This is a genomic window from Rhodococcus sp. NPDC127593 (genome assembly GCF_042671975.1).
Lineage (GTDB): Bacteria > Actinomycetota > Actinomycetes > Mycobacteriales > Mycobacteriaceae > Rhodococcus_F.
This window is the reverse complement of the sequence record NZ_JBHXWI010000002.1, coordinates 57,008-172,118: the sequence shown is the minus strand read 5'-3', so window position 1 is coordinate 172,118 and position 115,111 is coordinate 57,008. Positions and strand designations below refer to the sequence as shown.

The 115,111-nt window shown below is 66.7% G+C and carries 97 protein-coding genes and 4 pseudogenes (2 of these 101 cut by a window edge); 44 read left to right on the top strand and 57 right to left on the bottom strand.

Translation table 11 applies throughout. The features are described from left to right. The 6 genes from ACFVJ3_RS02520 to ACFVJ3_RS02495 all read right to left on the bottom strand — a co-directional run. A protein-coding gene (locus tag ACFVJ3_RS02520; protein ID WP_378450550.1) for an ABC transporter permease crosses the window boundary here: on the bottom strand, nt 1-1,428 show its 5' portion. 210 nt of this gene lie to the left of the window's left edge; only the first 1,428 of its 1,638 coding nucleotides appear in the window; it begins with the start codon at nt 1,426-1,428; its stop codon lies beyond the left edge, outside the window. Beyond that, nucleotides 1,425-2,354: an ATP-binding cassette domain-containing protein gene (locus tag ACFVJ3_RS02515; protein WP_378450549.1), complete on the bottom strand. Its 930-nt coding sequence runs from the start codon at nt 2,352-2,354 to the stop codon at nt 1,425-1,427. Before ACFVJ3_RS02515 ends, ACFVJ3_RS02520 begins: the two co-directional genes overlap by 4 nt. A gap of 8 nt (nt 2,355-2,362) precedes the next feature. Continuing rightward, nucleotides 2,363-3,067 carry a TetR family transcriptional regulator gene (locus tag ACFVJ3_RS02510; protein ID WP_378450548.1) on the bottom strand — a complete coding sequence of 235 codons (705 nt, stop codon included), beginning with the start codon at nt 3,065-3,067 and terminating at the stop codon, nt 2,363-2,365. Nucleotides 3,068-3,115: 48 nt separating this feature from the next. Then, the gene (locus tag ACFVJ3_RS02505; protein ID WP_378450547.1) at nt 3,116-3,493 is read right to left on the bottom strand and encodes a decarboxylase; all 378 of its coding nucleotides are present in this window, start codon (nt 3,491-3,493) and stop codon (nt 3,116-3,118) included. A gap of 127 nt (nt 3,494-3,620) precedes the next feature. Next, nucleotides 3,621-4,241, bottom strand: a complete 621-nt coding sequence (locus ACFVJ3_RS02500) for a hypothetical protein (RefSeq protein WP_378450546.1) — start codon at nt 4,239-4,241, stop codon at nt 3,621-3,623. Nucleotides 4,242-4,399: 158 nt separating this feature from the next. Continuing rightward, entirely contained in the window at nt 4,400-4,738 is a 339-nt protein-coding gene (locus tag ACFVJ3_RS02495; RefSeq protein WP_378450545.1) for a hypothetical protein, read from the bottom strand. A gap of 1,110 nt (nt 4,739-5,848) precedes the next feature. On the opposite strand from ACFVJ3_RS02495, the gene ACFVJ3_RS02490 reads away from it, so the two are divergent. Beyond that, entirely contained in the window at nt 5,849-6,391 is a 543-nt protein-coding gene (locus ACFVJ3_RS02490) for a hypothetical protein (RefSeq protein ID WP_378450544.1), read from the top strand. Between the two features lie 21 nt (nt 6,392-6,412). On the opposite strand, the gene ACFVJ3_RS02485 is transcribed toward ACFVJ3_RS02490, so the two are convergent. Further along, a complete protein-coding gene (locus tag ACFVJ3_RS02485; RefSeq protein ID WP_378450543.1) occupies nt 6,413-6,889 on the bottom strand; it encodes an SRPBCC family protein in 477 nt (158 codons plus the stop codon). Between the two features lie 41 nt (nt 6,890-6,930). Here ACFVJ3_RS02485 and ACFVJ3_RS02480 point away from each other — a divergent pair, with 41 nt between their 5' ends. The 13 genes from ACFVJ3_RS02480 (at nt 6,931) to ACFVJ3_RS02420 (ending at nt 20,496) form a co-directional block, all read left to right on the top strand. Beyond that, complete coding sequence (locus ACFVJ3_RS02480) at nt 6,931-7,392, top strand: hypothetical protein (protein ID WP_378450542.1); 462 nt, start codon at nt 6,931-6,933, stop codon at nt 7,390-7,392. An 85-nt stretch (nt 7,393-7,477) separates the two neighbouring features. Beyond that, nucleotides 7,478-8,152, top strand: a complete 675-nt coding sequence (locus ACFVJ3_RS02475; protein WP_378450541.1) for a hypothetical protein — start codon at nt 7,478-7,480, stop codon at nt 8,150-8,152. Continuing rightward, nucleotides 8,149-9,354 (top strand): PrsW family intramembrane metalloprotease, encoded by a 1,206-nt coding sequence (locus tag ACFVJ3_RS02470; protein ID WP_378450540.1) that lies wholly within the window; start codon nt 8,149-8,151, stop codon nt 9,352-9,354. Before ACFVJ3_RS02475 ends, ACFVJ3_RS02470 begins: the two co-directional genes overlap by 4 nt. Before the next feature lie 154 nt (nt 9,355-9,508). Next, the gene (locus tag ACFVJ3_RS02465; RefSeq protein ID WP_378450539.1) at nt 9,509-9,880 is read left to right on the top strand and encodes a hypothetical protein; all 372 of its coding nucleotides are present in this window, start codon (nt 9,509-9,511) and stop codon (nt 9,878-9,880) included. Nucleotides 9,881-10,002: 122 nt separating this feature from the next. Then, nucleotides 10,003-10,644 carry a helix-turn-helix domain-containing protein gene (locus ACFVJ3_RS02460; protein ID WP_378450538.1) on the top strand — a complete coding sequence of 214 codons (642 nt, stop codon included), beginning with the start codon at nt 10,003-10,005 and terminating at the stop codon, nt 10,642-10,644. Nucleotides 10,645-10,918: 274 nt separating this feature from the next. Further along, complete coding sequence (locus tag ACFVJ3_RS02455; RefSeq protein WP_378450537.1) at nt 10,919-12,214, top strand: MFS transporter; 1,296 nt, start codon at nt 10,919-10,921, stop codon at nt 12,212-12,214. Nucleotides 12,215-12,222: 8 nt separating this feature from the next. Continuing rightward, on the top strand, nt 12,223-13,587 hold the full coding sequence (locus ACFVJ3_RS02450) for an FAD-dependent oxidoreductase (protein ID WP_378450536.1): 1,365 nt from the start codon (nt 12,223-12,225) through the stop codon (nt 13,585-13,587). Further along, complete coding sequence (locus ACFVJ3_RS02445) at nt 13,584-14,852, top strand: CaiB/BaiF CoA transferase family protein (protein WP_378450535.1); 1,269 nt, start codon at nt 13,584-13,586, stop codon at nt 14,850-14,852. Before ACFVJ3_RS02450 ends, ACFVJ3_RS02445 begins: the two co-directional genes overlap by 4 nt. Then, complete coding sequence (locus ACFVJ3_RS02440; RefSeq protein ID WP_378450534.1) at nt 14,849-15,643, top strand: enoyl-CoA hydratase-related protein; 795 nt, start codon at nt 14,849-14,851, stop codon at nt 15,641-15,643. Before ACFVJ3_RS02445 ends, ACFVJ3_RS02440 begins: the two co-directional genes overlap by 4 nt. A 20-nt stretch (nt 15,644-15,663) precedes the next feature. After that, entirely contained in the window at nt 15,664-16,578 is a 915-nt protein-coding gene (locus ACFVJ3_RS02435) for a dihydrodipicolinate synthase family protein (RefSeq protein WP_378450533.1), read from the top strand. Then, the gene (locus tag ACFVJ3_RS02430) at nt 16,578-17,351 is read left to right on the top strand and encodes an SDR family oxidoreductase (RefSeq protein ID WP_378450532.1); all 774 of its coding nucleotides are present in this window, start codon (nt 16,578-16,580) and stop codon (nt 17,349-17,351) included. Before ACFVJ3_RS02435 ends, ACFVJ3_RS02430 begins: the two co-directional genes overlap by 1 nt. Nucleotides 17,352-17,382: 31 nt before the next feature. Further along, entirely contained in the window at nt 17,383-18,858 is a 1,476-nt protein-coding gene (locus ACFVJ3_RS02425; protein WP_378450531.1) for an aldehyde dehydrogenase family protein, read from the top strand. Nucleotides 18,859-19,092: 234 nt separating this feature from the next. Beyond that, nucleotides 19,093-20,496, top strand: coding sequence for a wax ester/triacylglycerol synthase family O-acyltransferase (locus ACFVJ3_RS02420; RefSeq protein ID WP_378450530.1), 1,404 nt, complete (start codon nt 19,093-19,095; stop codon nt 20,494-20,496). 22 nt (nt 20,497-20,518) lie between these two features. Here ACFVJ3_RS02420 and ACFVJ3_RS02415 read toward each other — a convergent pair whose 3' ends face one another. The 15 genes from ACFVJ3_RS02415 to ACFVJ3_RS02345 all read right to left on the bottom strand — a co-directional run bounded on the left by ACFVJ3_RS02415 (nt 20,519) and on the right by ACFVJ3_RS02345 (nt 37,661). After that, entirely contained in the window at nt 20,519-21,775 is a 1,257-nt protein-coding gene (locus ACFVJ3_RS02415) for an ATP-grasp domain-containing protein (protein WP_378450529.1), read from the bottom strand. Beyond that, on the bottom strand, nt 21,772-23,091 hold the full coding sequence (locus ACFVJ3_RS02410) for an MFS transporter (protein ID WP_378450528.1): 1,320 nt from the start codon (nt 23,089-23,091) through the stop codon (nt 21,772-21,774). The genes ACFVJ3_RS02415 and ACFVJ3_RS02410 overlap by 4 nt, the downstream gene beginning before the upstream one ends. Continuing rightward, complete coding sequence (locus tag ACFVJ3_RS02405; protein ID WP_378450527.1) at nt 23,088-23,834, bottom strand: hypothetical protein; 747 nt, start codon at nt 23,832-23,834, stop codon at nt 23,088-23,090. Before ACFVJ3_RS02405 ends, ACFVJ3_RS02410 begins: the two co-directional genes overlap by 4 nt. Next, nucleotides 23,831-24,751 carry a branched-chain amino acid transaminase gene (locus ACFVJ3_RS02400; protein WP_378450526.1) on the bottom strand — a complete coding sequence of 307 codons (921 nt, stop codon included), beginning with the start codon at nt 24,749-24,751 and terminating at the stop codon, nt 23,831-23,833. The genes ACFVJ3_RS02405 and ACFVJ3_RS02400 overlap by 4 nt, the downstream gene beginning before the upstream one ends. Beyond that, on the bottom strand, nt 24,742-26,007 hold the full coding sequence (locus ACFVJ3_RS02395) for a GNAT family N-acetyltransferase (protein ID WP_378450525.1): 1,266 nt from the start codon (nt 26,005-26,007) through the stop codon (nt 24,742-24,744). The genes ACFVJ3_RS02400 and ACFVJ3_RS02395 overlap by 10 nt, the downstream gene beginning before the upstream one ends. Beyond that, nucleotides 26,004-27,230, bottom strand: a complete 1,227-nt coding sequence (locus tag ACFVJ3_RS02390) for an acetyl-CoA carboxylase biotin carboxylase subunit family protein (protein ID WP_378450524.1) — start codon at nt 27,228-27,230, stop codon at nt 26,004-26,006. The genes ACFVJ3_RS02395 and ACFVJ3_RS02390 overlap by 4 nt, the downstream gene beginning before the upstream one ends. Next, nucleotides 27,227-28,303 (bottom strand): Ldh family oxidoreductase, encoded by a 1,077-nt coding sequence (locus ACFVJ3_RS02385; protein WP_378450523.1) that lies wholly within the window; start codon nt 28,301-28,303, stop codon nt 27,227-27,229. Before ACFVJ3_RS02385 ends, ACFVJ3_RS02390 begins: the two co-directional genes overlap by 4 nt. Next, nucleotides 28,300-29,790 carry a GNAT family N-acetyltransferase gene (locus ACFVJ3_RS02380; RefSeq protein ID WP_378450522.1) on the bottom strand — a complete coding sequence of 497 codons (1,491 nt, stop codon included), beginning with the start codon at nt 29,788-29,790 and terminating at the stop codon, nt 28,300-28,302. The genes ACFVJ3_RS02385 and ACFVJ3_RS02380 overlap by 4 nt, the downstream gene beginning before the upstream one ends. Further along, nucleotides 29,787-31,109 carry a KamA family radical SAM protein gene (locus ACFVJ3_RS02375; protein WP_378450521.1) on the bottom strand — a complete coding sequence of 441 codons (1,323 nt, stop codon included), beginning with the start codon at nt 31,107-31,109 and terminating at the stop codon, nt 29,787-29,789. The genes ACFVJ3_RS02380 and ACFVJ3_RS02375 overlap by 4 nt, the downstream gene beginning before the upstream one ends. Further along, nucleotides 31,106-32,116 (bottom strand): diiron oxygenase, encoded by a 1,011-nt coding sequence (locus ACFVJ3_RS02370; protein WP_378450520.1) that lies wholly within the window; start codon nt 32,114-32,116, stop codon nt 31,106-31,108. The genes ACFVJ3_RS02375 and ACFVJ3_RS02370 overlap by 4 nt, the downstream gene beginning before the upstream one ends. Further along, on the bottom strand, nt 32,113-32,871 hold the full coding sequence (locus ACFVJ3_RS02365) for a TauD/TfdA family dioxygenase (RefSeq protein ID WP_378450519.1): 759 nt from the start codon (nt 32,869-32,871) through the stop codon (nt 32,113-32,115). Before ACFVJ3_RS02365 ends, ACFVJ3_RS02370 begins: the two co-directional genes overlap by 4 nt. A 136-nt stretch (nt 32,872-33,007) precedes the next feature. Further along, nucleotides 33,008-33,787: an acyl-CoA thioesterase domain-containing protein gene (locus ACFVJ3_RS02360; protein WP_378450634.1), complete on the bottom strand. Its 780-nt coding sequence runs from the start codon at nt 33,785-33,787 to the stop codon at nt 33,008-33,010. Between the two features lie 133 nt (nt 33,788-33,920). Next, nucleotides 33,921-35,015: a CaiB/BaiF CoA transferase family protein gene (locus ACFVJ3_RS02355; RefSeq protein ID WP_378450518.1), complete on the bottom strand. Its 1,095-nt coding sequence runs from the start codon at nt 35,013-35,015 to the stop codon at nt 33,921-33,923. 110 nt (nt 35,016-35,125) lie between these two features. Beyond that, complete coding sequence (locus tag ACFVJ3_RS02350) at nt 35,126-36,283, bottom strand: acyl-CoA dehydrogenase family protein (RefSeq protein WP_378450517.1); 1,158 nt, start codon at nt 36,281-36,283, stop codon at nt 35,126-35,128. A 58-nt stretch (nt 36,284-36,341) separates the two neighbouring features. Further along, on the bottom strand, nt 36,342-37,661 hold the full coding sequence (locus ACFVJ3_RS02345; protein ID WP_378450516.1) for an MFS transporter: 1,320 nt from the start codon (nt 37,659-37,661) through the stop codon (nt 36,342-36,344). Nucleotides 37,662-37,930: 269 nt separating this feature from the next. Here ACFVJ3_RS02345 and ACFVJ3_RS02340 point away from each other — a divergent pair, with 269 nt between their 5' ends. Genes ACFVJ3_RS02340 through ACFVJ3_RS02315 form a run of 6 tightly spaced genes read left to right on the top strand, consistent with a single transcriptional unit; the run spans nt 37,931 to nt 43,570 of the window. Continuing rightward, the gene (locus ACFVJ3_RS02340; RefSeq protein ID WP_378450515.1) at nt 37,931-39,118 is read left to right on the top strand and encodes a lipid-transfer protein; all 1,188 of its coding nucleotides are present in this window, start codon (nt 37,931-37,933) and stop codon (nt 39,116-39,118) included. 1 nt (nt 39,119) lies between these two features. Beyond that, the gene (locus ACFVJ3_RS02335; protein WP_378450514.1) at nt 39,120-39,575 is read left to right on the top strand and encodes a MaoC family dehydratase N-terminal domain-containing protein; all 456 of its coding nucleotides are present in this window, start codon (nt 39,120-39,122) and stop codon (nt 39,573-39,575) included. Continuing rightward, a complete protein-coding gene (locus ACFVJ3_RS02330; protein WP_378450513.1) occupies nt 39,572-39,952 on the top strand; it encodes a MaoC/PaaZ C-terminal domain-containing protein in 381 nt (126 codons plus the stop codon). Before ACFVJ3_RS02335 ends, ACFVJ3_RS02330 begins: the two co-directional genes overlap by 4 nt. Nucleotides 39,953-39,983: 31 nt before the next feature. Continuing rightward, on the top strand, nt 39,984-40,787 hold the full coding sequence (locus ACFVJ3_RS02325; protein WP_378450512.1) for an SDR family NAD(P)-dependent oxidoreductase: 804 nt from the start codon (nt 39,984-39,986) through the stop codon (nt 40,785-40,787). A gap of 23 nt (nt 40,788-40,810) precedes the next feature. Continuing rightward, nucleotides 40,811-42,358, top strand: coding sequence for a long-chain fatty acid--CoA ligase (locus ACFVJ3_RS02320; protein WP_378450511.1), 1,548 nt, complete (start codon nt 40,811-40,813; stop codon nt 42,356-42,358). 15 nt (nt 42,359-42,373) lie between these two features. Beyond that, nucleotides 42,374-43,570 carry a TetR/AcrR family transcriptional regulator gene (locus ACFVJ3_RS02315; protein WP_378450510.1) on the top strand — a complete coding sequence of 399 codons (1,197 nt, stop codon included), beginning with the start codon at nt 42,374-42,376 and terminating at the stop codon, nt 43,568-43,570. Here the strand turns inward: ACFVJ3_RS02315 and ACFVJ3_RS02310 are convergent, their stop codons facing one another. From ACFVJ3_RS02310 to ACFVJ3_RS02300, 3 genes are all read right to left on the bottom strand, one after another. Further along, nucleotides 43,571-45,178: an SLC13 family permease gene (locus ACFVJ3_RS02310; protein ID WP_378450509.1), complete on the bottom strand. Its 1,608-nt coding sequence runs from the start codon at nt 45,176-45,178 to the stop codon at nt 43,571-43,573. An 87-nt stretch (nt 45,179-45,265) separates the two neighbouring features. Continuing rightward, a complete protein-coding gene (locus ACFVJ3_RS02305; RefSeq protein WP_378450508.1) occupies nt 45,266-46,156 on the bottom strand; it encodes a universal stress protein in 891 nt (296 codons plus the stop codon). Further along, entirely contained in the window at nt 46,153-47,976 is a 1,824-nt protein-coding gene (locus tag ACFVJ3_RS02300; RefSeq protein WP_378450507.1) for an amino acid permease, read from the bottom strand. The genes ACFVJ3_RS02305 and ACFVJ3_RS02300 overlap by 4 nt, the downstream gene beginning before the upstream one ends. 317 nt (nt 47,977-48,293) lie before the next feature. Between ACFVJ3_RS02300 and ACFVJ3_RS02295 the strand changes: the two genes are divergently transcribed. Beyond that, nucleotides 48,294-48,551: a hypothetical protein gene (locus ACFVJ3_RS02295; RefSeq protein ID WP_378450506.1), complete on the top strand. Its 258-nt coding sequence runs from the start codon at nt 48,294-48,296 to the stop codon at nt 48,549-48,551. 21 nt (nt 48,552-48,572) lie between these two features. On the opposite strand, the gene ACFVJ3_RS02290 is transcribed toward ACFVJ3_RS02295, so the two are convergent. Next, complete coding sequence (locus tag ACFVJ3_RS02290) at nt 48,573-51,839, bottom strand: protein kinase (RefSeq protein ID WP_378450505.1); 3,267 nt, start codon at nt 51,837-51,839, stop codon at nt 48,573-48,575. Nucleotides 51,840-52,048: 209 nt separating this feature from the next. Here ACFVJ3_RS02290 and ACFVJ3_RS02285 point away from each other — a divergent pair, with 209 nt between their 5' ends. Together ACFVJ3_RS02285 and ACFVJ3_RS02280 are read left to right on the top strand one after the other, a co-directional pair. Further along, entirely contained in the window at nt 52,049-52,477 is a 429-nt protein-coding gene (locus ACFVJ3_RS02285) for a MarR family winged helix-turn-helix transcriptional regulator (RefSeq protein WP_378450504.1), read from the top strand. Beyond that, nucleotides 52,461-53,897: an MFS transporter gene (locus ACFVJ3_RS02280; protein WP_378450503.1), complete on the top strand. Its 1,437-nt coding sequence runs from the start codon at nt 52,461-52,463 to the stop codon at nt 53,895-53,897. Before ACFVJ3_RS02285 ends, ACFVJ3_RS02280 begins: the two co-directional genes overlap by 17 nt. On the opposite strand, the gene ACFVJ3_RS02275 is transcribed toward ACFVJ3_RS02280, so the two are convergent. The 4 genes from ACFVJ3_RS02275 to ACFVJ3_RS02260 are packed head-to-tail and all read right to left on the bottom strand — an operon-like array spanning nt 53,894 to nt 58,005. Next, nucleotides 53,894-55,090, bottom strand: a complete 1,197-nt coding sequence (locus tag ACFVJ3_RS02275) for an acetyl-CoA C-acetyltransferase (RefSeq protein WP_378450502.1) — start codon at nt 55,088-55,090, stop codon at nt 53,894-53,896. The two genes, ACFVJ3_RS02280 and ACFVJ3_RS02275, sit on opposite strands and share 4 nt — an antisense overlap. A gap of 18 nt (nt 55,091-55,108) precedes the next feature. Further along, the gene (locus tag ACFVJ3_RS02270) at nt 55,109-55,561 is read right to left on the bottom strand and encodes a MaoC family dehydratase (RefSeq protein WP_378450501.1); all 453 of its coding nucleotides are present in this window, start codon (nt 55,559-55,561) and stop codon (nt 55,109-55,111) included. Nucleotides 55,562-55,607: 46 nt separating this feature from the next. After that, on the bottom strand, nt 55,608-56,831 hold the full coding sequence (locus tag ACFVJ3_RS02265; RefSeq protein ID WP_378450500.1) for an acetyl-CoA C-acetyltransferase: 1,224 nt from the start codon (nt 56,829-56,831) through the stop codon (nt 55,608-55,610). A 4-nt stretch (nt 56,832-56,835) separates the two neighbouring features. Next, nucleotides 56,836-58,005: an acyl-CoA dehydrogenase family protein gene (locus ACFVJ3_RS02260; protein WP_378450499.1), complete on the bottom strand. Its 1,170-nt coding sequence runs from the start codon at nt 58,003-58,005 to the stop codon at nt 56,836-56,838. 231 nt (nt 58,006-58,236) lie between these two features. On the opposite strand from ACFVJ3_RS02260, the gene ACFVJ3_RS02255 reads away from it, so the two are divergent. The 4 genes from ACFVJ3_RS02255 to ACFVJ3_RS02240 are packed head-to-tail and all read left to right on the top strand — an operon-like array spanning nt 58,237 to nt 61,469. Then, entirely contained in the window at nt 58,237-58,587 is a 351-nt protein-coding gene (locus ACFVJ3_RS02255; protein ID WP_378450498.1) for a 4-coumarate--CoA ligase, read from the top strand. A 22-nt stretch (nt 58,588-58,609) separates the two neighbouring features. Beyond that, on the top strand, nt 58,610-59,800 hold the full coding sequence (locus tag ACFVJ3_RS02250; protein ID WP_378450497.1) for an acyl-CoA dehydrogenase family protein: 1,191 nt from the start codon (nt 58,610-58,612) through the stop codon (nt 59,798-59,800). A 14-nt stretch (nt 59,801-59,814) separates the two neighbouring features. Further along, a complete protein-coding gene (gene fabG / locus ACFVJ3_RS02245; protein ID WP_378450496.1) occupies nt 59,815-60,558 on the top strand; it encodes a 3-oxoacyl-ACP reductase FabG in 744 nt (247 codons plus the stop codon). 41 nt (nt 60,559-60,599) lie between these two features. Beyond that, nucleotides 60,600-61,469 carry a LysR family transcriptional regulator gene (locus ACFVJ3_RS02240; protein ID WP_378450495.1) on the top strand — a complete coding sequence of 290 codons (870 nt, stop codon included), beginning with the start codon at nt 60,600-60,602 and terminating at the stop codon, nt 61,467-61,469. On the opposite strand, the gene ACFVJ3_RS02235 is transcribed toward ACFVJ3_RS02240, so the two are convergent. The 6 genes from ACFVJ3_RS02235 to ACFVJ3_RS02210 all read right to left on the bottom strand — a co-directional run bounded on the left by ACFVJ3_RS02235 (nt 61,409) and on the right by ACFVJ3_RS02210 (nt 67,980). Next, nucleotides 61,409-62,302 (bottom strand): LysR family transcriptional regulator, encoded by an 894-nt coding sequence (locus ACFVJ3_RS02235; protein ID WP_378450494.1) that lies wholly within the window; start codon nt 62,300-62,302, stop codon nt 61,409-61,411. The genes ACFVJ3_RS02240 and ACFVJ3_RS02235 overlap by 61 nt on opposite strands. A gap of 242 nt (nt 62,303-62,544) precedes the next feature. After that, nucleotides 62,545-63,411: a hydroxymethylglutaryl-CoA lyase gene (locus tag ACFVJ3_RS02230; RefSeq protein ID WP_378450493.1), complete on the bottom strand. Its 867-nt coding sequence runs from the start codon at nt 63,409-63,411 to the stop codon at nt 62,545-62,547. Between the two features lie 26 nt (nt 63,412-63,437). Further along, the gene (locus ACFVJ3_RS02225) at nt 63,438-64,781 is read right to left on the bottom strand and encodes an SLC13 family permease (protein ID WP_378450492.1); all 1,344 of its coding nucleotides are present in this window, start codon (nt 64,779-64,781) and stop codon (nt 63,438-63,440) included. A gap of 88 nt (nt 64,782-64,869) precedes the next feature. Then, nucleotides 64,870-66,090, bottom strand: coding sequence for a CaiB/BaiF CoA transferase family protein (locus ACFVJ3_RS02220; RefSeq protein ID WP_378450633.1), 1,221 nt, complete (start codon nt 66,088-66,090; stop codon nt 64,870-64,872). Between the two features lie 184 nt (nt 66,091-66,274). Beyond that, entirely contained in the window at nt 66,275-66,922 is a 648-nt protein-coding gene (locus tag ACFVJ3_RS02215) for an IclR family transcriptional regulator (RefSeq protein ID WP_378450491.1), read from the bottom strand. A gap of 347 nt (nt 66,923-67,269) precedes the next feature. Further along, the gene (locus ACFVJ3_RS02210) at nt 67,270-67,980 is read right to left on the bottom strand and encodes a TetR/AcrR family transcriptional regulator (protein ID WP_378450490.1); all 711 of its coding nucleotides are present in this window, start codon (nt 67,978-67,980) and stop codon (nt 67,270-67,272) included. A gap of 146 nt (nt 67,981-68,126) precedes the next feature. Between ACFVJ3_RS02210 and ACFVJ3_RS02205 the strand changes: the two genes are divergently transcribed. Both ACFVJ3_RS02205 and ACFVJ3_RS02200 read left to right on the top strand, forming a co-directional pair. Then, on the top strand, nt 68,127-69,518 hold the full coding sequence (locus ACFVJ3_RS02205; RefSeq protein ID WP_378450489.1) for an APC family permease: 1,392 nt from the start codon (nt 68,127-68,129) through the stop codon (nt 69,516-69,518). Further along, complete coding sequence (locus tag ACFVJ3_RS02200) at nt 69,515-70,663, top strand: serine hydrolase domain-containing protein (protein WP_378450488.1); 1,149 nt, start codon at nt 69,515-69,517, stop codon at nt 70,661-70,663. Before ACFVJ3_RS02205 ends, ACFVJ3_RS02200 begins: the two co-directional genes overlap by 4 nt. A gap of 23 nt (nt 70,664-70,686) precedes the next feature. Here the strand turns inward: ACFVJ3_RS02200 and ACFVJ3_RS02195 are convergent, their stop codons facing one another. Beyond that, nucleotides 70,687-70,932, bottom strand: coding sequence for a sigma factor-like helix-turn-helix DNA-binding protein (locus ACFVJ3_RS02195; RefSeq protein ID WP_378450487.1), 246 nt, complete (start codon nt 70,930-70,932; stop codon nt 70,687-70,689). A gap of 132 nt (nt 70,933-71,064) precedes the next feature. Between ACFVJ3_RS02195 and ACFVJ3_RS02190 the strand changes: the two genes are divergently transcribed. Beyond that, nucleotides 71,065-71,832, top strand: a complete 768-nt coding sequence (locus tag ACFVJ3_RS02190; RefSeq protein ID WP_378450486.1) for a hypothetical protein — start codon at nt 71,065-71,067, stop codon at nt 71,830-71,832. 117 nt (nt 71,833-71,949) lie between these two features. Here the strand turns inward: ACFVJ3_RS02190 and ACFVJ3_RS02185 are convergent, their stop codons facing one another. From ACFVJ3_RS02185 to hppD, 3 genes are all read right to left on the bottom strand, one after another. Further along, nucleotides 71,950-74,325, bottom strand: a complete 2,376-nt coding sequence (locus tag ACFVJ3_RS02185) for an FdhF/YdeP family oxidoreductase (protein ID WP_378450485.1) — start codon at nt 74,323-74,325, stop codon at nt 71,950-71,952. Nucleotides 74,326-74,339: 14 nt separating this feature from the next. Then, nucleotides 74,340-75,890, bottom strand: a complete 1,551-nt coding sequence (locus ACFVJ3_RS02180; RefSeq protein ID WP_378450484.1) for an FAD-dependent oxidoreductase — start codon at nt 75,888-75,890, stop codon at nt 74,340-74,342. 101 nt (nt 75,891-75,991) lie between these two features. Continuing rightward, complete coding sequence (gene hppD / locus ACFVJ3_RS02175) at nt 75,992-77,197, bottom strand: 4-hydroxyphenylpyruvate dioxygenase (protein ID WP_378450483.1); 1,206 nt, start codon at nt 77,195-77,197, stop codon at nt 75,992-75,994. 181 nt (nt 77,198-77,378) lie between these two features. Here hppD and ACFVJ3_RS02170 point away from each other — a divergent pair, with 181 nt between their 5' ends. The 4 genes and pseudogenes from ACFVJ3_RS02170 to ACFVJ3_RS02155 all read left to right on the top strand — a co-directional run bounded on the left by ACFVJ3_RS02170 (nt 77,379) and on the right by ACFVJ3_RS02155 (nt 82,097). Further along, nucleotides 77,379-77,906, top strand: a complete 528-nt coding sequence (locus tag ACFVJ3_RS02170; RefSeq protein ID WP_378450482.1) for an Lrp/AsnC family transcriptional regulator — start codon at nt 77,379-77,381, stop codon at nt 77,904-77,906. 207 nt (nt 77,907-78,113) lie between these two features. Continuing rightward, nucleotides 78,114-79,340, top strand: a complete 1,227-nt coding sequence (locus ACFVJ3_RS02165; RefSeq protein ID WP_378450481.1) for a Glu/Leu/Phe/Val dehydrogenase dimerization domain-containing protein — start codon at nt 78,114-78,116, stop codon at nt 79,338-79,340. A 16-nt stretch (nt 79,341-79,356) separates the two neighbouring features. Further along, on the top strand, nt 79,357-80,796 hold the full coding sequence (locus ACFVJ3_RS02160) for an amino acid permease (RefSeq protein WP_378450480.1): 1,440 nt from the start codon (nt 79,357-79,359) through the stop codon (nt 80,794-80,796). A gap of 132 nt (nt 80,797-80,928) precedes the next feature. Continuing rightward, nucleotides 80,929-82,097: pseudogene (locus ACFVJ3_RS02155) on the top strand (NADH:flavin oxidoreductase). A 21-nt stretch (nt 82,098-82,118) separates the two neighbouring features. Here ACFVJ3_RS02155 and ACFVJ3_RS02150 read toward each other — a convergent pair. Together ACFVJ3_RS02150 and ACFVJ3_RS02145 are read right to left on the bottom strand one after the other, a co-directional pair. Next, complete coding sequence (locus ACFVJ3_RS02150) at nt 82,119-83,660, bottom strand: SLC13 family permease (protein ID WP_378450479.1); 1,542 nt, start codon at nt 83,658-83,660, stop codon at nt 82,119-82,121. A 1-nt stretch (nt 83,661) separates the two neighbouring features. Further along, nucleotides 83,662-85,062 carry an adenylosuccinate lyase family protein gene (locus tag ACFVJ3_RS02145; protein WP_378450478.1) on the bottom strand — a complete coding sequence of 467 codons (1,401 nt, stop codon included), beginning with the start codon at nt 85,060-85,062 and terminating at the stop codon, nt 83,662-83,664. A 181-nt stretch (nt 85,063-85,243) separates the two neighbouring features. On the opposite strand from ACFVJ3_RS02145, the gene ACFVJ3_RS02140 reads away from it, so the two are divergent. Continuing rightward, a complete protein-coding gene (locus ACFVJ3_RS02140; protein WP_378450477.1) occupies nt 85,244-86,266 on the top strand; it encodes a LacI family DNA-binding transcriptional regulator in 1,023 nt (340 codons plus the stop codon). A gap of 31 nt (nt 86,267-86,297) precedes the next feature. Here the strand turns inward: ACFVJ3_RS02140 and ACFVJ3_RS02135 are convergent, their stop codons facing one another. Next, a complete protein-coding gene (locus tag ACFVJ3_RS02135) occupies nt 86,298-86,786 on the bottom strand; it encodes an SRPBCC family protein (protein ID WP_378450476.1) in 489 nt (162 codons plus the stop codon). After that, on the bottom strand, nt 86,783-87,115 hold the full coding sequence (locus tag ACFVJ3_RS02130) for an ArsR/SmtB family transcription factor (RefSeq protein WP_378450475.1): 333 nt from the start codon (nt 87,113-87,115) through the stop codon (nt 86,783-86,785). The genes ACFVJ3_RS02135 and ACFVJ3_RS02130 overlap by 4 nt, the downstream gene beginning before the upstream one ends. Nucleotides 87,116-87,374: 259 nt before the next feature. On the opposite strand from ACFVJ3_RS02130, the gene ACFVJ3_RS02125 reads away from it, so the two are divergent. Next, nucleotides 87,375-89,687: a serine/threonine-protein kinase gene (locus ACFVJ3_RS02125; RefSeq protein WP_378450474.1), complete on the top strand. Its 2,313-nt coding sequence runs from the start codon at nt 87,375-87,377 to the stop codon at nt 89,685-89,687. A 99-nt stretch (nt 89,688-89,786) separates the two neighbouring features. Here ACFVJ3_RS02125 and ACFVJ3_RS02120 read toward each other — a convergent pair whose 3' ends face one another. Further along, nucleotides 89,787-90,413, bottom strand: a complete 627-nt coding sequence (locus tag ACFVJ3_RS02120; RefSeq protein ID WP_378450473.1) for a TetR/AcrR family transcriptional regulator — start codon at nt 90,411-90,413, stop codon at nt 89,787-89,789. 141 nt (nt 90,414-90,554) lie between these two features. Here ACFVJ3_RS02120 and ACFVJ3_RS02115 point away from each other — a divergent pair, with 141 nt between their 5' ends. After that, nucleotides 90,555-91,787: an oxygenase MpaB family protein gene (locus ACFVJ3_RS02115; protein ID WP_378450472.1), complete on the top strand. Its 1,233-nt coding sequence runs from the start codon at nt 90,555-90,557 to the stop codon at nt 91,785-91,787. Here the strand turns inward: ACFVJ3_RS02115 and ACFVJ3_RS02110 are convergent. Both ACFVJ3_RS02110 and ACFVJ3_RS02105 read right to left on the bottom strand, forming a co-directional pair. After that, nucleotides 91,772-92,278, bottom strand: a complete 507-nt coding sequence (locus ACFVJ3_RS02110) for a DUF664 domain-containing protein (protein WP_378450471.1) — start codon at nt 92,276-92,278, stop codon at nt 91,772-91,774. The two genes, ACFVJ3_RS02115 and ACFVJ3_RS02110, sit on opposite strands and share 16 nt — an antisense overlap. 127 nt (nt 92,279-92,405) lie before the next feature. Then, nucleotides 92,406-93,911 carry a PucR family transcriptional regulator gene (locus tag ACFVJ3_RS02105; RefSeq protein WP_378450470.1) on the bottom strand — a complete coding sequence of 502 codons (1,506 nt, stop codon included), beginning with the start codon at nt 93,909-93,911 and terminating at the stop codon, nt 92,406-92,408. A 174-nt stretch (nt 93,912-94,085) separates the two neighbouring features. On the opposite strand from ACFVJ3_RS02105, the gene gabT reads away from it, so the two are divergent. The 5 genes from gabT (at nt 94,086) to ACFVJ3_RS02080 (ending at nt 101,516) form a co-directional block, all read left to right on the top strand. Beyond that, nucleotides 94,086-95,432, top strand: a complete 1,347-nt coding sequence (gene gabT, locus ACFVJ3_RS02100; protein WP_378450469.1) for a 4-aminobutyrate--2-oxoglutarate transaminase — start codon at nt 94,086-94,088, stop codon at nt 95,430-95,432. 45 nt (nt 95,433-95,477) lie between these two features. Next, nucleotides 95,478-96,932 carry an NAD-dependent succinate-semialdehyde dehydrogenase gene (locus ACFVJ3_RS02095; protein ID WP_378450468.1) on the top strand — a complete coding sequence of 485 codons (1,455 nt, stop codon included), beginning with the start codon at nt 95,478-95,480 and terminating at the stop codon, nt 96,930-96,932. 54 nt (nt 96,933-96,986) lie between these two features. Next, nucleotides 96,987-100,052: an NAD-glutamate dehydrogenase domain-containing protein gene (locus ACFVJ3_RS02090; protein WP_378450467.1), complete on the top strand. Its 3,066-nt coding sequence runs from the start codon at nt 96,987-96,989 to the stop codon at nt 100,050-100,052. Nucleotides 100,053-100,126: 74 nt separating this feature from the next. Beyond that, nucleotides 100,127-100,642: a hypothetical protein gene (locus tag ACFVJ3_RS02085; RefSeq protein ID WP_378450466.1), complete on the top strand. Its 516-nt coding sequence runs from the start codon at nt 100,127-100,129 to the stop codon at nt 100,640-100,642. 64 nt (nt 100,643-100,706) lie between these two features. Next, nucleotides 100,707-101,516, top strand: coding sequence for an HpcH/HpaI aldolase/citrate lyase family protein (locus ACFVJ3_RS02080; RefSeq protein WP_378450465.1), 810 nt, complete (start codon nt 100,707-100,709; stop codon nt 101,514-101,516). A gap of 137 nt (nt 101,517-101,653) precedes the next feature. Here the strand turns inward: ACFVJ3_RS02080 and ACFVJ3_RS02075 are convergent, their stop codons facing one another. Further along, nucleotides 101,654-102,361 (bottom strand): PucR family transcriptional regulator, encoded by a 708-nt coding sequence (locus tag ACFVJ3_RS02075; RefSeq protein WP_378450464.1) that lies wholly within the window; start codon nt 102,359-102,361, stop codon nt 101,654-101,656. A 43-nt stretch (nt 102,362-102,404) separates the two neighbouring features. After that, nucleotides 102,405-103,667: a M20 family metallo-hydrolase gene (locus ACFVJ3_RS02070; protein WP_378450463.1), complete on the bottom strand. Its 1,263-nt coding sequence runs from the start codon at nt 103,665-103,667 to the stop codon at nt 102,405-102,407. A gap of 503 nt (nt 103,668-104,170) precedes the next feature. On the opposite strand from ACFVJ3_RS02070, the pseudogene ACFVJ3_RS02065 reads away from it, so the two are divergent. Continuing rightward, a pseudogene (locus tag ACFVJ3_RS02065) lies at nt 104,171-107,667 on the top strand (protein kinase). A gap of 38 nt (nt 107,668-107,705) precedes the next feature. Here the strand turns inward: ACFVJ3_RS02065 and ACFVJ3_RS02060 are convergent. From ACFVJ3_RS02060 to ACFVJ3_RS02025, 8 genes and pseudogenes are all read right to left on the bottom strand, one after another. Continuing rightward, on the bottom strand, nt 107,706-108,260 hold the full coding sequence (locus ACFVJ3_RS02060) for an RraA family protein (RefSeq protein ID WP_378450462.1): 555 nt from the start codon (nt 108,258-108,260) through the stop codon (nt 107,706-107,708). Nucleotides 108,261-108,373: 113 nt separating this feature from the next. Further along, nucleotides 108,374-108,754 (bottom strand): RidA family protein, encoded by a 381-nt coding sequence (locus tag ACFVJ3_RS02055; protein ID WP_378450461.1) that lies wholly within the window; start codon nt 108,752-108,754, stop codon nt 108,374-108,376. A gap of 17 nt (nt 108,755-108,771) precedes the next feature. After that, nucleotides 108,772-110,142, bottom strand: coding sequence for an MFS transporter (locus tag ACFVJ3_RS02050; protein ID WP_378450460.1), 1,371 nt, complete (start codon nt 110,140-110,142; stop codon nt 108,772-108,774). Between the two features lie 170 nt (nt 110,143-110,312). Continuing rightward, nucleotides 110,313-110,474, bottom strand: coding sequence for a hypothetical protein (locus ACFVJ3_RS02045; protein ID WP_378450459.1), 162 nt, complete (start codon nt 110,472-110,474; stop codon nt 110,313-110,315). Nucleotides 110,475-110,525: 51 nt separating this feature from the next. Continuing rightward, the gene (locus ACFVJ3_RS02040) at nt 110,526-111,950 is read right to left on the bottom strand and encodes an amino acid permease (RefSeq protein WP_378450632.1); all 1,425 of its coding nucleotides are present in this window, start codon (nt 111,948-111,950) and stop codon (nt 110,526-110,528) included. Between the two features lie 48 nt (nt 111,951-111,998). After that, nucleotides 111,999-113,645: a flavin monoamine oxidase family protein gene (locus ACFVJ3_RS02035; protein WP_378450631.1), complete on the bottom strand. Its 1,647-nt coding sequence runs from the start codon at nt 113,643-113,645 to the stop codon at nt 111,999-112,001. Nucleotides 113,646-113,709: 64 nt separating this feature from the next. Beyond that, nucleotides 113,710-114,222 (bottom strand): annotated as a pseudogene (locus tag ACFVJ3_RS02030) (nitrilase-related carbon-nitrogen hydrolase); the annotation flags it as partial. Between the two features lie 95 nt (nt 114,223-114,317). Beyond that, nucleotides 114,318-114,449, bottom strand: a pseudogene (locus tag ACFVJ3_RS02025) (hypothetical protein); the annotation flags it as partial. A gap of 355 nt (nt 114,450-114,804) precedes the next feature. On the opposite strand from ACFVJ3_RS02025, the gene ACFVJ3_RS02020 reads away from it, so the two are divergent. Further along, nucleotides 114,805-115,111, top strand: the start of a protein-coding gene (locus ACFVJ3_RS02020; RefSeq protein WP_378450458.1) for a PucR family transcriptional regulator. 854 nt of this gene lie beyond the right edge of the window; 307 of the gene's 1,161 nt are visible here — the first part of the coding sequence; its start codon is at nt 114,805-114,807; its stop codon lies beyond the right edge, outside the window.

The following is a 115,111-nucleotide window of genomic DNA, read 5'->3' as shown; positions in this document are numbered from 1 at the left end:
CGCCACCGGCGTGAACCGCGGGACCACACCGAACAGGAGGACCGTCACTCCGGCGAGCATCCAGATCGCGGGAAGCTGCACAAGCGCCGCCCCGATCACGTCGGGCAGGGCTCCCCCCACGTCGTCGATGGATGCTCCGTACGTGAGCCCGGCGGCAACTCCGGCCACGATCATCGCGACCGCGGGTCCGAGCAACGCGAACAGGATGTGGCTCGACGCCCACCGGACGCGGCCGACGGACCCGGCCGTCACGGGTTCGAGGCGCTGCGCGTTCTCCTCGGAGTACAGCCGCAACGACGCGGAGATCGCATAGGCCGCGGCGGCGATCGCGAGCATGGTGAACGCGTAGCCGATGAACGACTTCTCCAACGACTGCGAGCCGCCCATCCGCGTGATGATGTCCCGGATCGTCTGACTGTCGCCGATCTGACCGCCGACCCCCTTGGCGGCGCTGCCGATGAGCAGGCCGTACAGTCCGAGCCCGGCGGTCCAGGCCGCGAGCGTTCCGCGGTGCATCCGCCACGCCAGTCCCAGAGTTCCGGCGAGCGCCGGCGACGCGTCCGTGGGGCCGGGACGCTCGGCGATCAGACCGGCGCCCACATCGCGTCGGCGCAGGAGAGCGTATGCCGCCCAGGTGAGTACGACTGCCGTGACGAGGCTGGGAATGACTACCCACCAGCGTTCGTCGGCATACGGACGGATCTGCAGGTCCCAGCCGAGCGGTGAGACCCACGACAGGGTGCCGGACCCGGCATCACCGACCGCGCGCAGCGCGAACGCGACCCCGAGCACCGTCAACGCGACGCCGCGCGCGACGCGGGCGCCGGTACTCACCTGCGCCGCAACGGCTGCGACCGCCGTGAACACCAGACCGGAGCAGGCCAGCGACGTCCCGAAGGCGACCGAACCGCCCACCGGAAGGTCTCGGGCGAGCAACGCTGCTGCACAGAGGATCCCGGTGACGACGGACGCGCCCCCGGCGAGGAGCAGCGCCGCTGTCAGGCCCGAGTACCGTCCGACGGAGGTGGAGTCCAGAAGCTCCGCACGGCCGGTCTCCTCCTCGGCGCGGGTGTGCCGGATGACCGTCAGGATCACCACCAGCCCGATCAGCGTGTAGTAGATGCCGGCCTTCCAGACGCCCACCGAGCCGAGACTGGAGTTGAAGATCGGCCCGTACATGGCGATCTGCGCGGGGCTGGCCGCCGTGGTGGCCGCGAACTCCGCCAGTTGGGCGTCGGAGGTGTAGATGTCGGCGATGCTCGCCACGTACAGCGCGGGCGCGAACGCGAAGATCAGAATCCACAGCGGCAGCGCGATCCGATCCCGGCGCAGGAACAACCGCAGAAAGTGCAGCGTCCCCTTGAAATCCGAGGAAGTCACCGGCGCCGGCTCGACGGGCCGGTACCGGGACACCGTTGCGGTACTCATGCCCGCACCTTCTCCACAGTGTCGGACGACGCCGTCGTGCCGTCGTCGATCTCGTAGTGCCGCAGGAAGAGTTCTTCGAGGGTCGGCGGCTGACTGACGAGGCTGCGAACCCCGGTGTCGCCGAGTACCCGGATGAGCTCGCCGAGATGTTCGCTGTCGACCTGGCAGTGCAGCGTCGACCCGTCGAACTGGATGTCCGCCACGCCGTCGATGCGACTCAGATCGCCGGGATCGCCGAGAAGTTCGGCGGTGATCGACGTACGGCTGAGATGCCGCATCGACGCAAGTGTCCCGGATTCGACCGTCCGCCCCGACCGGATGATGGTGACCCGCTCGCACAGCGCCTCCACCTCGGACAGGATGTGACTGGACAGCAACACCGTCACACCGCGGTCGCGGGCCTCGGCGACACACTCACGGAAAACCTGTTCCATCAACGGATCCAGGCCCGACGTCGGTTCGTCGAGCAGCAGCAGGCGAGCGTCGGACGAGAACGCCGATACCAATGCCACCTTCTGACGATTGCCCTTCGAATACGCCCGCCCCTTCTTTCGCGGGTCGAGGTCGAAGCGCTCGATCAGATCCTGCTTGCGGGTCTCGTCCAGTCCGCCGCGCATCCGCGCAAGGAGGTCGATGGTCTCGCCGCCGGACAACGACGGCCACAGTGTCACGTCGCCGGGGACGTACGCCATGTCGAGGTGCAGGGCGACGGCGTCGCGCCAGGGATCGCGGCCGAACACGGTGGCCTCGCCGCTGTCGGAGTGCAGGCTGCCGAGGAGGACGCGGATGGTGGTGGATTTGCCGGCGCCGTTCGGCCCGAGGAACCCGTGCACCTCCCCTTCGCCGACCTCGAGGTCGAGTCCGTCCAACGCCCGGGTTCGCCCGAACGTCTTCACCAGGTTGCGCACTTCGATGATCGCACTCATAGCTGCTCCTAGTTCGGGGAGTCGGTATGTTCTGCGGGAGCCGCGCCCGCCTGCGCGGCGCCGTCTGCGGTGGCCAGATATGCCTCGAGCGTCGACGAATCCGGCAGCAGGCCCTCGGTGTACATCTCGAGGGCGGGCAGTGTGACGTCGGTGGCGAGGTCGCGGATGGCCGTGGCGTAATCGAGCGGAGCTTCCTTGTCGGCGCGCATCTGCAGGTAGAGCAGCATGGCGCCGACGTTGTAGAGGGTGAGGTATCGCGCCCGCGCCTTCGGGTTGCGGCTGGGCCGGACGCTTCCGGCCGCCACTCCCAGCGCGAGATACTGCTCGGTGTCTTCCACCATGTGCTCGAAGAGGGATTCGCCGAGGCCGCCGCCCGCCTGAAAACTCCGCACGATGTACGCGACGAGCGGGGCGTACTGCTCGATGTCGGCGAGAGCTTGCATGGTGCCCGCCGGCCCGGGCGTGGATATCGCCTCTGCCTTCTGCTCCCGGATGATCCGCAGGACGTGCTCGTCGCATTCGGCGCGCAGGCCGTCCTTCGACCCGAAATGGTGGATCACCAGGCCAGGTGACACTCCGGCGGCGGTGGCGATCGCCCGCACTCCGGTACTGAAGCCGTGATTGCCGAACACCGTGATGGCCGCGTCGCGCACTCGCGCGCGGGTGGTCATATCGGGGTGCGGGACCTCGGAACCGGCATTGGTTGAACGCATGTTTAGTACGCTAAACGCGTGTTTAACCGGGCGCAAGGGGTGACGGCGTCAAGATTTCGTCAAGGTGGAAATTCGGGCGTTCGTGAACGCGACGCTCGGACGGGGATACCGGTTGCGGGCGCAGGCCTCGTCCAAGGCCTCGTCGACGGTCCCCTGTACGTCGGCCCGATCCTCGTCCTGCACGACGAGTTCCGTCAGGATCGCGCCGTACTCGCGTCGGACCTGTTCCATCAGCCCGATCGCCCCGTCGATCGCTACGAAATCCGCAGCGCAGCGGAAACCGACCAGCCGCAGTTGTGGCTGCTCCATCACCGCGCGCAATGCCTCCTCGATGCCCGGGCCGTCCGTGCCGAGCACCGAGAGGTCGAGCACCGTGTTCTGCCGTGGCTGCTCGTGCACGAACCGGTGGGGAAGATGAAGCGTCATCGGAACCTCCTCGGGGATTCAGTTCCAGATCTACCCCCGCCACGCGAGGTCGCGGCCGTTCTTGACGGCAATATGACTCCGGTGGCCGCAATCCTGACGCGGTGTTGGCACGGGGTCCTGCGTTTCCCTAGCCTGTTGTGGCCTTCTCGACCGCGTCGCGCGTGAGACCGGTCAGCTTTTCGACATTCTCGGTGGTCGCCGGATAGCCGGCCGACGTCACCCCGATGACGTACTCGCCGGCAAGCGCGCCGTACCCGATGTGCGTGTCCGCTCCCTGAGTTACGGAACCCGCGAATGCCTTGTCGCCGACATCGGCCGGCGCCGGTAGCGCGACGAACCCCTGGACGACTTCACTTTTGTCGATCGCCTGCTCGAACGCGGTCGAGGCTGCGTCGGCGCTGGGATATCGATCGACAGAGACGGTTACCCTTCTGCCGTCGCCCCCTTCGTAGATCACCATTCTCGTCGCGTCGGGGGCACCGGACGCAGTGGAGTTCTCACTCGTCGCCGCCTGTTGGCCTATCTCCGGGAAGTAGTTCTGTACGACGTCCAGCCCCACCAGAACCTCCGGCGGCAACAGATTCGTCCCGGATGTCGTCGCATCCTGCTGCGATTCGGCATCGGCCTGTGTGTCCTGCTGCCCACACCCACCCGCGAACAGGACTCCGGCCAGGATGATCGAGAAAATCGCGAGAGGGGCGTTCCTGCCGATCCTTCGCACGCGGTATAGCTCCGTTGGTTGCACCATGCGTGATACCCCCTGCCGCTCGGGACAATGCCTCCTTGTGCGGCCGGCTCATGAGCTAGCCGACCAGAACTCGCACGGCACCAATTCTCGCCGATCCGGCTACCGTGGACAATCACTTCGCTGCGTTCGGCCGTTCCGCTGGCTCACCGGGGTCGATGTCAGAACGGGTTGTAGATCCAGACCCCGCGGTAATCCCACTCAGTCGACCCGGTCGGAATCTTCACCTGCTGCAGATCGTGCTCATTCCCGAGGTGATCGAACTGGCGACACCAACTCTGCCCGTGGAAGGACGCACACTCGATCGTTCGGCCCGTGCCGTACGGACTCAGGATGATCGATCTGCCGGCGTTCACGCCGAACGCGCCGGGGTCCACGGGCGTGACGAAGGTGGAGGTCCGGTCCTTGTACCCGAACGGGTCGGGATCGGCGGATGCCGCCGGCACACAGATACTCAGCGGGATCAAGGACAGGATGGCTACTGCGATAACCCTTTTCACTTGCACTCCATTCCAGTGAGGGACCGACCGCTGCCATTTGGCTGAATCATCGCTGTCAGCTCGATTGCCAACTCGCGCGCTACGGAACGACGAACGTCCCACCGGCTGGATGGAGAACGGGCCATGGAGAGTTCAGCGTTGCCACCGCTACAACCTGGCCGGCTCCCGTGCGTACCCCGGCCGATCGACGTTCGCACGTATAGAGCGAGACCGGTTCCAGCAGGACGGACCCGCGAGCGCCGGTTTCGAGGTTGAGCCAATGAACCCACGCGCTCTCGCAGTAGGCGCCGGTGGGAAGTGGTTCTCGCGCTTCGAACACGACCACTTCTGGTTCGCCGCCCGAGGTCGCAGTGGGTGTCATCGCGACCACCCAGGGGAGCATGCACGTGGCGAGCCCCCCACATCGAGACAGATACGGCGACGACACCTGGAACGGCACGGTGGTCTCGCCCGGTTTCGTGTCGGTCGGTGCCGCAGTCGCTGCCGAAGCGGTAACCCCAAGAAACCCGAACATCAATACCATGAGAGCGATCGCCCTTGCGAGAGGTGCACGCGGTCTTCGAGACCAGATCTCCACTGCCGACCTCCTGACGCCCCGCGCTCTGCATTGAGCAACTGCCTTATACATCGAGAGCCTTCGTAGGTCGTTACTGCTGGCGGGTTGGCGGGCATCAACGGTTCACAGCCCGCCGCCTACTCCTCCGTCACTGCTGTTGAAAGGAAAGATATCGGTGTGGGAGCCGTCCATGCGCCGCGGTGAAATTGACGAGTACGGACTCGGTTTCCGATCATGTATGAGCCCACGGAGCGTGACTTCCAGCCGTCGGAGTGCCCGCCGGAACCAGCTCCCCGAACGGACCGGTGCTGTCGCGGACTCGTACGGGATTGGTTCCTTGCGGACGTAGTGCTCCATACACCCAGCGTAGCCAGCAACGGGCAACTACGGGCCCGCCATCCGAGGTTCGTCCAGGGCAGCGTTGGTCGCCGAATACAGCTGCGTGAGTGGCGGTCCAGTTCGCACGGTCTGTAACAGATCCTGTCCCGCCTCCGAAATGGAATGGGGGGCGACGGACGTCTCAATTCTCGCGGTGACGAAGAAATGGAGCGCTCATGAGCAAACAGCTGGGACGACGGGTATGTGCCGCGGCACTCACAACTGTCGGACTGGGAACCGCAGTGGCGGCCGGAGGAGGCGCTGTCGCGAATGCTCAGCCCGCGCCACCGACGTCGACGACAATGACGTGCTCGAGCGCGAATCCCCTCGTCTGGGCACCGCCGTTCACGTGGACCATCAACGCCGCGTCCGGGGAGTCGCTGCGACCGGGTGGGTCTGCACTGGAGCCGGCAATTCTGCTGAGCGGCGGCAACGAACTGCCGACGCCGCCCGGTGGTCTCATCCCGAGCATCGGGATCAACTGGTACGGCACGCGGGTGTCGGTCGACTGGCACAACGCGACCACCGGCGCGACCGGGCACAGCGTCAGCGATGAGGCGGCCTGGCAGCAGAAGCCCGGAATTCCGATCAACCGGACCTGGACAGGAACCGGCGCGGTGTCGTTCACCGTGACCGTCCAGACCGGCGCGGGATGGTGGTTCGTCAATTCGCAGAACGCCGTCTGCCAGGGAACGATTTCGGTCGTGCCCGGTCGGTGACGCGGGACCGTCCGCGACAGGTCAGGTTGGAGGCGGTTGGTCGTTTGACTCGGCGAGTTCGGCGAGCCTGTCGGCAGAGGCCAGAAGCATGTCCGACGTGGTGGCCCGGGCGCGCTGGAGGCGCTTCTCGTCGGTCAATCGCGACCAATCGTAGGTATGCGTGACGCGGACGTGCGCGTCGTCGACCCGGTCGACTTCCCAGCGCCACAGATGACCCGGCGGCTGGTTGCCTTGCAGCGAGGGCCGCCATGCAATCAGGCGCCCCTCCTCGAACTCGACCACGTGGTTGTCGCGGATGCCGCCGTTGGTGAGCGTCATGGTGAACACGTCACCGACGGCGCGTACCCGCTGCCCGGCGGCGGCCTCGGCCAGGTTGTCGTTGCCATCCCAACGCGGCTGTTGCGCCGGGTCGGCAATCAATTCGAAGACCGTCCGCGCCGGGGCTGCGATAATGCGGCTGGCGGTCACGACGGTGGGAATCCCGTTCTCCTCAGTCATAACTCGATCAAACCACGACGAGTCGGCAGATCCGGAGCACTATGCCCCTTCTTACGCTTGGCAAGTCGATCACGATCAGCGGACTGGTGCTCGCCGGGCTGTTCGGCGCCGCCGCCCCAGCCGCGGCGGATCAGACTCGAGACAGGTGGGTGAACATCCCCGACACCGCGACTGTCGCTCACGGAATTGCCTGCGGCGGCCGCATCGGAGGAGTCACCGTTGCCACGGACGGTCTGCCCGGGCTGGTCTACGTTCGACTGAACGCGACGTTCGTCGGGATCTCGGCGACGCCTGGAGTGCTGTGCTCGGTATCTGCGACGCTGCACTGGCGCAACCTGGATACCGGCGCTGCGGGATCGTGGTCCGCCGACGTCAGTGGAGGGGTGATCGACTTCCCGGCGGAGCCGTGGACGCACCTCGAGACGGGATCCGGCCGCGTCGAGGTCACGCTCACAACCGACCGCCCGCACATCCCCAGCGACACGGAGATCGACGTGTATTGAGTTCGCGAACCGGCCGATGTCTGGATCGCGGATCCGGAATCGAGCCCGTATGTTCTGAACAAATGTCCATCGAGGGATGGTGACCGTGACAACTGGAACAAGGATCGACGACGCACGCGATGCTCCCGCACGCCCGTCCGAACCCGACGACCGTTGGGTTCCGGTCGATCGGAGGTGGTTCGGCCTGGACCGCGCCACGATCGCCCCAGCGCTGATCGTCATCGCCGTCGCGTCGGTGATGGCACTGATTCTGCCGGCAATCGATCGCGCGGTGCCCTACGCCGACGCGGTCGCCGCCGGCGACGTGCTCGAGGTGAAGGGCGATGTCACCTTCACCCCGGCCACCGGGTGGGGCATCACGTCGGGCGTGCGGGTCGGCGACAGACCGGTCTCGGGCGAATACCCCGACACCGCCACCGTCGTCGACGGCGACGTGGCGTTCACCGTCCACACCGGCGAGTTCAGCGGCGACGCCGAAGCCCTGCTCGCCCAGATCGCCGACACCACCGACGCCCTGCACGGCGCGCAGGGATTGCACGTCACCGGCAGCCCCGAAACGATTGTCACCGACACCGGTGACCGGGGGGTAATCGCCGGGTACTCCGGCACCCACTCCGACGGCGTGATTGCGGCGTTCGTCCTCGACGGCCGTGGTGTCGAAGTGGTGGCCACCGGCCCCGCCGAGGTCTCCGGCGACACCACCGTCACCATTGCCCGCATGATCACCAGCATCGGCCACCGCACCGGGGAGGGCTCGTGACCACACCGCAACTCGACGATCTCGACGCCGACCGCGTCGCAGCGATCGACAACTCCGGGTGGGGAAGGTCGTTCACCTTCTTCCAGCCCCGCAACCTCGCTTTCTGGGTGTATCTGATGCTCGTCGTCACGGGCCTGTTCTCCTTCGCCTCGATGCTGGCCGGTCAGTACGCCGCGTACCGGCAGGCGATCGTGGTGGCGTTGGTACTGTTCGCCGTCTACGGTGCGATCTTCTGGTGGTTCACCCACCACATCGACCGCTACGCCCGTCAGCCCGCCGCGCTGGTCGTCGTGGCGTTCCTGTGGGGTGGCCTCGCCGCCACCTGGACCATGGCAGCGCACGCCAACGATGCGGTGCGCGCTCTGTACGCCAAGGCATTCGGCCAGGCCTGGGCGCTGGACTGGGGCGCGGGACTGGCGGCGCCGTTCGACGAGGAGATCGCCAAAGGCGTCGGGCTGCTTTTGCTGATCTCGTTGGCTCCTCGCCTGGTCCGTACCGCCTTCGACGGGTTCATCCTGGGCGCGTTCATCGGCCTGGGATTCCAAATCGTCGAAGACGTCGCGTACGCGCTGGGATCCGCGGGCTCGCAGTTCGGTGCCAACCAGGTCGAGTCGGCGATGTCGACGGTGTGGATGCGGATGGCCACCGGAGTCAGCGCACACATTCTCTACAGCGCCGTCTTCTGTGCCGGGCTCGTCTATCTCGTCGGTCGGCCGGCTGAACCTCGCAAGGTCGGGCGGGGACTCGCATTGATGGCGACCGCGATGCTGTTGCACGGGGTGTGGGACTCCATGGCTGCTCTCGTGCGGGGCCACGCGGCGCTGCTCTTCGTGCTGATGTTCGCGGTCATCGTCATCGCCCTGGTAGTCGCCATCAAAGTATTCGCGATGACGGTCCCGACAGAACGACAGTTCTTACGCGCGATCATGGCGCCCGAGGTCGCCCGGGGCGTGCTGACCGCCGCGGAACTCGAGGCGATGTGCGGCGACCGCAGAGCGCGAAAGGCGTTCCGCAAGGCCGAAGTCGGACGAATGGAGCGGACCCGCGCCGTACATGTCCTCGACGCCGCCGACGAGCTCGCCGACGAACTTGCCGCCGCCCGCGGCGCGGACACCGGCCGTGTCGCGTTTGCCCGGTCCGAACTCGCCCGCATCCGTGACGGCGCCCCGCCACCTTCGAGGGACGCCACCCCGACGATGTGAACGCACCCGGCACTCGGGACGCGGTATTGCCATCGAGGCGACCTCGGAGTCACTACACGACCGTGCAGTTACGTTCGACTGCACGCCTCGTGCGGGTGGGCGACAGTAGCGTACGGATCGGGACAATCCGGACAACCGAGGAAAGGGCACAACCATGCGCAATTTTGGACGTACGGCAGTCGCGGGGGCCATGGTCGCGGGACTGGTGACTGCGGGGGCGGCAACGGCGTCCGCCGCTCCGTTCGGCTCCCTCGGCGACGGACCCGACCTGGTTATCACGCAAGCGAACGCCGAGGGTGTCAACGCGTGCACCGTGCGTGTCACGAACGGGGGTGACGGAACCGCCACCGGAGTCACGGTCCACACGCCGCTCATCTATCCGAGCATCAACCTCGGCACTCTCGCCCCCGGCGAATCGAAGGTCGCCGAGTACTTCGATTGCGGATTCTCGGAGCGCATCTTCTACTTCGCTACGACGAGCGGCGAGACGAACTGGGCCGACAACTTCCTGTACCTCGAACTCTGAGCGCGGGGTCGCCGGGAGCGCCGACTCGGACCTGGTCAGCTCCGGCTACCACGGATCCAATGAATTTTTTTAGAATATTTAAGAAGAGTCATTGACTCGCTGAAGATCTTCACTATAGTTCTGTGAGTCAGGCCACCCAGCGGGAGGAAACGCCAATGACGGCCGAGAGGACCACGCACGCTCCGCCCGCAACGAGTGCCCTGCTGACGACCGTCGGCAACAAGATTCGCACCATGCGCAAGGAGAAGGGCATGACCCTTGCGCAGCTCTCGGAAATCACGGGACTCAGCCCGGCGATCGTCAGCCAGATCGAGCGCGGTCTGGCCAACCCGTCCTTCACCACCCTGGCTCAGCTGGCCCACGGGCTGGACATCCCGGTCGGCAAATTTTTCATCGGCCAACCGGACACCAAATCACCCGTCGTGCGAAAACACGAGCGGCGCAACCTCGTCGGCGTCACCAAGAAGTCGATGGGGGAAGCCGTCTACGAACTGCTCACCCCCGAGCTCAACGGCGGTGCCCTGGAGGCGCAATGGATCGAAACGCCGCCCGGGCACGACACCAGCGCAACCCCGTTCCGTCACAGCGGCGAAGAATTCGGCATCATTCTTGCCGGCCGCAAGGACATCTATCTGGACGGGGAATGCCATTCTCTGGAGGCGGGCGACTCGATCACCTTCTCCTCGGACATCCCGCACTGGTACAAGAACAGCTACGAAGAGGTATGCGTAGCGATCTGGGTCAACGCACCACACGCGTGGTGAGTCCGGCGTCCAACGCCGGCCGTTAGCGACACGCACCGGAACGGGACATCATCTCCCCGGACATCCCGCATCGGTACGAGAACAGCTACGAAGAGGTATGCGTAGCGAATTGGGTCGAGGCACCACACCGTGGTGAGCCCGGCGTCCACCGCCGGCCGTCAACCCAACCCTCCTTACTGTCCGGCCGCCTGAACGGCCCGACACAACGCATCCCGTCGCCGTGATGCGTCATACCCTCTTGCACCCTCGCGGTGCCAGCGTAAGGACAAGACCATTGCTTGACACCACTGTGACAGCATCGAGCAGGCAGCAACAACTCACCCCCGAGGTCCGTAAAGGCCTCCTCGGCCTCGGCCTCGGCAATGCCCTCGAATGGTACGACTGGATGGTCTTCGGACTCCTGTCGGCTTTCATCGGACCGAACTTCTTCCCCTCCACCGACCCCCTCAGCGCCACCCTGAACACCCTGGCCGTCTTCGCGGTCGGCTTCGCGTTCCGGCCGCTGGGCGGCGTCATGCTCGGAACCCTCGCGGACCGGATCGGCCGACGCCGAGTCATGTTGATCTCCATCAGCACGATGGCCGTGACCACCCTGATCATCGCGATCACCCCCGGCTACGCACAGATCGGGGCGTGGGCCGGGGCCATCCTCGTCGCCTGCCGCGTCGTGCAGGGCGTCTCCACCGGCATCGAGGCGCCGCTCTCCACGGCCCATGCCGTCGAACTCGTCCCCGTCGGACGAGAAGGCCTGGTTGCGGGCGTCATGTCGTTCTATGTCAACCTCGGCGTGCTCCTGGCGTCCCTGGTCAGCTTCCTGTGCAGTCTGATCATCGGCGGGGCCGCCATGGGTGAATGGGGCTGGCGGATCCCCTTCGTCATCGGTGCCGTGTTCGGCGTCGTCGTCGTATACCTGCGCCGCGCTCTGCCCGAAACCATGCGCCCGGAAGAACTGTCGGACAACACCACCGGCGCCGTCTGGACGGGCGTCCGCAAACACTGGCTCAGCGTCGTCGCCATCATCTTCGTGGTGGGTGCCGCCCAGGCCTACAACTACGCGTGGAACGTCGGACTGCCGGCGGCCGCACGCAGCAACTTCAAGGAAGATCCCACCGCGGTATTCGCCCTCACGACGGCGCTCGGCGTCGTTCTGGTCGCCGGCAGCTGGGTGGTCGGCAAGCTGACGGACGGCAAATCCATGTCACGCTGGTTCCTCTGGACCCGCGCGCTGGCCGTCCCGGCCGTCTTCCTGATGCTGATGTACGTGCAACCCGGGATCGGCGGCTTCGCGGTCGTGCTTCTGGGCGGCTCGGTGGTCCTGGTGCTGAACATGACCCTCTACAACGTGGTCAGCACGTCGCTGATGCCCAAGAACTGCCGTGGCGCCGGTGTGTCGCTGGGGTACGGGGTCGGCGTCGCGCTGTTCGGCGGCACTGCTTCCTACCTGCTCGTGTGGTTCCAATCCGTGAACGCCAACTGGATATTTCCGGTCTACGTGGCCGTTCTCTCCATCCTCAGCATCGTCTTCTACCTGCTTGCTCGCCGTGCCAACGGAATCTTCGTCGGAAAGTAAGGACTCCCATGACCAACCTCGATCTGCGCGTCGCCAGCCACGACCTCACGGCGCCCGTCGTCAACCGCTCCCAGGTGCTCGTGGTGGGCGGTGGCCCCGCCGGGGTATCCGCCGCGGTCACGGCCGCCCGCTCCGGTGCCAGTGTCACTCTGCTGGAGCGCTACTCGTCGCTCGGGGGCCTGGCGTCCGGCGGCATGGTGCTGGTCCTCGACGACATGATCAACGGCCAGGACATCACGGTCACCGGAATCGTCTCCGAGTACGTGGAGCGGCTCCAGGCACTGGACCTCGCGGTCGTCCCGCCCAGAGAAGACCGCACGGCCTCCACCGAACTGTGGAACAAATGGGGCCGCTACGGAACCTTCGACTTCCACTCCCACACCAACCCCAAACCCATCTGCTACGCCGCCGCATTCGATCCCGACGGCTGGAAGCGCGTCTCCAACGACCTCGTCCGCGAAGCCGGCGTCAACCTCCGACTGCACACCTGGTTCTCGCGTCCCATCGTCGACGACGGCGTCGTCAAAGGCGTGGTGTGCGAAACCAAGTCCGGTCCCCAGGCGTTCCTGGCGGACGTGGTCATCGACACGACGGGCGACATCGACGTCGCATCCCGTGCCGGTGCCGCCCACATCAAGGACAGCTACATCACCACGCTCGTGTTCCGGCTGGGCGGCGTGGACACGGCAGCTGCCGAACGCTTCGAACAGGGGAATCCCAAGGAAGCGCGAGCCCTCAACCGCAAGATCAAGCGACTGCTCGGCGGCGCCTGGGAGCTGTGGTGGCTCAAGACACCGCTCGACGGCGTCGTCTGGTGCAACGCCCCGCACATGAGCGGTTTCGACGGCACCGACCCGGGCGACCTCACGGCCGCCGAGTTCGCGGCCCGCGACCGCATCACCGAGGCGGTGGAGTACGTCAAGGAGCACCTCCCCGGATTCGGCAACTGCTACATCGTGGACGTCGCATCCCAGCTGGGCGTCCGGCAGACCCGCCTCCTCGAAGGCGAGTACGTCATGACCAAGGAAGACGTGACCACGCGACGGCACTTCGCCGACTCCGTCGCCCGCGGGCGCGACTACTACTACCCGTACCGCTCACTCCTCCCGAAGGAAGTCGAGCAGCTACTCGTTGCGGGCCGGCACTACTCGGCGACCCCCGACGCCCAGAAGATGTCCCGCGAGATCCCGCCGTGCATGGCCATGGGTCAGGCGGTCGGCGTCGCGGCGGCCATCGCCGTCCGGGACGACGTGACCGTCCGCAGCGTGTCCGCCCTGGACATCCAGGCGGGCATGCGCAGCCACGGCGCAGACCCCGGCGACATCCCCTCCGCCAACGCCACCATCGACCAGGAAGCGACGGTCTCGGCATGAGCACCACCACCGAAGAGCTGACTTTCACGACGACAGACCACCCGGCGAGAACCGCCCCCGCTGCTGTCTCGGTTCCGGCCGGCCCGAAGCTTCCGCTGACCGGCATCAAGATCGTGGACTTCACCCAGGTCTACATGGGTCCCAGCGCGACGCAGATGCTGGGCGACTACGGCGCAGACATCATCAAGGTCGAGCGACCCGGTGCCGGTGACATCGCCCGGAACTCGTTCCCCGACCCGGACGGGCAGGACAACCCGATCTTCCTGGCCATCAACCGCAACAAGCGCAGCATCAGCGTGGACACGCGCACCGAGGACGGCCGGGCCGTGCTGCGCACGCTCATGAGCGACGCGGACGTGGTGGTCAGCAACTTCCGGGCCGGCGTGATGGAACGCATGGGTTTCGGGTACGACGAGCTGAGGAAGGACAACCCCGGGATCATCTGGGCGTCCGGCACCGGTTTCGGAACGGAAGGTCCCTTATCGCACAAGGGGGGCCAGGACGCGATCGCGCAGGCGTATTCCGGCGTCATGTGGCGTCGCGAGTCGGACGATGCGCCACCCGTCGTCTACCCGACCACGCTGTGCGACTACACCACCGGCATGCACCTGATGCAGGGAATCCTGCTGGCGCTCCGTGCCCGCGAGCAGTACGGCACGGGACAGAAGGTGGAGGTGACCATGTACGACTCCATGCTGCACATGCAGATGCAGGAAGCGTGCATGCAGCTCAATCGCGGTTACGAAGTCAATTGGGGCGCAATGCCCTTCACCGGAGTCTTCCCCACCACGGACGGAGCCGTCTGCATGGTCGGCGGATTCACGGCCGACCCGCTCCTGCACATCTCCCGCGCCCTCGGCTTGGACGAGGACCTCACGCTCCGGCCGGAGTTCTCCACGAAGGAACTTCAGTTCGACAACAAGCCCGCGCTGCAGGCGATCTTCCGGGAACGCTTCGCGACGAACACCACGGAGTACTGGACGCAGAAGCTCGAGGAGGAGGGCCTGCTGAACGCGCCGGTGAATACCCTCGAGCAGACGTTGGCCGACGAGCAGACCCGGGTCAACGGCATGATCGTGGAAGCCGACCATCCCAGCGTCGGCACGGTGAAGATGCTCAACGCACCCATCCGGCTCTCCGCCACCCCACCCTCCATCCGACACAGCGCACCCCGTCTCGGCGAACACAACGCCGAGGTGTTGAGGGAACACGGCTTCGACGACGACGCGATCGCGCGTCTGGTGGCGCTGGGGGTCCTCGCATGACCGAGAACGCCGACGACGTCATCCTGGCAATCGACGACGGTGTGGCGACGGTGACGATCAATCGCCCGCACGTGCTCAATGCCGTCGACGGTCCCACCGCCGCACGCTTGAACGGCATCTGGGAGCAGCTGGAGCAGGACCGCAGCATCCGCGCGGTGGTCGTCACCGGCGCCGGGCCGAAGGCCTTCTGCACGGGAGCGGACATGAGCTCCGCCGCGGTGGACAAGACCGGCCTCGAGTACTGGGCCGAGCTGGACGCCAACGGCTTCGGCGGACTGAGTCTGCGCACCACCCTGGACGTTCCGGTGATCGCCAAGGTGAACGGCTACGCGCTGGGCGGTGGCATGGAAATCGTTCTGGGCGCGGACATCGTGGTGGCGTCCGACCGCGCCCGGTTCGGTCTGACGGAGCCGCGGGTCGGGCGACTGGCGCTCGACGGCGGCATCCATCAGCTGGTGCGCCGGGTTCCCCATACCCAGGCCATGGGCATGCTCCTGACCGGACGCAAGGCCGATGCAGCCGAAATGGAGGCCATGGGACTCGTCAACGAGGTGGTCCCGGCGGAGGAGCTGGACGCCGCCGTGGATCGTTGGCTCGACCAGATCCGGGCGTGTGCGCCCACCTCGCTGCGTGCGGTCAAGCAGATGGTCACGCGCACAGCCCATCTCACCGCCGCCGAAGCTCGGGGGCTGCGACTTCCGGCACTCATGGACGCCTTGGACAGCAAGGACTCCGCCGAGGGCGTGCTGGCGTTCCAGGAAAAGCGCGCGCCGGTGTGGTCCGGCGAGTAGCTCAACGGAGAGGAAGAACCATGCGCGAATCACTGGAACACGGGGTGTGGGGCGTCGTCGCCACACCGTTCATCGGCAGCACCCAGGATGTCGACACCGACAGCCTCGCAAATCTGGTGGAGCACTACGAGAGGGTCGGCGCCGTCGGGTTGACGGTGCTCGGAGTGTTCGGTGAAGCCGCGGCGCTGTCGACGGACGAACGTGCCCTCGTCCTCGAAACCGTCACCGAGGCTTCCGATCTCCCGCTCGTGGTGGGCGTCACCGCGCTCACCACCCGTCCGGTCATCGACGAGATCCGTGCCGCCCGATCCGTGGCCGGCGACCGGATCCGAGCGTTCATGGTGCAGGCCAACTCGGCCGACCCCGACGTCGTCACCGACCACCTGCAGGCCGTCCACCGCGTTACCGGCGCCGACGTCGTGCTGCAGGACTATCCCGCGGCGAGCGGCGTGGCCATCGGCACTGCCTCGTTGGCCGCCGTCGTGCGGCGTTGCGAGTTCGTGGTGGCCGTCAAGGCCGAGGCACCACCGACGTCCGTGGCCATCGCCGAACTCACTGCTGCCGTCGATGTTTCGGTCTTCGGCGGGCTCGGTGGCCAGGGCCTCCTGGACGAACTGAACTCCGGCGCCGCCGGTGCCATGACCGGATTCTCCTGTCCCGAAGCGCTGGTGGCCTGTGTCCGGGCCTGGCAGACGGGTGGTTACGAGGCCGCCCGCGAGGTCCTGCAGCCGTTCCTGCCCCTCGTCAACTTCGAGCAGCAGGCGAGGATCGCTCTGGCCGTTCGCAAGGAGCTGTTGCTGCAGCGCGGACTGATCCGCGACTCGGCTGTGCGGGCCCCGGCCGCCAAGTTCCCGGAGGTGCTCCGCGACAGTCTGACAACGCATCTGGCGGAGGCTTCGCGGGCCGTCGAGACGCTCACCGCAGGGAGGATCTGATGGATCTCGGAATCCGAGGCAAGACGGCTCTCGTCGCCGCGTCCACGGGTGGTCTCGGCCTCGCGGTCGCCCGTGCCCTCGCGGCCGAAGGGGCACGCGTCGCGATTACCGGACGGCGGCGCGAGCGCGCCCAGGAGATCGCGTCGTCACTCGACGGTGCCGTCGCGGTCGAGGCCGACCTGAGCACCCCCGACGGCACCGCGACCGCCGTCGGGCGCACCGAAGCGGAGCTGGGACCGGTCGACATCGTGGTCCTCAACGGCCCCGGACCCCGACCCGGCGCGGCGGCGACCCTGGGCGCCGATGATCTCGCAGCAGCATTCGACATCCTGCTCCGCCCGCACCACGCGCTCGTGTCGACGGTGCTACCCGGCATGCGCGAGCGCCGCTGGGGCCGGGTTCTCGCCATCGGCTCGTCCGGAGTTGCTGCGCCCCTGCCCAATCTGGCGATGTCCAACACGGGACGCGCTGCCCTCGCGGGATACCTCAAGACCCTCGCCGCCGAGGTCGCGCTCGACTGCGTCACCGTCAACCTGCTGCTGCCGGGACGGATCGCCACCGACCGGGTAGCCGAACTGGACGCGGCCGCCGCGAAGCGCCGCGGTGTCACCGTCACCGACATCGAACTCGAATCCCGCAAGACGATCCCGGCCCGTCGCTACGGCGACCCCGACGAATTCGGCGCCGCCGCCGCGTTCCTGTGCAGCGCCCCGGCGTCGTACATCACCGGCGTCGCACTCCGCTGCGACGGCGGCCTGATCCGCAGCCTCTAGACCCCCGCCCTCCACATCTCGAGGAGACACGATGACCACGACCGTCACCGAGCCCGCCGGCTCACACTTCCGGAACGACGTCCCGACCGCGCAGCACCTCCTCAACGGCGAATGGCTGGGCGGCGCGGACACCCCGCGCTGGAACCCGGCCCGCCCGCACGAACTCGCCGCCTACTCACCGAGCGGCGGCACCGCCGAGGTGGACGCCGCCGTCACGGCCGCCGCCGCAGCCCAGCCGGCCTGGGCCGCGCTCCCCGCACCGGCCCGGGGCGCCATCCTCATGACGGCGGCAAACCTGCTGCAGGAACGTGGTTCCGCGGTGGCCGCGGACCTCGTCCGGGAAGAAGGCAAAACCCTCGCCGAGGCCCGCGGCGAAGTCACGCGCGCCGTGGACGTGCTGCGGTTCTTCGGTTCCCTCGGCTGGGCGGCCACCGGCGAGGTGCTTCCCAGCGGGCTGCCCGGAACCAGCATCACCACCCGCCGCGAACCCCTCGGCGTCTTCGCCCTCATCACGCCGTGGAACTTTCCCATCGCCATCCCCGCGTGGAAGACCGCCCCCGCACTCGTCTCGGGCAACACGGTGGTGCTCAAGCCCGCCGAACTCACACCCCTGTCCGCCACCCACCTCGCCCGCGCCCTCCACGACGCCGGTCTCCCCGCCGGCGTCTTCAACGTGGTCCACGGCAAAGGTCGGGTGGTGGGTGATGCCCTGGCCCGCGATCCCCGCGTCGCGGGGCTGTCCTTCACCGGCTCGACCACCGTCGGGCTGGGACTGCAGGACATCCTGAACGCCCGCCGAGCCCGGGTACAGCTGGAGATGGGCGGAAAGAACGGTGTGCTGGTGCTCGACGACGCCCGGAATGCCGCGCAGGTCGTGGCGGCCGGGGCGTTCGGTCTGACCGGGCAGGCCTGCACGGCGACGTCCCGCGTGTACGTCACACCCGGCATCCGCGACGCGTTCCTCGACGCGCTGGTCGAGGAAGCCGCGCGCTACGTTCCGGGTGACGGTTCGGCGGACATGACCCGCATGGGCGCGGTGGTGAGCAGCGCGCAGTTCGAGCAGGACCAGGCCGCGGTGCGCTCCGCAGTCGAGCGGGGCGCAACAGTGCGGCACGGAGACTACGCCGGCGACCCGTCCGCCGGGTTCTTCTTCCCGGCCACCGTGCTCACCGATCTGCCGCTCGACGATCCGGCGGTCACGGACGAGATCTTCGGCCCGGTCGTCGCCGTCCTGGAGGTCGCCGACTACGAGGCCGGGCTCGCCGCCATCAACGACTCCCGCTACGGACTCACCGCGGGTATCTGCACCGACAGCCTCGCCCGCTCGACGGACTTCGCGGCCCGGGCACAGGCCGGCGTCGTCAAGATCAACCGCCCGACCGCCGGGCTCGACCTGAATGTGCCGTTCGGCGGAGTGAAGGACTCGTCCACGAACACGTTCCGGGAGCAAGGCCGCAGCGCGGTGGACTTCTACACCTGGGGGAAGACCGTGTACACGGGCGTCTGATCCGAGAGCATTCGTGAGCATTGCGGGAGGGCTGCCGGCGATCGACCTGTTGGACGTTCGTGCATGTGGCGGAAAGCGTGGTTGTGCTGTACAACATAAACAGCGAGACCAGTTTGTGACATGAACCACATCTAACCGTTACGTTGATATACGACTACACAGAGATGAACAACAGTTCCGGGGGGAACGGATCCGCGCAGGTGGATCCGGTTTCGGGAACGGTAAGGACACCGCATGCTGTTGCCGATGGCACCGACCGATTCACTGTTTCTGCTCGGCGAATCCCGCGAGCATCCGATGCACGTCGGCGGCCTGGCAGTGTTCACGCCACCCGAGGGGGCATCCGCGGCCGATGTGCGCGCGATGTTCGATGCCGCGCTGATCGGTGACCAGGTGGCGGCGCCCTTCCGCAAGCGGGCCCGCCGTTCGGTGACGTCACTCGGTCAGTGGGGCTGGGACACCCTCCCGCACCACGAGGTCGATCTGGAACACCACGTGCGCCGCGACGCCCTGCCCCAGCCGGGCGGAATGGCCGAACTGATGACCCTGGTCTCGCGGCTGCACGGCACCCTGCTCGACCGCAGCCGCCCCCTGTGGGAGATGCACCTGATCGAGGGACTCACAGACGGCCGCTACGCGATCTACACCAAGATCCACCACGCCCTCGCCGACGGCGCGTCCGCGATGAGGCTGCTCCGCGACAGCATGAGCGAGGATCCCCACCGTCGGAACATGCCCACGCCCTGGCAACCCCGCAACACGCTCGCGGCCGTGCCGGACGCGGGCGTCGCGGTTTCGGGAGGGCTCGGCTCCGCACTGCCCGGGATGGCGTGGGACGCCGCCCGCGCCGCGGTCGGCGAGGTCGCAGGACTCCTGCCCGCGGCGGTCGGCACCGTGGATCGTGCCCTGCACGGCAGGGGTGGCGCGGTGTCGCTGACCGCACCGCACACCCTGTTCAACGTGCCGATCAGCGGAGCCCGGCACGTCGCCGCCCGGTCCTTCCCTCTCGAACGGATCCGCCTGCTGGCCAAGCACGCCGACGCCACCATCAACGACATCGTGCTGACGATGTGCGCGGGCACCCTCCGGGCCTACCTGCACACCCGCGACGCGTTGCCGGACAATCCCCTGATCGCGATGGTCCCCGTCTCCCTCCGCGCGCCCACTACCGGGGCCGGAGGCAATCGGGTGGGGGTGCTCATGTGCAACCTGGCCACCCACCTCCCCGACCCCGCGCACCGCCTCGAGACCGTCCGCAACTGCATGAACGAGGGCAAGGCGGCCCTCCAGTCGATGAGTCCCGCCCAGGTGCTCGCGATGAGCGCCCTCGGCGCCGCCCCGCTCGGAGTCGAGATGTTCCTCGGCCGCCGGGGTCCGCTGCGGCCACCGTTCAACGTCGTCATCTCCAACGTCGCCGGCCCCCGAACCCCGTTGTACTGGAACGGGGCCCGACTCGAATCCCTCTACCCGCTCTCCATCCCCACCACCGGGCAGGCACTCAACATCACGTGCACCAGCAGCGACGACCAGATCGTCTTCGGCCTCACCGGCTGCCGCCGCACCGTCCCGGATCTGCACCCCATGCTCGATCAGCTCGACGCCGAACTCGATCTCCTGGAGACCGCTGTCGGACTGTGACCTCGGCGGAACATCTCCGGGATCACACCGTCACCGTGTTCGCGGCGGCCACGCGCACCTGAAATTCGAGGCATGCCATGGCCTCCCGGGCGGCGTCGAGTGCCTGCTCGGCGGTCTCCCCGACCGCGCGTGCGTAGGCGACACGAGAATCGGACGACTCCAGGACGGTGACCGCGGCGCCTGGGCGGACCAGGAGTTGTACGTCGGTCACGCCGTCGACCTTCCGGGCGTCGTCGATGCCGCTGACGTCGGTGAGAACACCCGCGACCGGCGCGGCGGCGAACCAGATCGCGGAACAGCGGGCCGGCCGTTCCTCGGCGAGGACGGACCGGATCCCGGGAAGGACCTTCTCCCCGACGGTCTGCCGCACGACGCATTCGGCGAGGTCCACGCCGGTGGCATCGAGGGCCAGGGACGGAATCTCGTCGCCGCCCATCCGCACATGGGTCTCGATCACCCGGGGACCGGTTGGGGTGAGCACGATCTCGGTGTGGGTTGCACCGAACTCCACGCCGACGGCGTCGAGCACACTCGTCACATACGTATGGATCCGTTCCGACTGCGCCGCGGAGAGGGCTGCCGGTGCCACGTGCCCGAGTTCGACGAAGTTCGCCGGGTCGGAGAACTTGCGGGTGACGGCGACGATCTGGTGTTCGCCGCATTCCGAGAAGGCCTCCACACTGAATTGCGGGCCCTCGTGGAACCGCTCCACGAGCACCCCGCTGGTGGTCAGGCCGTCGAAATCGCCCCCGGCGCGCGCGAACGCCGCAGCCAGTGCGCCCTCCTCCCGAACCACGGCCACCCCGGCACTGCCCGCGCCACACACCGGTTTGACGACGCACGGAAATCCGTGGTCGAACGCGAACGCGCGCAACGCCTCCACGTCGGCGACGACGGCGGAGGCGGTGGCGTCGACGCCGGACTCGCGAAGCGCGGCCCGCATGGCGTTCTTGTCGTGGACCGATGTCACGGTGCGGCGCGAGTGCGTGGAAAGGCCGAGGGCCTCCCCGATCGCGGCGCAGCGGTCCTGGTCGCGTTCGCCGAACGTGGCGATCCGGGTGAACGGATGCTGCGCGTGCGCGGCCGTGGCCTGAGCGATCCACTCCTCGTCCGGCGCATCGTGCCGCACGGCGATGACCCGCGTGTGCTCGGTCAGACGGCGGAGCTTGGCGACGAATTCCAGTCGGCAGATCACCGAGGTCTGTGTGCCGGGGAGGGCGTCACGGACCCGGCCCGGGAGGTCGCGGCCGCTGCCGACGACGAGGACGTGTTCGGTCATTTCTTCACCTCGAGTGTCGAGAAGGGAGACAGTGCAGGAAGGTCGCCGGCCGGGAGTTCGTTCGCCCGTGCGCGTTCCGCGAGACTGCGATGCGCCGCCGTCCGGGAGACCAACGCCGCGGCCCCGAACGTCCCGGCCAGGACGGGCCAGGCCAGGAGCCCGGCGGGCAACAGGACGACGACGAGAATGGTGGGGCCGAGGACCTTCTGGCCCGTCATGCCGAGGCTGAATGCGCCGAGATAGCGAGCGACGGCGGGCGGCGGGGACAGTTCGGCGGACAGTTCCCAGGCGGCCACGGAGTGGATGTTCTCGGCGATCGACAGTGCCACCACCGCAGCGACAACGGCGAGGATCGCCGGAAGGGTCGCGGCCATCTGGCCGACGGCGAGTGCACCGCAGCAGAAGGCCATCAGTGCCCCGGTCCACGTCAGGAGTCGCGCCGCCGCGGACGTGCCCTCGGCGAACCGGGCGACGTAGACCTGCAGGACCACCGTCAGCACGGTGTTCACCGCCATGAGCACCGGCACCCACGCGAGCGGCACCGACGTGTACTCGATGACCCAGATCGGGAGCAGAACGATCAGCACGGTGTCGTACAACGACAGGACACCGTTGCCGACCGTGAAGACCATGAACCACCAGTCGCGGAACGGCGAGCGCACCGCGGTTCCGGCAGGCCCGGGATCGGCCGGGAGAGGCTTGCGTTGCACGACCGTTCCCGTCCTCCGGAGTACGAGCCGGACGGCGAGCGCGATGACCACGAAAGAGATTCCGTTGCCCAGGAACAGCGCCGTGAACGCGGCGGACGTGCCGGTGACGAAGACGACGCCCGCCAGCAGGAACCCCGCGGTGAGACCCACGTTCCGGATGGCGCGGATGGTGGCCATCGTCCGGGTGCGGTCGCGGCCGCCGATCACGGCCGTCACGACGGCCTGCTGGATCGGGCTGCTCGCCCGGTCGGCCGCGGTGAGCAGCACGGTGAGCACGAGGTAGCCGGTGAAGTCGGATGCGAGCGCGAAGCATCCGTAACCGACGCCGCGCAACAGCAGGAGGGCCACGTAGAACCTGCCCGGCCCCACCCGGTCGGCCAGCCTGCCCAGGGGCACCGGGGCGAGGAGCGCGAGCGCACCCGCTGTCGTGGTGGCCAGGGCGATCTGATTCGCGGTGAGGCCGACCACGCCGATGAAGTACAGGGCGAAGGACGCGAAGAACATCCCGGTGCCCAGCGAGTCGATGCCGGCGCCGACGGCGAGCGTGCGACCGGCCGGGCTGTCGGGAAGCAGCGCATCACCCAGCAGTCGCAGGCGGGCGTTCACGGGATGCTCCCCGGCGTCAGGAAGGCGTGCACGAGATCGGCCGACCGCTGCACGTGGGTGGGTGTCGCCGCCTCGGGCGCCGGACGCCGCAGGTGGTTCCAGGCGTACCGGCGGGCCGCGTTGACGAAACGTTCCGCATCCTCAGCCGAGGCTGCCTCGGACTGCGCGACCAGCGCTGCCGCGATCAGGAGTCGGCTCATCCGGTCGACCAGCACCCACCCGGCGGCGGCGACGGTCGCGGGGTCTGCACCCACCCATTCGTGGCGGGTGGTGTCCAGGGCTCCGAGCGCGTCGTCCACCATCTGCCAGGCCGCGAGCAACCTTCCCTGGGGAGCCACTCCGAGAAGCTCTCTGGACCGGTGGGCCGCCGCGTCGAAGTGTTCGCGAATCGTCAGCAGTTCCAACGCATGGGTGGTCAGGGCCCAGCAGTCGGCCCGGGCGGTGCCGCTCCCGTCGGCGCGGGCGGTGTCCGCGGCAAGCGAGTAGGCGATGCAGCGCCGGGCCACTCTCCGGGCGCGGCCGTGCGACAGCTCCGGAAGGGCGTGCCAGGCCCGGACGGCCATCACGTCGACCACCCGGTCTGCAATCTCCTCGCGACGAGCATTCGCCCACGCGCTGCCGTCGAGCGGGTGCGCCGCGCTCGCGAATCCGGTGACGGCACCCGCCAGGATGCCGAGTCCCTCGGCATCCCAGACCGCCGCGACCTGATCGGGTGCGGCCGAGGGCAGTGATCGCGTGCTCATGCGTACTCCAGCCAGTGACGGTAGGTGGGCTCGCGCCCGCGGACCACGTCGTGGAAGACGTCGCGCAGTTGCTTGGTGATCGGGCCGCACCCGCCTGCCGCCACCGGACGGTCGTCGACCGACGCCACCGGGACCACCTCGGCGGCCGTGCCGGTGAGGAACGCCTCGTCGGCGACGTAGAGCTCGCTGCGGGTCAGGCTCTGCTCCCGCACCGTGATCCCCAGGTCGCGGGCGAGCGTGATCACGGTGTCGCGGGTGAGACCGGGCAGGATGTTGTCGCCGACCGGCGGGGTGACCAGCTCACCGTCGCGGACGGCGAAGATGTTCGCAGCGGAGGCTTCGGCCACATGCCCGGTGGAGGTGAGCATCAGCGCGTCGTCGTAGCCGGCGCGCAGCGCGCCGACCTTTGCCAGGGCCGAATTGACATAGGCTCCTGTCGCTTTGGCGAGCGGCGGGACCGAGTGGACACCGTTGCGTTGCCAGCTGCTGACGACGAGGCGGCAGCCCTCCTGGTCCGCGGTTTCGCCGAGGTACGAACCCCACGGCCACGCAGCGATGGCCACCCGAGCAGTGTCCAGCGCAGGCGCGACACCCATCGAGCCGTAGCCGAGATAGACGATCGGCCGCAGGTAGCCGGAGTCCAGGCCGGTGCGGCGCAGCAACTCGAGCGAGATCTCGGTGAGCTCGTCCACCGACCACCCGGGGTCCAGCAGGTACACCCGCGCCGAGTCGTGCAGCCGTCGCAGGTGGTCGCGCAGCCGGAACACGGCCGGACCGCGGTCGGTCGCGTACGCCCGGATGCCCTCGTAGACACCCCATCCGTAGTGCAGACTCGGTGTCAGCACGTGGACCTGCGCCTGGTCCCAGGCAACGAATTCACCATCCATCCAGACGGTGCTGGTCGGGATCAGTTCCATTGTTCTGCTTTCGGTTCGGTGGCGGCGGGCCGCCGGGACGGGACGGGGACTGCCGATGCGCCGACCAGGTCCAGCCGCCGCTCGATGCTGCGCGACTGCAGCGTCAGAGCCTCTCGATACTTGTCGGCGCCTTCACCGCGGAAGGCGAACCAGCCCCAGCGGGGCCGCAGGCTGCAGCCGCGGGCGATCTTGGCCTCGTAGGCGGCGAGGCCGTAGTGGACGCGATGGATTCCGTGCTCGACCGCCCACCGGGCGGTCTCGTGGTAGGTCAGCGTCAGGTAGCAGCCACGAACACCCGGGGCGAATCCCGCGGTCCTGGCGAACAGCGTGTCGCGGGCGCGGAGGTAGAGCACGAAACCCACGAGCCGACCGTCGAGTTCGGCACCGAGCACCACACAGGAGCCGCCCAATTCCTCACGGATGGAAACGAAATCGCGTCGGACCCGGTCCTCGCCGCCGGGCAGTCCGTACTTGGCCCGGTGCGCGACTTGGAGGGCGACGACCTCGTCGTCGATCGCCGCGGGACCGCAGCGAACCACTGTGCGCAGGCCGGCCTCGGTGTAGTCCGCGACCTCCTTGCGGAGCCGGCCGCGACGCCGCTTGCTCAGGCTCGCGACGTACTCCGCCCAGCTGTGGCCGCTCAGGTCCTGCACACCCTCGGCGCCCAGCAGGGCCGCCGTGTACCCGGCGCGGGAGGCGGAACCGTCCACGTCCTCGGCCTCCGCTCCTCCGACGTACAGCAATGCCACACTGCGGCAGCCGAGTTCGTCACCGGCCCGATGGAGCAGGTCGGGCAGGGCCGCCATGACCGCGCGGCGCTGATCGTGAGAACGGCCGGGGGCGTGCGCCACACCGTGATGGTTTCCGAACGTCGCGAGCGCCACCGACGGGTATTGATCCTCGCGGGCACCCGGCAACGCTTCGGTCAGCTCGGCCCAGCGCAGCCGATCGGGGTGATCGAGCAACTCCGGTTCGGCCATCGGCCCTGCGGTTCCCGCCAGCCGGGGCGGGTCGTAGAAGAGCAGGCCCCCGGGCCGCGCCGTGAACAGCAGCGGCGCGACCGCGACGGTCCGGGCGTCCGCACGCACCTCGAGGTAACGCACCTCGTGCAGGTCGGTGCGTTCGGTGAACCGCCACCACCGCGCGTCCTCCCAGATGATGTCCGGGTCGGCGATGCCCGCGAAGTCGGCGGCGGTCGGGCGGGCGCCGCGGGGCAGGACGTGGCCGGTGAATCCGTCGACATGGGTGGCGGTCATGCTGCGTCCTCGCTTTCGGCACGGTCCCAATCGAATCCGGCGCTCACCTGTTCCGCGGTGGCGATCAGCCGGTTTCCCAGTGCCGTGAAATCGGGGTCGGTCACCACCCAGTAGGCCAGGAAGTCCGCCGACTTGCGCCCGTGATACCGGGCCGGGGTCCACTCGTCCCCGATGTGCGTGTTCAACGTGAAGTCGTGCACGCCCGGCGGTGCGTCCGGCAGTCGCTGCACCCGTCCCTGGCGCGGCGGCACGCCGTAGAACGCTGCGTGCGGGGCGGTCGCCACCCGGTCCCGGACAGCGCCCAGGTCGGTCGGCAGCCCGCATTCCACCCGCGCCCAGAGATGTCTCGGATCGATGCCCAGGACATGGCGGAGCATCGTCGGTATCGGCCCGCCGCCGATCCGTGCGGCCACTTCACAGAGCACGATCTCGCCGCCGGCGGTGACGAAGAACTCTGCGTGCACGCAGACGGTGGGCGGCGAGACCAGCGCATCGACGAGCCGCCAGGTCTCGTCCACCAGGCGCGCGCAGACCGGGTCGGTGGTGTCGAGCGACCGGGAGCCGAACGGGGCGTCGGTCCAGTGCTCGAGGCACCCCTGGCCGGTGTAGCGGGATGCGATGGCGGCCACGGGGGCTCCGGCCACACGGAACGCGTCGACGTGGTGCACCGCGCCGTCGACGAATTCCTCGACCTCGTACGGTGTGGCCGTGACGATGTCGGCGAGGCCCGTCGCCTGTGCCGGCGAATCGAGCACGTACACGCCGGTGGATCCGGAACCACTGCGCGGTTTGACGACGACGCGGCCCGGGTTGTGTGCCATGAAGTCGACGATGTCCGCCGGGTGGCGCACCGGCGCGAAGGCCGGGACGAGAATCCCTGCGGACTGGGCTAATTCCTTCATCAGGATCTTGTCACGGTAGGCGCCTGCCGTACCGGTATCCATGCCGGGCAGGCCGAGTTCGCCGCGCAGTCTGGCGGCCCGCTCGACGTCGACCTCGGCCAGGGCGAAGACACCTTTCGGCCGGTGCCGTCCGGCGAGTTCGCGAGCGGCGCCCAGCACCGCGTCGTCGTCGGAGTAGTCGGTGACCGTGGCGATCTCGGCGAATCCCTCACCCGGATCCGTTCCCGCGGCGCAGACTGCCACCAGCCGTCCGCGCTTCTCCGGCAGCCACTGGGCGAAGGGCAGCCCGGCGGCGCGCGGGCTGATCAGTACGAGAATCATCGAGAAGCTTCCTTTCTCGTCACAGCAATGCCATCGAAAGTTGTTTCCAGCGTTGCGAAGACCTCCGCGGTCCGGGCGTCCAGCGGTATCCCCCGCGCCCGCCGTTCGCGCTCGTGGGCGCGTTGCGGATCGCCCGGTGCCACTACCGGCGACCCCGTGGCGGGCGTTGCCCCGCGGACGGTGCCCAGGAGGTCTGTCAGCCCGGCCGCGAATTGCGCATGCCCGCTGAATGCTCCGGGGTCCAGCGCGAGGATGAAGTGGCCGACCCCTCGGCTTCGACCGGGGGTTCCCTCACCGACTTGCTCGAGCTGCCAGTCGGGCGGCGATCCGGTCAACACCGCCCCCAGCAGAGTGACCGCCATTGCCAGGCCCTGTCCCTTGTATCCGCCGAGTGGCGACAGTGCGTACGCCTCTTCGGGTTCCGCGGTGGGCCGCCCGGCGCGATCGGTGGCCCAACCGCTGTTCAGTGGTCGCCCCTCGGCCCGGCGGTGCTTCACCTCGCCGAAACACACCTGGCTGGTAGCCATGTCGAGCGCGAGCCCGTCGTCCCCCGTACCCGCGGCCACGCTGATCGGGTTGGTGCCGAACAGCGGTTCGACCCCGCCGTACGGAGCCACCCGGGAGGCGGCGGACGTGACTGCGATGCCGATCATCCCCTGCCCGGCCAGGTGCCGGGTGTACACCGACGCCGCGCCGAAGTGGTTGGAATTGCGCACGCCCACCGCCGCGACGCCGAAAGCCTTGGCCCGGTCGGCTGCCAGGCGGGCGGCGGCGAGTCCGGCGAGCACGCCGAGTGCGCCGTCCGCATCCAGCAACAGTCCGGCCCCACGGTCCCGGACCACGGCCGGGCACGCCGCTGCATTCGCGACGCCGGTCGCGAGTTCGTCCAGGTATTGCGGCAGCAACCGCAGACCGTGGGTGTCGATGCCACGCAGGGAGGTGTCGACGAGCGCGTCGGCCACCAGATCGGCGTCGTCCTCCGGCACTCCCGCCTCGACGAGTGCGATCGAGGCGAGCCAGCGGGCCTCCTGCTCGTCGATCAGCGAGCGAGTGTTCGGTGTCTGGTGAATCATGAAGCACTCCAATGCATGAAGACGTGTGGGCCGATGCCCGGGATGTCGAACTCCGGGCCCAGAATCCGGAAGCCCTGCTTGACGTAGAAGCCGGCGGCGGTCGTGCGGGCGTTGCACCAGACCGCGCCGGCGCCGGCCAGCACGGCGTTGGTGAGGACGGTGCGCAGGAGTGTTGTCCCCGCACCGGTGCCGCGGACCTCCTCGAGGGTGGCCATACCGCGGACGCGCCAGCCCCTGCCTGCGAGAAGACCTGGAACGGCGTGCCTTTCGGGTGGATCCTCGTGATATAGCGACGCCACGCCGACCGGCCGTCCCGCGACGAGCGTGGCGAAGTGCCGGGTGCCGACGTGCGCGTCCTCGGGGTAGGCGCAGGCCTCGACCGCTTGACCGGGTCGGAGCACCGCGTGGCGGATCGGCCGCACGTCGGCGGCGGACACCGGCCGAACCCGCCAACCGTGGGCGCCCGGATCGGGGAGGTAGCCGGAACCGGGACGATCCGGCAGGGTGACGCGGCCGGCGCCGTCGAGTACCAGTCCGCGGCCCGTGTTCACCGCGAGAAGATCGACTGCGTCGACATCCAAGTGATCCGCCAGTCCCCCGAGGTGGGCCGTGGCCGACACCCCGGCCGCCGACTCGGGCATACAGCCGAGCATGGTGATCAAGCCGCGTTCACGGGCCCGGCGCAGTAACGCGAGAGACGGGGTGATGCCCCCGGCCTTCATCGGCTTGACATTGATGCCGTCGAACGCGTCGGTGCAGGCGTCCAGGTCCTGCGGCGACGCGATGCTCTCGTCCGCGATCACTGGGATCGGGCTGCGCTCCTTCAGAATCCGCGCGTCCCGCCACGCCGAGCGCGGAAACGGCTGCTCGATCAGCTGCACGCCGAGTTCCTGCAGGCCGGGCAGAACGGGCAGCAGTCGGGACAGCTCCCAGCCGCAATTGCCGTCCACGTAGAACGGTGCGTTCGTATGGCAGCGAAGTTCCTTGACGACGGTGAGATCGCCCGGATCGGCGAGCTTGATCTTGTACGCCGACCACCCGGGCCGCTCGCGGAGTTTGCGGACCATCATCTCGGTCTCGTCGAGCCCGATGCTGAAGCTGGAGCACAACTCCCGCGGACGTTCCAGACCCAGAGCCTGCCACAGCGGCACACCGAGCAGCCGTGCCCGCAGATCGTGCACCGCGGTGTCGAGGGCGGCCAGGACGAACGGCGACCCGGGCAGCGCGGCGGACAGCGCTCGCCACACGGCGAACGGGTCGCCGGGACCCAGGTCGATCAGCAACGGCGCGATCCGCCGCAGATCCGCGTGCATCCGGTCCAGGTCCGAGTTGTAGTGGTCGGTCATGAACGCGGATGCCTCGCCGAACCCGGCGAGTCCGTCCTGCTCCACCTCGACCACCAGTCCCCGCTGCACCGGAATCGCCTCTCTGGCAGAGCGCCACAGATGCCGTTGCGTCAAGCTGATCTCGTGCGCGGTGACCTTCACGCGTTGCCTCCGACGCCGAAGAACTCGCGGTCTCGCGGGCCGTGCGGACGGAGGTCGTCCCACCACTGCGCATGCTCGTCGTATTTCGCGAAGAACGGGGTGCCGACCAGGTCCGGCCGGCGTGCCTGCAGGAACCGCAACGCGAACGCGCGTCCGCCGTCGAGGTCGACGACGCCGTCGACCACGACCTTCCCCGGCGACGCCGACATCACCGGACCCCGCGCGGTCCGTCCGAGTCCGGAAACCCGTTGCAGCGCTTCGCGGTAGATGTCGACCGCTCGCGCCAGTGGCAGACCGAAATACGGGCGCGCACCGGTGTCCCGCTCGACGAACATGTAGTACGGCACCACGCGGTTGCGGACCTGCGCCTGCCAGAGGTCCGCCCACGTGCGCGGGTCGTCGTTGACGTGACGTACCACCGGAGCCTGAGCGCGGAGCACCGCGCCGGTCGACGCCAGCCGGGCCAGCGCCGTCCGGGCGGCATCGGTCTGCAGTTCCGCGACGTGCGACAGGTGCAGCATCATCGCGACGTGCTTGCCGGCGGCGGTCAGCCGCTCGAGCAACCGCAGCAGGTCGTCGGCTTCCGGTCCGGCCAGCAGCCGGTACGGCCAGAACGAGACGGCCTTCGTGCCGATCCGGATCGTTTCGACATGTTCCCGCCCCGGTTCGAGCAGCGGCTCCAGATACGAGGCCAGCAACTCGGTCCGCATGACCAGCGGGTCGCCGCCGGTCAGCAGCACGTCGGTGATGCCGGGGTGCAGGTCGAGGTACCGGGTCATCGCCTCCGGCCCGGACATGGCCATCTTCAGGTCCGGGGTGTCCACGAACTGGGCCCAGCGGAAGCAGTAGCCGCAATAGCTGTGGCAGGTCTGTCCCTGGCGGGGGAACACCAGCAGTGTCTCGGCGTACTTGTGCTGCATGCCCGAGCCGTCGATGTCGTCGTGCTGGGGAACGTTCATGCTCAGCTGGTCGCCGGGGTGCGGATTCAGTGCGGCCCGGACCGTGTCGACCGCATGCCGGACGGTGCCCCGATCTCCCTGCGCCACGGCCTGCTCGATCAGGGCGAAGTGCTCGGTCTCGAGCATGTCGCGGTGTGGGAAGGTCAGCCGGTAGATCGGGTCGTCCGGCGCACGGCCCCAGTCGATCAGTTCGTCGACGACGTAGCTGCTGACCTTGAACGGCAGCACCTGGGACACCACGTGGGCCTCGTGCCCCAGGATCGGGTCGCCGGTTCGCTCAGCGACGAGCTTGTGGAGCCGGGCGCCGCTGATCGATCGCGGAGCGAGGGCCGTGCGGGTGTCGAGATCGAGCAGTGTCATTTGTCCGTCACCGCCAGGCCCCAATCGAAGTCGACATCGCCCAGCACATCCATGTCCGACATCAGCGAATACAGACCGCTGTAGTCGCGCACGAGCCGCGAACCGGATTTCTCGGCCCGCACGTCGGCGAGCATCTTCTCCCAGCCGGTGACCCTCTCGATCCGGAAGATCGCTTCCCATGTCGAGTAGTCCGTGGCGACGAACGCGTCCAGTCCGGCGACAAGCATGTCCAGGAAGAAGCGGCGCTTGACGGGGTCCAGCACGTCGTACACCAGCTTCGCCATCTCGTCGGAAATGGATGCGTGGCAGTACTCGTCCCGATTGTGCAGCTTTGCGGTGGTGGAGTTGACCACCTGGATGTCGTGATCGTCGGCGAGCAGATCGAGATAGGCGTTGATCGAGATCTCGGACACCGTGGCGAAGGCCAGCGTGGTCAGGCTGCGCTGCCAGCGTTCGGCGGCATGGGCGCGCAGCCGGCGGTGTGTCCGCGAGGTGTGCGATTCGGGTAAGGCGCTGTCGGGGAACATGTTCCCCCGTTTACGTCTGGTCAGCGCGCTCGCGTTGATGTGCATGAGGGTGTGGTACTGCTCGTCGACCATTGCCTGGGCGAGGGCGATATCCATGTCCTGGCCGCCGAGACCGGGGAACTCCCCGTCCATGACGAGCGCGAACGCCGGGTTGGCGACGCGTTGCTCGGCGAGCACCGTGTGCCGGTTGTACGCGATCCAGGCCCAGCTCAGCAGCCGCGACCGCAGCGCGTCGGGCATCGCCTGCCACGTCGGATGGTCGCGGAACGGCACGATTTTCTCGGGGTAGTCGGCCCGGCCGGCGTCGAACAACTCGTCGAGGTCGGGCTCGTCGCGTTTCACCGTCGACCGTCGGTGCCAGTTGCCCGCGAGGCGGCTGATGACGGCGTTCTCGGCTTCGTCGGCGGGGTCGAACGACGGCAGTCCGGGAAGGTGCACCAACCCGTCGGCATCCGAGCACTGCAGGTCGTCGATGATCATGCGCGAGTCCGGTCGCCGGCCCAGAAACGAGTGAGGTGACGGGCGCGGTCGGCGTACTCCGAGCGCGCGTGCAGCATGCGCTGGTTGTCCCAGATGAGCAGTGCATTCTCGGGAATCAGCACGCGGGTGCGCAGCTCGTGGAACAGGTCGCTGACGCGATGCGCCAACCTGCGACCCGCCCGGCCGAGCGGCAGCCGTGAGTCGTCGACGTCGGAGTCGTGGTGCGGGTCGTAGTCGGCCGCGGTGAGCAGGTTGTAGCTGAACCGCAGGGCGGTGCGGCCGGTGTCGTCCGCACCCAGCATCGGGGTGCGCACGCCCCCGTCCGGGCCCGGGAAGGTCAGTTCGGCGTCCGTCATCAGGGTGACCTCAGCCGGATCCAGGGCGTCGACGAGCCGCCGGATGTCGAGCAGATCGGTGTGGCCGCCGCCGCAGCGCGCCTGCCGGTGGCAGAACAGCGCCAGGTACGCCGGGCTGGGATCCCAGCCCGGCGCCTCGGTGTGCGCCAGAATCGTGTTCGCGCTCTGCGAGTACGCCCGATGATCGTTGCCGGGACGGTAGGTCACCTCGTGCGTGAGGTGCCCGTTGTATTGCGGGACCAGATCACCCAGGGAGCCAACCACTTCCGCTGCGGCGGTACGGTCGGGCACGTCGCGGACGACGACGTACCCGTCCGCCGCCAGCCGGGACCGGTCGACACGGCCTTCCACCGTTTTCCCACCTGCAGGCGCAGAAACGACATGACAATTCGGCGACATCTATTCCTCCATTCCGAAAACCCGACTGGGATGCGTACCCCGTGACGCCGGCCTTCGAGACCGGGATCGTCGTGATCGGTTTCAAGAATGTGGTCGTGCCGCCACGCACACCAGGCACCCTAGGGGAGCCAAAAAGTCACCCGGAACGGACTACCGGGGCCGTAACAACAGGGTGCGGGTGGCGTTGCGCCGCCGGCACGAGCGATGGTCGCTGCAGAGTTCTACGATCGTTCTCGATGGCGGAGACCGTGCAGATCCCCAAGGGACCGTTGCGATCGAACATGGTTGCCGAGCCCACCGCGACTCCATCGCACGCTCGGTGACTGTCGGCTTCCAGCCCGAGTTCGATCCCGTCCGGCAGTCTGGTCAGCGCCAGAGTGACGTCGCCGTTGATGTAGCCGATGCCCTCGGTGCCCATGTTGGTCACCAAATTGGTCAAGTCGGCGATCATTGCCGCACGCACGAACGGGCTGGTCGCTTCCCGTTCGATCACCGACCAACCTGACGTCCAGATCCGTTTCCGGTCAGAGGTTGGCCAAGCCGGCCCGCCATGCGGCAACGGTCCCCAATCCGCATTCTCCCCACTGGTGCCGATCAACCGCGCACCGGGATGCTCGGCCGGCGAGGGAGGCTGCTGTACGCGGGAGTCGACCCAATGGTCGCCTGCTGCATTCCTCGATTTTCGGTAGAAGACCACCGTGGCCCTGGCCACGGATTCACCCGCCTGAATCAACTCGGCTTCGACAAGTCGAATTCGGTTTCCCCACCGAATGATCCGTGAGCGAACATCGATCCGACACATCCTCACCGGACGAAAGAGATCCGCGGTCAGCCGGGTGGCGAAGAACTCGTCCTGCTTGTCCTCACCCTCGATGGCGTGGGCAAGCAAGCCCAGCACCGCCGGACCGGAAACCATGTCCGCCGACCATCCGCTGACGGCAGCCGCCGTCGGCTCGTACCCCGAACCTGCACGGGCGAAGAAGGGTTGAGCGGTGTATGCCGAACTGATTCCAGCCTGTTCCGCGTCAAGATGAGCGCCGGCCGTCACTTCAGCTCCACAGCGTGGCGGCGTCGACCGCGTCGGTGGCAGGGGTGCCGGGGAGGCCGGGCTCGCTGCGGGAGAACCGCGGCGCAGGCCGGTGCTGGGTGACCCGGTCCAGTTCGATGAGGGATCCGCGGGCGGCGATGTGCGGGTTCTGCGGCGCCTCGGCAAAGGTCAGGACCGGTGTGGTGCAGGCGTCGGTGCCGTCGAAGATTGCCGCCCACTCGTCGCGGGTCTTGGTGATGAACACCTCGGCGAACAGTTTCTGCAGCTGCGGCCAGCTGCTCCGGTCGTTCTGTGCCGGCACGTCGGATGGGTCCAGACCCAGACCCTCCAAAAGCAGTGCATAGAACTGCGGCTCGACCGCACCGACTGCCATGTACCGGCCGTCCGCGGTCTCGTAAGTGTCGTAGTACGGCGCACCGGTGTCGAGCATATTCACCCCGCGCTCGTCCGACCACCGCCCCAAGCCGCGGAAACTCCACATCATGTGCGACAACGCCAGGGTGCCGTCCACCATGGCCGCGTCGACGACCTGGCCCTCGCCCGACGTGTGCCGTTCGATCAGCGCAGCGAGGATGCCGAACACGAGGAACATCGAACCGCCGCCGAAATCGCCGACCATGTTCAACGGCGGCACCGGGCGCTCCCCCTTCCTGCCGATCGCGTGCAGCACGCCGGTCAGCGAGATGTAGTTGATGTCGTGGCCGGCCGTCTGCGCGAGTGGACCTTCCTGTCCCCAGCCAGTCATCCGGCCGTAGATCAGGCGCGGATTGTGCGCCAGTGCGACGTCCGGTCCCAGACCCAAGCGCTCGGTGACGCCGGGGCGGAAGCCTTCGATGAGCACGTCTGCCCGCTCGATCAGGCCGAGGACGAGCTCGATGCCGGCAGGGACCCCGAGGTTCGCTTCCACGACGCGGCGGCCGCGCTGGGTCTGGTCGCGGCGCTGCCCGACAGTCGGCAGCAGGCCGGCCCGCTGAACGCGAACCACGTCCGCGCCGAGGTCTGCGAGCAACGTCGCAGCGTGCGGGCCCGGACCGATGCCGGCGAGTTCGACGATGCGGACACCGGTGAGTGGTCCGCTGCCGGTGGTGGTCGCCATGGATTCTTCCTCTACGTCTCTGGGTTACGGAAAATGCTGTGACACTCGATGTTCAGTGGACGGTGCCGGACTCGGCCGGCGGCTGTCCGAACCGCTCCTGCGGGACCGGTTCAGAACCCGGCCGACTTGGCGATGATCGTCTTCATGACCTCGTTGGTGCCGCCGTAGATCCTCGAGACGCGGGTGTCCGCGTACAGCCGGGCGATAGGGTACTCGAGCATGTAGCCGTAACCGCCGTGCAGCTGTAGGCACTTGTCGATGATCTCGCCGGCGTTCTCGGTGCAGAACAGCTTCGCCTTGGCGGCATCGGCGACGCTCAGGTCTCCGGTCTCGTGCAGCTCGATGGCCCGGTCCACCATGGCCTGCGCGGCCTCCACCTTGGCGATGCACTCGGCGATGACGAATTTGGTGTTCTGGAAGTCGGCGACCGGCTTGCCGAACACCTTGCGGTCACGCACGTAGTCCGAGGCGAACGTGATGGCACCGGTGGCGGCGGCGGTCGTGGTGACCGCGATCATCAGGCGCTCCTGCGGAAGGTTGTTGGCGAGGTAGCCGAACGCCGCGCCCTCTTCGCCGAGCAGATCCTCGACCGGTACCCGCACGTCGGTGAAGGAAAGCTCTGCGGTGTCGGATACGCGCATTCCGATCTTCTCGAGCTTGCGGCCCACCTCGTAGCCCTCGCTCCTGGTGTCCACCGCGAGGATGCTGAGGCCGGCGCGGCGGTTCTCCTCGGTAGCCGGGGAGGTGCGGCAGACGACGAGGACGCGGTCGGCCTGAACGCCGCCGGTGATGAAAGTCTTGGCGCCGTTGAGGATGTAGTGCGTGCCGTCCTCCGACAGCCGGGCGCTGGTCTTGATGCCGGCGAGGTCCGAGCCGGTGCCCGGTTCCGTCATCGCGATGGCGGTCATCATGTCCCCGCTGACGAACCCGGGCAGCCAGCGCCGCTTCTGCTCCTCGGTGCCGTAGGCGAGCAGGTAGGGCAGCACCAGGCCGGTGTGCACGCCGAACGCACCGAAACTGACTGCGGCACGGGCGGTCTCCTCGGAGAGCACCGCCTGGTACTTGAAGCTGGTTTCACCGGCTCCACCGTAGGACTCGGGCACGGTCATTCCGAGCACGCCCAGCTTGCCGAGCTGACGGTAGAAGTCGCGCGGCACCATGCCCTCGCGCTCCCAATCGGCGAAGTTCGGCGTGACCTCCGACTCGATGAAGGCACGGATGACTTTGCGGAAGTCTTCATGTTCCTGGTTGAACACGATGCGCTGCATGTCTTTTCCTTCTTTCTGTGGACTAGCGAAGATGGGGTGTAAGGGGAATGCGGGTATGTCAGCCGAGGATTCGGGCACGGTCCCGGACGGAGTTGACGGTGAGCAGGGCGATCACCGCACCGATGACGGCGGCGATGCCGAAGATCTGGAAGGCCGAAGCGTAACCGTCGGCGGGGGTGGCGGCGTTGTCGACGATGACGCCGGTGAGGTACGGGGCGATCAGACCGCCGGTGGCCATCATCGCCATGAACACGCCCAGCACGCCGGCCATCTGCTGCGGCGGGCAGATCTCGGAGATCGCGGCATTGAACAGCGGGATGATGACGGTGCCGACACCGTAGCCGATCGAGACCACCATCACCGCGACGATAGGCGTCTGGATGTACGGCATGGTGATCAGGGCGACGCCGCACAGCAGCAGCGCGATTCCAGGCACGATGCCGCGCAGCACCCGGGAGCTGGCGCCGCGCACCAGCAGCCGGTCGCTGACCGAGGTGCACAGGAACATGAAGAACAGTCCGGCGATGCTGGGGATCCCGAACATGGTGCCGGCCTGCACCCGCGAATAGCCCAGGCCCACCTCGAAGTAGGACGGCAGCCACGTCAGCACGACGGTGACGAGAGCGTACATGGTGAAGACCGCGGCGAGGGCACCGAGAAATGTCGGTGTCCGCAGGATCCTGGACCACGGCACCTTCTGGCCCGCGGTCGACGCCGCAGCCCCGGAGTCCCCGGCGGCATTCTTGACCGGGCGCTTACCGTAGGGCCCTCCTTGCCACGTCACCAGCCACACGACGGACCAGACCACGCTGACCATGGCGAGAATGAGGAACGTAGACCGCCATCCCCAGTTCGCGACCGCCAGGGCCATCAGTGGGGCAACCAGGATCTTGGCGATCGAAGCGCCGGAAGCCAGGAAAGCGCCCGGCAGCCCGCGCTTCTCCGCAGGATGCCAGGAGTAGGCGCCGGTATGGATCAGCGCCCCCGACGGCCCCTCGAAGAATCCCAGCGCCATCCGACAGATCAGCAGCATCGTGAAGCCTGCGACGACCACCAGTGGCACCATCGACGCAGCCCAGGCCAGGCACAGCAGCAGTAGCAGCCATCGCAACGACATCCATTTGTGCAGTGCCCCGGCGAAGAAGCCGCCGATGGTGAATGCCAGGAAGAATGCGCTGCCGACGAGCCCGATCTGCGCGGACGTCAGACCGAACTCCTTGGCCAGAGGCTGGGCGACCAGCCCGAAGACGGCCTTGTCGGCCCAGTTGACGACGACCAGGAGCACCAGAATTCCGGTGAGGCCCCAAGCCCGTACACGAGACTCCCCTCCTACTTCGGTTGACGCAACGGGGGGAACGTCCTGCTTGCTCAATGTCATTCTCATCGATCCTCTCGGGCAATGGCGACGGCTGCACGACGCGGTGACGCCGGGACTGGAAGCGAATTGTGACGCGCACCACCCCTGCGCTAGCAAGTAAATCATTGTCCGGCCTAAAAGTGCAATAGTGCGCCGAACGATCCCCTACACCTCGCCCGATTTGGCGCGAAACCTCCGGAACAGGCTGTTGACAGGCCTGACGGAAGTGGTAGACAGAATCCATTCGGTGGTGTTAAGTAAATTTTTATTCGATCAGAAAGGAGTCAGATGTGACTCGCAAGGTCCACGTCGCCGGAGTCGGGATGATCCCGTTCACCAAGCCCGGCAAGAGCGAGAACTACAACGTCATGGGTGAGACCGCTGCCCGCGCAGCACTGGATGACGCCGGCATCGAGTACTCCCTCGTTCAGCAGGCTTACGCCGGGTACGTGTACGGCGACTCGACGGCCGGCCAGGCCGCGCTGTACGGCCTCGGTCTGACCGGAATCCCGGTCTTCAATGTCAACAACAACTGCGCTACCGGCTCTTCGGCGCTATACCTGGCTCGCCAGGCCGTCGCGAGTGGTGCCGTCGAGTGCGCACTGGCTGTCGGGTTCGAGCAGATGAAACCCGGTGCGCTCAAGCGGGTCTGGGACGACCGACCGGCACCGATGTTCCGATTCGACAACCTGATGACGGAGCTTCAGGGCGCCGACGAACTATCCCCGCGCGCAGCCCAGATGTTCGGCGGCGCAGGCGTTTCCCACATGCAGAAGTACGGTACCAAGCCGGAGACGTTCGCCAAGATCTCGGTCAAGGCCCGCAAGCACGCGGCCAACAATCCCAATGCCGTCTTCCGCGACCTGCTCACCGAGGAGCAGGTGCTCGAGTCCCCGCACATCTTCGGTCCCCTGACCCGATACCAGTGCTGCCCACCCACCTGCGGTGCCGCCGCTGCAGTGGTGTGCAGCGAGGAGTTCGCCCGCAGGCACGGGCTGTCCGCGGACGTGGTCATCGAGGCGCAGGCGCTCACGACCGACACCGCGAGCACGTTCGAGGACCGCGACATGATGAAGGTGGTGGGCTACGACATGACCGCAGCGGCCGCCGCCCAGGTCTACGAGGCCGCGGGCATCGGCCCCGAGGACGTACAGGTGGTCGAACTGCACGACTGCTTCTCCGCCAACGAGCTCATCACCTACGAGGGACTGGGTCTGACCCCCGAGGGCACCGCCGAGAAGTTCATCCTCGACGGTGACAACACCTACGGCGGCCGCGTGGTCACCAACCCGTCGGGTGGTCTGCTTTCCAAGGGGCACCCGCTGGGCGCCACCGGACTGGCCCAGTGTGCCGAACTCGTGTGGCAACTCCGCGGTCAGGCCGGCCCGCGTCAGGTGGAGGGCGCGCGAATCGGCCTGCAGCACAACCTGGGACTCGGTGGCGCGTGCGTGGTCAGCATCTTCAAGAAGGTGGGCTGACATGGCACTCGACCCGGCCGTCATCGGCAAGGTGATTCCCGGTCACGAAGTGATCGTCGAGCGCGGACGTCTGCGCTTCTTCGCGCAGTCCATCGGCGAGACCAACCCGATCTACTCCGATGCAGAGGCCGCCAAGGCGGCCGGGCACCGCGATGTACTGGTGCCGCCGACCTTCCTGTTCTGCCTGGACATGGACAAGCCGGACCCGTTCGCCCTCATCCGCGAACTCGCTATCGACATGCGGTACGTGCTGCACGGCGAGCAGGCGTTCAAATACCACTCGCCGGCCTATGCCGGCGACACGCTGGCCTACAACGGCACCGTCACCGACGTGTACTCGAAGAAGAACGGAGCGTTGGACTTCCTCGTCCGGACGGTCGACGTCACCCGTGACGGCGGGCCGATCGCCCGCCTCACCAACACCCTTGTCGTCCGAAACCCGAAGGCGCAACGATGAAAACAGGCGACTCCCTCCCGGAATTGCAACTCCCCGGCATCAGCCGCACCACGCTGGCGCTCTACGCGGGCGCGTCCGGCGACCACAATCCGATGCACATCGATCTCGACGTCGCGCGCTCCGGCGGCATGGACGACGTGTTCGCCCACGGCATGCTGTCGATGGCATACCTCGGCCGCCTGCTGACCAATTACGTTCCGCAGGAGCGAATCTGCTCCTACGCGATACGATTCGCCGCCATCACCCCGCTGCACGCGAAGCCGACCTGCAGCGGAACCGTGACCAAGGTCGAGGACGGCCTGGCACATCTCGACCTCACCGTCACTCTGGCCGACGGAACGGTCACCCTCCGCGGCGACGCCGTCGTCGCCGCCTGACCTGCACCACACCACCGAAAGGACACCCGCTATGGGCAAGCTCGACAACAGGACAGCAATCGTCACCGGATCCGGCCGCGGCATCGGCCGTGCCATCGCCGTGAAATTCGCGGCCGAGGGCGCAAGTGTCGTGGTCAACGACCTCGACCCGGGCCCGGCCAAGGAGACGGTCGAGGAGATCGTCGCAGCCGGCGGCAAGGCCGTCGCCTGCATCGGCTCCGTCACCGAGGAGGGCTTTGCGGACCGCTTCGTCGCCACCGCCGTCGACACGTTCGGTGGCCTCGATATCATCGTCAACAACGCCGGCTTCACCTGGGACAACGTCATCCAGAAGATGACCGACGAGCAGTGGGACACCATCCTGGATCTGCACCTGAAGGCACCCTTCCGGATACTGCGCGCGGCGCAGCCGTACATCAAGGCGAACCCGACCGACCATCACCGCAAGGTCGTCAACATCTCCTCCAACGCCGGTGTGGTCGGCAACGCCGGCCAGTCGAACTACGCGGCGGCCAAGGCGGGCATCATCGGACTGACCAAGACCCTCGCCCGCGAGTGGGGGCGCTACCGGGTGAACGTCAACGCAGTCGCCTACGGCCTGATCAACACCCGCTTGACGGAGGCGTCGGCGGACGGCAACTCCACCATCGACGTCGAGGGCCGGGAGATCAAGGTCGGCGTCAACCCCCAGCTGCTCGCCGCAGCCGAACGGTCCATCCCGCTGGGCCGGGCCGGCCGCCCCGACGAGGCCGCGGGCGCGGTGTTCGCCCTGTGCCTGCCCGAGACCGACTACGTCAGCGGCCAGTGCCTGGTCTGCGACGGCGGCAGCCGCTAACTATCCCGACAGGAGTGGTCCCCATGTACTTGACTCAGTCACTGCATCGCGCGGTGCAGCAACGCCCGAACCAGCCCATGACCGTGTGCGGGGACCGCGTCCACACCAGCACCGAGACCGGAGACAGGGTCGCCCGCCTCGCCGGCGCCCTGCTCGGTCTCGGTGTGGGGGTCGGCGACCGGGTCGGCATGCTGTCGCTCAATTCCGGCCGGTACCACGAGTACCTCTTCGCCGCCTGGTGGATGGGCGGCGTGGTCAACCCCCTCAACACCCGCTGGAGCGCCGCCGAGATCGCGTTCGCCCTCGAGGACTCGCAGACGACGGTGCTGCTGGTCGATGACACTTTCGTGCCGCTGCTGGACGAGGTGCGCACGCTCTTCCCGTCGCTGCGAGCAGTGGTGCACTGCGGCGACCAACCGACACCGGACGGACTTGTCGGTTACGAAGACCTGATCGCCACCACCGAACCCGTCGAGGACCTGCGCGTCGGCGGGGACACGCTGGCGGGGATCTTCTACACCGGTGGCACCAGCGGCCGCCCCAAGGGCGTCATGCTCACCCACCTCAACCTGATGACCGCGAGCCTCGGCTCGCTGGCCGCCAACCACACCGCCGTCGCAGGCGGGCGCGCCCTGCTGACCGCACCCATGTTCCACCTCGCTGCGCTGGCCAGCTGGAACGGCCAGAACATCGCCGGCGGCATCCTGGTGATGTTGCCGTCGTTCGAACCGGCCGCGGCGCTGCGATTGATCGAAGAGCAGCGGATCAACTCGATGCTGTTGGTACCGACCATGATCCAGATGCTGCTGCGTCACCCCGATCGCGGGATTCGGGACCTGTCCAGCATCACCGCGATTCAGTACGGCGCGTCCCCGATCTCCGAGACCCTGCTACGCCAGGCCCAGCGGGCCTTCCCGAAAGCTGATTTCGTGCAGGGTTACGGGATGACCGAGGCCGGCCCCGGACTCACCTCGCTCAGCGCCGACGACCACCAGGCGGCCACCCGGCTCAATTCGGCCGGTCGGCCGATGGGTCACGTCGAGGTACAGGTTGTCGACGACCAAGGCGTCGAACTCCCCCGCGGCGAGGTCGGCGAGATCATCGCCCGCGGCGGCAACATCATGGCCGGCTACTGGAATCGGCCGGAGGAGACCGCCGCGGCGTTGCGCGACGGCTGGCTGTACACCGGCGACGGCGGGTACATGGACGCGGACGGGTACCTCTTCGTCGTGGACCGGCTGAAGGACATGATCATTTCCGGGGGCGAGAACGTGTACTCGACCGAAGTCGAGAATGCTCTCGCCTCCCACTCCGATGTGGTGCAGTGTGCCGTGATCGGTGTTCCCGACGATCGGTTCGGCGAGCGCGTGCACGCGTTTCTGGTTATCAAACCCGGCACGTCGCTGACCTGCGACGACATTCGCGCGCACACCAAGAAACTAATCGCCGGGTACAAGTCCCCACGGAGCGTCACGATCGTGGAGCAGATGCCGGTCTCCCCGGCTGGCAAGATACTCAAGAGAGAACTCCGCCGGCAGTTCTCCGACCTGGCTGACCGCCCCGCGAACTGACACCCCGAGGCTGCAATGACGATCGACACATCGGACGACACACCTGCTGTCGAGCCGACCGCCAAGAAGACGCCGCGGCCGCGCAACCGAAAAGCGCAGATCATCACTGTGGCCCGAGAGCAGTTCGGACGACGCGGCTACCACGGGGTGAACATGGAGGACATCGCGTCCGCGGTGGGAATCACCGCGGGGGCGCTGTACCGCCATTTCCCGAACAAGCAGGACCTCCTTGCACAGGCGATACTCAATGCCGCCTCGTCGATCATGGCCACCCTCGACGACATCGACCCCGAGGACTCGGCCGCGAACTGCCTGGCCCTGCTCCGCTACTGCCTCGACAACGACTTCCGCGCCGTCTTGTTCGACCAGGAATCCCGCAACCTCGTCCCCGAGCGCCGGACCGAGGTGCGGACGGCCGTCCAGTCGGTCGTGGCACGCATCGCCGGCGCCCTCCGCGCCGAACGCCCCGACCTCACCGCTGCGGACGCCGACGTGCTGGCCTGGGCCTTGTCGAGCGTCGCACTCAGTCCCGCGCGGCACCGAACAACCCTGCCGCGCAAACGCTTGGAAAGCCTGCTGCTGGAGCTGTGCGAAAGGCTGCGGAGCGCACCGATCCTGCACACCGTGGAGGTACCCGCGGAGGAGGCGCACGTCTCCGGCTTCGCTCACGCTTCCCGTCGAGAGACCCTGTTGACCGCCGCAATCTCCCTGTTCCGGCGGCGCGGCTACCAGTCGGTGACGATGGACGACATCGGCGCCGGAGCGGGAATGGCGAGCTCGAGCATCTACACCTACTTCGGCAGCAAGGTCGAGGTGCTCCAGGCGATTCTTTCGCGCGGCAATGAGACCCTGCGGATGGGCCTGGTCCAGGCGCTTGCCGGGGCGCGATCCCGCGAGGACGCCCTCAGTCGGGTGGTGCACTCGTACGCCACGGCGGTGTCGGCACCCGACAGTGCCATCGGCATCCTCATCGAGGAGTCGACCAATTTGCCCGCCCAGGCACAGTCGCAGACCCTCACAGCACAACGCGAGTACATCGACGAGTGGGTGCATCTCCTCGGTGCCGACACCCACGAGACCCGCACTACGGTGCTCGCCGCGATCGACCTGATCAACGCCCTTTCCCGGTTGCGGCACCTGCACGCTCGACCGCAGTACCGAGACGAGATCGAGGACCTGGCACTTCGGGTACTGGGAGTCCGCACCGACTGATCATCCACCGCCGAGACCGACCAGGCCGATCATCAAGGGCAGGAAGACGATGATCAGAATCGCGCCGACGATGTCGAAGGCGATACCGCTTCGGATCATCGTGGTGATCGGAACGGCGCCGGAGCCGTAGACCACGGCGTTCTGCGGCGTCGAGACCGGCAGCATGAAGCCGAACGATGCGGCGAACGTTGCCGCGAGCGCAGGCACGAAGGGGTTGACACCGGCCGCCAGCGCCACGGGGATCACGATCGGCACCACGACCGCCGCAGACGCGGTGTTGCTCGTCGTCTCCGATACCGCGATGGCGAGCAGCACGGCGAAGACGGTGATGGCGACAACGCTCGTCAGGCCCAGCGAGTCCGCGACGGATGTGCCGATCGTCTCGGCGAGGCCGGTGTCTGCGAGCAGTGAGCCGAACATGATGCCGCTGCCGAACAGCACGATCGTGCCCCAGTCGATCTGCGCTGCGTCCCGCCAGGTCAGCGTGAACTCGCGATCCTTCCAATCGGTCGGCAGGAGGTAGAGCAACGATGCCCCGAAGACCGCGACCATTCCCTCGTCGAGTCGGTCGCTGATCGTGCTGTAGAGATCCGAGTCGTTGCCGGCGATCACCGCGACGACACCGGGCAGGATCCACAGCGTCACCGTGACTCCGAACGCGATGAGCGTGTTCTTCTGGGCACGAGACAGCGGGCCCATTTCTGCGCGCTGCTCCGCCAGGTAGTCGGCGACGCCTTCGATGCGCCGGATCTCCGGCTTGTTGAGGCGCAGCAGGATGAAGGCGAGCGCGATGAACATCAGCAGGCAGATCGGAATTGCCATCGCCATCCACTGCCCGAAGCTGATCCGTTCCCCGGTGGCCTCTTCGATGAGACCGCGTCCGATGAGGTTGGGCGGGCTCCCGACCGGAGTCAGGAGGCCGCCCACGCTTGCGCTGTACGCGAGCATCAGCATGATCGCGGCACCCACCCTGACGCGCAACGGGTCGAAGTCCGCTGCGACGACGCCGCGGCGCTGCATGAGCTTCGCGATGACGCCGAGGATTCCCAGCGCAGTGGGCAGCAGCATGGCCACGGTCGCGGTGTTGGATACGAACGCCGAGAGCCCGCACGTGATCGCGCCGAACGCGACGATCACGCCGGTGGTGGACTGGCCGACGCGCGGCAGGGTCAGGATCCGAAACGCGAAGCGTCGCGCCACGCCGTGTTTGAGCATCGCCTGAGCGAGGATGAACGCCCCGATGAACGTGAACGTCGTCGACGACCCGAACGCGGCGAGGACTTCGTCGGCCGGCGCCACCCCCAGAAACACCACCACCGCCACCCCGAGCAGCCCGGCGATCGGGATTGGTACCGCCTCGGTCACCCACAACACGATGACGCCGAGCAGCACGCCGGCCAACGTCTGCTGCTGCGGCGGTATGTCGATCGGCAGGGCGAGGAAGACGATCGTGACCAGCGGCGCCAGAAACAGCCCGATCGTGCGGCGCCCCTTCTCGAACCGCTCCTCGGCCGGTGAGAGCTGCTGTTCACCGAGGCTGCGATAGGTGGCATGCCCGAGCAACGCCTTGTCGACGTCGGTGCGGTCGCCCTGGTTCTCGGCTGTCATCGTCCCTCCCCTGCTACACGGATCGGTACGGAAGTAGTACCCGTGAACGAGCGTGCTAGTCGTGTCACGGCATGTTTTCTCCGACGCCTAGGCCGCCGACTTGTTTCTGGGAACGATCAGCACGGGCACCGGGGCGTGACGCAGTATCTTCGAGGCGGCCGAGCCGAGGAACACGTGGGCCGCAGGCCCGGCTGCGCCCGAACCCAGCGCCAGCATGTCGCCGGCTTCCCAGGAGACGGCCTCCACCGCTTCACGCCAGTCGTGGCCGCTGCCGACCACGACGTCGACGTCGGGAACGGGGATTCGGGCACGAACTACGTTGAGCTGCTTGATGATATCGTCGCGCGTCCGGCGTGCCCACTGTTGGACGACGAGGTCCTCCGTCGAACGCTCGATCGCGCCGCCGAACATCGTCATCGGCCGCACCGTGAACGACACGATCCGCAACTGCACCGGCCACTGCCTGGCCAGTTCGGCGGTGGCAGCTACGAGGCCGTTGACATCGGCCTCGCCTCCGTACGCGACGGTGATCCGGCGGATCGACTCCGGCACCGGCGGGTAGCCGCGCGGAGCGATCGCGACGGGCACCGCCGCGGTATGGACCAGCCGTTCGGTGACGCTGCCCAGCGTCACCCTGCCCAGCAACCCGGACGACGACGACCCGACAACGACGAGACGCGCGTCGTGGTCGGCCACCAGTTCGATCAAACCTGTTGGAATGGAATTGGATTGGTAGACGAGGCGGGGAATCTCCAGGCCCCCGGGCAGCTGGCCGACCACCCTGTCCAGGGCGTGCGAAGCCTGCTCGGTGACGTAGCCCAGGTATTCGCGTTCGATGGGGTCGTCTTTCGCAGGCCACGGCCGTTCCACGATCGCCGCGGCCACAACCTTGTCACCGGTCCAGCGTGATATCTGCACCGCCAGGTTGAGGGGCGCGGTCCCCTGACGGCTCGAGCTGAAGCCGGCGATGATCGTCATCGGGGGGATCCCTCTGCGGCGACCGGGGTGACGACGACGTGCGTCACCGGCACACTGTGCTCGGCGCGTGCGCGGTCCACGACGTCGAAGCGGTGCCACACCGACTCTTCGGGTGGCAGCGTCGAGATGACGATCTGATCCGGACGGAACGAGTCGACGGCCGCGGCCAGGGCCCGCAGCGGCCGGTAGTCGCCCAACTCGCCGTCGGCGACGAGGTTCTCCGCGCGGAGTGTCGCCAGCGTGTCGTCCAACCGCCGTTGTGCGACCTCTCGGGTCGCTTCCGCGACGTCGAGCGGACCGTGGGTGGCGGCAGTTCCGGTCTCGATCGGGCTGGCCGGCACGACCACGAAGTAGGTGGCATCCCGATCCGCGTCGATGCGACGAAGCTCGTCGAGCATTTCCTTGGACTGGACGGTCTGGTTCGCCAGCACCAGCACGCGGTGCGGTCGTGTCGTCGCCGCGACCCCTTCGACGACGGGCCGCCGGCCCACGAACCACTTGTTCGCGAGGAACAGCACGATGACGACTGCCCACGACAGCAGGCTCAGCACCAGTTGCGACCGCACATCGTCCTGCAGATACATCTGCACCAGGATCGCCACGATCGCGGCCGCGGTGATGATCGACAACACCGGGAACAACCACATCTTGACCCGTAGCTCCGAGTCCGGCGTGCGGTACCGCAGCACGATCTGGGATACGGCGATGAGCAGGTACACGAACAGGATGACCGCACCGCTGGAGTTCAGCAGGAACGCGAAGACGGTGTCCGGTGAGATTGCCGCGGCGATGACACACAGAAAACCGACGACCGAGGAGGCGAGGATCGCGGTAGCCGGCACCCCTCGACGGGTCACCCTGACCAGCTGCGCGGGTGCTTCCCGACGCGCAGCGAGGACGAACAACATGCGGGACGCGGTATACATGCCCGAGTTGAGACAGCTCAACACGGCCGTCAACACCACGGCGTTCATGATGTGGTCGGCGTACGGGATCCCCATTTCGGTGAACGCGGCGACGAAGGGGGACGCCGCTGCCGCCTCGTCGTTCCACGGCAGGATCGTCGCCAGTAGGAACGTCGAGCCGACGAAGAACACTGCGATCCGCACGATCACCGAGTTCGCGGCCTTGGTCACCGCACGCTCCGGGTCCGCCGATTCCGCGGCGGCGATCGTCGCGATTTCGGCCCCGACCATGGAGAAGATCACCGTGACCACACCGACGGTGATGGCCATGGCGCCGAACGGCAGGAACCCGTCATGGCTCCACAGGTTCGAGAAGTCGAGCGACTTGTTCGGCCACACCCCGAGAACGAACAGAGTGCCCAGCCCGATGAACACCACGATCGCGGCCACCTTGATGCCGGCGAACCAGAATTCGAACTCGCCGAACGACGACACGGAGAACAGATTCGTCGCGGTCATCAGGATCATCAGAACCAACGCCGACAACCACAGCGGGATGTCGATCCAGTACTGGATGATCGTCGCGCCGGCGATCGCCTCGAAACCGACGACGATCACCCAGAAGTACCAGTACAACCAGCCGACGGAGAAGCCGGCCCAGTTGCCCAACGCGGCGCGGGCATAATCGGCGAACGACCCGGTCGACGGATTGGCGACCGCCATCTCGGCCAGCATCCGCATGACCATGATGATCAGGACCCCGGCAAGCGCGTAGGTAATGAAGGCCCCCGGCCCGGTGTCACCGATGACGACGCCCGAGCCGACAAACAGGCCTGCGCCGATCACCCCGCCGATCGCAATCATCGTCAGCTGCCGCTGGCTCAGCGCCTTCTTCAAAGTGGGTGTTGCACTCATTGCATCCCTCCGATACTCGACGCACCGGCTGCACGCTCTCTTGGCGAGACCGGCTGTCGGATTCCGTGGGATGTACTCGGCTGGGCGCGCGACCAGAGGGAATGAGCCGCAGGGCTTGAGTCTCAATCGTAAGCCGCGCCGTCCGTCCACCGAGCGGGTTCGGACAGGTGGATCTGGTGCGCGCTGAGCGTGAGTGCACCGGAACTTCCGCCCCGGGCAAGCGACAGCGCCCTCAGAAGTGCGGACAATAGAAGGTTGCAACCGGCACGCCGCTCGCCCCACGGAACGAGGTGGAGCAGCCGCAGAAGGAGTTCACGATGAGTTCGAAGAAGACCGTGGCGGGAGCCGTGATCGCCGGTGCGCTGGGCTTCGGCGCACTGGGGCTCGGCACCGGCACGGCGAATGCTGATCCATGGCCACCGCCGATTCCCGGTGTCTCGGTACCCGACGTGGTTCCACCGCCCGGACAGCTGGGGCAGCTGCCGTTCATCCCACCGCCGGGCCAGCTGGGACAGCTTCCGTTCGTGCCGCCACCCGGGCACTGGGACAAGCCGTGGAAATGGCTTCCTCGGTGACTCCCCGCGAGAACTGATGACCTAATCGTGCCCCCGCTCCACGACCCAGGCCGCGACCTGTGTGCGGGAAGTGAAGCCCAGTTTGGCCAGGATGTGCTCCACATGCCCTTGCGCGGTGCGGGGTGAGATCACCAGGCGGTCCGCGATGGCCTGATTGGTGAGGCCTTCGGCGATCAGGGCGGCGACTTGGCGTTCCCGCTTGGTCAGTCGCGTCGACGCGTCGGCGTGGGGCCTGTGCGTACCGGCCTGTTGCTCGTGGAGGGCGTAGGCGATCGCCGCGTCGAAGCCGAGCTGTTCACCCTTGCGGTGGGCCGCTCCGAATGGTGTGTCCCCGAGTTCCTGCCGGGCCTTCTCTGCATATTCCTGTTGGTAGCGAATCAGATTGGAATGGATGACCGCAGTACTGCCGATCGACCGCGCCATCCCGTCCGCAGCTCCCATCAGCACTGCGGCCCGGAGCGCGTCGTGTTGCTCGAAGCTGATCCACGCCAGCGCCTCGAGGCAGGCTGCAGCGACGCGGGGGCTACGCACCTTCTTGGTCAGCTCCAGTGATTGTTCGATAAGTTGCACCGAACGATGTGCATCACCCTGCTGCCACACGGCAATTCCCAAGGCCCACAGCGAATGCGATCGATACATCGTCTCGCCGTGCGTTTCCGTGATCGCGAGCGCACGTTCGTGGCATTCGATCGCCTGGTCCGTCCGGCCGGACAGTCCATGGGCCAGACCTAACGGGTACAGGATGGCTACTTGGAGCATTCGATCTCCGCGTTCGGTGAACTCGGCGAGCGCGATGTCCAGTTGCGAGCACGCTCGCACGAGATCACCGCTGTAGAGGGCCAGCATGCCGTCGGCGCAGTCGACGTAGGCGCGCAGTAGGGGGTCACTCGTGTCGGCTGTGAGAGTCCGCGCCTCCTCGACGAGCGCTGTCGCGGCCTGGAGGTCGCCTTGAGCGAAAGCCATTACGCTGTGGCTGTAGAGCCCCTTGATCGAATCCAAGGTGGGGGGGCCGCTCTGGCGGGCGAGCAGCTGGTCGTACCACCGTCGCCCTTCGTTGTAGAGGCCCTGGGAGCTCCAGAACAGGAATAGCGCCACGGCGATGCGCAGGCCGGCGGCGGGGTCGTCGTCGATGCTGAATTCGAGGGCCTCCCGCAGATTCGCGTGTTCCCGCTTCAGCCGGACGATCCAGTCGAGTTGGCGTGCGCTGATCCACTCGGACTCCGCATCCAGCGTCAACGCCTCGTACCAGTCCCGGTGCCGGCGACGCAACGCCACAGCCTCACCGGTCTGTTCGAGTTTCTCGTAACCGTACTCGCGGAGAGTCTCGAGCATCCGGAAGCGCACCACCGACCCGTGCTCCTCCCGGATCAGGATCGATTTCTCCACCAAAGACGTCAGCGTATCCAGCAACTCGTCCGGTGCCAGGCCCGCGCCACACACCTGCTCCGCGGCATCGAGTTCGAAGCTTCCCGCGAAGACCGCCACCCGACCCCACACCAGTTGCTCACCGGCGGTGCACAACTCGAAACTCCAATCGATACACAACCGCAGCGTCTGCTGCCGCGTCGGCGCACCCCGGCTGCCACGGGTCAGCAGGGCGTAGCGGTCGGTCAGCCGGCCCAGGATCTGCTCGGGCGACATCGCCCGCAAGCGCGCCGCCGCCAATTCGATCGGCAGCGGCAACCCGTCGAGCCGGTGACAGATCCCCGCCACCGCCGCCAAGTTGTCCTCGGTGAGCGCGAACCCCGGAACCGCGGCAGCGGCGCGTTCGACGAACAACGACACCGCATCGTATTTGGGCAAACCCCGCAGCGAGGGTTTCCGCTCGGGATCCGGGACAGCCAGCGGGGGGACCCGCAGCACCGCCTCCCCACCGATACCGAGCGGTTCGCGGCTGGTAGCCAGAATCCGCAACCGCGGACACACCCGCAGCAGGGGGCCGGCGAGTTCGGCGACCGCATCCACCACCTGCTCGCAATTGTCGAGAACCAAAAGCAGTTCCTGTACCGCCAGGTGCGCCAGTAGGACCTCGCGCAACGGCCGAGCCGAGTGGTCCCGTACCCCCACGGCGGCGGCCACCGCATCGACCAGCGACGACCCGTCGCGCAGTTCACCCAACTCGACCAGGCGCACACCGTCGGAGTACTCGCGCCGCACAGCGGACGCGATCCGCATCGCCAGCCGGGTCTTGCCGACACCGCCGATCCCGGTCAACGTCACCAGCCGCGACCCGGTCAGCAGGTTCTTCGCCTCGGTGAGCTCGTGTCGGCGGCCAACGAAACTCGTCAGTTCCAGGGGGAGACTTCCCGTCGCGCCCAGCGTGGAGGGAGGCTGCGACAATCGTCCGCCGCGCGAGGTCGGTTGCTCCCCGTTCCCCCGCGCATCGGGTTCCACGCGCAGCGCCATCTCGTCGACAGGAAAGCCATGACCGCGCTGCAGACCTCGCAGTTCCTCCCCGAAGTCGGCGGCGGTGGCCGGGCGCGCACCGGGCTCGCGTGACATCGCCCGGGCGATCGCGTCGGACACATCGTCCGGGATTCCGTGCTCGCGCAGGTCGGGCACCTCCTGCGTGGTGATCCGCAAGAACTGGGCGACCACCTGCTCACCGCTGCGGCGTTCGAACGCGGCATGGCCGGTGAGGGCGCTGAACAGGGTGGCACCGAGACCGTAGACGTCGGCGGCCGGGCTCGGGGGGTTACCCGCGAGCACCTCCGGCGCGGTGTAGGCCGGCGACCCGGTGACGGCGCCGGTGGCGGTCTCGAAGCCGCCGCTGATGTGCGCGATGCCGAAGTCGGCCAACTCCGGCTCGCCGTAATCAGTGAGCAGAATGTTCGCGGGTTTGATGTCGCGATGGAGGATGCCGAGCCGGTGCGCCGACTCCACCGCACCGGCCATCTTCACCCCCAACCGCAGAACCTGATCGAGTGGCAGCGGACCGTCCGTCCGGACCAGGGCCTCCAGCGAATCCTGCGGGTGAAAGGGCATCACGATGTACGGAAGTCCGCTGTCGGTGGCACCGACCTGCAGAATGTTGACGATGTTCGGATGCCCGGTCAGCCGCCCCATCGCCCGCTGCTCCCTGAAGAATCGGGCCCGGTTCTCGTCGTCGAGTTCCACGGTGAGCACCTTCACCGCCACCGTGCGGTCCAGGTCGTTCTGGGTGCAGCGGTAGACCACACCGAAACCGCCGCGGCCGATCTCCTGGACCTCGTCGAAGCCGGTGCCTGCCAGCTCCGCCGCCGGTGACGGCGGGTACCGCTGAGTGTCGAGCGGATCACCTTCACCCATCGGACGGTCTACTCACTCCGTCGGCTCGTGGTTCCGCGCACTGGCCCCGACGGCACGACCAGCGCGGATACAACCGTGGACTCACCTCTCGATGGCGTCCTTCTGAGGATATCGCTGACGGTGATCGGTGCGGGCGATCCTGGCCGTGCCAGGTGTGAGTCTCACCATTTAGTCAATTAGGTTGATCAATTTGGTTGTACGCTTTGCTCATGATCACCGAACAGGCCACCGCGCAGGTCCTGCGGGAAGCGCTGCGCCCGATCTGGCGTCAGCTCACCACCGGCAGGACGATCTCCGTCGGCAAGATCGGCGTGCTCGCATACCTGTCGAAGCACGGACGAACGTCTGCCTCGACCCTCGCGGCGGCCGAGAGGATCAGCCCCCAGGCGATCGCCACGGCCGTGCGCGAACTCGAAAATCTCGGTCTGGTCGAGCGCACACCCGACGAGCAGGATCGACGCCGGATCTGGATCGAGCTCACCGATGCCGGCCGGGAGAGGCTGGCGCAGGAGCGGTCGCAAGGCCTGGATTGGCTGGAACACGCCATCGCGGAGCGGCTGACGGCCGACGAGAAGAAGACTCTCGACTCGGTCGTCCCGATTCTGCGCAAGTTGGTGGACGATGCCCCCGGCTACTGAGTCCACGACACACCCCCGGTTACTCCCGGCCCTGGCGTATGCCGCCCTGACCACCGCGATCGTCAGCTCACTCGGCATGCTCCTGGTGCCCACGATCTCCCACGACATGCACGTCGAGGTGAGCACCGGCCAATGGATGCTCACCGTCAACCTCCTGGTCGGGGCGGTGGCAACACCGATCATGGGCCGGCTCAGCGACGGGCCCCACAAGAAGCGCCTGCTCCTGTGCTCCCTGACCACGATCCTCGTCGGTTCGATCGTCGCCGCGGCCGCTCCCAACTTCACCGTGTTCCTGATCGGACGCGCGTTGCAGGGACTCACCTACGGAATCGTTCCGGTGACAATCGCTCTCGCCCGCCGCTATCTCCCCGACAACCAGGCCCGGATCGGCATCTCCAGCCTGTCGGTGACGGTGACGACCGGCCTGGGACTCGGATACCCCCTGACCGGCATCCTCGCCGACCTTCTCGGGTTCCGTTTCGCTTTCTGGTTCGCGGCACTGTTCCTGATCACCACCATCCTCGTCGTCTGGCGTGTCGTTCCCGCGGGCCCCGACGAGCAGGCACCATGCAACACACTCGACGTCCCGGGCGCACTGCTGGTCGGTCTCGGACTCGCGTCCCTGCTCGTCGCCGTCAGCGAAGGCTCCCGGTGGGGCTGGGGCTCGCCGTGGACCATCGGCTTCTTCGCCGGTGCGGCGACACTGCTGACGGCGTGGTCGCTCGTCGAACTGCGCACCCCGTACCCGCTGATCAACCTGCGGGTACTGCGCAACGGTGACGTGCTGGTCGCGAACAGCACCGCGATCGGCCTCGGCGCCGCGATGTACATCGGACTCTCGATCGGCAGCCTCATCGCCCAGGCGCCCGCCTCCACCGGATACGGCATCGGGTTGCCCCTGTTCTGGGCCGGATTCGTGATGCTTCCCCTCTCGGTGGCAAGTTTCGGCGCGAACCGACTCGTCCGCGCGGTCTCGCACCGGATCCGCATGAGGACCCTGTTGCTCGTCGGTGCAGGCCTCGTGACGGCCTCGAGCGTGCTCCTCTGGGTCGCCCACAACGCGCTGTGGGAAATCCTGATCGGGATGTTGGGGTTCGGGGCCGGGATGGGCATGACGTACGCGGCGATGCCGGCCCTGATCGCCCGCAGCGTCGCCGACACCGAACTCGGCAGCGCCGTGAGCTTCAACCAGGTGCTGCGCACCGTCGGCGGTTCGTTCGGCAGCGCCACCGCGGGTGCGGTGCTCGCCGCGAACCTGGCACCGGACCTACTTCCCACCGAAGACGGAATCAAGCTCGCTCTCGCCGTCGGTGCCATCGGGTGCGCGGTCGTCTTCGTCGCACTCCTGGTCAATCATGTGATGTCGCGTCCGCCGACCCCGATGTCGGAGCCGGCGGAGCGCCATTCCAGTCGCCTCTAGACCCCTTCGACGATGGCGGCCATTCCCTGCCCGCCACCGATGCACATCGTGAGAAGCGCCTTGCCGCCGCCACGCCGCCGCAATTCATGCAGTGCGGTGGTTGTCATCCGCGCGCCGGTTGCACCGATGGGGTGCCCGAGCGAGATCCCGGACCCGTTGACGTTGAGGCGGTCCCGGTCGTCGAATCCCCATTCCTTCAGGACCCCGAGCACCTGGCACGCGAAGGCCTCGTTCAGCTCGATCAGCGTGAAGTCGTCGAAGCTCGCACCCGTCCTGCTGAACAGCTTGGACGTGGCCGCGACCGGTCCGAGCCCCATCAGCGCCGGTTCGCACCCGGCGGCGGACCACCCGGTGAGGAAACCCATCGGCTCGAGCCCGAGTTCGTCGAGTTGGTCCTCGGCGACGACGAGCATCGACGACGCCGCATCGTTCTGCTGGGACGCGTTACCCGCGGTGACGACACCGTCTTTGAGTGCACTGCGCAGCCGCGACAGGGTCTCGGGCGTGGTCTCCGGGCGAATACCCTCGTCCCGCGCCACGACGGAAACGTTGCCCTTCCGGTCGGTGATCTTCACCTCGATCACCTCGTCGTTGAATTTTCCTGCCTCCCAAGCGGCGTGGGCCTTGGCGTGGCTCTCGGCCGCGAACGCGTCCGACTCCTCACGGCCGATTCCGCACCGTGCGGCAACGTTCTCGGCGGTCTCGATCATTCCGCTGATCTTCCCGAACCGCCACTCCGGCTGGGAGCGTTCCCGACCGCGGTCGAGGCGGTCGTACAGGTTGAGCGATCCGGCGCGCGTCCCCCAGCGGGCACCGGTCGTGTAGTGCTCGATGTTGCTCATCGACTCGACGCCACCGGCGAGCACGACGTCGGCCGCGCCGGTCTGCACCATCATCGACGCGGTCACGAGGGCCTGAAGTCCGGTGCCGCAGCGACGGTCGGTCTGCAGTCCGGCGACGCTGATCGGTAGTCCCGCCTCGAGAGCCGCCCACCGGCCGATGCACGGGGCCTCGGAGTTGGCGTACGACTGCCCCATCACGACGTCCTCGATGAGGATCGGGTCGATCCCGGACCGCGCCACGGTCTCCTTGATCACGCTGGCGGCCAACGTCTCTGCCGGGACGTCGCGCAGTGCTCCGCCGAAGCGGCCGACCGCGGTGCGGACCGGGGCGACCAGTGCTGCTCTTCGCATGTGTTATTTCCTCGAGTCTCAGGGAACCAGGACGCGGACGGTTTCGGCGACGCACGCCGGCTTGTCCGCACCCTCGATCTCGATGGCGTACTTGACGACCACTTGCGCGCCCTGCTTCGTGTGCTCGAACGACACGATCTCGCCACCGGCCCGCACCTTCGCCCCGACCTTCACCGGCTGGGGGAAGCGAACCTTGTTGAGACCGTAGTTGATCACCAGCTTCACACCGTCGACGCGCATGAGGTCGGCGCCGAGCTTCGGCAGCAGCGACAGCGTGAGGTAGCCGTGGGCGATGGGGGCGCCGAACGGGCCCTCGGCGGCACGCTCGGGATCGACGTGGATCCACTGGTGGTCGCCGGTGGCGTCGGCGAACACGTTCACGCGTTCCTGCGTGATCTCGAGCCAGTCGCTGTGGCCGAGATGTTCGCCGACTGCGGATTCGACGTCGTCGATTCCCTGGAATACGCGCATGACACTCTTTTCGGGTCGGTCCGGTAACGGGCGGAAGTGGAAACGGCTAGATGTTGACGTTCTCGAACACGGCCGCGATGCCCTGCCCACCGCCGATGCACATCGTCTCGATGCCGTAGCGGGCCTGGCGGCGGTCGAGTTCACGGAGCAGGTTGGCCAGGATACGACCGCCGGTGGCGCCGACGGGGTGACCGAGGGAGATGCCGGATCCGTTGACGTTGAACCGGTCTCGCATGTCGGACTCGTCGAACTTCCACTCCCGCGCGCACGCCAGCACCTGCGCTGCGAACGCCTCGTTGATCTCGAGGAGATCGATGTCGTTGAGGGTGAGCTTCGCCCGGGTGAGGGCCTTGTCCACGGCCGGGACCGGGCCGATGCCCATCCGGTTCGGCTCCACTCCGGCGACGCCCCAGCTCACGAGCCGGGCGAACGGGCGCAGGCCCAGACGTTCCGCGTTCTCGGGGGTGGTCACGATCGCGGCAGCGGCCGCGTCGTTCTGGCCGCACGCGTTGCCCGCGGTCACGGTCGCCTCCGGGTCGACGCGCGACCGGATGGGTCGCAACGCCGACAACGACTCCGCCGTGACATCACGGCGCGGTTGCTCGTCGGTGGTGACGACGACGTCGGACTTACCGCGCCTGCCCGCCACCGTCACCGGGATCGTCTCGGCGTCGAACAGGCCGCCCTCCTGGGCGCGGATCGCACGCGCGTGGGATTCGGCGGCGTACGCGTCCTGCTCCTCGCGGCTGATCGAGTACTCGCGGCGCAGGTTCTCCGCGGTCTCGATCATGCCGCCCTCGACGGGGAAGTTCACACCGCCGGAGTTGGTGCGGGGCTTGGCCAATCGGTCGTGGAATTCCACCGACGCACCCTTGACGCCCCAACGCATTCCGGTGCTGTAGAACTCGGTCTGGCTCATCGACTCGGCGCCGCCCGCGATCACCAGATCGCTCATCCCGGTCTGCACCTGCATGGCCGCGTAGATCACCGCCTGCAGCCCGGAGCCGCAGCGGCGGTCGAGCTGGATGCCGGGCACGGTGACGTCGAGGCCGGCGTCCAGCGCAGCGATCCGGCCGATGGCCGCCGCCTCGCCGTTGGCGTAGCCCTGACCGAAGATGACGTCGTCGATGTCCTCGGACGTGATCGACGTCCGCTCGATCAGGCCCTTCAACACCGTCGAGGCGAGGGTGGTGACGGGGACGTCGCGGTATACGCCGCCGAATCCCCCGACGGGGGTGCGGACGGGTTCACAGATCACTGCTTCGTACATGGGTTCAGAGTGCTTTCTTCGCTTCGCGGACGAGTCCGCCGCCGATGATGAGACGCTGGATCTCGCTGGTGCCCTCGTACAGGCGCAGGAGGCGGACCTCGCGGTAGATCCGTTCCACCGGAACGTCTCTCATGTACCCGGTGCCGCCGTGGACCTGCACCGCGAGGTCGGCGACCTTGCCGGCCATCTCCGTGCAGTACAGCTTCGCCACGGACGGGGCGATACGACGGTCCTCACCGCTGACGTACTTCTGCGCCGCGTCCCGGACCAGCGCGCGGCCCGCGGACACGCCCACCTGCTGGTCGGCGAGCATGGCCTGCACCAGTTGGAAGTCACCGATCGGGGTGCCGCCCTGCTTCGTGACCGCCGCGAAGGCGACCGACTCGTCGAGCGCCCGCTGAGCGCTGCCGACGGCGAGGGCGGCGATGTGCACGCGACCCCGGGCGAGCGACGTCATGGCGGCGCGGTAGCCGGCCTCTTCGCTGCCGCCGACCAGGGCGGATTCGGGGACGGTGACGTCGTCGAACGCGACCTCCGCGGTCCAGGCACCTTCCTGGCCCATCTTCTTGTCCTTCGGCCCGACCACGACACCGGCGGTATCGGCGGGAACGAGGAACACCGCGATGCCGGTGCCGGTCTCGTCGGCGGGTCGGGTGCGGGCGAAGACCACGAACAGATCGGCCAACGGTGCGTTGGTGATGAACCGCTTGGTGCCGTTGATCGTCCACTTGCCGTCCTTCAGGACGGCGCGGGTGGTAAGTCCCGCCGGGTTCGACCCGGCCTCCGGCTCGGTCAGCGCGAACGACGCGACCACGTCACCGGACGCGATGCGCTCGAGCCATTCCGACTTCTGTTCGTCCGTACCGAAATTCACCAGCACCTGGCCGGCGATCCCGTTGTTGGTGCCGAACATCGACCGCAACGCCAGGCTCGTGTACCCGAACTCCATGGCCAGTTCCACGTCCTGCGTGAGGTCGAGACCGAGCCCGCCCCACTGCTGCGGGATGGCGTACCCGAACAGACCCATCTCCGCCGCCTTGCGGCGAATGTCGTCCGGAATCAGATCCTTTTCCGCGATTTCATTTTCCCGGGGAATTACTTCCTTCTGAATAAAGGTTCTCGTCTGCGCGAGAATGTCCTTGAAGTCGTCGTCACTCACTTCACGTTCAGCCATGAAGGTGAATATCCAGCAACCCGGCCTCGCTGTCAAGCGAGCGCCGCGGACGAGAACTCGCAGCGCAGACGGCATTTACGACCCATAGGAAGAGGGCAACTGTCGGTTTCCTTCAGCGTCTTTGACCACGGCGGTCCGAGGCACTTCAATAGGTGTCAGTGTCCGGAGGAATTGTCCGGGCATATTCGCGAACAATGAAATTTCCCGGCGAGATGGAACTCGATATTCGACATGGTTGGCAGACCCGAGGACGCACTCCTCTACAAGGGCTACACCGTCGATCCGCACGAACTGGAACAGCTGTTGCTGTCACGACGAGGGATTCTCGACGTCGTGGTGGTCGGCCGCTCCGTTCCCGGGGTCGGGGAGATGCCTGTCGCGTTCGTGGTGGCAGAAACCACGGCGCGCATCACCGCCGAGGAACTGATCGAGTTCGTGGCGGCCACGGTGCCGCCGTACAAGAAGGTGCGCGAGGTGGTTTTCGTCGACGAGTTGCCTCTGTCTCCGCGGGGTGCGGTCCTGCGGTCCGCGTTGCGCGACCGCCTGAACGACGTGCACGCCGAGCAGAGTACGGAGAATTGATGGATACGGGACAGGTGGAACGATGACACGACTGGCGCAGACCGCCGGGCTCACGGATACCCAGGGCGAGATCATCGCAGCGGTACGAGAGTTCGCGAACAAGGCGATCATTCCGCAGGCGCAGGAGCTCGAACATTCCGACACGTACCCGACGGCCATCGTCGAGCAGATGAAGGAGATGGGCCTGTTCGGGCTCACGATCCCCGAGGAGTACGGCGGAATCGGGGAATCCCTCCTCACCTACGCACTGTGCGTCGAGGAGATCGCGCGGGGCTGGATGAGCGTGTCCGGGGTGATCAACACCCATTTCATCGTGGCGCACATGATCGCCAATCACGGCACACCCGAGCAGAAGGCCCACTACCTGCCGCGCATGGCGACCGGTGAACTGCGCGGCGCGTTCTCGATGTCCGAGCCCGAACTGGGTTCCGACGTCGCCGCCATCCGGACCAAGGCGGCCCGGGCAGCGGACGGCAACTACGTGATCGACGGCCAGAAGATGTGGCTCACCAACGGCGGGTCGTCGACGCTGGTGGCGGTGCTGGTCCGCACCGAGGAGGGGGCGGCGAAGCCCCACGACAACCTCACCGCGTTCCTCATCGAGAAGCCCGCCGGGTTCGGCGAGGTGCTGCCCGGGCTGACGATCCCCGGAAAGCTCGACAAGATGGGCTACAAGGGCATCGACACCACCGAGATGGTGTTCAGCGGCTACCGGGCCGCGGCAGACACGATCCTCGGCGGCGACCCGGGCCGCGGCTTCCGGCAGATGATGGACGGCGTCGAGGTCGGCCGCGTCAACGTCGCCGCCCGCGCCTGCGGGATCGCCCAGCGCGCGTTCGAACTCGGCGTGAAGTATGCGAAGACGCGGGAGACGTTCGGCTCGCCGATCGCCGAACACCAGGCGATCGCCTTCCGGATCGCGGAGATGGCGACCAAGGTCGAGGCGGCACACCTGATGATGGTGAATGCGGCGCGGCTCAAGGACTCCGGGGAGCGCAACGACGTCGCGGCCGGGATGGCCAAGTACCTCGCGAGCGAGTTCTGCTCGGAGGTGACGCAGGACAGCTTCCGGATCCACGGCGGTTACGGCTATTCCAAGGAATACGAGATCGAACGCCTCATGCGGGAGGCACCGTTCCTCCTCATCGGCGAGGGCACCAGCGACATTCAGAAGCAGATCATCAGCCGCGGGCTGCTGCGTTCGTACAACTGAGGAAGGAAGAATCAATGACACTTCTCGAGGGACGGGTCGCCGTCGTCACGGGCGCAGCCCAGGGCATCGGTTTCGAGATGGCCCGGAAGTTCGCGAGTGAGGGCGCGTCGGTCGTCCTCGGCGACATGCACGCCGAGAACGTCAAGGCCGCCGCCGGAAAGCTGGAGGCCGACGGCTTCCAGGCCGTCGCCGTCGCCTGCGACGTGACCGATCCGGATCAGATGCAGAACCTGGGAAAGACGGCGCTCGACGCGTTCGGTGCGATGGACGTGTGGGTCAACAACGCCGGCATCACCCGCGACGCGACGATGCGCAAGATGTCGCTCGCCGATTTCCGCTCCGTCATCGACGTGCACCTGCAGGGCGCGTGGCTGGGCACCCAGATCGCATCGATCGCGATGCGGGAGGCCGGCAAGGGTTCGATCGTGAACATCTCGTCGATCTCGGGCAAGGTCGGCATGGTCGGGCAGACCAACTACAGCGCCGCGAAGGCCGGCATGGTGGGCCTGACCAAGGCGGCCGCGAAGGAGGTCGCCCACCTCGGTGTGCGGGTCAACGCGATCCAGCCCGGCGTGGTGAACACCGACATGATCCGCGCCCTGCGCGCCGACATCATCGAGGCGAAGCTCAAGGAGGTCCCGATGGGCCGCGGTGCCGAGCCCGAGGAGATCGCGAACGTCGCGCTGTTCCTCGCGTCCGATCTGTCCAGCTACATGACCGGCACCGTTCTCGAAGTCACCGGCGGACGTCACATCTGACAACCGGCGGATCGACGCGTCGTACGCAGTAGTCTGCACTGGTGGAGTCGCGACACGTCGAGTACTTTCTCGCCACCGTCGACAACGACGGCCTCGCGCTCGCGGCCGAGGCCCTGGGCGTCACCAAGCCGTCGTTGTCGAAGGGGCTGCGCAATCTCGAGCGTGATCTCGGTGTCGAACTGTTCCACCGCGTCGGCCGCGGCCTGGTGCTCAGTGCGGCGGGAAAGGCATTCGTCGGTCCGGCGCGGAAAATCGTGCGAGACCTGGTGGCCGCCGAGAGCTCGCTCGTCGACGTCTCGGGACTGCCGCGCGGCCGACTCGACATCTGCGCGTCGGCGCACGTGGCGGAAGGCCCTGTCACGGAACTGATCGGGTCCTTCCGCAAGCAGTATCCCGGCGTGGTCGTCCGGCTCGCCGACCTGCGACCGGTCGACGTCATCGCGTCGCTGATCCGAGACGGGCACTGCGAGATCGCCTTCAGTCATTTCCCCTTCGCTGCAGCCGGATTGACGACGCGTGCCCTCGGAATTCACGAGTACTGGCTGGTGGTTCCGCGGGACGCCGAAATCGCCTGGCGGGACCCCTTCCCCCTCCACGATCTTCCGGATATTCCCGTGGTGGGGCTGCCCAAGGAGTCGTCGTCGCGCACCGTCATCGAGAAGGCACTGCAGGCCGCAGGGAGCCGGACGGTCATGTCGGCCGTCGTCGAGCAGCGGGAAGCCGTCAGCGCGTTCGTCGTCGAGGGTGTGGGAATGTCGTTCATGGAACGCACCCTTGCGGAACGGGCCGCGGTCGGGGGAGCCCGGATCTGCACCCTCGACCCGCCGATCACCGCCGCGTACGGGGTGATCTACGACGAGGCCCGGCTGTCTCCGGCCGGACGGGCATTCCTCGACACACTCGCGCCGTGAGCGTCGTCGAGTGCGGCGATGAACGCCGCCGCCGCGGGCGGAAGCGGATCCGGTCGATGGACGAGACCGATGGTGCGCACCTCCGGCGGTGCGAGCGAGCGCACCACGACCCCCGGCAGTTCCTGCTCGGCGACGCGCCTCGGGAGCAGGGTCGCCCCCGCGCCCTGCACAACCAGTTCCCACATCGACTGACGATGCGCACACTCGACGGCGATGTTGTTCACCGGCAGTCGTGGACGCGACCCGATCTCGACGATCATCGGAATGTCGGCAAGCAGTTCGACGGGCACCGGATCGGGTAATTCGATCGCCAGATCGGCGTGGAGTGCGAGCACGATCTCCTGTTCCCCCACCATCCGGAACTCGAGACCCTGGTGGTCGACGAGCAGTTCGGTGAGCCCGAGGTCGCACTCTCCCGACCGGACCGCGCGGCCCACGCCGTCGGGAACGTCCGCCGACACCGTGGCCAGGACCACGCGCGGGAACTGCCGATGAAACCGGCCGACGATGCGCGGAAGCGGATCGGCGGCAAGCGAATTGAGAACAGCGATCGTGAGCGTGCCGGACCGCAGTTCCGCGACGTCGTGCACGACGGCCCGCGCCCGCTCCACATCGGCGAGGACCTGCCGCGCCGCATGCGCGAACGATGTGCCCGCCGGGGTGATCCGCAGCTTCCGTCCTCCACGATCGAACAGTTCGACACCCAGATCGCGCTCGAGAGTGCGGATCGCCTGCGACAGCGAGGGCTGCGCGATGAACAGCGCCCGCGCGGCCTCGGTGATGCTGCCGTGATCGGCCACGGCGACGAGGTACTCGGCGTCCCGGATGTCCACCGGTCGAGTCTAGCGGCCATGATGTTCGACGAGACCACGGCCGGTTACCGAGATGCGTGCGCCGCGGTGTACCCGGTCGAGTCGAACGTCGCGCAGGTAGGCGGTGGGGTGTCGGGCGGATCGACTCCGACTCCCACCGCGATGCACTACCCACACGCCGCGCATCCACACCGCTCGCGTTCATCCCATTGGGCTACGGGGGTCGTAGGCGCTTGCCAATTAATAACCGATCCAGCCGATCGTTACTTCGACAGCTGCGGTGAATCGGCGATGATGCGCTTGACCGTCGATGCTGCGGCGGTGAGCTGGTTCAGATCGATGCCGGTGTCGACATCGTGGCTGTGGAAGTGCGCGACCAGTTCCTCGGTGGCGAGGTTGCCGTGTGCGCCCGGCGCAAACGGGCACCCACCGTATCCGCCGACCGCGCTGTCGAAGTGTTCGATGCCCAGGTGGTGTGCTGCGTGCAGGGCGGTGGTGAGCGCTTGACCGTCGGCGTTGTGCAGGTGTAGTCCGATGGTGATGTCGGGCAGTGACTCGCGGACGGCGCCCACCGCGGTGAGCACGTGCTCGGTGGTGGCGGTGCCCAGGGTGTCGGCCAGCCCCAGGGCGCGTATCCCCATGGCCGCGAACTGTTCGGCGACCTCCACCAGGCGCATGGGTGAGATGATGCCCTCGAACGGGCAGACGAACGCGGTGGAAACCCCGCCGAGGAACCGTTGCTCCGGGTAGCTGGCCACCGCCTGGGACAGATCCTCGAGGGCCTGTGCGGCGGACTTGCCGGCGTTGGGTTGGCTGTGCGCGGAACTGGCCGAGGCCGCGATGTGCACGACGTCCACTCCGGCAGCCACAGCACGGTGAATCCCGGTCGCGTTCAACGCTAATGCGCTGACCTGTGTAGTGGCGCGGTAGGGCTGCAACCGGGAGATGAGGGTGTCGGCGTCGGCCATCTGCGGGACGCGGGTGGGCGAGACGAAGGAGACGGCTTCGATCTGCCGGATTCCGGCTGCCACCAGCGCGTCGGCGATGGTGAGTTTGTCGTCGGTGGCGACAAGAACGTCCTCGTCCTGGAGACCGTCGCGTAGGACGACATCGGTGATGGTGACGCGCATGGGAATGCCTTTCCTGGGTGGCCGGGTCAGAGTGAGGTGGGAACGACGATCAGGGCCCAGGCCACCAGTGGGGCGATGAGCACCACCAGACCGCAGTAGGCGAGGACGTTGCGTTGGAACCGTTGGCGGTCTTTGACGTCGGCCTCGGCCACCACGATGGACCCGTTCGTGGCGAAGGGGCTGACGTCGACGACTGTGGACGCGAAGGCCAGCGCGATGATGAATCCCAGCGTGCCCAGTTCCCCTGCGGCGAGCATGGGTGCGGCCAGCGGCAGCGCGATACCCAGGGTGCCGATCGAGGAGCCGACCGCGGAGATGATCGCGACGGCGTACAGCAGGATCAACGCGGCGGCCAAGGGGGAGCCGAGGTGGGTGGCGGCGTCGCCGAGGAAGTCGAGGGTGCCGTTTTGTTTGAGCACCGTCATGTATGTGAGCATGCCGCAGACCAGCACGACCGCCGGCCAGGCCACCTTGTCTTCGATCCGGGGCATCTTTTTCGGGGCCATCAGCAGCAGAACAGTACTGATGCAGATCGAGCTGACGCCGACGTCGACGTTGAAGGCCACCGAACCTACTGCCAGGAGAAGGATTCCGATGAGGGTCGCGGCCCGTTCCCGGTTGAACGGGGTGCGGCCGGTGACGTCGACGTCGACGTCGGGCAGGACGGCGGTCGCGGAGGCGGTGCCAGATCCGGGGACGGCGCCGGGGTTGGGGTGAGGGCGGGTCGGTGAGCTTGCGCCGCCGCCGGTGACGTCGTCACGGTCCTCGGGCAGCTCGTGGAGCAGGTCGCGGCCGTAGATGGCGAACAGGACGGCGAAGAACAGGGCGTTCAGTGCGAAGGGAACGATGAACAGCAGCAGTGGGTTCGCCTGATAGCCGGCGGATTTGATCAATCCGTTGACGAAGGCGCCGTAGATCGTGATAGGTGAGAACGCGCAGCCCAGGGCGCCGTGGTTGATGGCCATGCCCATCAGCAGGGGGTTGATCTTCTTTCTCCCGGCCAGCCGCATCGCGATGGGGGCGAGCATGCCTGCCGCCATTGGTGATCCCAGCGCCATCAGCGTGCCGGAAAGCAGGAACATCATCCACACCAGTGCCCATCGTCGTCCGTGGACCAGTCGGAGGGCCGATTCGACGATGATGTTGATGGTGCCGTTGGCCTTGGCAATGGCGAACAGCAAGGTGATGCCGGCGACGATCAGGAAGATGTCGCCGGGAAAGGCGTCGACGATGTCGTCGATCGGGATCCCCGAGACCCATCCGCCGACGAGGAAGGCGCCGGCGAAGGCGAGGATGCCCATGTTGATCGGCACCTTGGTGGCGATGGTGAAGATCAGTACGAGGGCGAGGATGGAGATGGCATAGACCATGGGACCGTGTTCTTTCCGTGCGGGGGCAGACGGGAAAGGTGCGGCTGCACCAAGGAGCAGGGGCAGAGGCGCGGCGGACGCCGGCGGGTCAGATCACGCCGGCGGTGCGCAGTGTGTGCAGGCGATCGGGCGTCAGACCCAGCATCCGACTCAGCACGGGTTCAGTGTCGGCCCCGAGATCGGGCCCCAACCATCCGACTTTCGTTGCCTGGCCGTCGAACTGAGGTACCACGCCGGGGAAGCGCACCTCCTCGGGTGAGCCGCCTTCGACGTCGACCTTGAACGGCTGGATCATCCCGCGGGCCAGATAGTGCTCGTCGGAGACGATGCGGGCAGCGTCGTAGACGTCGCTGGCCGGGACACCGGCGTCGGACAGTGCGGTGACCACTTCTTTCGTGGATCGGGTCGTCGTCCATGCCACGATCGCCTCATCGAGATCGTCTTCCCTCAGGTAGCGTTTGGTGCCGTCGACCAGGTCTGGATCATTGGCCAGGTCCGGGCGGCCGACGGCGTTCATCAGCCGGGCGAAGACCGCGCTGGCGTTTCCGGCGATCAGAACCGAGCCGTCGGCACACGGGTAGGAGCCGCTGGGCACCACACCGGGCAGATTGCCGGCAGTGCGCTCGCGCACCATTTCGTAGGCGTCGTAGTCGGCGGTCAGCGACTCCATCGCCATGAAGACCGATTCGTAGAGTGCGACATCGGCGACCTTGGGCCGGGGGTGGTCGCCGCTACGAGCTCTGGCCAGAAGCATCATCAACGCGCTGACCGCACCGTAGAGACCGGCGAGGGTGTCGCCCAGCGGTGCCGCCGGACGCACCGGCTCACGGTCGGGATAGCCGGTCACATACCGCAATCCGCCGAACGCCTCAGCGACTCCACCGAATCCGGCGCGCTGCGCATAGGGTCCGTTCTGGCCGTAACCGGAGATCCGGACCAGGACGATGTCCGGGTTAGCTGCCTGCAACTGTTCGGGGCCGATGTTCCAGCGCTCGAGTGTGCCGGGGCGAAAGTTTTCGATCACGACATCGACCTTGGTGGCCAGGTCCAGGACCAACTGCTGGCCCTCGGTGCTCTTCAGATCGAGTGTCACCGAGCGTTTGTTGCGGGCAATGGTGCGATACATCATCGAGGTGGTGCCCCTGCTGCGGCGCCAGCCGCGCAGTTCGTCACCACCGTCGGGACGCTCGATCTTGATGACCTCGGCGCCGAAATCGGCCAGCAGCCGAGTCGCGAAGGGTGCTGCGATGAAGTTACCCAGCTCCAGGACGGTGATGCCGTCGAGCGGACCTGTGGTGGTGTTGTTCATGATGCTCCGATTTCTGTCGGCGATGTGATCAACAGTTGGTTGGCCCATTATGTGGGTCATGCTGGCCCGAATAATGGGGCAACCATAGTGCGCCGGGTCACAGAGCGCAACGGTGTATGCCGACCAGCACGCGTGGAAATGACTAGAAGAGACCCACGCACCGCCGCGAGTGGCGGCCCGGGGGTCAGGCGTCGAGGAGAGACTTTTCGATGCGATGAGCAGCGGCGACTGCCGAGGAACCGAGGCGGGCTCCGGGATCGTCACCGAGCCGATGCAGCGGGCCAGACACGCACACCGACGCGACGATCTCGCCGTGCACTCGTACCGGTGCGCTGACCGAGCCGAGTCCGGGAACCCGCTCGGAGAGCGTCTGCCACCAGCCGCGGCGTCGCGCGGCGGGGTCGTTGTCGAAATCGCCGGCCAGCACGTGACCGCTCGACCCCTCCGCCAGCGGAAATGTGGTGCCGACCGGCATGGTGGCCCGCAGTTCGTTCGACGACTCGACGCTGACAGCGCACAAGCGCAGGTCACCGCGCCTCACCCACAGTTGCGAGGACTCCCCGGTGCTCTCGCTCAGCTCCCGAAGGACCGGCAGGGCGATATCTGTCATACCCGCCGCAGTGAAGCGATACCCGAGCCAATACCGGCCCTCAGCATCTCGACGCAGGTAGCCATAGTGCGCGAGATCGGCCACGAGACGTTGGGTGGTCGACTTCGACAAGCCGACCGTGCGTGCAAGCTCGCTGGTAATCATCGGTCGCAATTCGACAGCATCGATGATGGCGAACGCGCGCGACAAGACACCGACCGCCTTGCGCTGCTCGTCCGCCATTGCCCGTCTCTCCCGAGGAAACCGTGTCCGCGACCGCGAACTGCATGGTTCATGTCCACTGTTTGTGTCAAACGATCCTAGCGTTCGAGCACCCGCAAAACGGCGGTCCACCGGGCGAAACCGATTCGTCTGCCCGCGGCATCTCATGCGTGGTCCGGGCACAATGAGATCAGGCGACCGTCCTTTGGGTACCCGCGCTCGCCGGAGAACCGCGTGCCGCGTGCGTCAACCTCGATGCGCGATCGGCGTGCAGCGTGGGCGGATGGGGTGAGGTGCTCAGCGACACCACCGTCGCCATGCTCATGCGTCCGGCACGAACGGTTTTGTTCGAGCCCGCTCACGAATAGCTAGACCGACTCGACGCTTTCGCGCTCGGCGGCCGCCAGCACGGCTTCGACCACCAGATCGTAGATCGTCCGACGATCGATGCTGGTCAGCTCCGTGATGTGGGCGCGGGCCGTCGGATACTCGCCGTCAGGAAGATGGGCGTAGATGCGCGTCCATGACGCGGCATCCTTCGCCTGGATCTCGGGGTCGAGGGTAGCGAGTACGGCGACCTGCCCGGCGAGCCCGAGCACGGAGTCGGCGAATGCCCGGTAGTACCGGACCGTGGCTTCGCGTGACAGACCCGACCGCGCGAACGTCTCGAGGATCAGCTCGACCATTCGGCGCTCTGCCGGACCGCCCGTCGTGCGGGCGAACGTCAGCGCCGCGATGGCAGGAGAGCGGACCGCGGTCGCCCAGATCCGATCGGCGATGCGCCGCAACGTGTCCTGCCAGTGCTCACTGTCGGGCACCTCCCCGATCTCCTCGAGCTCGACGGCGGTCGCATGGTCGTAGACGGCCAGCAGCAACTCGTCCTTGTCGCGGAACAGCCGGTACAGAGTCGTCGCATCGACCTTCAGCTCCTCGCCGAGGCGACGCATCGTCAGCCCCGCGGCGCCGTCACGCTGAGCGAGTTCGAACGCGGCCTTCACCGCGGCTTCCTGCTGCAGCCCCTTGCGTTCACGCCGCGTCGTCCGCTCCGGCGGCGTGGCGCGGGCGGTGTCCTTCGCCATCCTGCTCCCCTCGATCCCTCGACCGATCCACCGTAGCAATACAGCACCCGCGCATCGCGCTACCCACAAAGTTGTCAACAGCGTTGACAACATCGTGTCACCAGAGTTTAGTGGTCGTCGCCACAGCACTACTTCAAGGAGTTCGCATGACGGAATCGCGGGTCGCGACAGCGACTGACGAACCACAGTTGACGCCGCGACTGACACTTCCGTCAGTGGTGGCGTTCGGGTTGTCCTATATGGCACCGAGCCTGGTCATGATCATTTTCGGCGTCATCGCAGTCGCCAGTGCCGGCACCGCGCCCACGGCATTCCTGGTCGCGACCGGGGCGATGCTGCTCACCGCACTGAGCTACGCACGGCTGGCGCGCATCTACCCGGTCTCGGGTTCGGCCTACTTCTACGCGCGCCGCAACCTCGGCTCGGCGGCCGGGTTCCTGGTCGGTTGGGCGATCCTGTTGGACTACCTGTTCTTGCCGATGGTCGCGTGGCTGGCGCAGTCGATCCTGCTCAACGCACAGTTCCCGACGGTTCCGATCTGGCTGTGGATGTTGATCAACGCCGGCTTGACGACGGCGATCAACGTCATCGGGATCGCACTCGCCGATCGTCTCAACCGGTTGCTACTCGCCGTCTCCACCTTCTTGGTACTGCTCTTCTTCGCGTACTGCATCAAGTTCCTCGTCGGCAATCCGGTCGCCTCGTACAGCGAGCCGTTCTGGAACTCCAGCAGCACGGTCGCCGGCATCTCCGCGGCAGCGGCGATCGCGGCGTACTCGTTTCTCGGTTTCGACGCGGTAACCACACTCGCCGAGGAGACCAAGGACGCCGCGCGAAACATCCCGCGGGCCATCATCTGGATCGTCTCGATCGGCGGCGTCATCTTCTTCGCCGTGGCATATGTAATGCAGCTCGTCCACCCCGGCGACATCTTCGACGATGCGCAGGCCGCGTCGTACACGATGTCGGTGCAGGTCGGTGGTCAGTTCTTCGCCGATTGGACCAACCTCGCGGGAATCATCGCAGGATCGGCCTCCTGCCTGGCCGTCCAGCTCAGCTCGAGCCGTCTACTGTTCATCATGGGCCGCGACGGCGTGCTTCCTCGCCGATTGTTCGGCAAGCTCGACGGCCGTACCCGGACGCCCGTGTTCTGCGTGCTCGTCACGGGCGGCATGTGCTTCGTCGGCATGAACATGCCACTCGAAACCGCCACGGGATTCATCAACTTCGGCGCGTTCACCGCCTTCACCGCGGTCAACCTGTGCGTCATCGTGTATTACTTGCGCAACAACGCGACACGGCAGTTGAGTGCGGTCCGCTTCGTGGTCCTGCCACTCGTCGGCGCCGCCGTCACGCTGTACATGATCACCCAGCTCAGCGAGCATGCACTGATCTCCGGCATCTCCTGGTTGGCAATCGGAATCGTCTACCTCGTCTGGCTCACACGCGGATTCCGCCGGCCGACACCCGAGATGAGCTTCACCCACGAGCAGGCGGTCATCGTCGCCGCCGGACAGAGCAGCGAGGCCGCGAAATGATCGATAACGCAACATCGATTGTCAGCCTTGCGGATTGGCAGAGTTCACCGGCCAACCGGTACACCTTCGGCCGAATGCGGGAGGTCGTGCCGACCGCGCGGGTCGCTGCCGGATCGGCGCCACTACGGCTCGCCGACGGCGACCCGCTCGACCTCGATCTCCCCGTCGGCGCCGAGACCCTCCGTTCCGTGCTCGACCGCACTTACACCGACGGATTCATGGTCCTCCACAACGGCAGCGTGCGCGCCGAACTATACCCCGGAGACCTCGAACCCGGCCGGACGCACATGCTGTTCTCGGTCAGCAAGTCAATCGTCGGAACCGTCGCAGCAAACTTGATCGCAGCCGGCCTGCTGGACCCCGAAGCCGCGCTCACCGACTACATTCCGGAACTCGCGAACTCCGGCTACGCGGGTGCCACCGTGCGCAACCTCCTCGACATGCGTTCCGGCATCCGATTCTCCGAAGAATACCTGGAGCCCGGCGCCGAGGTGCGGTTCCTCGATCAGGCCGTGGGCTGGATTCCGCGCGTCGACGATTGGGTACCGCCGTCGCTCTACCAGTTCCTCCCGATGCTGAAAGCGGCTCGCCCCCACGGTGGCCCGTTCGAATATCGTTCGTGCGAAACGGATGTACTCGGCTGGGTGTGCGAACGCGCCGCCGCCGACCGTATGCCGGAGCTACTGTCGCGGCTCGTGTGGTCGAAGTTCGCCGCCGACGACATGGACGCCGGGGTAGACCGTGCCGGAGCCGTTTTCGCGGACGGAGGCCTCGCCGCGACACTCCGGGACGTTGCGCGATTCGGTGAGATGCTCCGCCGCGGCGGACGCATCGGCGCCGAACAGGTCGTGCCGCTGCACTGGATCGACGACTCCCTGCGCGGCGCTCCCGATTCGCATGAGGCATATTCTCATTCACCGACCGAAACGCCGTTCCCTGGCGGAATGTACCGTAATCAGTTCTGGATTCCCCACCCCGACCGGCGTGTGCAGTTGTGTCTGGGCATCCACGGTCAGTACGTCTACATCGACATCGACCGGGGCGTCGTCGTCGTGAAACTGTCGTCCTGCCCGACACCGGTGAACGACGAACTGGACAACGCCGCATTCGCCGCGGCCGAGGCCGTCGCCGCAGCGTTGGCCTGAACGGTCTGAGCACCCGCCGTCGATCAATACCGCCCGTCCACCGGAACGTCGCCGTCGCACACCGCCGCCGCCGCGAGTTGCCGCCGGAGCCGGTTGAGCGCCGCGTGCTGGAGGAGGAGCACGGCCTCGACGTTCGTCCCGAGGATGCGCGCGACCTCGACGGCAGGGAGGCGGTGCGCGAGCCGGAGTCGCAGCACGGTCCGGTGGCGGTCGGGGAGGGTGTCCATCAGGGTGACGGCCCCGGCTGCCTCCTCGTCGGCGATGGTCACGACAGGCCTTTCTCTCGGATCGCACCACTGTCGCCGACCCGATGTCCCAGGTGGAAGGGACCGGCGTCCCGATCGTCCGGGATCCTGCCGACACGGCTCCGACGGCCCGCCCGACGCTTTACGCTGAACGGCATGGCCGCTCTTCGCGCGGAGTGGATCAGAATCTGGCGCAACCCGGCAGACACGCTTGCGACCGTTGCCTTCAACGCCGTCCTGATGATCGGTGCCTGGTTCCTGCTGCCCCGGAACTGGTTGTTCGAGTGGACCGGACCGTCGGGTTTCGCCCTGGCCCTCGCCGGCTGGATGTACGCCGACGTCACCGCCACCAACGTTCTGGCACCGGACCGAGAACGCGTTCTCGCCGCACTCGACGACGGGGACGCGCTGGGTGCGTTGCTTGCCGCCAAGGCGGTGGCGCTGTGGATGCTGATCGCCCCGATCTGCGCGACCATCGCGATCGTCGTGGGTTTCGCCGAGCAGGACTGGCTGTTCACCGCGGTGGTGGTGGTCGCGGTGGCGCTGTGCCCGTTCGGTGCACTCGCCGGGTCGAGTCTCGTCGGGGTCTATTTTCCGTACCACCAGCGGTCGCTGCGGTGGCGGTGGGAGCAACGCGACCGGTGGCGCACCGTCATAGTCCGGTGGCTGATCCTGCTGGTGGTGCCGTACGGGGTGTTCCCGGCGTTCTCGGTCGCGATCTTCGTCGTCCCGGCTGTGCTGTGGCGCCTCGTGCGACCCGCCGAAGTGCATACGCGGATCGGCACCGCGGATTTCGCACTGTGCGTCGCCCTCGCCGTCGTCATCTCGGCGCTGATGTGGGTGGCGGCGCGTCGAATCGCCTTGTCACGCATACAACGCCACGAACAGTTGGCGGCCTATCTGCGCGATCGGGACAGGGGCTGAGCCGGATCCGTCGCGGGCCCCTGCGTACGTGAGCGCCGACGCGCACCCCCGCACACATCGCCACTCACCTGCGCAGGTGAGTGGCAAAGCGTGCCGGGACACACGATGCCACTCACGTCAGGAGAGATGCTTCGGCTGAGGGGTCGCCTTGTGGAATCGGTCCGATCCGACCTCGTCCTGGCTCGCGCCCGGTGGGCATTCGGCGCTGTATTTGCCGGCGTGTTCCACGGACACGACGACGGACTTCGACGTAGGACAGTTGCTGCCGACCGCCGTGGAATCGAGCGGGACGAGCGGGTTGGTCTCCGGGTAGTAGGCGGCGGCCGAACCCCGGGGCGTGTCGTATTCGACGATCCGGAAATCGTGGGCACAGCGGACGCGGTCGTCGTCTACCCAGTGCGTGAAGAGGTCGACCATGTCGCCGTTGTCGAATCCGAGGGCGGCGATGTCGTCGTGGTGCAGGAAGATCACGCGGCGTCCGCCCTCGATTCCGCGGTAGCGGTCACTGAGCCCGTAGATCGTGGTGTTGAACTGATCGTGACTGCGGATCGTCTGCAGGATCACGTGCCCCGGCGGCACCTGCAGCACCTCGATCGGGGACACCGCGAATTCGGCGCGCCCCGAGTGGGTGGGGAACGTCCGGGAATCGCGCGGCGGATGCGGCAGGACGAACCCGCCCGGCCGGCGGACGTTCACCTCGTACCCCTCACAGCCGGGCACCACCCGCGAGATGTGCAGGCGGATGTTCGCGTAGTCGTCCCGCATCTTCTTCCACTCGAGACCGTAGCGGTCGCCGATCGTGGCCTCGGCGATGCGGGTGACGATGCCGACCTCCGAATCGAGGTGCGGGCTGGCCGGTTTCAACGGACCACGGGACGCGTGGACCGAGCACGTCGAGTCCTCGACCGAGATGAATTGCGGCCCACCGGCCTGGACGTCCTGCTCGGTGCGCCCCTTCGTCGGCAGGATCAGGGCGGTGTCACCGCAGACGAGATGCGAGCGGTTGATCTTCGTCGAGACGTGGACGGTCATCCGCGTCTTGCGGAGTGCGGCGGCGGTGACGTCGGTGTCCGGGGCGGCCTGGACGAAGTTGCCGCCCAGTCCGAGGAAGAAGTGCGCCTTGCCGTCGCGCATGGCCCGGATGGAATCGACGGTGTCGTAGCCGTTCTCGCGGGGTGGGTCGAAGTCGAATTCCTTCGCGAGCGCGTCCAGGAAGTGTCGCGGCGGACGCTCCCAGATCCCCATCGTGCGGTCGCCCTGCACGTTCGAGTGCCCGCGCACCGGCAGCAGCCCGGCACCGGGTTTGCCGATGTTTCCCTGGGCGAGAGCGATATTGGTGACTTCCTTGATGATCGCCACCGAGTTGTGGTGCTGGGTGAGGCCCATCGCCCAGCAGAACACGGTGGCGTCGGAATCTCGCAGCAGCCGGGCCGCGTCGGTGATCTGTTCCCGCGACAGCCCGGACGTGCGGGTGACGACGTCCCAGTCGATGTCGATGACGTGCTGCTTCCACAGCTCGAATCCGATCGTGCGCTGGTCGATGAACTGATGGTCGAGGGCATCCCATTCGACGAGCAGCGAGCCGAACGCCTGGAGCAGGGCCAGGTCGCCGTTCAGCGCGATGGGCAGGTGCATGTCGGACAGGTTCGTGCCCGGACCCACCATGCCGCGGGGCGTCTGCGGATTCTTGAAGTTGACCAGACCCGCCTCGCGGAGCGGGTTGATCGAGAGGATCTTCGCACCGTTCTGCTTGGCCTTCTCCAGCGCCGACAGCATCCGCGGATGGTTGGTCCCCGGATTTTGCCCCTGCAGGACAATGAGTTTCGCCTGATAGACGTCGTCCATCATGACGCTGGCCTTGCCGATGCCGATCGACTCCTGCAGCGCGATGCTGGTCGATTCGTGGCACATGTTGGAACAGTCGGGCAGATTGTTCGTCCCGAACGCGCGGACGAACAGCTGATACGCGAACGCCGCCTCGTTGGACGCCCGGCCGGACGTGTAGAAGATCGCCTCGTCCGGACTGGCCAGAGAATTCAGCTGATCCCCGATCAGCGCGAAGGCCTCGTCCCATTCGATGGGCTCGTAGTGCGTTCCGCCGGGCCGCTTCACCATCGGATGCGTGATCCGGCCCTGCTGCCCCAGCCAGTGCTCGCTGTGGCAGTCGAGCTCGGCGATACTGTGGCGGGCGAAGAATTCGGGTGTCGCGCGGTCGCGGGTGGCTTCCTCGGCGACCGCCTTGGCGCCGTTCTCACAGAACTCCGCGGCGTGGCGGTGGCCCGGGTCGGGATCGGGCCACGCACAGCTCATGCAATCGAACCCCTCGGCCTGGTTCAGTTGCAGCAACGTCTCGGCCGTACGGACCACACCCATGTGCTCGAGCGCGCGCTTCATCGACACCGCGACGGCGGTCGGCCCTGCCGCATGATCCTGCGGGGGCCGGACCTCGAGATCGGCCTCGTCGTAGTCGCGTTCCTCGTCCTTGTGTCGCATCGTTCAGCCTTTCGTCAGGACGACCTCCCGACCAGTCGACCGAGATAGTCGATGACGTCGTCGGCCGCGGTGGCCGCGGCGGTGAGCGCGACGTAACCGTCGGGGCGCACCACCACCAGCGTGCCACCGTGTGCCCCGTATGCGCTGCGCGCCAAACCGCGGTCGTCGACGACGTCCACGCCGGGGCCACGGGAATCGCCCACCACCACGTACTTCACGTCGTCGGGCGCGTCTTCGGCCAGGGTCTGCAGCATGTGCCGGGAGCCGCCGCCGAACCCGAGAACCGTGAAGTGCGTCCCCCGGAAGACGTCGAACAGTCGCAGCGGCGTGCCGTCCGGGCTCAGGCACGGCGCGTCGGGTGCGCGGTCGCCCGCGCGCACACCCGTCGTCACGTCCCCGTCCCGAGACAGCGAACTCCACGGATAGCCCAGACCGAGTTGCTGGCCGTCTTCGGTCACCGCGCCCGCAAACCCCTCGGAGTCCTCGCGTCCGAGGTTCGCGGCCACCTTCTGCAGCCCCGCGCTGCTCACCCCGAGCGTCCAGCGCGCGAGCGGCAACCGTTCCTCCTGGTACGTGTCGAGGAGCGACGGGTCCGCGGAGCCAGCCAGGACGAGAGCGAGTTTCCACCCGAGGTTGTAGGCGTCCTGGATACCGGTGTTCATCCCGAGCCCACCGGCCGGCGGGTGAACGTGGGCCGCGTCCCCGGCCAGGAACACCCGACCGTCGCGGAAGCGGTCCACCATCCGCACGTTCACGTGCCAGGTGGACAGCCATGTCGGTTCGGACAACCGCACGCCGGGGTCGCAGGCGATGTCGTCGAGAACTCGCTGGAAGTACTCGAGCGACGGTTCGGGCAGGTTTCCTTCCTCTTCGAAGTCCGCGAACGGCACTCCCTGGAACTGCCAGGAGTTGATTCCTCGGAATGGGCACAACGCGACGAACCCCCGTTCGGGGTGCGTCCACTGATACCAGTGATCCGGGACCAGGCCGTCGACGGACACGTCGCCGAGGAGCATGGCTTCGATGCCGCCCGTCCCCTCGAACGACACCCCGAGCGCCTTGCGCACCGCGCTGCGCCCGCCGTCGCAGCCCACCAGGTAGCGCGTCATGATGGTCCCGTCGCCGGCGAGCCGGACGGTCACCTTGTCGGTGGTCTGTTCGAAGCCGACCACCTCGACGCCACGCTCCACGTCGATCCCGAACTCCGACAGTCTTTCTCGCAGGATTTTCTCGGTCCGCCACTGCGGGATCATCAGACCGCTGTCGTAGGGCCGATCGGGCGTGGGGCTCAGGTCCGCGTGCGGGTCGCTGTCGCTCACCACCTGGCCGCGCACCGCGACCCGGTTGGGCAGGTGCCGGAACCCGGCCTCGACGATTTCGTCGACGATGCCGAGATCGTCCATCACTTCCTGACTGCGCGCGGTCAATCCCTTTCCCCGCGAACCCGCGAACGGCTCGGGCGACCTGTCGAGGATCCGCACCTCGACGCCGCGCCGCGCCAGTTCCAGCGCGAGCGTGAGCCCGGTCGGACCGGCACCGGCCACCACTGCCTCGGTAGGGCTCATGGCGTCATCGTATTCGTGACGGCACCGATCCGGCGGGAAAGTCGCTGCACAATCGTCGACGAAGGTCCTCGCTCACCGGCCTCGCGGAGTGACCCTCTCGCTCAGAAGTTTCCGCGGGCGGCTTGTTCGCGTTCGATGGCTTCGAAGAGGGCTTTGAAGTTGCCGATGCCGAAGCCGAGGGAGCCGTGGCGTTCGATGAGTTCGAAGAACACGGTGGGGCGGTCGACGAGGGGTTTGGTGAAGATCTGCAGCAGGTAGCCGTCTTCGTCGCGGTCGACGAGGATGCCGCGTTTCTGCAGTTCGGCGATCGGGGCGCGGACGTTGCCGATCCGCGCCCGCAGTTCGGGGTCCTCGTAGTAGGAGTCGGGGGTGGCCAGGAATTCGACGCCCTCGGCGGTCAGCTGGTCGACGGCGGTGAGGATGTCATTGGTGGCCAGGGCCAGGTGCTGGGCGCCGGGACCGCGGTAGAAGTCGAGGTACTCGTCGATCTGCGACCGTTTCTTGGCGATGGCGGGTTCGTTGAGCGGGAACTTGACCCGGTGGTTGCCGTTGGAGACGACCTTCGACATCAGCGCGGAGTAGTCGGTGGCGATGTCCGCGCCGACGAACTCGGCCATGTTCGTAAATCCCATGACCCGGTTGTAGAAGTCGACCCAGTGGTCCATCTTGCCGAGTTCGACGTTGCCGACGACGTGGTCGAGGGCCTGGAACAGGCGTTTGGGGGCCCCGTCGCGTTTGGTGTGCGACGACGCCCGCTCGACGTAGCCGGGCAGGTAGGGGCCGGTGTAGTGGGTGCGGTCGACGAGGGTGTGGCGGGTGTCGCCGTAGGTGGCGATCGCGGCGAGGCGGACGGTGCCGTGTTCGTCGGTCACATCGTGGGGTTCGTCGAGGACGGTGGCGCCCTGGGCGCGGGCGTGGGCGATGCACTTGTCGACGTCGGGGACGGCGAGGGCGATGTCGACGACGCCGTCGCCGTGGATCCGGTGGTGCTCGATCAGCGGGCTGTCCGGGTCGACGGCGCCCTTGATGACGAACCGGACGGCCCCGGATTCGAGGACGTAGGCGTGGTGGTCGCGGTTGCCGGTGGTGGGTCCGGAGTAGGCGACGAGGGTCATCCCGAACGCGGACTGGAAGTAGTGGGCGGTCTGGGTGGCGTTGCCGACCACCCAGACGACGGCGTCCCAGCCGCTGACCGGGAACGGGTCGCGGGTGCCGTCGTATTCGACGAGCCCGACCAGCTGCTCGAGCTGGCCGAGGTCGAGACCTGCCAGGCGTTCCTTGTCGGTGAGAGTCTGCTCGATCGTCATCGCTGTCTTCCTGGTTCGAGGGACGGGGGCGTGGCCTGTTGCTTGGGTCACTACGAAAACCCAGACCGTCCACATAGGCAACCGAGCCAGCAAAAGCTAGCCACAGCGCCACCTTCGGCGACCCTAGAGCCGATTTTCTTATACAGTCGGACTAGTTGAATCCGCTCGGAGAGGTCTGGCCATGAAGGACGCAGTGCAATTGGACGAGCTCGACTTCGCCCTCCTCGACGCCATGCACGACGACCCGAAGGCCGGCGTGCTGGAGCTGTCGCGCCGGATCAAGGTCGCGCGGGCCACCGTCCAGGCGCGGGTGCGCAAACTCGAGGAATCGGGCGTGATCGCCGGGTACGAGCCGCACCTCGACATCGCGGCCGCGGGGTTCGACGTGCAGGCGTTCGTCACGCTGGAGACTGCGCAGGGCGCACTCGATTCCGTGACGTCGGAGCTGGAGTCGATTCCCGGCGTGCTCGAGGCCTTCGCGACCACCGGTTCCGGCGACATCCTGTGCCGCATCGCCGCCGGCTCCCACCTCGGGCTGCAGCAGACGCTGATCGATCTGAACAAGTCGAGCGTCGTCGCCCGGTCCACCAGCGTGATGGTGCTGTCGGTGATCGTCCCGTACCGGTCGATGCCCCTCCTGCGGACCCTCGACCGGCCGCGCTCGGCGAAGGCGCCGGCCTACCGCGCGGCCCCCGCAGACGCGGATTAGCAACGCGATCATCGGTCCTGCTGCACAAACTGAATAGAAAAACGACGAACTTCTTTCTCGGTGATGTTCATCGTGGCTATGTGCTGCCCAGCCGGTTGCGGCGCACGAGTGGTGCCCGCCACAGTGATCGCCGTAACAGCGCGGGCACGGTCGGGAACACCGACCGGATCGCCCCGACCCCCGGCCGTCCAGAAACCGAGAGAAGCCATGAAGAATCTGCTCACCCGATTCGAAGAGAAGGCCCCCGAGATCGTCTTCGAGTGGCACGACACGGAGACCTCCGCACGCGGATGGACGGTGATCAACTCGCTGCGTGGCGGCGCCGCCGGCGGCGGAACCCGGATGCGTCGCGGTCTCGATCGGCGCGAGGTGGAGTCGCTCGCGAAGACCATGGAGGTCAAGTTCACCGTCTCGGGTCCGGCCATCGGTGGCGCGAAGTCGGGCATCGACTTCGACCCGACCGACCCGCGCAAGGACGAGGTGCTGCGACGCTGGTTCAAGGCCGTGACCCCGCTCCTCAAGGCGTACTACGGCACCGGCGGCGACCTGAACGTCGACGAGATGGCCGAGGTCGTGCCGATCACCGAGAGCTACGGCCTCTGGCATCCGCAGGAAGGCGTCGTCAACGGACACTTCGCGGCCAGCGATCGTGAGCGCGTCCAGCGGGTCGGACAGCTGCGACTGGGCGTCGCGAAGGTCGTCGAGGATGCGCGGTTCACTCCCGATCCGCAGGCGAAGTACACGGTGTCCGACCTGATCACCGGTTGGGGTGTCGCCGAATCGGTACGGCACTACTACCGGGTCTACGGCGGCGAACTGGGCGGCAAGCGCGTGATCATGCAGGGCTGGGGCAACGTCGGCGCCGCCGCCGCGTACTACCTGGCGCAGTCCGGGGCCCGGATCGTCGGAATCCTCGACCGCAACGGTGGGCTGTCGAACACCGACGGCTACGACTTCGAGCAGATCGGCGCGCTGTTCCTGGCCAAGGTGGGCAACGAACTGCGCGCAGCAGGCATGGTGCCGTTCGAGGAGATCAACGACGCGATCTGGAGTTCCGGCGCCGAGATCTTCCTCCCCTGCGCCGCATCACGTCTCGTGACCCGCGACCAGGTGGACCGGCTGATCGCGGGCGGTCTCGAGGTGGTGGCGAGCGGCGCCAACGTGCCGTTCGCGGACGACGAGATCTTCTACGGCCCCATCTACGAGTACGCCGACAAGAGCGTCGCCGTCGTCCCCGACTTCATCGCCAACTGCGGCATGGCGCGGGCGTTCGCGCTGCTGATGGAGGGCGACATCGAGGTGTCGGACGAGGCGATCTTCGGTGACGTCTCCGCGACCGTCGCGACGGCGCTCGAGCGTTGCTTCGCGCGTTCGTCGCAGCCGACCGGAATCGCCGGTACCGCGTTCGAGATCGCACTCGATCAGCTCGTCTGACGGCACGGGAGATCCCATGAACACAGTTCACGACCCACCGGCATCCACCACCGGAGCCGTTGTCACCAAGGGCCTTCAGCAGGCGATGAAACCACGCCAGCTGGTGATGATGAGTCTGGGCGGCGCGATCGGCGCCGGACTGTTCGTCGGCTCCGGTGCGGGCATCGCCGTCGCCGGGCCCGCCGTACTCGTCTCCTTCCTCATCGCCGGATTCCTCGTCGTCCTCGTGATGCGGATGATGGGCGAGATGGTGGCCGCCGACCCCGACAGCGGCGCGTTCTCCGTCCACGCCGAAAACGCGATGGGCCCGGTCGCCGGCCGGACGATCGGCTGGCTGTACTGGGTGCAGGTCGTCATCGTGGTCGCCGCGGAGGCGACCGCGGCGGCGGCGATCACCGCCGCGTCCATACCCGCAGTGCCGCAATGGGTGGCGGCCCTGGCGTACATGAGTGTGCTGACGGCCGTGAACCTGGCGGGTGTCTCCCGCTTCGGCGAGTTCGAATTCTGGTTCGCCGCACTGAAGATCGTCGCGATCGTCGCGTTTCTGGCGGTCGGTTCCGCGATGATCCTCGGCTGGCTTCCCAGCTTCGACGCGCCGGGCCTGTCGAACCTCACCGGCCACGGCGGGTTCGCCCCCAACGGTGTCACCGGCATCGCCGCCGGCCTGCTGATCGTGGTCTTCGCGTTCGGCGGCACCGAGGTGATGGCCATCGCGGCCGCCGAGACGGCGGAACCGCGGCGCAACGTGAGCCGGGCGGTGCGGTCCATCGTGTGGCGGATCCTGGTGTTCTACGTCGGTTCCGTCCTCATCATGGTGACGGTGCTGCCGTGGACCGCCGACGAACTCGCGACGGGACCGTTCGTCGCGGTCCTGAACGCCGCACACGTGCCCGGCGCCGGCGCCGTCATGACCGTCGTCGTGGTCATCGCACTGCTGTCGTCGCTGAACGCCATGCTGTTCAGTGGCTCCCGGATGATCTACTCGCTGTCCGAGCGTGGGGCGGCGGCGAAGGTGTTCGGCCGGGTGTCGGGCAACGGCGTTCCCCGCGTGGCGGTGCTGGCGTCGGTGACATTCGGGTTCGTCACCGTCGTCCTCAATTACCTGGCCCCGGATCGTGTTCTCCCGCTGCTGCTCAACGCGGTCGGCTCGACGATCCTGGTGCTGTGGACGTTCGTCACCGTCTCGCAGATCGTGTTGCGGCGCCGCGCCGAGAAGTCGGGCCGGACGGATCTGCCGCTGAAGATGTGGGGCTTCCCGTATCTGTCGTATGTCGCTCTCGCGCTGCTGGCCGCGGTCGCCGCGCTGGCGTTGTTCGACGACGCGGCACGCAACCAGCTGTTCGCGACGCTCACGTTCACGTGTGCGATCACACTGGCCTGCTGGGTGCTCGGGCGCAGGCAACGCGGTGCGGCCGCCGGCGCGATGCCGGAGAAGCTGCCCGAGACCGTCGGCTGAGACGACACCGCGGTCTCACGGATGTCGAGGGGTCATCCGTGAGACCGTGACAGTCTCCCGCTCAGCGGACACGTTCCGGTCGCCGAACGTCCCCGCGGCCTACCGTCGGCTGCACGCGACGAAGGGCCGGGAATGACCACACATCCAGACGTTTTCGCTCCAGCCACGCTGGGCCCCATCACGTTACGCAACCGGACAATCAAGTCGGCCACGTTCGAGGGCCGCACTCCCGACGCGCTGGTCACCGACGAGCTGATCGAGTTCCACCGCCGGCCCGCGGCGGGTGGGGTCGGGATGTCGACGGTGGCCTACTGCGCCGTGGCACCGGAGGGTCGCACCGAACGCGGGCAGTTGTGGATGCGCCCGGACGCCGTCCCCGGGCTGCGCAGACTCACCGACGCCATCCACGCCGAGGGTGCGGCCGCATCTGCCCAACTCGGCCACGCCGGACCCGTCGCGAACGAGAAGTCAACCGGACTTCCTGCGCTCGCACCCTCGCGGTCGTTCAACCCGCTCAGCATGCGGATGATCCGCAGTGCCACCGCCGCCGACATCACCCGGATCACCGCCGCCCACGGAACCGCGGCACGGCTCGCTGTCGAGTCCGGCTTCGACGCCGTCGAGATCCACTTCGGCCACAACTACTTCGCCAGCTCATTTCTCAGCCCGAAGCTGAATCGTCGCACCGATTCCTACGGCGGATCACTCGAGAACCGGGCCCGGGTGGTGCGGGACGTCGCCCGAACCGTGCGCGACGCCGTCGGCGGCCGGGTCGCGATTCTCGCCAAGCTGATATGGACGACGGCGTCCCCGGAGGGTTCTGGCTCGACGAGGCCATCCAGGTGGCCGGACTGCTGGAGCACGACGGCAGTGTCGACGCCCTCGAACTCACCATGGGCAGTTCGCTTCTCAATCCGATGTACCTGTTCAAGGGCGACGCACCGGTGCGGGAGTTCGCGGCAGCCATGCCGCAGCCGGTCCGTCTCGGCGTCCAGTTGGCCGGGAGGTCGATGCTCCACACCTACCCGTACCGCGACCTGTTCATGCTCGAGCACGCACGCCAGATCCGCGCGGCGGTGGCGTTGCCGCTCGTCCTGCTCGGCGGAGTCACCGACCGGGCGGGCATGGACACCGCCATGGCCGAGGGCTTCGAATTCGTCGCCATGGCCCGGGCGCTGCTGCGCGAACCCGACCTGGTGAACCGCATCCGGTCCGAGCCGCGCACCCAGTCGTTGTGCATCCACTGCAACAAGTGCATGCCCACCATCTTCAGCGGAGCGCGCTGCGTGCTCGTCGAGTGATTCACTGCACGGTCGGTTGGCTCACACGTGGAGCGCGATGAGGGATCCGATGCCGACGACGGCGCCGAAGATCAGTGGAATACAGATGATGTCGATGAAGATGCCGGTGCTGATCATCTTGATCATCGGCACGTACCCCGATCCGTAGACGATGGCGTTCGGTGGTGTCGAGACCGGGAGCATGGCTCCGGCGTTCGCGCCGAACACGCCGGCCATGGCCGGGATGATCGGGTCGACGCCGATGGCGAGGGCGATCGGGATGATGATCGGGACGACGATGCCGACGCTGGCCGTGTTGCTGGTGGTTTCGGAGATGACCAGCCCCATGACGATGGCGATCAGGGCGAGAACCCAGGAACTCTGCACCCCCGTGGCCCGGGCGATGGTCGTGCCGAGGGTTTCGGCGAGTCCGGTTGCATTCATCATGGTGCCGATGGTCAGACCTGCACCGACGAGGAGGACCGTGCCCCAGTCGATCTTCGCGGCCTCGGTCCACGTGAGGGTGGATTCACTGCTCCCGTTTCCGCGGGGCAGGAAGAACAGCAGCCCTGCAGTGAGGACCACGACGGATCCCTCGTTGAGATGGTCGGTGAAGGCGGTGACGATCGGGCTCGTGATGCCGAAAGTGGTGACCAGGGAGGGCAACACCCAGAGGACGACCGTGACGAGGAAGATCACCAGAACGTTGCGTTCGCCGCGGTTCATCTGGCCGAGATCTGCGTAGTGGGCGCGGAAGTAGTCCTGCCCACCGCGAATGTGCTTCACCTCGGGCCTGTTGACGAAGATCAGCGCGACCCACATGACCGCACCCATCACGAGAAGGTATGGGGCCGACATGGAGAGCCAGTCGAACAGTTCCACCTTGTAGCCGGTCATGCGTTCGATCGTGCCGCGGCCGATGACGTTGGCGATGCCGGTGATCGGGGTGAGGACCGACCCGATGCTCGCGCCGTAGGCGATGGAAAGCATCAACAGGCAGGAGAATTTGGTGCGGTTGGTCTTGATGCCCGGGTTCTGCTCCTGAATGAGATCGCCGATGGTCTTGACCACGCCGATACCGATGGGAAGCAACATGGCGGCGGTCGCCGACGCCGACACGAACATCGACAGGAAGCACGCAACCACTCCGAATGCGGCCGCGGTCCGGTACGTGCTGTTACCGATGCCCGGGAACGAGAGCACCTTGAGGGCGAACCGTCGGTCCAACCCGTGCACCGTCATCGCGCGAGCCAGGATGAAGGCGCCGATCACCAGGAACACGGTCGCGGAGCCGAAGGAGCCGTACACCTCCTGGGGTGTACCGACGCCGAGGACGACGAGTAGGGCGATGCCGATCAGCGCGGTCACCGGGATGGGGACGGGCTCCGTGATCCACAGCAGGACCACGACGGTCAGGACCGCGAGCATGGCCTGCTGGGCGTTCGGCATGTCGATCGGCAGGACGAGGATGCCGATGAGCAGGGGCAGAGCGGCGATCAGACCGAACCGTCCGCGGATGTAGTCGAAGCGTTCCTCTCCTGCGAGTTTCGGTGGCTGCTCCGTCACGGTGGTCAATGTGCTCATGTCAGGTCCTTGCAAGCTGGGGAATGGAGGGCAGGACTTCGTCGACTGCGGCGCGGCTGTGCCATCCCCGGACAGCGCTCGCGGCGATGTCCTTCGCCTCGCCGAGATAGTCGTCGGCGGTGACGAGTTGTGCGGGCAGCAGTTCGGCGACACCGGCCTCCGCCGCGACCTCGCGCAGGGTGTCGGCGAGCACACGATGCGTGGTCCGGGCGCGGGTCGCGGCCGTGTAGAGCAGGTCGTGGGCGCGTTCGCGGCCCAGGGCTTCGGCGAGCTGGATCATCTGCGCCTCGGCCATGACCAACCCGCTGTCGAGGTCGAGGTTCGCGCGCATCCTGTCGGCGTCGACCCGCATGCCCCTGACGATGACCAGCGCTTCGGACAGCGCGCTGCCGGCGAGGACCCCGAGCTGTGGGATCACCTGCCACTCGATCTGCCACTCGCCGGCGCTGCGTTCGTGGCCCGCTTCCTGGATGCGGCTCAGCGACGACAGCAGCGCTCCGGCGGTCTGCGACAGTCCGATGATGGCCTCCGAGGAGATCGGGTTGACCTTCTGCGGCATCGTCGACGACGCACCGCGGTGGTTGTTGTAGGGCTCGAAGACCTCGCCGATCTCCGTGCGGGAGAGGTCGACGATGTTGCGCGCGAGCTTGGCGCACGTCGCCGCGACGGTGGCGCAGAGCCAGCCGTATTCGGCGACACCGTCGCGGTCGACGTGCCACGGGATGTCGGTGTCGTGCAGGCCGAGCAGGTCGGCGACGCGGGTTCGGACGTCCGCGGACTTCGCGCCGAGCGCTGCGGACGTGCCGCCCGCCCCGAACAGGGAGATCACGGCGATCCGCGGCACCGCTTGCTGGAGACGTTCGCGGTGGCGGGTGAACTGACCCAGCAGTGCCGCGAGGGTGGCGCCGAACGTGGTCGGCACCGCCTGCTGGGCGTGGGTCCGGCCGGGCATCACGGTGCCGGCGTGGGCTTCGACCTGGACCGCGAGCGCATCGCCGAGTTCGCCGAGCTGCCAGTCGAGCGCGGCCAGTGATCGCGCGAGCTGCAGGGCGAGCCCGGTATCCATGATGTCCTGCGTGGTCGCACCGTAGTGGACGCGACCGTTCGGTCCGTCCGGCAGTGCCCCGGAGATCTGCCGCACCAGCCCGAGGATCGGGTACCCGACGTTTTTCGACGTCTCCCACAGGGAGTCGCGGTCGATGTTGTCGATGCGGGCCGCTGCCGCGATCGCCGCAGCGTCGTCTGCCGAGATGACCGCGTGCTCACCCTGCGCGATGGCGAGGGCCCGCTCGGTGGCCAACCAGCTCTCGATGCAGCTGTCGGCGGAAAAGATGTCGAGTTGTGCCTCGTCCCCTGCCAGATGTGTGAGGAGAGAGAACGGGTTTCTTGACTGAATGGACACGAAGGGCCTTTCGCCTGACGTAGTGGATCACCCACATCCGCGACTGTGACTCACGACATGTGGAATCGGTTCCACATGACTGTGGCGCAAGCCACTCGTTCTGTCAAGAGAGGAGGTTTCATCGACGTCCGCGGTCGTCCTCGACGCCTTTACCTGCGGTTACGTTGGGTATGGTGGGTTTGTGCCCAAACTTCAGGACGTCGCCGCACTGGCCAAGGTGGGGGTGGGTACCGCCTCACGCGCGATGAGCGGGCGAGGCTACGTGGACCCCGACACCCGCAAGAGAATCCTCGAGGCGGCCGATGCGTTGGGCTACCGGCCGAACAAGGTCGCCCAGGCACTGCGGGAGAACAAGACGCGCGTCGTCGGATTGCTGCTACCCGACATTTCGAACGAGTTCTACACCGACAGCGCCGCCGTGCTGCAGTCCGTTCTGTTCGAGGCCGGATTCCAACTTGTGGTCAGCGCCAGCGGCAACGATCCCGAATCCGAGGAACGCGGACTGCGCTCACTGCTCGATCACCGCGTCGACGGAATCATCCATGTCCCCGTCGACGCTCGACGCACACTGCCGACCGGCGTGCCGATCGTGCAACTCAACCGTCACTCGGTCCCGCTACAGACCGATGCAGTCGTCAGCGACGACGAATACGGCATCGAAGCAATCACCGAACTGGCCCTGCAAGCAGGACATACCGATCTCGCCCTCGTCATCGGCGGAGCCGATCACAGCACCACCGCCGACCGCATGCGCGGGTTCCGCAACGCCGTCGACCGTGCGGGAATACCGGAGGTGCCCAAAGGAACTGCCGGCCACCGCTTCCGCATCCTCGAGGGCGACTTCACCTCGGAATGGGGGCGGAACGCGATGCACGTGATCGCCGGCGACCTGCCCGGCGTCGCCATCGCCGCCAGTAGCCGGATCGCGCTGGGCGTCCTGCACGCCTGCTCCGACCTCGGCCTGTCGGTGCCCGACGACCTGTCCGTCGCCGCACACGGCAATCCCGAATGGTACGAGGTGTTTCCACCCGGAATCACGTCCTACGCCCCTCCACTGGCCGAGATGGGACAGGAGGCGGCGGTGAGGATCCTCGCCAAGATGGAGTCCGGAGCCGGGGACGAAGCGCCCACCATGACGAGGATGAGGGGCGAAGTCCACCAACGTCATTCGATCGGCGGCAGCATCCCCGCCCCCTCCGCCTGACGGCTTACGGCTTACGGCTTACGGCTTACGATCACCAGCTCGTCTGCGCCAGAACCGCATCCAGCGCCGCATAGCTCTCGTTCATGCCGCCTTCCATGCCGGACTGCAGCATGCCGTCGCGCTCTTCGGGGGTGTGGAACTGGCTGACGACGGACAGCTTGGTGCGTCCGTCACCGAGGTCGGTGTACGTGTTGTTCTCGACGATGACGTGGCCGGGCATGCCGTCCCACTCGAACGTGTACACCAGACGCTCCTCCGGGGTGATCTCCCGGAACCTTCCCTCGAATCCGTGGGTGTCGCCGTCCGAGTGTTCGACGAAGCGCCAGTGCCCGCCGCGCTCGAATTCCCAGCGTTCGACGTCGAGTTCGTTTCCGCGGCCCCACCACTGGGCGAGGAGCTCCGGTCTCGTGAATGCGGCCCACACGCGGTCGCGGGGAGCGTCGAAGATGCGTTCGACGTGGATCTCCCGGTCCGTCGGCGTCGAGACGGTCGAGGTCGTGGGAGTCTGCGAGGTGCTCATGACGTGCCTTCCGTTCTATTGAGGAATTCGTCCAGACGGTTCAGGCGCCCTTCCAGCGACAGCTGGTAGTCGCGGATCCAGGCCACCTCACGCTCGAGGGAATTGGTCCCCAGCATGCAGTACCGCACCCGGCCACGTTTCTCGGTCACGACCATCCCGGCCTCTTCGAGCAGTCGCACGTGTTTCTTGATGCCGGTGAGCGTCATCTCGAAGAGTTCGGCGAGGTCACTGATCGAGCAGGGGCCCTCTCCGAGCCGGCGGAGGATCCCACGCCGCGTGGGGTCTGCCAGTGCGGCGAACGTAGCGTCGAGAACCGAATACTGAACCATCGAGTTCAGTGTTGCACGCGTGTGGCGCTCCGTCAACGGTTTTCGCCGGTGGAGCCCGAACCTCATCGTCGTCGGACTGTTCCTGTACCCGCCGTCGTGGCCGATCGCGTTCCTCCTGCAGAACATCACTGTCGGAAGTGCCGTTGCGGAGCGCGTGAGGCCCTCCTGTTCCGTACCCTTCGCGCACCGTCAGGAATACCCTGGCAAGTACACACCCCATGCACCTCCCGGAATCTGCACCGCCCGGAATCGGACCGCCATGAACGATCGCCCGCCGAGTGATTCGACGATCGCGTCTGGGCCGCCCACCGAACTGGGGCAGGACACCCAGCTGCCACCGTCGACGACGACGTCGGGCGCCGAACCGGTGTTCGTCGTCGAAAGTGGCGTCGAACGCCTCGTCGCGGATTGGGAGTCTTCCGGTTCGCCGGCCGAGCTCACCGAGTATCTCCCCGACACCGCCGCGATCCGGCGGGCCGCACTGATCGAGCTGATCAAGGTGGACCTCGACTACCGGTGGCTGCGGTCGGGCCGCCCGAAGCGCATCGCCGACTACTGCCTCGAATTCCCGGAGTTGCTCGCCGAACCTCTGCCACCGGAACTCGTCTATCTGGAGTACCGGGTCCGCCGTCAGAGTGGCGCCGACGTCGATCCCGGTGAGTACGTCACCGAATACCCTCAGCAGGCCGCCCGGTTCGAGACCCTCCTCGATGACGACCGCCGCATGGACCGGCGGACCGTCACCGCGGAACTCGGCCCGGGCGACGACCTCGACGTCGGTGAGCGCCTCGACGATTTCGATCTGATGATGGAGCTGGGTCACGGCGCGTTCGCGCGGGTGTTCCTCGCCCGGCAGCGTTCGATGCAGCGATGGGTGGCGCTGAAGATCTCCCGGAACATCGGCAACGAGCCGCAGACACTCGCACAGCTCGACCACCCGTACATCGTCCGCGTCTACGACCAGCGGGTGCTGGAAGACCGCCGGCTGCGGGTGCTGTTCATGGAATACGTCCCCGGCGGCACGCTCCTCGACGTGGTGCGGCTGGTCCGCAAGACCCCGCCGGAACAGCGATCCGGACAGCTGCTGCTCGATTCGGTGGACCGCCTCCTCGCGGAGAGAGGCGAGATCCGGCCCGAGTATTCGAGCGTGCGGGACGAGATCGCCGCGCTGTCGTGGCCGGAGACGGTCGCGTGGATCGGGTTGCGGCTGGCCGACGCGCTCGACTACGCCCGGGCGCACGGCGTCCTGCACCGCGACATCAAACCGGCGAACGTGCTGCTGGGACTCGAAGGCATCCCCAAGCTGGCCGATTTCAACGTCAGTTCGAGCGACAGCGTCGAGAATCGCGGCGCCGGAGGATTCATCGGCGGTTCCGTCGCCTACATGTCGCCCGAGCAGCTCGAGGCGATCGACCCGAGCACCCACCGGACCGCCTCCGACCTCGATTCCCGCAGCGATATCTTCGCGTTGGGCGTCATGCTGTGGGAATTGCTGACCGGGGCGCGCCCCTTCCCGGACGACGACGGAACCGCGTCGCCGCCGTCGCCTCGCGTACTTCTCGAGTCACGACGCCGGGGAGTGGACCCGGAACGATCCGCGCTCGCCGAAGACTGTCCCGCCGCGCTGCGGCGCATCCTGGTGAAGTCGCTCGCACCCGACCGGGACAATCGGTGGTCGAGTGGCCGGAAGCTGACGCGGCAGTTCGCGCTGTGCCTCGACCCGCACGCCCGCGACCTCGTCGACCCGGCGCCGGGAAGCGTGCGGTCCACGATGTGGAGGTGGGCGCTTCCCATCGTGATCGCCGCGGTCGGCATCCCGAACCTGCTGGCAGCCGGATACAACTACTACTACAACAAGGTGCTGATCATCGCCACGCTGCCCGTCGAGGCGCAGCAGGATCTCGAATTCGTGCACCTGGTGATCGGCGGGATCGCGTTTCCGCTGGGCGCAGTGCTCATCGTCTACTGGTGTCGACTCTCGCTCACGGTTCCGCGCGGTCTCCGCAACGGCAGAACCTACAGTTCCGAGGTGCTGGAGAAGGCGCGCGCCACGACGCTCGGGCTCGGCCATCGCGCCGTCGTGGTCAGCTTCGGGCTGTGGGTCGTCGCCGGCGTCGCCTACCCGGTTGCCCTGGAGATCACCGCAGGCGGGATTCCGTTGCGCGCATACACGCAACTCCTCGCGTCCCTCGCCGTGTGCGGGGCGGTCGCGCTCGCCTACCCGTTCTTCATCCTCACGTTCTATGCGGTGCGGTGCCTCTGCCCGATCCTGCTGTCGCACGGCGAGTTGCGCGGAAGCGACGGACGCAACATCCGGGCCCTCGGCCGGAGCATGCCGCGGTACCTCGCCGTCGCCGCGGCCGTCCCGTTGATCGGGGTCGCCGGGCTCAGCTTCGTCGGCGGAAGCACCGGCGACGCCGTGAACGCGACGGTGCGCGCGCTGTGTCTGGGCGGAATCTTCGCCTTCATCGCCGTGTACCAGTTGTTCCGGCGGATCGAAAGCGATCTGTGTGCGCTCGAGAGGGTCGTGTGGCTGGAGGTGCCGGGGTCGCCGACCAGGCGGCGGCGGTAGGAGCAGCCGGCGCAAATAAAGAAGGCCCCTGGCGCTGCCGGGTCGGGGTCCGACAGCGCCATGGGCTCACTGTGTATTTCTCTCGAAGCCCCCTCCGCGTTACACCCCGCGTGTCGCGCGCCCGGCGAGGCCGCCCATCGTCATGTCGTAGAGGACGGTGGCCAGCTCGTTTCGCCGGTCGCGGAGGTCGCGGCGGAGGTATTCGAGGCTCACCTCGCGGTAGCTGACGGTGAGCACCAGGAGCAGCGCGTCGAGGTCGACACCCGGACCGATCGCGGACGGATTCAACGTCACATACGTACGTAACAGGTCGCGGCACCGTTCCTCGATCCGGACCGAACGGTGCGCGGTGAGGGCCAGGTGCGGGGCGTCGTTGAGCAGCGAACCGAGGATGCCGCGATACCTGTCCAGGACGGCGAGGAGCTGGGACTGCAGCGCCGCGTCCTTCAGGAACGTGCCCTTCGCGACGGCTTGTTCGAGCTGCGTCCCGAACGTGGCGGTGGTTTCCTCCATGATCTTGTCGATCAGGACCTCGATGATCTCGTCCTTGTTCGCGAAGTACTGGTACACCGACCCCTTCGAGATGCCGGCGGCCTCCGCGATGGCGTTCGTGCTGCAGCCGGTGTACCCCTTGGCCCGCAAAACCTGACCAGTTGCCGACAAGATGCGCGCGACCGTCTCCTGCGACCGCTGCTGAGAGGGGTCTTTTCGCTGGCCAGTGCCCATTCGCTGAACCCTCTCGATCTGCCGCACAATGCGACTTGTACCCGTCCGATTCGGTGGGGTGAACTGTAACTCACAGCCCTCGAGCGGGGGCCGAGGCACAAAGACGCCCCCTTTCTCGACTACCGAATCGAGTGCACCGCAATGACGGAAACCCAGTCCCGGGAGTCGGCGCCCGGCTTCGCCGATTTCACCCCGCCGCGGCGGTTCGACATGGACTCGGAGTGGGGTCGCCGCTCGATGCGGACGCTGTCGCGGTTCGTGCACGGCGACCCGACACCCACCGCGGCGGAGCGGGAACTCCACGCCCGGGCGGTGGTCAGTCAGGACGAGATCGGTGCCGCACTGGCGCGGGCCGTCCTCGTCGACAAGACCGTGACGATGGCCCAGTTCTCCCGGGCACTCTCCGACGGCATCGGCAGCGTGCCCGACGCCGCGCCGCCGCTGGTCGCGTTCTTCGATGCAGTGGACCGCCGGCCGTCGTGGGTCGACGACCGCCGCCTCGAGCACGGGGCCGCCGTCTGCCTGCGCAGCGGCATGACCGGACTCGACCTGCTCGCGACCGGTTCGCTGATGAACGGCTACCGCAGCGCGGCCACCTCCCGCCAACTCGTGGCCACCGGCAGGCTCGTCGGGGACGGCGCCGGTCAGCGGGTCGCCGAGACCGTGCGGTGGTGGTACGAGTGCGTCCTGCCCGGCGGCATGGACCGCGACCGCCGGGGCTGGCAGTTGTCCGTGCACGTCCGGTTGATGCACTCGTTCGTCAACCTGACCCTGCTGCAGGACGAGAGCTGGGACGTGTCCGACTGGGGAATGCCGATCAACCAGTCGGATCAGGCCGGGACGCTCGCCCTCTTCTCGACGACGTTCCTCGTCGGACTCCGGTCGCTGGGCGTGTGGGTCTCCGCCGACGAGGGCCGCGACGTCATGCACCTGTGGCGGTACATCGGCTGGCTGATGGGAATCGACGAACACTGGCTGGTCGACGACGAGAACACCGGACGCCGCAACATGTGCCAGATCGGGATGTTCGCTCCCGGTCCCGACGACAACTCCAGGGTGCTGGCCGACTCACTGCAGAAGTCGTGGGCCACCTTCCACTACCCGCATGCAGAGCCCCTGCGACGCCGGCTCAACCGCCAGCGTCTGCTCAGCATCCAGCGGTTGTTCTCCGGCAAGCGCGGCATGCGAGAACTCGGATTGCCGGTCGTGCCGGCCTGGTTCGTTCCGCTGGCACTGGTCGGGAACGGGACGCTGCACGGTGCGGCGCGAGTGAGTCCGGCCGTCCGGGAACGCGTCGGCCGACGCTCCCGGCGGCGAGTCGAGGCGTGGCTCGCCGCCAACGAGACGTCGTCGCGGACTCAGCGGCGCTCGTAGATGCCGCGGACGTACGCGGCCTGCCCGGCATGCTGCAGATCGTCGGAGATGACGCTGATCAATCGGACACCGAGAGTGACTGGCGGATCCCAATGCTCGTCGACGATCCGGTCGAGGTCGTCCGCGCCGATCGACTGGACGTAATCGACGGTGCGGTCGTGCACGGCATCGTGATACTCGCGCAGGAGGTCGGCGCCGGTCCGCACCTTCGCCACCTCGTCCGCGGAGTGCCCGTAACCGATGTCGGCGACCGGGAACGGGAGGTCGAACCGCTCCACCCACCCACCGGACGTCCACACCTGCGCGGTGCCCGCGACACCGGCGACGTGGTCGTCCTGCACTCGCGTCAGATGCCAGATCAGCCAGGCGATGGTGTTCGCCTTCGCGTCCACCCGAAACGTGAGGGCGTCGGCGGGGAGATCGGCCAGCGTGGAATGCACGGTCTCCTGAATGCGGTCGAAGGCGTCGGTCAACAGCGCGCTCTGGTCCACGATCTTCCTTTCGTCGTGTTCATCACGTTCCACTATGACGCCCCCCGGGCTCATTCGGTACGTCTCGACTCCGAGAACTGTTCGGCAGCCGAGTGGGACTCACGTCTCACGGTCAGTCGATCGAAGTCTACGAATCCGAGCTTCCTCGGAGTAGTTCGAGCTCGAACCACAATTCGGCGCGGGTAGCAGGCGAGTTCAGCGAGACGCCCAGAAGATTCTCGATACGATCGAGACGACGTCTCAAGGTGTGTCGGTGAATTCCGAGGTCCTTGGCCGCGGGGTCGGTTTGACCGTTGTGAGTCAGCCATGAACGCAGGGTTCGACAGAGGCTTCCCTCCCGTCCCGTGCTTCCGGCGTCCTGCAATACCGAGAGATGGTTCTCCGCATAGGATCGCGCACGGTACCTGTCGAGGTACGAGGCGAGGCCCTCACCGCCGAGTTGAGCGAAGTGCAGTGCCCCCTCGTTGCGCTGTGCGGCCTCGTCCGCAGCCTGCCGGCTCTCGCGGCGGGCGCGGGCGAACTCGTCCCACCACGCGTTCTCCGAGATTCCCAGCCGGAGGTCGGAGACCGTGACGAGCCTCGAAACCGACTCTTCAACTGAGGCTTCGGAGACCACCACCAGCAGGTGGCCTTCGACCCGGCCGAAGATGGCTGCCCCGCTCGGTCCGGTGTCGAGGACCGCGATCGCGCTGTTCAACCCACTCTGCGAACCCACCGCCGTGATCACCTTGACCGGTTCGGAGGGAAACCCGCCCCACAGATCCTGGGAAATCTCCCGGGTCGCGGCCATCTGACCGGCGATCAGGAGTCGAAGGGCCGCGGCCCGAGCGCGAGCGAGTGCCCGCTGGGTCTCGTCGGTTCTGCGCACGAACAACGTCAGGAGGGAGGCTGCCACCGTCACGACCCCGTGGTCCAGCGATCCGACCACGCCCTCGCGTCCCGCAACAAGATACCCGAGCACTCTGCCGTCCACGGCCGCCAGGGGCTGAGAGATGATGTCCTCGCCACCCTCGGACGAGAACACCACTTCGCCCGGTCGCGCGATGCGTTGCGGTGCAGTGCGGTTCACCGCTCCACGCACAGTGCGGTGCGAGCTGTGCACGACGTGCCCTGCGGCGTCGAGCAGCGCGGCCCAGCCGCCGATGAGTTCCGCCGTGCGCCGCACCAGGGTCCTCGCACCGTCCGCGGCCAGCGTCGCATGAATCAGGCGACGCTGCTGCTGATGCGTGCGCTGCAACCGGGCGTGATCGTCGGACGAGAGTGCCTGCGATACAGCCTTTTCCAAGACAATGAACGGAACAGCGAGGGGTACTTCCACCAAGGGGAGCTGTTCGGCGCGGGCCGCCGCGACAAATGCGTCCGGGACGGTGTCGAAGCGCAGTCCGACGCCGAACCCCACGGCCGCGACACCTGCCGCAACCAGTCGCCGCACCCGCTCCCCTATGGCCTCGGCGTCGGCGGGTAGCGACACCCCAGTGGTGAGTAGGAGTTCACCCCCGCTGAGGAAGGCCGTGGGATCTTCCAATTCGGAGACGTGTGCCCAGCTCAGCTCACGTTCGAGATGCTCCTCGCCGGCCCGAACGGTCAGGTTGAACGCTTGGGTGTCGCAGAGTTGGCGGACTGTGATCGGCATGCACCCAGTGTGCCATTCTGGCGCATCAGCGAAGCCGCTCTGCCCAGTTTGGCCACTATTCGTTGGCGGCCCTCGACGCAACACTTGCTGAAGACATCGACCGGAGATGCGTGAAAGCCGAACCCACTGGTTCGGCCGTCATCGTCGGGTTCCTCAACGCCTATGGGAGAATTCATGACCGACTTCACATATCGACTCGCCCAGAAGAGGCATCTCGTCACCACGCTTCCCGGCCCGCGTTCCGCCGAGATCGCGGCCCGGCGCACGAACTTCGTCGCTGCAGGTGTCGGTTCCTCGGTGCCCGTCTACGCAGTCGACGCGGACGGTGGAGTCGTCGTCGACGCGGACGGCAACTCCCTGATCGATCTCGGCGCCGGAATCGCCGTGACCAGCGTCGGCGCATCGAACCCCGCCGTAGCGGCCGCAGTGGCGGAGCAGGCGCAACGCTTCACCCACACCTGTTTCATGGTGACCCCCTACGAGGGGTACGTCCGGGTCGCCGAGGAACTCGCCGCACTGACCCCGGGAGACCACGAGAAGCGTTCGGTGCTGTTCAACTCCGGTGCGGAGGCTGTCGAGAACGCAATCAAGATCGCTCGACTCGCAACCGGCCGGACAGCGGTGGTCGCGTTCGACCACGCTTATCACGGCAGAACCAACCTCACGATGGCACTGACGGCGAAGTCGATGCCGTACAAGGCGCACTTCGGTCCGTTCGCGCCCGAGGTCTACCGCATGCCCGCGTCCTACCCTTACCGCGACGAGTCCGGCCTCACGGGCGAGCAGGCAGCGAGCCGGGCGATCACGCAGATCGAGAAGCAGATCGGTGCCGACTCGGTGGCCGCGATAATCTACGAGCCCATCCAGGGTGAGGGCGGCTTCATCGTGCCTGCACCGGGATTCCTTCCCACCCTGGTCGCCTGGGCGAAGGAGAACGGCGTCCTCTTCATCGCAGACGAGGTGCAGACCGGCTTCGCGCGGACCGGCGCATGGTTCGCGAGCGAGCACGAAGGCGTGGTTCCCGACCTCATCACCCTGGCAAAGGGGATCGCGGGCGGCATGCCGCTGGCGGCGGTCACCGGCCGCGCCGACCTCATGGACTCGGTACACGCCGGAGGGCTCGGCGGAACCTATGGAGGAAACCCGGTGGCCTGCGCGGCTGCGCTCGCCACGATCGACACGATGCGCGAGTGGGACCTACCGGCCCGCGCGCGCCAGATCGAGAATTCCGTCAAACCGCGCCTCGAAGCTTTCGCGAAAGAGATCGGTGTCATCGGAGAGGTACGCGGTCGTGGCGCCATGCTGGCCATCGAGATCGTCCGGCCCGGCACCACCGAACCCGACCCGGAACTGACCAAAGCGGTTGCCGCCGAGGCCTTGTCACAGGGAGTCATCATTCTCACCTGCGGTACGTACGGGAACGTCATCCGCCTGCTGCCACCCCTGGTCATCGGCGACGACCTACTCGACGAGGCCCTCACCGTCCTCGAAGACGCAGTCCGCGCGCACGCGCGTCGCTGATCCCACGCGCGGCCAACGATCACCTCGAAACCTGAAGGAATACACATGACCGACACCCAGACCCTTCTGGCCTCACTTCCGACCGACCTGTGGATCGGTGGCGAGCAGGTGCCGGCCACCGGCGGCAAGACGTTCCCGGTCCGCAATCCCGCAACCGGCGAGGTACTGATCGAGGTGGCCGACGCGACGCCGGAGGACGGCGTACGGGCGCTCGACGCCGCCGCGGAGGCGCAGGCCCGATGGGCATCGATGCCGGCTCGCGAGCGTTCCGACATACTTCGCCGGGCCTGGGAATTGGTCATCCAGCGCCGGGACGACTTCGCGTTGCTGATGACTCTCGAGATGGGTAAGCCTCTCACCGAGAGCTACGGAGAGGTGACGTACGGCGGTGAATTCCTGCGCTGGTTCTCCGAGGAAGCTGTGCGGATCAACGGCCGTTACACGCAGTCACCGTCGGGCAACGGCCGGATTCTGGTCACGAAGGAACCGGTCGGCCCCACGCTGGCGATCACGCCGTGGAACTTTCCTCTTGCGATGGGCACCCGGAAGATCGCACCGGCATTCGCGGCCGGGTGCACGATGGTGGTGAAGCCCGCCGCCGAAACACCGCTGACGATGCTCCTGCTCGGCGAGGTCTTCCGGCAGGCGGGCCTTCCGGCGGGCGTGCTCTCGATCCTGCCGACCTCGAGTTCGTCCAAGCTCACCGCTCCGCTGTTCGACGATCATCGACTTCGGAAGGTCACTTTCACCGGCTCCACCGGCGTGGGAAAGATCCTGCTGCAGCAGTCCGCGACACGTGTGTTGCGGACGTCGATGGAATTGGGTGGCAACGCGCCGTTCGTCGTGTTCGCCGATGCCGACATCGACGAGGCCGTCGAGGGCGCGATGGCTGCGAAGATGCGCAACACCGGTGAGGCGTGCACAGCCGCCAACCGGATCCACGTCGACAACGTGGTACGCGCCGAGTTCATCGAGAAGCTGACCGCTGGTATGAAAGCACTGAAAGTAGGGCCCGGGGACCTCGACGGCACACAGGTGGGACCGCTGATCACCGAGAAGCAGCGGTCGAGTGTTGCAGAGTTGGTGACGGACGCCGTGGACAAGGGCGCTGTCGTCACGACCGGTGGCTGCTACGCCGCCGGCGAGGGCTATTTCTACGAGCCGACGGTGTTGGCTGATGTGCCGGCCGACGCGCGGATTCTGAAGGAAGAGGTCTTCGGGCCGGTCGCAGCCATCATCGGGTTCGACGGCGAGGACGAAGGCGTCGCCGCGGCCAACGACACCGAATTCGGTCTGGCTGCGTACATCTACACCGAAAACCTCGACCGAGCGTTGAGGGTGTCCAGCGCACTCGAGTCCGGGATGGTCGGCGTCAACCGGGGCATCATCTCCGATGTCGCGGCACCGTTCGGCGGGGTGAAGGAATCCGGGCTCGGCCGTGAGAGCGGCAGCGAAGGTATCGAGGAATACCTCGAGATCAAGTACATCGCGCTCCGATAGCCGGGCAACCCACAACGTCACACGTACCGGCACTTCGATGATGAGGACACGACGATGACTATCCAGACCGAGACCACGGTCGACTATTCACCCACGGCGTCAGGACGTCCACAGGTCACGTTCGAGCACACCGCCGCCGGCATGGCGGCGGCGGTGGGGTGGCCCGGGACGGAACCCCTGCTGGTCGATGTCTGCGCGATGTTCGAAAGCTTCGGTCTCCGCACCGCAGCGCATCGCCAGGTTTCCACCGACGGCGCCGAGGTCACCGGATCGGTGCACGAGTTTTCTTTCGCGGGATCGTCCTTCTCCACCCCGGTGCTGAATCACATCGCGGCGGCGTTCGAGGCAGGTTCGGCCGGCCGGTGGAGAATCGATCAGTACGCCCGTCTCGTCGCGACGGCGGGAATCGACTGGCGCGAGGCCGTGCTCGTCCGTGCGATGTGCCGCTTTCTCCGGCAAACTCAACTCGGATTCTCCGAGACCTATCTTGTCGACTCGCTGGCGAGTAATCCCGATTTCGTCCGTGCCCTGGTCACGCTCTTCCAGGCACGGCTCGACCCTGCTCGGACCGGCGACCCCGAGAGGGCGAATGCCGCGCTGACCGACCTGGTCGACAGCGCGACCACCCTCGACGAGGACAGGATCCGACGAGCCCTCCAGGCGTTCGTCCTGGCCGTGGTACGCACCAACTGGTTCCAGCGCGACGCGCAGGGACAGCCGAAGCCCTACCTCTCCTTCAAGATCGATTCCGGACGGTTGGCAACGCGAGGGCGAGTAGTTCCCTTTCGTGAAATCTTCGTTCACTCCGACGAAGTGGAAGGGATCCACGTCCGAAGCGGCGCTGTAGCACGCGGTGGTCTGCGCTGGTCGAACCGTAGCGAGGATTTCCGGACCGAAGTACTGGGTCTGATGAAGACTCAGTCGGTCAAGAACGCTCCTATCGTCCCGATGGGAGCCAAGGGGGCCTTCGTCGTTCGTTCGGCCGACACTCCGGCGCGGGCGGGATACGCGACCTTCATCCGCGGGCTCCTCGATATCACCGACAACATCATCGATGGGGCCGTCGTCCATCCGGCCGACACTCTGTGCCTCGACGGCGAGGACGCATACCTCGTCGTCGCCGCGGACAAGGGCACCGCCACCTTCTCGGATCTGGCGAACAGCATTGCGGCGGAGTACAACTTCTGGCTGGGCGACGCGTTTGCGTCGGGCGGCTCGGCTGGATACGACCACAAGGCCATGGGCATCACCGCGCGCGGAGCGTGGCTCTCCGTCGAAAGGCACTTCGCGGAGGCAGGCCACGATATCGAAACCGACGAGTTCTCGGTGGTGGGCATCGGCGACATGTCCGGCGACGTGTTCGGCAACGGGATGCTGCTGTCGCGGAACATCAGGCTCGTCGGTGCGTTCGACCACCGGCACATCTTCCTCGATCCCGACCCCGATGCCGCCGTGTCGTACCGCGAGCGCGAGCGCCTCTTCGGACTGCCGACGTCGTCCTGGACGGACTACGACCGCGAGAAGATCTCGACCGGTGGAGGTGTGTGGTCTCGATCGGCGAAATCGATCACCCTGTCACCACAGGTGCGGGTGCGCCTCGGCATCGAGTCCTCATCGCTCGACCCCGACGAACTGATCCAGGCGTTGCTGCGCGCACCGGTCGACCTGCTCTGGAACGGCGGCATCGGCACCTACGTCAGGGCCGCGAGCGAGACCGACGTCGACGCTCAGGATCCGGCCAACGATCGCGTACGAGTGTCGGTAGGGGAACTCCGGTGCGCGGTGATAGGCGAAGGCGGCAACCTCGGGTTGACGCAGCAGGCCAGAATCGACTACGCGGGGGATGGCGGGCGCATCAACGCAGACTTCATCGACAACGCGGCGGGAGTCGCCACCTCGGATTTCGAGGTGAACATCAAGATCGCGCTCGACGCAGCAGTGCGAGCGGGCACCCTCTCGCCGGAACGACGGGCGCCCCTGCTGGCGCGGGTCGCCGACGACGTCGCCTCGCGGGTACTCGACGACAGCGCGAGCCGGATTCTGGCCATCAGCCTCGCCTCCGCACAAGCCCGCCATCTCCTCGACAGGCACGTCCGGTTGATCGGCAACCTCGAAAAGGTAGGCGGAATCAATCCACGGACCGAGGGACTGCCCTCGCCCGCGGAATTGAAGCGCCGCGCGAGCTCCGGGCACGGACTCACACGACCGGAGATCGCGATTCTCCTTGCGCAGTCGAAGAATTTGGTCTCACAGGAACTGCTCGCCTCCACCGTGCCGGACGACGAAGTATTCGCGGCGCGCCTCACCAAGTATTTTCCGGACGCCATCACCGAGAACGTTGCCGCTCAGATCGCGGCCCATCCCTTGCGACGGGAGATCATTGCGACGTCGATCGCCGACGAGCTGATCAACCGCGTGGGCCCGGGAGCCATCTTCTGGCTACAGGAGCGCTTCGGAATCACCACTCCGGAGGTCGCTTCGGCATACGCTGCCGTGAGCGCGATCTACGAGCTGGATGCGCTGTGGGAGCGAGCACTCGAGGGTCCGGGCACCGGCATCGAACGACCGGAGTCACTACTCGACACCAGCTGGTTGATCGAACACGCCGTCTCGTGGTTGTTACGCCGACGACGCGGAATCGTGGTGCCGGAGAGGGAGATAGACCGATTTGCGGATTCCGTCCGCAAGCTCGTCGAACTCCCCCGGGGCGAACGTTCGCTCGATGCAGATCTTCCCGGTGCACTCCAGTTCGCGGACACCGCGGACTTACTGGGGATCTCGGTGGAGCGGGTGGCCGAGGTGCATCACGAACTCGGGCAGCGACTCGGCATCGGCTGGGTGGTCGACGCGTTGTCGGATCGCACGGGTTCCACCCACTGGGATGTGCTGGCCGCGTCGGCGGTGCACGACGACCTGTCCGACCTGCATCATGCGCTGACAGTCCGGGTGCTTCGTGACGACGGCACGGCGACGGGCGACGCAGTCGCTGCGTGGTGCGAGGCCCATTCGCGCGATCTGCATCGCTTCGAACTCGTCGTGGATGCGGTTCGTGGGGACGGCGAGGTCGACCTGGCGAAGACCTGCGCAGTCACAGCCGCGCTGCGCGCTCTCGACAACTGAACGAGTTCGGCCGGCGGATCCGCGACACGCGGTTCCGCCGGCCGCTCTGCATCCCCACGATCCAGGAGCCGATCATGACGTCCTCTTGCCTGCCGGGCTCACCCTCCCGCCACATCCTCGATCGTCTTCGCGCAGTCGGCGTCGGCAGCGGCGACACCGTCCTCGTTCACGTCGAGGACGAACGGGACCGCAGAATCCTCGTGGACGCAGTCGGATTCGCGGACGCTGCTGCGGCAGTGCCCACGACACCGCTCGAGGACAGGTTCGTGGATCGCATCTGTACAGCGGTGAACGCGGATGTGATCCTCACCGACCGCCCTCTGGAGTGCTCACGTTTCGTGGAACAGATCGTGGTGGAACGCCGGTCCGATCGACTGAACACCAGGTGCCTCGACACACGTGACGACCAGAATTCTTCGCACGGACATCCGCTGTCATCGAACGGTTCCGGCCGACATTGGATACTGCGGACCCTCCGAGATTGCGAAGCCTGGGCCTGGTTGCACGTCCCGATCACCTGGCATGCGATTCCAGGGTCCCTGGAGGACGCCCCCGACGAACAATGGAAGTGGAAAAGTGAAATCGAGTAACAACATCGATGCCTGGACGGACGAATCGAGGAGCGGGGGGCAAAGCCAGGAATTGCCCTACACCGTGGCACGATCCTGGTTTCTGATCTCCGGAGCATCCGACCTCCCGCAGTCGAGGGGATCCGGCGCCGACGCCGATATCCTCGACCTGGAGGACGCCGTACCTCCCGGCAAGAAGCACGCCGCACGCACCCAGGTCGTGAACGCGCTTCACCATCGACGCGCGTGGGTCCGTATCAACGACGTCACCAGCGATTTCTGGAAGGACGACGTCGCGGAACTCCGCGAGTCACCAGGCCTTCTCGGCGTCATGCTCGCCAAGACGGACTCGGCGATCGATGTCGACAAGATTGCGGAAGGACTTCGTGCCACCACACCGGTCATTGCCTTCATCGAATCCGCCGCCGGTCTCGAGGCTGCAGGAGCGATCGCCACACACCCGCGGGTGGGTCGGCTGGCCTTCGGAAGCGGCGACTTCCGCATGGACGTCGGAGCCGGCGTCGACCGTAGCGCCCTGACCTACGCGCGTTCTCGGCTGGTCGTGGTGAGTCGTGCGGCGGGGTTGCCCGCCCCGATAGACGGGCCGACAGTGCCCGAAGATCAGATCCTCGCCGTCGACGAAACCGAGTATGCAGCCGGTCTGGGAATGACCGGCCGCATGTGCTTACACGCGTCACATGCCGGCACGATCAACACGGCCCTCAGTCCGACCAGCCGGGAGATCTCGGACGCGAAAGAATTGATCGCCCTCCTCGGACCCGATGGAGCCAACGCACGAAAGGGAAGCGATCTGCCTCGGCTCGCCAGGGCTCATCAAGTTCTCAACCGGGCGAGGACATTCGGAATGAATGTCGCTGCACCCGTCCCGCACTGAACCACTTCGTGGTGCGCCGGAGTCGATGGTGCGCCGGAGTCGATGGTGCGCCGGAGTCGATGGTGCGCAGGGGAAGAGCTCGCCGAGTAGTCGATCTCGCTGACAGGCCGACGGAACAGTCGGCCTGTCAGCGGGTGTCACGGAGCGGGCCGTCTCGGGTAATCGCACACGATGAGGGAGAGCAGCAGCTCGGCGCGCACATACGCCGAGGCCAATGAGCATTCGAGAATGCGCTCGATTCGAGCGATTCGGGTGCGGAGAGTATGGCGATGAATACCCAGGACCGCAGCCGCGGATTCGTTGTGACCATTCGCTTCGAGGAGAGCCCGAAGTGTCGGCAGTAGAGCTGTACGGTTGACGCGGTCATAGTCGTCCACACGCCCGAGTGTCGACTCGCCCAACACCCGTAGTACCTCACGACACGGCGACGACACCAAGACCTGGCCGCCCGCGATCTCCCCGAAATCCAACACAGCAGCTCCCTCCGACGCGGCGGCCGCGGCAACGTGTGCCTGCCGCGAGGCATTCGCCACCTCAGCGACCGGCTGCGCTGCGCTCAGCCCGACACGCAACCGTGAGCGAATCGCGGGAGGCAGGCCGACGAGCAACTCTCTGCACCCTTCGGCGTCGGTGTCACCGCTGAGTAGCACCGTGATCCGGGAGGCAATCTCGTAGAGGAAAAGTGGCCGCCCGGAACCCTCGAGTTCGTGAGTAAGGACGGTTCTCACGGCCGCGACATCGACTGCCGGAACGCCACAGGCGTGAACACCGAGAACGCGAACCGAACCATCGATACCTGCAGCTTCCGCGAAGTACACATGCGGCGCCTCTGCATCGGTGGTCATGGTTGGATATCCGATCACCAATGCACCTGCTCCCCGCTGAACGTCACCGGCATCCATCCAGTTCGCCGGCCATGAGCCGGTACAGCAGGACCGTCAACAGGTCCGCGCCCGCGCAGATGTCGCTGTCGTCAGTGAATTCTCCCTCGTTGTGGGAGATTCCGTCGACGCTGGGAACGAAGAGCATCACGGACGGCGCAACGTCCTTCATATTGACCGAGTCGTGGCCGGCGACGGTCATCATGCATTGATGACTCAATCCGAGGTTGGTGGCAGTATCGCGTGCCAAGTCGACTCCGGCACGCTGAAACGGTGCGACGCCCCAGGCGTGGGTCTGGATCTGTTCGATGCTTACCCTTGCACGTTCCGCGATGCCGGGAATCATCTCGGCCAGTTCCTTCGCCGCGACGTCGAGCAATTCCTCATCGGGTGATCGCAGGTCCATGTGCATCCGGACCTCGCGCGCGATGACAACCGGGGAGTTGGGTTCGACCGTCATCTCGCTCACCGACGTGTGCAGGGGCGTGCTGCCGTGACGGTCCGCGAGTTCGCGAGCGGCAACCACCAGTAACGATGCACCGAGCAACGCGTCCTGCCGGTCCGCCATGATCGTCGACCCGGTGTGGGACTGCGCTCCGCGCACGACGAGTTCGTACTTGCGTGCCGCCCAGGTCGCTTCGACCAGACCGATGGTGGTGCCGGTGTTCTCGAGGCTGCGTCCCTGTTCGATGTGAATTTCGGCGTACGCTGCCACATCGGGTCCGTCGTACGTGCCGATGCAGCCGATGTCAGCCAATGCTTCTTCGACCGTCGTTCCGGAATGATCTGTCGTTGCCAGAGCCGTTTCGACGGCCAGCTTTCCGGTGAACACCGAGCTACCCATCATGCTGGGTTTGAACCGGCAGCCTTCCTCATTGAACCAGTTCACCACTGCCACGTTGTATTTGGGCTGCGAATCCGATTGGCTCCAACGATTCACTGCCCGATCGACGGCGTGCGCCGACGCGAGCACTCCGTACGCCCCGTCGTAGCGTCCACCGAGTGGCTGACTGTCGAGATGCGAGCCGCTCAGAACGTACGGCGCGCCGGGCGTCAACGTCGACAAAGCGAATTGATTGCCGATCCTGTCATAGCGCACGTCGAACCCGCGTTCAGTCAGCCACGTGTGTAGCCAGGCCCGCTGCTCCCCGTCCTGCGTTGTCGCTGCTAGTCGATCGACCCCACCTGCGGGCGTCGCGCCGAAGCGTGACAGCGTGTGGAAGTCGGCGAGGAGCACGGCGTCTTCGGTCTTCACGAAATCAGTAGTCATGATGGGGGCCTTTCCTTTGCGGTGCGGTCCGGACAGGTTCTCGATGCGGTAGTCGGGTGTGGCCGGCGTCAACCGGTCAGTCGGTCGGACCGGCGTGGGTCTCATGGATATGCTCCGCAATCGCAAATGAACAATAGGGCGCCTGCTGTGTGATCCATGCAACACCGCCTCAGGCCCGCGGGAAATCGCAAACCGCAACCGAAACACTCACAATCCTTGTGAGTTTGCCCAAGTGTGTGATGCCGGGGCCGCGGGAGAGTGGGCCGCGGGAGAGTGGGCATACTGCGACGACTGATCGTCCGTGGCTCGCAGCTGACCCAGATGCTGTGATCTGCGCGGGTGGGTTCCGCGTTATTCTGAAGTGACCGGCTCGAGTGGGAGCGCTTGGTGTGCGGGGTGAGGCCCCACCGGTTCGCAGGGGCCTTGCGTCGCGCGCCGTGAGTGGATGTCGGTGGACTGGCAGCACCGGTAGCGGACCTCGGAGCCGAGGATTGAGGCCGTCGATGGCCGAGTTCGATCCACTCGCGACCCAGCGGGACGCGATCGTGGGGATCACCGCGGAGCTGGACGCGGCGGGGTTCGAGGACGCGCAGGAGATCGGGCGCGGCGGGTTCGGCGTCGTCTACCGATGTCGACAGCCGGAGTTGGATCGCACGGTGGCGATCAAGGTGCTCACCGCCGACCTCGACCCGGAGAACCTGGAACGGTTCCTGCGTGAGCAGCGGGCGATGGGTCAGCTGTCGGGCCATCCGCACATCGTCAACATTCTGCAGGTCGGCGCCACCGGCTCCGGCCGGCCCTACATCGTGATGCAGTGCCACCTGCACGGCTCCCTCGACTCGCGGGTGCGGCGGTACGGGCCGCTCGAGTGGGGCGAGGCGCTTTCTGTGGGCGTCAAGCTGGCCGGGGCACTGGAGACCGCGCACCGGATCGGCACCCTGCATCGGGACGTCAAGCCGGCGAACATCCTGCTCACCGCGTACGGGGAGCCGCAGCTGACCGACTTCGGGATCGCCCGGGTCGCCGGCGGCTTCGAGACCACCACCGGCACCGTCACCGGCTCGCCCGCGTTCACCGCCCCCGAGATCCTGGGGGGCCACAAACCGACCCCCGCCTCCGACGTCTACAGCCTGGGCGCCACCTTGTTCTGTGCGATCACCGGACATGCCGCGTTCGAACGCCGAAGCGGTGAGCAGGTCGTGGCCCAATTCCTGCGGATCACCACACAGCCGGTGCCGGACCTGCGCGACCGCGGCATCCCCGACCTGGTGTCCGCCGCCATCTCCCGCGCCATGGCCGGACACCCCGCCGACCGGCCCGCAACCGCCATCGAGTTCGGGGAAAAGCTGCGCGAAGCGCAGCGGCGGAACGGCCTGAGCGTCGACGAGATGGCCCTGCCCACCATGCCGGAAGACGAGCAGCCGGGCGAGCACGCCCGCGGCACGCGGTGGACTGTGTCCGGCCCGACCAACCCACGCACGACGGGCGTCAGCAGGCGTCCGACCGCGATGACCCCACCGACCCCCGCGACCAAGTATCGGCCGCCGATTCCGGCCAAGGCACTGGTCGCTCGCGCCCGGCTGATCGAGGCGCTGCGCGCGGGCCAATGGCGCCGGCTCACCGTCATCCACGCGCCCACGGGCTACGGCAAGTCCACCCTCGCCGCCCAATGGTGCGAGGCACTCGCCGCCGACGGCGTGGCGGTCGCGTGGCTGACCGTCGACCGCGACGACGACAACGTCGTCTGGTTCCTCGCGCACCTGATCGAGGCGATCCGGCGGGTACGCCCCCAGCTGGCACGGGAGCTGGGCGCTGCGCTCGAGGAACACGGCGACCAGGCCGAACGATACGTGCTGACCGCGCTGATCAACGAGATCCACGAAACGAGCGAACGTGTCGCGGTCGTGATCGACGACTGGCACCGGGTCACGAATCCCGCGACCATCGCCGCGTTGGAGTTCCTACTCGACAACGGATGCCACCACCTGCAGCTCATCGTCACCAGCCGGACGCAGGCGGGACTGCCGTTGAGCCGGATGCGGGTCCGCGACGAACTCGTCGAAATCGACTCGGCCGCTCTGCGTTTCAGCACCACCGAGTCCCACTCGTTCCTGGTCGGCCTCGGCGGGCTGGACCTGGAGACCGAGGACGTCGCCGACCTTACCGCCTCCACCGACGGATGGGTCCGGCGCTGCAGTTGGTATCGCTGTCGTTGCGCGGTGCCGACGACCCCGCGCAGCTGATCGGCCACCTCTCCGGACGCCACCACGCCATCGGCGAGTTCCTCGCCGAGAACGTCCTCAGCACCCTCGAACCCCGGATCCTCGACTTCCTCCTCGCCACCTCGGTCACTGAACGGATCTGCGCCCCGCTCGCCTGCACCCTGACCGAGGTCGACGGAGGACAAGCCCTGCTGGAGGAGATCGAGGAGCGAGATCTGTTTCTGTGCCGGCTCGACGAGGACCGCGAATGGTTCCGCTACCACCACCTGTTCGCACAGTTCCTGCAGCGCAGGCTCGAACGCGACCATCCCGGCAGGTTGGAAGTGCTCCACCGCGCCGCCTCAGGGTGGTTCGCCGACCATCACCTCGTGGGCGAGGCCGTCGACCACGCCCTCGCCGCCGGCGACGGGCGGCGCGCGGTCGAACTCGTCGAACGCGACGGCATGCACCTCATCGAACACTCTCAATTCATCGCCCTACTTGCCCTCGTCGACAAGCTACCGCCGACCATCGTGGCGTCCAGCCCCCGACTTCAACTCACCATCGCATGGGCAAACATTCGGTTGCATCGCGCCGGACCAACGCAACGAGCATTGGCCCGTATCGACAACGCCTTCGAGCGAAGCGCTCTCACCGACACCGCAATCGCCGAACTGCGGGTCGAGATCGACCTGGTAAAGGCCACGATGCGGCTCCGCGCGGATCGGATCGAGGGCATCGACGAACTCGTTTCGGAGGCACTGTCCCGGCCCGACACCTTGACACCTTGGCTCGTGTCCAACGCGGCCAACATCGCTACCTTCGCCGCGCTCTACCGATTCGACTTCGAAGAAGTCCGCCGATTGCAGGACTGGGCCCTCGGCTACCACGAGGCCAACGACGCTCCGTACAACATGATGCACGGACACTGTTACCGCGGGATCGCGGCCAGCGAACAGCTCGACCTCACCGCTGCCGAGGACAGTTTCCGCAGAGCCCTTCACGTCGCGAGGCGGTCTGGCGGGATCCATTCACATGCGGCACGTCTCGCCTGTGCACTTCTCGGCGAGCTGCTGTACGAGCGCGGTGAGATAGTCGAGGCCGAACGGCTGTTGGACGAGAGCTACCAGCTCGGATCCGAAGGCGGCGGAGTCGATTTCAAACTTGCCCGCTACGTGATCGGGGCCCGGATCAAAGCACTGCGTGGTGATCGAGGAGAAGCCGGCCGGCGTCTGGCCGAGTGCGCTTTGGCCGCCGAAACACTATCTCTGCCAAGGCTGCGGGCAAAGCTCGAGAACGAGCGGGTCAGGCTGGGACTCCCCGTCGCACCCGGCATCGAGGCGCGGACACCCGTCGAGTATGCCGCGCGCCAACGCCCGGTCGACGGCATCGAGGAGATCACCGCGCAACTCGAGGAGGCCACCGCCATCAGACTGCTGCTCGACGAGGACTCCCCGGAGCATGTTGACCTTGCCTGCGAGTGGGTCACCGAATGGGTGGCTCGGCTCGAGGGACGCGGCCGGGACCGGGCACTGCTGCAGGCCAAACGACTACTGGTGGCATGCCTGGCAACCGCGGAACGCACCGATGAGGCCAAGAGCCTGCTCGCGTCGATCGCCGCGCAGTGCGCCGAACAAGGCATGGTTCGCTACCCGCTCGACGGTGGACCGCAGGTCGTGCCCCTCCTGCGTGCGCTCCGCGACGATCAGCTCGCCGGACGGTGGCCTCCGGACTGGCCGACCGTGCCGCGCCCCTTCATCGACAGCATGTTGGAGGCCGCCGTCCTGTACACGAGGTGAACCCTGTGCCTGACCCCGGGTTCACCTCGGTGGTTCTTTCACGGTCTAATTGTCTTCTCTCCCATATAGAGCACGTCGGCGACGGCTTCGCCGGCCCGGAGACGGGCAAGAGTTTCGGGTTCGGCAGCATCGGACGCGAGAGCCAGATCGACGACATCTGCCGCACCGTCCGGAGTCAGGACCAGGACACCGTTGTCGTCGGCGATGACAATATCACCAGGGTTGACCGAAACACCGCCAACCGTGACCGGTACGTTGATCGCGCTGTTGTCGCCGTCATGCCTCTTGGTGGTGAGAATCGAAGTGCCGCGGGCAAATACCGGCAGACCACCCTGTCGCAGTTCGACGATGTCGGTCACCACTCCGTCGACGACGATTCCGACCGCGCCGGCGGACAGTGCCGCGCAGGAGGTGACAGCTCCAACCGAAGCGTGAACCGCGTCGCCTCCCATGTCGACGATCAGCACGTCGCCCGGTGTCAGGGCATTCAATGCGTGATTCATCGCCACCGCATCCGCATCGGCAATGCGCACCGTCAGTGCGCGGCCCACCACACGCACATCGGAGAGAAGAGAACGGAGGGCCGGATCCACGAACCCCTCTTCGAGGTAGTGCCCGATGGTCGGAAAGCTGACCCGGTGAAGCTTGGCCAGCAGCGCCGACGAGGTGGGCAGCATCTGCTGCGGAGTGGACGATTGAGCTCGAGTCATGATGTTCCTTCCGGGATCGAGTTCTCGGCGAGGACGGCCACGCACTCGATCTCGAGGGCGATACCGAAGATATTGACGCACACCGTGGTTCGGGCGGGCAGGTCGCTCCCGAAGAACTCCGAATAGACCGCGTTGTATGGCTCCAACTGCCCCGGGTCGGTGAGGTAGGTGTTCACCTTGACCACGTTCTGCAGGGAAGATCCGGCCTCGCGCAGCGTCGCCTCCAGATTTGCCAGAGTCTGACGCACCTTCTCGTCGAAGGCGTCCGGCTGATCGCCGAGGTTCGAGATGACGGGGAGCTGACCCGAGGTGAACACGAACCCGTTGGCCACCACTGCGTGAGAGAACGGTCCGACCGGACGCACGTCGCCGGACACTACGCCGATGCGCCGCATCAGACCCGGACCCGCTCAGGATCCGCCTCCGGGAGAGAGTTCTCGGCCGGCGCTTCGTCGGCCGAGTCGAGGCTGTTTCGCAGAGTTTCCGTCAGCAGCAGCAGAGCAACGATAGAGACTGCCGCCGATCCGATCATGTACCAGGCCACGGAGGACCCTGAGCCCGTGGCACTCAGCAGCGCCGTCGTGATGGCGGGGGTCGCGGCACTCCCCAGCAGTCCGGAGAGCATGTAGGCGATGGACAGACCCGAGTACCGGACCCGGGGCCCGAACAGCTCGGCCAAGAATGTGGCGATGGGGCCGTAGTTGGCCGAAAAGGCGGTCATCATCATGATATAGGCGAAGATCACCATCGGGACGGACTTGGTATCCATCATCCAGAACATGGGGAAGGCGACGAGAGCCTCGGCGACAATGCCGCCGATGATCACGGGTTTGCGCCCGATGCGGTCGGACAGTGCGCCGAACGCCGGAATCATGAACAGCCCTGTGGCGCAGGCAATCAGAACCGCCAGCAGCATGGTGTCGCTGGAGAAGCCGAGCTGCTGCTTGCCGTAGGTGAGTCCGAAGGCCACCATGATGTTGAACGCGGTGCCGGTGGACAAGGTGGCAATACCGCCCAGCAGAACCTGCTTCCAGTACTTGCGCATGAGAACCACGAAGGGAATCTTGGCTTTCGCACCGGCTTCCTTGACCGCTTGGAACGACGGTGTCTCCTCCAGCGTCAAGCGGATGTAGAGGCCGACGGCCACCAGGAGAGCGCTCGCCAGGAACGGAATACGCCAACCCCAGGTAAGGAGAAATTCCTCCGGCGTGTTTGCGGCGATGATCAGGAAGACCAGATTGGCGATCAAAGTTCCGCCGGGAACCCCGACCTGGACCAATGAGCCGTAGAATCCACGTTTCGTCTTGGGCGAGTGTTCGACCACCATCAGTACCGCGCCGCCCCATTCGCCGCCGAGCGCGAGGCCCTGAATGACGCGAAGAGTCAACAGCAGGATCGGGGCCATGACGCCGATCGCCGAGTAGGTGGGTAGGAGTCCGATCGAGAAGGTTGCCGCGCCCATGGTGATCAGGGAGATCAGCAACATGGACTTGCGGCCCAACTTGTCGCCGAAGTGGCCGAACAGCGCGGCGCCGACGATCCGCGCGACGTACGCGGCGGCAAACGTGCCGAAGGCCAACATGGTTCCGACGAGCGCGTCGAAGCTCGGGAAGAAGATCTTGTTGAAGACCAGGGCCGAGGCCGTGGCAAAGACAAAGAGGTCGTACCACTCGACGGTTGTGCCGATAACACTGGCCGTGGCGATCTTGCGCATCTTGCTCTTGATACCTTGCGACGCCTGGCCGCCGACTGCAGATTGAGCCATGGGTTCTCCAAAGAACGGCTGGGAAAGAGTGTTACGGGTAGCTGACCACTCCCGATGGCATCAACTATCCGCTGTGACAGGAGACACATTCAATAGGGAAACACACACTGTTTACACCTCCCCGATGGGCAGATTCCCACCTCCCGGTCCAGGACCTGCCGCCCAACCGGTCAGCGCGCTACGTGACCCGGCCGTCGCGGATACTCGTAGACGATGAGGGCGAGCAGCATCGTGATCCGGGAGCCGTTCTCGTAGAGAACGACTGGCCGCCTGGCACCCTCGAGTTCCCGGGTGAGAAGCGATGTGACGATCGCGACATCTGCTGGAAACATCCGAGTACGCGTGCGGAGTAGGGGCACCGGTGGGCACAGTCGGGATATCGATCACCGGTGCGTCTGCTGCCGACCCGCAAGAAGCTGCACCTGGTGCCGAACGGCGAACCATCCCGCGACCAGTGCCGGGATGACGACGACAACCGACGCGACCGTATACGTCCCGACCGGATAGTCGAGCGCCATGAGAATCAGGACCACCGCGACGAACACCAGCGTCGCGTACGACGAGTACGGGGCGAACGGCATTCTGAACGCCGGGCGTTCCGCCACTCCCCGAGTGGCCCAACGGTGCAACTTCATCTGGCACAGCACGATCACCGCCCACGTCGTCAGTGTGCCGAGCGAGGACACGTTGATCGCGATCTCGAATGCGTGGTCGGGGACGACGTAGTTCAGTCCCACCCCGATCAGCGTCACCACCGCGGTGAGGAGGATTCCGCCGTAGGGCACGCCGGAGCCGCTCATGCGCGCGGTGAATCGTGGTGCCGTCCCGCTCATCGCCATCGACCGGAGGACTCTGCCCGTCGAGTACAGACCGGCATTCAGGCTGGACAGCGCCGCGGTCAGCACCACGAAGTTCATGACGTTGCCGGCGCCGGGTATGCCCAGCTGGGTGAAGAACGTGACGAACGGGCTCTGCGTCGGACTGTAGTCGGTGTACGGCAGCAGCAGGACGAGCAGCAGGACGGCACCGACGTAGAACACCATGATGCGGACGATCACACTGTTGATCGCACGGGGCATGATCTTGGCGGGATTCGGTGTCTCTCCAGCCGCGATGCCGACCAGTTCGATGCCGGAGTAGGCGAACGTGACGCCGACGATCACGATGACCAGGGGAAGCATGCCGTGTGGGAGCCACCCACCGTTGTCCGAGATGAGCGTGAAGCCGGTCGCGTGACCGTCGACGGGAAAGCGGAGTGCAACGACGATCCCGCCGATCACCAGGAATGAGACGAGCGCAACGACTTTGATGATCGCGAACCAGAACTCGAGTTCCCCGAAGACCTTGACGGACAATAGGTTGACGAACAGCACGATCGCCAATGCGCCCAACGCGAGGACCCACTGCGGAACCGACGTGAAGAAGTGCCAATAGTGGACGTAGATCGCGGCGGCAGTGACGTCGACGATCGAGGTGATCGCCCACAGCATCCAGTACATCCACCCGGCGACGAACGCCATCTTCTCGCCGTAGAACTCCCGTGCATACGACACGAAGGATCCGGACGTCGGCCGATGGAGCACCAGCTCACCCATCGCGCGGAGCATCAGAAAGGCGAAGAAACCGGTGACCGCGTACACGACCACCAGGGCAGGTCCGGCTGATGCGAGGCGGCCGCCGGCTCCGAGGAACAGTCCCGTTCCGATCGCGCCGCCGATCGCGATCATCCGGATCTGCCGGGTCTTGAGGTCCTTCTTGTAGTCCTCGTCCCCCTCATGGGCGATGCGTGTCGAGGAGTCCGACGGAATGTGTACCGCAGGCGATTCGGGTGAATGGCTCGTACTCACAGTGCTCTCCTAGTCCAGTCGAACAGGTTTGATCGAGTCGAAAAGGTCGCCGGGGCCGGGATTCGACGGCGGCGTGGCGCCACCGAACTGATTCATGACACCCCACACCGCGTTGAGGCCGGTGGTGACGGCGCCTTCCGCCCATCCACCGGTGAACGAGATGTCGTCACCGGCGAGATAGATCCCCTTGTGCCCGGGTTCGAAGTCCGACTGTTCGAAGTGTGTGAACAACCGCTCCTGGTAGCGGTAGTGCCCGGGCAGGTTGTCGCTGAAGGCACCCATGAAATGGGGATCCGCCTCCCACGAGACGGTGACAGGCTCGCCGATGATATGTGAGGCGATGTCGACACCGGGGTAGATCTGGGCGAGTGAGTGGAGCATCATCTTCACGCGCTCGTCGGCGTCGAGTGGCATCCACTTGAGGGAGTCGTCGTTCCAGGTGTACGACAGGCAGATCAACGCCGGCTTGTCCGGTCCGTCATCGAGCAGGTACGTGCCGCGGGTGATGCGGTCGGTCAGGGTCGTGCTCATGACGTCGCGTCCCGTCTCGGGATCGACGTCCTTCCAGAACGGGCGATCCACCATCACGAACGTCTTCGAGGCCTGCATGTAGTGGCTGCGTTCGATTGCCATCCAGAGCTTTTGGCTGAACAACTCTTCACTGCAATCGATGCGGGCCGACAGGAGCCACGACTGACAGGTGACGACGGCCGCGTCGTACGACTCGTCGTTTCCCCACCGATCCGTGATCGCGATCCGGCCGGGATCTCCGCTCGGTGTACGGTCTCGCCTGATCCGCTGTACCCCGGACCGGGGCGAGCCGTTGTGGAGGGACGCAAGAGTTGTTCCGTCCGGCCAATGGACAAGGTCCTCGGGAGCGTGGTTCCACAGCCCGTGCGGCACCTGATCGGCGCCGCCCAGGATGCGCTGCTGGTGCGCATCCGCGTCGACGTAGACGACGCGCAGAACCTCGAGCATCGAGTCCGGGAAGTTGGTGTCCCATCCGCCGGTGCCGAAACCGACCTGGCCGAATGCCTCTCGGTATTCGAAGGGCAGCGCGGAGAAAGCTTTCGACGATTCCAGGTATCCGTAGAAGGACATTCCGTCGAATGCAGGCACCAGCTCGTTCCAGATGCGTTTGATCTTCTTCAGGTCGCGGTCTCGGATTGCGGTCTGCATCTCGGTGAATGCGGCTCGCTCCTCGAGGCAGTCGCTCCATGCCGTGGAGACGTCGTGGAAGAACTCGGGCAGCTCGTCCGGGGTGTGGGCGTAGTGCGCCTTGCCGCCCAACTCGACGACCGTGCTCGAGCTCGCGTCGGTCAGCGGGTTGGGGAACGGTGCGGTGTTCAACCCGAGCAGATCGACATAGTGGAAGAACGTCTGTCCAGACACCGGGAACCGCATCCCGCCGAGATCGGCTACCGGTCCCCCGGCGGTCCCGAATCTTTTGCCTCGCATCCGCCCGCCGATCTCCGCGGACTCGTAGATCACCGGATGCAGGCCCATCTTCATGAGCTCGTACGCTGCGATGAGTCCGGCCATGCCGGCGCCGACGACGGCAACCTTGCGACCGTACGCGTCGCTCGGCACGGCGCCGATCCCGGCGGGATGACGAACGTACTCGTCGTAGGGAAACGGGAAATCGGGGATCAGCATCGTGATCGGGGCAGGGGAAGACACGCTACTCCTTCAGGGTGGTCGGTTCGGAAGACGTTTCTGGTCAGTACAAGTCGAGCCGGCGCGAGTGCAGGTACGGATTGTCGGCTCTGGCGCCGCGAATCGCTTCGCTCGTGAGGTCGGCGAAGATCAGCTTCGGATCGTTCTCGGCCTCCGCCGCGAAGGATCCGTCCGGGGCGACGATGCAACTGCGGCCGGCGAAGCCGGTGCCGCACTGATTGGCGTACGCGATCGCCACCGTGTTCTCGAGTGCGCGCGCCGGCACGAGCAGACGTGGCACGGCGGCGGAATCGAACGCGGAAGACACGCGGGTGGGAACCGCCGTGGGCACGAGCACCAGTTCGGCCCCTCCGACGGCGAGAGCGCGAACATACTCCGGGAACTCGACGTCGTAGCAGATCCCCAGCGCGACTGTGAGATCACCGAAACGAACGATGGGCGACAGTTCCGTGCCCGCGGTGAAGAACTGCGCCTCCTCCGTGCCGAAGAGGTGTGACTTCCGGTAGTGGAGCATCGGTGTGCCGTCACCACCGAACAGGGTGGCGGTGATATACCGTCCGGAATCGGACTGTTCGACGGTAGAGGCGACGGGGCGATGCCACTACGCTCGGCCAGCTTCGAGACCGCCTGGCGCACAGGCGCACCGTCGAGGTGGTGAATCCTTTCCGGCGCATAGCCCGTGGGAAACAGTTCGGGGGTGACGAGGATGTCCGCACCACCGTCCGCCGCATCCGAGGCCGCGGCGGCGAGGGTGTCGAGATTCGCGTCGATGTGCCCGACCACGGACGTTGCTTGAAGGACGGCAATACGCACTGGGAAACTCCGGAATTGTTTTGGGAACTTTGCGAATTCAAGTCTGCTGGTGAAGTGCGCCACCTCCAATGACAGCGGTCAACGAAAACGAGAGGCAGAAATGGGCGAAAGCACATCGATTCGGGAAGGTTCCTGGTGCTCGTCCGATCCGCTGTACACAATGGGTTCGGATGGTCCACGATTGTCACCCGGAGCAAGTGCCTCCTCACGACTTCGCCGCGACGCCGGACCCGACCACGTGGATCTCCGAACGGGCGCCGAGGGCTCGCGACCGGTCCGGCGGCGCATTTGTGCGTTAGTACAGTAGGAACGGAGAACGGTGGCGATGACCAACCGACAAGAGACTCAGCGGTGGCACGGTCTGGTGTCGCGGCAGAGCGAGAACCTGGGCACGTTGGTCGAACAGTTCATGAAGCGACTGCTCGATGCCGGCGAGTACCGCGATGCCGGGCTCCGCGAGGCCGAACTCCGCGCCACCAGCAGTGACGTGTTCGCACTGATGCTTCGCGCTCTCGTCGATCCCACACAGGTCGGAGCGGTCGAGCGACTGGCCTCCCGCCTCGGGAGGCGCAGAGCGCGCGACGGCATCCCTCTCGATTCGATGCTCACGGCCATCCGGCTCGATTTCCCGA

What these genes read in the sequence shown, in the direction of transcription:
- fabG (WP_378450496.1), top strand. Translation starts at nt 59,815, where the DNA reads ATGACACTTCTCGAGGGACGGGTCGCCGTCGTCACGGGCGCAGCCCAG.
- ACFVJ3_RS02180 (WP_378450484.1), bottom strand. Translation starts at nt 75,890, where the DNA reads ATGAGCCCTACCGAGGCAGTGGTGGCCGGTGCCGGTCCGACCGGGCTC.
- ACFVJ3_RS02045 (WP_378450459.1), bottom strand. Translation starts at nt 110,474, where the DNA reads ATGTTTCCAGCAGATGTCGCGATCGTCACATCGCTTCTCACCCGGGAA.
- ACFVJ3_RS02335 (WP_378450514.1), top strand. Translation starts at nt 39,120, where the DNA reads ATGGCACTCGACCCGGCCGTCATCGGCAAGGTGATTCCCGGTCACGAA.
- hppD (WP_378450483.1), bottom strand. Translation starts at nt 77,197, where the DNA reads ATGACGATCGAGCAGACTCTCACCGACAAGGAACGCCTGGCAGGTCTC.
- ACFVJ3_RS02250 (WP_378450497.1), top strand. Translation starts at nt 58,610, where the DNA reads ATGACACGACTGGCGCAGACCGCCGGGCTCACGGATACCCAGGGCGAG.
- ACFVJ3_RS02120 (WP_378450473.1), bottom strand. Translation starts at nt 90,413, where the DNA reads ATGGGCACTGGCCAGCGAAAAGACCCCTCTCAGCAGCGGTCGCAGGAG.
- ACFVJ3_RS02085 (WP_378450466.1), top strand. Translation starts at nt 100,127, where the DNA reads ATGACGTCCTCTTGCCTGCCGGGCTCACCCTCCCGCCACATCCTCGAT.
- ACFVJ3_RS02210 (WP_378450490.1), bottom strand. Translation starts at nt 67,980, where the DNA reads ATGGCGAAGGACACCGCCCGCGCCACGCCGCCGGAGCGGACGACGCGG.
- ACFVJ3_RS02290 (WP_378450505.1), bottom strand. Translation starts at nt 51,839, where the DNA reads ATGGGTGAAGGTGATCCGCTCGACACTCAGCGGTACCCGCCGTCACCG.
- ACFVJ3_RS02315 (WP_378450510.1), top strand. Translation starts at nt 42,374, where the DNA reads ATGACGATCGACACATCGGACGACACACCTGCTGTCGAGCCGACCGCC.
- ACFVJ3_RS02105 (WP_378450470.1), bottom strand. Translation starts at nt 93,911, where the DNA reads ATGCCGATCACAGTCCGCCAACTCTGCGACACCCAAGCGTTCAACCTG.
- ACFVJ3_RS02415 (WP_378450529.1), bottom strand. Translation starts at nt 21,775, where the DNA reads ATGACCGAACACGTCCTCGTCGTCGGCAGCGGCCGCGACCTCCCGGGC.
- ACFVJ3_RS02400 (WP_378450526.1), bottom strand. Translation starts at nt 24,751, where the DNA reads ATGGAACTGATCCCGACCAGCACCGTCTGGATGGATGGTGAATTCGTT.
- ACFVJ3_RS02300 (WP_378450507.1), bottom strand. Translation starts at nt 47,976, where the DNA reads ATGAGTGCAACACCCACTTTGAAGAAGGCGCTGAGCCAGCGGCAGCTG.
- ACFVJ3_RS02260 (WP_378450499.1), bottom strand. Translation starts at nt 58,005, where the DNA reads ATGGCTGAACGTGAAGTGAGTGACGACGACTTCAAGGACATTCTCGCG.
- ACFVJ3_RS02255 (WP_378450498.1), top strand. Translation starts at nt 58,237, where the DNA reads ATGGTTGGCAGACCCGAGGACGCACTCCTCTACAAGGGCTACACCGTC.
- ACFVJ3_RS02320 (WP_378450511.1), top strand. Translation starts at nt 40,811, where the DNA reads ATGTACTTGACTCAGTCACTGCATCGCGCGGTGCAGCAACGCCCGAAC.
- ACFVJ3_RS02325 (WP_378450512.1), top strand. Translation starts at nt 39,984, where the DNA reads ATGGGCAAGCTCGACAACAGGACAGCAATCGTCACCGGATCCGGCCGC.
- ACFVJ3_RS02220 (WP_378450633.1), bottom strand. Translation starts at nt 66,090, where the DNA reads ATGAACAACACCACCACAGGTCCGCTCGACGGCATCACCGTCCTGGAG.
- ACFVJ3_RS02035 (WP_378450631.1), bottom strand. Translation starts at nt 113,645, where the DNA reads ATGCTGATCCCCGATTTCCCGTTTCCCTACGACGAGTACGTTCGTCAT.
- ACFVJ3_RS02135 (WP_378450476.1), bottom strand. Translation starts at nt 86,786, where the DNA reads ATGAGCACCTCGCAGACTCCCACGACCTCGACCGTCTCGACGCCGACG.
- ACFVJ3_RS02425 (WP_378450531.1), top strand. Translation starts at nt 17,383, where the DNA reads ATGACCACGACCGTCACCGAGCCCGCCGGCTCACACTTCCGGAACGAC.
- ACFVJ3_RS02345 (WP_378450516.1), bottom strand. Translation starts at nt 37,661, where the DNA reads ATGACATTGAGCAAGCAGGACGTTCCCCCCGTTGCGTCAACCGAAGTA.
- ACFVJ3_RS02435 (WP_378450533.1), top strand. Translation starts at nt 15,664, where the DNA reads ATGCGCGAATCACTGGAACACGGGGTGTGGGGCGTCGTCGCCACACCG.
- ACFVJ3_RS02165 (WP_378450481.1), top strand. Translation starts at nt 78,114, where the DNA reads ATGAAGAATCTGCTCACCCGATTCGAAGAGAAGGCCCCCGAGATCGTC.
- ACFVJ3_RS02050 (WP_378450460.1), bottom strand. Translation starts at nt 110,142, where the DNA reads ATGGCTCAATCTGCAGTCGGCGGCCAGGCGTCGCAAGGTATCAAGAGC.
- ACFVJ3_RS02375 (WP_378450521.1), bottom strand. Translation starts at nt 31,109, where the DNA reads ATGACACTGCTCGATCTCGACACCCGCACGGCCCTCGCTCCGCGATCG.
- ACFVJ3_RS02465 (WP_378450539.1), top strand. Translation starts at nt 9,509, where the DNA reads ATGCGCAATTTTGGACGTACGGCAGTCGCGGGGGCCATGGTCGCGGGA.
- ACFVJ3_RS02200 (WP_378450488.1), top strand. Translation starts at nt 69,515, where the DNA reads ATGATCGATAACGCAACATCGATTGTCAGCCTTGCGGATTGGCAGAGT.
- ACFVJ3_RS02480 (WP_378450542.1), top strand. Translation starts at nt 6,931, where the DNA reads ATGCCCCTTCTTACGCTTGGCAAGTCGATCACGATCAGCGGACTGGTG.
- ACFVJ3_RS02280 (WP_378450503.1), top strand. Translation starts at nt 52,461, where the DNA reads ATGCCCCCGGCTACTGAGTCCACGACACACCCCCGGTTACTCCCGGCC.
- ACFVJ3_RS02405 (WP_378450527.1), bottom strand. Translation starts at nt 23,834, where the DNA reads ATGAGCACGCGATCACTGCCCTCGGCCGCACCCGATCAGGTCGCGGCG.
- ACFVJ3_RS02440 (WP_378450534.1), top strand. Translation starts at nt 14,849, where the DNA reads ATGACCGAGAACGCCGACGACGTCATCCTGGCAATCGACGACGGTGTG.
- ACFVJ3_RS02390 (WP_378450524.1), bottom strand. Translation starts at nt 27,230, where the DNA reads ATGATTCTCGTACTGATCAGCCCGCGCGCCGCCGGGCTGCCCTTCGCC.
- ACFVJ3_RS02330 (WP_378450513.1), top strand. Translation starts at nt 39,572, where the DNA reads ATGAAAACAGGCGACTCCCTCCCGGAATTGCAACTCCCCGGCATCAGC.
- ACFVJ3_RS02295 (WP_378450506.1), top strand. Translation starts at nt 48,294, where the DNA reads ATGAGTTCGAAGAAGACCGTGGCGGGAGCCGTGATCGCCGGTGCGCTG.
- ACFVJ3_RS02370 (WP_378450520.1), bottom strand. Translation starts at nt 32,116, where the DNA reads ATGATCATCGACGACCTGCAGTGCTCGGATGCCGACGGGTTGGTGCAC.
- ACFVJ3_RS02420 (WP_378450530.1), top strand. Translation starts at nt 19,093, where the DNA reads ATGCTGTTGCCGATGGCACCGACCGATTCACTGTTTCTGCTCGGCGAA.
- ACFVJ3_RS02285 (WP_378450504.1), top strand. Translation starts at nt 52,049, where the DNA reads ATGATCACCGAACAGGCCACCGCGCAGGTCCTGCGGGAAGCGCTGCGC.
- ACFVJ3_RS02350 (WP_378450517.1), bottom strand. Translation starts at nt 36,283, where the DNA reads ATGCAGCGCATCGTGTTCAACCAGGAACATGAAGACTTCCGCAAAGTC.
- ACFVJ3_RS02230 (WP_378450493.1), bottom strand. Translation starts at nt 63,411, where the DNA reads ATGCGCGTCACCATCACCGATGTCGTCCTACGCGACGGTCTCCAGGAC.
- ACFVJ3_RS02490 (WP_378450544.1), top strand. Translation starts at nt 5,849, where the DNA reads ATGAGCAAACAGCTGGGACGACGGGTATGTGCCGCGGCACTCACAACT.
- ACFVJ3_RS02445 (WP_378450535.1), top strand. Translation starts at nt 13,584, where the DNA reads ATGAGCACCACCACCGAAGAGCTGACTTTCACGACGACAGACCACCCG.
- ACFVJ3_RS02170 (WP_378450482.1), top strand. Translation starts at nt 77,379, where the DNA reads ATGAAGGACGCAGTGCAATTGGACGAGCTCGACTTCGCCCTCCTCGAC.
- ACFVJ3_RS02310 (WP_378450509.1), bottom strand. Translation starts at nt 45,178, where the DNA reads ATGACAGCCGAGAACCAGGGCGACCGCACCGACGTCGACAAGGCGTTG.
- ACFVJ3_RS02190 (WP_378450486.1), top strand. Translation starts at nt 71,065, where the DNA reads ATGGCCGCTCTTCGCGCGGAGTGGATCAGAATCTGGCGCAACCCGGCA.
- ACFVJ3_RS02365 (WP_378450519.1), bottom strand. Translation starts at nt 32,871, where the DNA reads ATGTCGCCGAATTGTCATGTCGTTTCTGCGCCTGCAGGTGGGAAAACG.
- ACFVJ3_RS02225 (WP_378450492.1), bottom strand. Translation starts at nt 64,781, where the DNA reads ATGGTCTATGCCATCTCCATCCTCGCCCTCGTACTGATCTTCACCATC.
- ACFVJ3_RS02185 (WP_378450485.1), bottom strand. Translation starts at nt 74,325, where the DNA reads ATGCGACACAAGGACGAGGAACGCGACTACGACGAGGCCGATCTCGAG.
- ACFVJ3_RS02355 (WP_378450518.1), bottom strand. Translation starts at nt 35,015, where the DNA reads ATGGCGACCACCACCGGCAGCGGACCACTCACCGGTGTCCGCATCGTC.
- ACFVJ3_RS02505 (WP_378450547.1), bottom strand. Translation starts at nt 3,493, where the DNA reads ATGACGCTTCATCTTCCCCACCGGTTCGTGCACGAGCAGCCACGGCAG.
- ACFVJ3_RS02500 (WP_378450546.1), bottom strand. Translation starts at nt 4,241, where the DNA reads ATGGTGCAACCAACGGAGCTATACCGCGTGCGAAGGATCGGCAGGAAC.
- ACFVJ3_RS02360 (WP_378450634.1), bottom strand. Translation starts at nt 33,787, where the DNA reads ATGGTTTCCGGTCCGGCGGTGCTGGGCTTGCTTGCCCACGCCATCGAG.
- ACFVJ3_RS02125 (WP_378450474.1), top strand. Translation starts at nt 87,375, where the DNA reads ATGAACGATCGCCCGCCGAGTGATTCGACGATCGCGTCTGGGCCGCCC.
- ACFVJ3_RS02130 (WP_378450475.1), bottom strand. Translation starts at nt 87,115, where the DNA reads ATGGTTCAGTATTCGGTTCTCGACGCTACGTTCGCCGCACTGGCAGAC.
- gabT (WP_378450469.1), top strand. Translation starts at nt 94,086, where the DNA reads ATGACCGACTTCACATATCGACTCGCCCAGAAGAGGCATCTCGTCACC.
- ACFVJ3_RS02510 (WP_378450548.1), bottom strand. Translation starts at nt 3,067, where the DNA reads ATGCGTTCAACCAATGCCGGTTCCGAGGTCCCGCACCCCGATATGACC.
- ACFVJ3_RS02095 (WP_378450468.1), top strand. Translation starts at nt 95,478, where the DNA reads ATGACCGACACCCAGACCCTTCTGGCCTCACTTCCGACCGACCTGTGG.
- ACFVJ3_RS02450 (WP_378450536.1), top strand. Translation starts at nt 12,223, where the DNA reads ATGACCAACCTCGATCTGCGCGTCGCCAGCCACGACCTCACGGCGCCC.
- ACFVJ3_RS02395 (WP_378450525.1), bottom strand. Translation starts at nt 26,007, where the DNA reads ATGACCGCCACCCATGTCGACGGATTCACCGGCCACGTCCTGCCCCGC.
- ACFVJ3_RS02485 (WP_378450543.1), bottom strand. Translation starts at nt 6,889, where the DNA reads ATGACTGAGGAGAACGGGATTCCCACCGTCGTGACCGCCAGCCGCATT.
- ACFVJ3_RS02430 (WP_378450532.1), top strand. Translation starts at nt 16,578, where the DNA reads ATGGATCTCGGAATCCGAGGCAAGACGGCTCTCGTCGCCGCGTCCACG.
- ACFVJ3_RS02305 (WP_378450508.1), bottom strand. Translation starts at nt 46,156, where the DNA reads ATGACGATCATCGCCGGCTTCAGCTCGAGCCGTCAGGGGACCGCGCCC.
- ACFVJ3_RS02215 (WP_378450491.1), bottom strand. Translation starts at nt 66,922, where the DNA reads ATGGCGGACGAGCAGCGCAAGGCGGTCGGTGTCTTGTCGCGCGCGTTC.
- ACFVJ3_RS02205 (WP_378450489.1), top strand. Translation starts at nt 68,127, where the DNA reads ATGACGGAATCGCGGGTCGCGACAGCGACTGACGAACCACAGTTGACG.
- ACFVJ3_RS02270 (WP_378450501.1), bottom strand. Translation starts at nt 55,561, where the DNA reads ATGCGCGTATTCCAGGGAATCGACGACGTCGAATCCGCAGTCGGCGAA.
- ACFVJ3_RS02265 (WP_378450500.1), bottom strand. Translation starts at nt 56,831, where the DNA reads ATGTACGAAGCAGTGATCTGTGAACCCGTCCGCACCCCCGTCGGGGGA.
- ACFVJ3_RS02150 (WP_378450479.1), bottom strand. Translation starts at nt 83,660, where the DNA reads ATGAGCACATTGACCACCGTGACGGAGCAGCCACCGAAACTCGCAGGA.
- ACFVJ3_RS02385 (WP_378450523.1), bottom strand. Translation starts at nt 28,303, where the DNA reads ATGATTCACCAGACACCGAACACTCGCTCGCTGATCGACGAGCAGGAG.
- ACFVJ3_RS02160 (WP_378450480.1), top strand. Translation starts at nt 79,357, where the DNA reads ATGAACACAGTTCACGACCCACCGGCATCCACCACCGGAGCCGTTGTC.
- ACFVJ3_RS02515 (WP_378450549.1), bottom strand. Translation starts at nt 2,354, where the DNA reads ATGAGTGCGATCATCGAAGTGCGCAACCTGGTGAAGACGTTCGGGCGA.
- ACFVJ3_RS02115 (WP_378450472.1), top strand. Translation starts at nt 90,555, where the DNA reads ATGACGGAAACCCAGTCCCGGGAGTCGGCGCCCGGCTTCGCCGATTTC.
- ACFVJ3_RS02090 (WP_378450467.1), top strand. Translation starts at nt 96,987, where the DNA reads ATGACTATCCAGACCGAGACCACGGTCGACTATTCACCCACGGCGTCA.
- ACFVJ3_RS02070 (WP_378450463.1), bottom strand. Translation starts at nt 103,667, where the DNA reads ATGACTACTGATTTCGTGAAGACCGAAGACGCCGTGCTCCTCGCCGAC.
- ACFVJ3_RS02275 (WP_378450502.1), bottom strand. Translation starts at nt 55,090, where the DNA reads ATGCGAAGAGCAGCACTGGTCGCCCCGGTCCGCACCGCGGTCGGCCGC.
- ACFVJ3_RS02075 (WP_378450464.1), bottom strand. Translation starts at nt 102,361, where the DNA reads ATGACCACCGATGCAGAGGCGCCGCATGTGTACTTCGCGGAAGCTGCA.